The following is a 115,343-nucleotide window of genomic DNA, read 5'->3' on the forward strand; positions in this document are numbered from 1 at the left end:
ATGGCCGCGTGTCACGTTTTGGTTTGATTGCCTTCGCATCAAGTTTAGATCAAATTGGACCATTAACTCGCACCGTTAAAGACAATGCAATCGTTTTAAATACCATCAGCGGATACGATGAAAAAGATTCAATGAGCTACAATGAAGCAACGCCTGATTTTACAGCTGGAATTGAAGATGGCGTAAAAGACATGAGAATTGGTGTGCCGAAAGAGTACTTACAAGAAGGACTAGAAACTGGAGTAAGAGAAGCTGTACTTAAAGCAATTGAAACCTTTAAAGAACTAGGTGCAATTGTAGAAGAAGTTAGTTTGCCGCATTCAAAATACGGCGTTCCTGCTTATTATATTATTGCTTCATCTGAAGCATCTTCGAATTTACAACGGTTTGACGGCATTCGTTACGGCTACCGTTCACCAGAAGCTAAGACATTAGAAGAAGTTTACGTGCAATCACGCTCGGAAGGCTTTGGCATGGAAGTGAAACGTCGTATCATGCTAGGAACATTCTCATTGAGTTCTGGTTTTTATGATGCTCACTTTAAAAAAGCTGGACAAACGCGGACGTTAATTCGTCGTGATTTTGAAAAAGTTTTTGAAGACTACGATTTAATCTTAGGACCAACAACAACAACAACCGCATTTAATATTGGTGGTCAAGTACATGACCCAGTAGCAATGTATTTAAGTGATATCTTAACTGTTCCAGTGAACTTAGCTGGTGTTCCTGCAATTTCGATTCCTGCAGGTTTTTCAAATGGCATGCCAGTGGGCTTACAATTGATTGCAAAACACTTTGATGAACAGACGATTTATCAAGCAGCTTATGCATTTGAACAAGCCACTGAATTCCATAAAGAAAAACCAAATTTGTAGGGGGCGAGAATAAAAATGAATTTTGAAACAGTCATCGGACTTGAAGTACACGTAGAATTAAAAACAGAATCAAAAATGTTCTCACCATCTCCAGCACATTTTGGTGCAGAACCCAATACCAATACAAACGTAATAGACTGGGGTTACCCTGGAGTATTGCCTGTAATCAATGAACAAGCTGTAGAGTACGCAATGAAGGCTGCTATGGCCTTAAATTGCGAAATTTCAACAGATACTAAATTCGACCGTAAAAACTATTTCTATCCAGATAATCCAAAAGCCTACCAAATTTCACAATTTGATAAGCCTATTGGGCACGATGGTTGGATTGACATTGAAGTCGAAGGCAAACAAAAACGTATTCGCATTGAGCGTGTTCATTTAGAAGAAGATGCTGGTAAAAACAACCACGGAACAGATGGTTATTCCTATGTCGATTTAAACCGTCAAGGCACACCATTGATTGAAATCGTATCTGAAGCAGATATGCGTTCACCAGAAGAAGCTTACGCTTATTTAGAAGCTCTTAAACAAATTGTACAATACACTGGAGTCAGTGATGTGAAGATGGAAGAAGGCTCGATGCGTTGTGATGCGAACGTTTCATTGCGTCCAATTGGGCAAGAAACTTTTGGAACAAAAGCTGAATTAAAAAACTTGAATTCATTCAACTTTGTTCGTCGTGGATTAGCCTTTGAAGAAGTCCGTCAAGAAAAAGTCTTATTATCTGGTGGAATCATTGAACAAGAAACACGTCGTTACGATGAAACAACAGGTGCAACGATTTTGATGAGAATTAAAGAAGGATCAGACGATTACCGTTATTTCCCGGAACCAGATCTGCCTAATTTAGTTATCGATGATACGTGGATTGAAAAAGTGAAAAATAGCATCCCAGAAATGCCATCAGAACGCCGTATTCGCTATGTAAAAGACTTCGGATTATCCGATTATGATGCCATGGTTATGACGGCAACAAAAGAAATGTCAGATTTCTTTGAAGAAACACTAGCTAAGAAAGTTGATGCCAAACAAGCTTCCAACTGGTTAATGGGTGAAGTTTCAGCATATGTAAACAGTGAAAAAATAGAATTACATGATACGAAATTAACACCAGAAAACTTAGCCGGCATGATTAATTTGATTGCCGATGGCACAATTAGTTCAAAAATAGCTAAAAAAGTCTTCCAAGAACTCATTCAAAAAGGCGGTAGCGCTCAAGAAGTTGTGGAAAAAAATGGTTGGATTCAACTAAGCGATCCTTCAAAATTAATTCCAATGGTTAACGAAGTACTGGATAAAAATCCTCAATCTATTGAAGATTTCAAAAACGGAAAAGATCGAGCAATCGGTTTCTTGGTTGGACAAATTATGAAAGCTACTAAAGGACAAGCCAATCCAGGGATTGTAAACAAGCTATTGAATGAAGAGTTAGCAAAGCGTTAATGATTGGTTAATAGTAAAGGAGAGTTTCTATGCGTGCCAGAATTATTTATAATCCAACTTCGGGACGGGAGCTAGTCAAACGTAACTTAGTGGATATTCTTCAAATATATGAAAACGCCGGATATGAAACCAGCGCTTTTGAAACAACAGCAAAAAAATATTCAGCACTTCATGAAGCAACCAGAGCAGCTAAGGCAGGTTTTGAATTAATCGTAGCTGCTGGTGGAGATGGGACAATCAATGAAGTCGTAAATGGAATTGCTGAATTAGAAAAAAGACCGAAAATAGCCATTATACCTGCTGGGACAACGAATGACTACGCAAGGGCTTTGCATATTCCGAGAAACAACTTGATAGAGGCAGCTAAGTTGATACAAAAGAAAGAAACAGTTAAAATGGATATTGGAAAAGCCGTCATGGCTGAAAAAGAAAGCTACTTTATCAATATTGGTGGAGGAGGACTTTTAACAGAATTAACCTATGATGTTCCATCAACGCTAAAATCTGTTTTTGGTTCATTAGCTTATTTTGTTAAAGGAGCAGAAATGCTGCCACGGATTAAACCGATTCCTATGCATATCGAATACGATGAAGGCACTTATGAAGGCACAGCTTCAATGTTTTTTATAGCGCTAACCAATTCAGTGGGCGGTTTTGAACAAATTGCTCCTGATGCTTTATTAGATGATGGAAAGTTCACGATGATTGTCGTGAAAACAGCCAGTCAAATTGAAATTCTCCATTTAGTTGCGTTGCTATTGAATGGTGGAAAGCATATTGACCACCCAAGTATTTTATACGCAAAAACGAGTAAAATTCATGCCAGACCAGCAGATGATTCCAGGATGATGATTAATTTAGATGGCGAATATGGTGGAGATGCTCCAGTTACGTTTATTAACTTATATCAACACATCGAAATCATTGCAAACAGTGATGATATCAGTGCGACTGGCTATACCATTGATCCTATTGAAGAATCTGAAGAAGAAGCCTTCATTAAGGAAGTAGAAGGACTGACTGAATTAGATATTAGTGGAGACCGAATCGTTTCTTGAAAATAAAAATAAGTAAACTTTGAGTTTGCTACTCTTTTGTGTCATAATGAAGAGTAGCGAACTTTTTTTAAATGGAACCAATAATTAAACAGTCTGATAATTAAAATAATAAAGCTTAGTTCTTGCAAAAAAAGTAAAAACTTAGTTAAACATTCTGATACAGCTGTCATTTGAATTTCAGTCTCATGAGATAGATAGGATTATTTTATCCATCATCCAACTAAACCGGTCGAGTCAGGAACACTCCCAGTTCAATAAGGATGACAAAAAGTAAAGGATATCCAAAAGAACACGCTGACAGAAAATAAAATCAATCGACTACACCAACTATGAATTAAAAATACTCGTTGAAAAACGAAGGGAGTTTTTTATAAAATGAAAAATAACAAGACAATACCCGTTCAAAAAAACGAAAAACACACAGTTAAGATTGAAGATTTAACACATGAAGGTATGGGAGTAGCGAAAATAGATGGCTACCCACTATTTATTGAAGATGCTTTACCTGGTGAAGAGATGGAAGTTAAAATTCACAAAACCGGTAAATCTTTTGGTTATGCAAAAAGTATGAAACGTTTGACTTCTAGTCAAAACCGCGTTGAGATAAAAGACGAAAACTTTACACGTGCTGGAATTACACCATTGCAACACATCCATTACCCAGCTCAATTAGCTTTCAAAAAACAACAAATTAAAAATGTCATGAAACGTATCGCTAAAGTCTCTGATGTAAAAATTCTTGATACAAAAGGCATGACTGAGCCTTGGGGATACCGCAATAAAGCGTCTGTTCCAGTAAGAAAAATTGGCGACAAGTTAATGACAGGATTTTTCCGTAAAAATAGCCATGATTTAATTGCAATGGAGAATTTTTACATTCAAGATCCTAAAATTGATGAAGCAATTGTTAAAGTTCGTGACATTATGCGTACGTACAATGTCAAACCTTACAATGAAAAAGACAACACGGGTAACTTACGCCATATTATTGTGCGTCGTGGCTATTACACAGGTGAGATGATGATCGTTCTTGTAACAAGAACAGCTAAATTATTCCCTGCAAGTAAAATTATTCCAGATATCACAGAGGCATTGCCTGAAGTAGTCAGTGTCGTTCAAAATGTGAACCCAACTCGTACAAATACTATTCTTGGTGAGGAAGCCATTGTAATGTTTGGCGAAGATAAATACACAGATACGTTACTTGGGAAAAAATATGAAATTTCACATCGTTCATTCTACCAAGTAAACCCAACACAAACAGAAAAATTATACAACGTTGTGTTAGATTTTGCTGCATTAACAGGTGAAGAAACGGTTATTGATGCCTACAGTGGTATCGGAACCATTACTTTAACTCTAGCAGACAACGCAAAACACGTTTATGGAATTGAATCTGTTGAACAAGCTGTTGAAAATGCAAGAACAAACGCTAAATTAAATAATGTTGAAAATGTTACATTTGAAGCAGGATTAGCTGAAGAAGTGATGGTTGAGTGGAGTAAAGAAGGCCGTAAAGCTGATTTAGTCGTAGTAGATCCACCACGTAAAGGGCTAGAGGAAGCGTTTATTAATGCGGTCATAGAAATGCAACCAGCTAAAATGATTTATGTGAGTTGTAACCCAGCAACATTAGCACGTGACGTCGCTTTATTAGCAGATGGCGGCTATATAGCTGAAAAAATTCAGCCAGTAGACTTATTCCCACAAACAAGTCATGTAGAGAGTGTGACATTGTTGTCACGTACAACTGCTAAATAGACACCTAAAATCTTAATTTAAAGGCACATTTAAGAGTATTGCTATTATAGAGAATTACTTGAAAAAGTGGTGATTCTCTATAATGGCAATTTTTCGTTTTAGGGCGTATTTTTTGGTGAAGCATCTATTTAGCAAGTGAATAATCTCTTAGAAACTAAATTCGCAATAGAAAAAGCACAAAAAAATATTGAATCTAGGTATAGACAAGAAACATTAAGCAAGAGATTCTATGCTAGCACATGATCTTGAAAAAGTAACCATGGATAAAAGAATTTGTTGGAAAACTGCTATTCATTTGTAAAAAGATACTGCATTTAGAATTTTTTTGAAATTTAGCATAATTTAGCATTAGATGAAGCAAGTGAAGATTAATTAAGAGAAATTCTATATAGCAAGACGTTCTATATTAGTATAATTTCTATGTATTAGCACAACTAGCTATTGTAAATTAGTTATGATATAATTTTAGATATTATTAGATAAAGTTCGGGTTTTATTGGTGCCCGCTACTATCAAATGTGATAGGTTTAGGGGGTTTTTTCATGACAAAAGGACAAATTGAATCGAAGTTAAGCGAAGCAATTAGTAAGTTTGAAATTGAACAGATGGGAAGAGGACCAGAGAAAATCAGAACGACTATCTTTCAGGATTTGATTATTATCAGACTAAAAGGATTTCTTAGTGTATCAGAGAAAAGACTCGCTCAAAATAAGGACGGTATTGAATTAATAAAAAAAGTAAGAACGGCCTTGTTTGAAAATGCACGTAACGAATTGGAAGAGGCTGTTAAGTCCGTTATAGATGTTAATATAATAAGCACGTATTCAGATGTGAGCACCAAAACAGGTGAAAAGATTATTGGCATCGTTGTTGATCAGAATATTGAAGAAAATTTAATCGATTAAGTCTTTGGAAGACTTTTTGAAAGGTCTTTGACCAGTCAAAAGTAACCCAATAATAAAAGTTCTGTTAAAGAATTTTTATTATTGGGTTTTTTTATTATAAATCAAACAGGGGAGCTTTATAGTGGCGCAATAGATTTAAAACCTTGTTCTCCTACAAGCCAAAAATCAGATGAATAAATAGTTGCTAATTATGAGGATAGATCAACTTTACATCTATCAGTAAGAAAATCAACTAATGTAGGATTTTTAATAACAAGAATTATTGGAATTAAGTATCAGGTAACCAATTTTAAAATAGTAAAGAATTCACGATTTACAAAGAATTAACTTACTAATGAATGAAAAAAACTAGATGAGAGTTGGAATATAGATGATACAAAGTATAAAGAGGATAAATAAAGGAGAGAAAGAGCAGGGTAGGTGGATCTATGTAGTTCTAGGTATTATTATCATGATGTTTTTAGGAACGGTTTATTCTTACAGTGTATTTAGGCTTTCATTAGAGGAAATTTATAACATTGGATCAGCTGAAAGTGGAATACCATATATGACAGCATTGGCTTTCTACGCACTTTTTATGTTTCTGACCGGTAAATATTTGGAGCGGTATAATCCTCGAACGATTATTTTAGTAGGTGGATCTCTTGTTTCATTAGGCTGGATTCTGTCGTCATTTGCAAATAATATTGTCCTATTAACAATTACATATGGGTGTATTGGTGGGGCCGGTGTTGGAATTGCATACGGGGTTCCAATGACAGTTGTAGCGAAGTGGTTTCCAGAGAAAAAAGGTTTGGCGGTAGGGATGGTATTAATTGGATTTGGGCTATCCCCTCTTATTACTGCCCCGCTTGCTAGCGCATTAGTGGAACAATACGATGTATTGACTGCATTTCTTATTTTGGGTGTAGGATTTGGGATCATTTTACCTTTTCTATCTTACCCTTTTAAATACCCATCAAAGATAGAACATCAGAACAAGAAGAATAGTTCGATAGTTCACTATAGTCCGGAAAATTTCGCGACAAAGGAAATGATGCAATCAAAAAGTTTTAAAGGCTTATATTTAAACTTCATTATAGGAACAATGATTGGTCTTATGCTAATAGGAATAACTACTAATGTGGGGGTTGAATTTATTGGAATAGAGCCTCATAAAGTTGTTCAATTGGTAGCTATTTTTGCAATTTTTAACGGTTTGGGAAGGCCTATATTTGGATGGCTTACAGATAGATTTACTTCTAAAAAAGCGATGCTATTTTCCTATTCATTGATTATTTTATCAGCAGCTTTATTAATAATAGCAGGTCAAAATAATCAAATGATTTACATCCTATCATTTTCGATTTTTTGGTTCAATATGGGCGGATGGCTTGCAATTGCTCCAGTTTCAACACTTAGATTGTATGGTATAAAAAATTACAGTCAAAATTATGGGTTGGTATTTACAGCATATGGTATTGGAGCAATTACAGGGGTTTCTTCGTCAGGATTATTACTAGATAGTCTAAACAATTATTATTCTGTGTTCTATTATGTCATTGCGTTAAGTATCCTGGGAATTGTGATAACTATGAAACTAATTAGCAACGAAAATTAAATTTGTAAAGCATGATTAGAAATGGAAATAGGTGAAAATAGCAGGATTCTATTTCTGACTAAACATGGAAAATAAAAAGTCGTAAAACCAATTATAGAGAAAGAAACAGAACGTATAGTAGTAGTTGAGAACAGATTTGATACGGATATGAAGGATATAGCTGTATATTCAGCTATATTATGATATAATTTTAGATGTCTATATTCTGATTTAAATTGAAGGAGAGTTATCGAATGACTAATGCAAACATGGAAAAAATGAAAAAGCTTATTGAAGCTAAAAAGAAAAAAGGTTTACAACAAAGTTCAACTGATAGTACACCAAATAAAGTGAACGGGTCTTCAAGTAAAGGCTTCAAAAACACGAAAAAAGGCGGATCATTAAATAAATAAAACTTATTGATAAAAAATCCTTCAAACTTAGTTTGAGGGATTTTTTTAACAAAGTAACGGGAGTTATCGCTATTAGTGCGGAAAATACCTGACAAATAGGAAAGCTTTAAAATGGTAGTCTAGATGAATCAACCCAATCATGGAGAAAAAATCAGTTTAGTTTAGGGGAAATCAAGCATATAAACACAAACAGATAGATAGATAAACCAAAAAATAGGCTATATAATGATAATATGCCAGTAGAGTTAAATTTAATAGTAAAAACCTTTTAACCTTTTGCTACGCAATGCTTTGAGAAAATAATTCAATCGGATGCTAACAAATTATTATCTTATTGTCTTTAAAAAATAGCGATAATCTCTTTAATTGTATAAAGACAATTGAAATGAAAAGAGGAGATGCGACTTTGAAGATTAATAAAATAATAAATATTTCTATAGTTATCTTGTGCTTATGTCTTGTAGCAAGCATTAGTGTATTTATCTATGGTGGTAATAATAGTTATAAAATTAGCAATCATTTCAGAAGTCTCCCTCTCCCATTTAATCCAGATGATTCCTATTCAACATATCAAATACAAAATACTGAGATTACTGGTTACGGTGGATTTATAAAAGCCATTCAAAGTGATAATTCTGGCAGAAAGACAGTAGTTATCAGAGCACTTTCGCTGCTACCAACAGTCACAGTAAAAGGTGAAGATAGTGGAAGTGTTTCATTATTGATTGAAAATATAAATCCTGATCTTTATCCAAAGAGTATTAGTGATAATACATTATCTAAGACTAAAGTAGCGGTAAATGCCTTGAAAATAACTATTGCATTGGACACAAGTGAAATGAAAAAAATGGAACCCTTAAAACCAATGGATACAAAACAGCGGGGATACATCCAAATACATTATCCTCAGTGATAATCGAGATGGATAGGATACTTTTGAACAGATCATTCAGCAAATAAATGGAGAAAATCCTTTATTTATCATTGATAACGGAGATCTTGTATTTAGCGGGAAGCCTAACCAATACCGATTATTTGATCAAATGGCATCAAAAATGTCTTCAACTTTGCTGACCGTTCCATGGAATCGCGATAGTTGTGGCAATGGTCGAGAAACCTATACAATGCTGCATGGACCATCCTATTATTCCTTTAATTATGAGAAGAATCATTTTGTGTTTTTAGATTTATCTCCAGGATGGGCTGGGAAAAAGGCGATTTCTGACGAACAATAGATAGGGTTGAAAAAAGATTTAAAGAATGTGCAAGATAAACGTATTTTTGTTATTACTCATATACCGCCACGAGACCCAAGAACTAGTGTGACAAACAATGAAATTCCAAACTATATAAACGAAGCGACAAGTGACAGCAATTGGTTGGAACAGAAGTTAAATAATTATAGTGAAAGCAAAAGTATGGATTACGGATTCCAAAACTCACAAGAAGCGGATAAGTTTGAAAAATTAATGAGTACGTATCATGTTGATACGGTATATCTTTCCCATATTCATAGCTACCTTGAATATACAAAGGATGATGTTCGGTATTTAATTACTGGTGGAGCCGGTGTAGAGCTTTTAACAAAAAACAGCTATTACCACTATATGATTGCAAAAATGAGTGATGCTAATACGGCAACTATTGTGGAACTTCCATCACCTGCAAGCAATTATCTCGCTAGGTATGGAGCGACGATACAGCTATTTGCTAATGCAATGTATGAAGAAAATCCAGTCACAGTTATTTTTATAATAGCAGGACTTGTGTTACTTCTAATTTCCGTAATCCTCAAGATTTATCTAGCGAAAAAGAATCTGTTTGATTTTTTGTGGAAATGGCTTCGGGACATCATTAAGTTTGCTGTGAAACGATTTAAGGAATTGTTTAGTAAAATAAGTAAAAGCTAAAGTATGAAGGATTGATTTTGTGTAGTTAAATCAATTTATCTTGTTGTAGATACGAATAAGAAGTCTTTACCGTTTGCATAATAGGTAAAACACTCGGTCATTGCTTTATATAAAAGCTCCTAATAGTAGAATAGGTACAACGACATCATTGTGATGCAATCAAATAGAGTATAAATAAAGAAAGGAAAATGGTCATGAAGATAGAACATATAGCCATTTGGTCACCAGATATTGAAAGGCTGAAAGATTTTTATAGTACCTACTTTGGTGCGGTATCCAATTCAATTTACCAAAATACGACAACCGGTTTTACTTCCTATTTCTTAACATTTAAAGAAGGAACAAGACTTGAAATCATGAATAAGAATGGTATTTTGTCAGTTGAACCATCAAACCAACAGTATATGGGTTATTGTCATTTAGCTATGAGTGTTGGAACAGAGGTTGAAGTGATAAGATTGACAAAACAATTAGGAAAAGACGGTTATCGCATCCTTGGAGAACCTAGAACGACAGGGGATGGTTACTTTGAAAGTGTCGTTGCAGATCCAGATGGAAATAGAATTGAAATGACCTGTTAACAAGTGAACTTAATACCTGTAGCAACAGGTATTAAGTTTTATTGGACTCCAGATACTATTTCTTTGCTAAGCCAGCTTATTTCCAAATGATTAGCGTTATCAGCATATGGGGAACATTGGAGAGGCATGTAAAAAGGAGTACTACAATCCTATTTGGGTAAATAAGTACCGATAAGCTAACCAGCATTATCAATAAATAATCTATCAGTAGAATCTAAGATCAAGAGGTGAAGGAATATGCAATATGAAGCAAAAGATGTAGAGGATTATATCCGCCAATTACCAGAAGATAGAAAAGATCCGATAGAAAAACTTAGGCAAACGATTATAGACAATCTTCCTGAAGGATTTGAGGAAACCATTATATATGGCATGATAGGTTATGTTGTCCCTCACAGTATTTATCCAGCTGGCTATCATGTGGATCCAAAATTGCCTCTTAGTTTTATTCATTTAGCTTCACAAAAAAATAATATTTCACTCTATCATTCTGGGATATACTTATTTCCAGAGATTTTAGAATGGTTTCAAAAAGAGTATCCAAAGCATGTTAAAACTAAACTTGATATGGGAAAGAGCTGCATTCGGTTTAAAAATATGAATACAATACCCTATGATTTAATTGGAGAACTGTGTAGAAAAATAACTTTAGAAGACTATCTAACCCAAAATCATTTATAGGATCTTATATGAAATACTATCCTTGCCTAATCAGATGAAATTCAGTTTTTTCTTCTATATTTAAAAATTACTTAAATTCCTCCTGAAAGAATCCTCAATCAATTAGTCGCTAGCAGTGCTCTACCTCATAAAAAACTAAAAAAACGCGTTTGAATTCTTGAGTAGCGGTGCTCTACTTAACCATTCGACAAAGAAACTGGAGCGGACTAGGAGCTAGCAGCGCTCTAGTTCACATTTTCATAGGAATACAAAATAGAATCGTTAGCTAGAACGGTACTAGCTAACACATACTGAAAGAATCCTCAATCAATTAGTCGCTAGCAGTGCTCTACCTCATAAAAAACTAAAAAAACGCGTTTGAATTCTTGAGTAGCGGTGCTCTACTTAACCATTCGACAAAGAAACTGGAGCGGACTAGGAGCTAGCAGCGCTCTAGTTCACATTTTCATAGGAATATGAAATAGAATCGTTAGCTAGAAGGTACTAGCTAACACATACTGAAAGAATCCTCAATCAATTAGTCGCTAGCAGTGCTCTACCTCATAAAAGGCTGGAAAAACGCGTTTGAATTCTTGAGTAGCGGTGCTCTACTTAACCATTCGACAAAGAAACTGGAGCGGACTAGGAGCTAGCAGCGCTCTAGTTCACATTTTCATAGGAATACAAAATAGAATCGTTAGCTAGAACGGTACTAGCTAACACATACTGAAAGAATCCTCAATCAATTAGTCGCTAGCAGTGCTCTACCTCATAAAAAACTAAAAAAACGCGTTTGAATTCTTGAGTAGCGGTGCTCTACTTAACCATTCGACAAAGAAACTGGAGCGGACTAGGAGCTAGCAGCGCTCTAGTTCACATTTTCATAGGAATACAAAATAGAATCGTTAGCTAGAACGGTACTAGCTAAGACATACTGAAAGAATCCTCAATCAATTAGTCGCTAGCAGTGCTCTACCTCATAAAAAACTAAAAAAACGCGTTTGAATTCTTGAGTAGCGGTGCTCTACTTAACCATTCGACAAAGAAACTGGAGCGGACTAGGAGCTAGCAGCGCTCTAGTTCACATTTTCATAATAAATTGTAAAATAGAAAGTTATGAAGGATGTTTTTAAAAGAAACGTCCTTCCAACGTTTTATTAACAGATTTCGTGCAGTAAGAAGGAGTGGGAAACTTGGACGTATTCGGAATAATATTAGGACTAGTCTTATTAATGGGTCTTGCCTATTTAGGTTTTTCAATTATATGGGTTGCTCCGTTAGCAGCCGGAGTGGTTGCATTAACGGGAGGATTAGATTTATTTGACGCATACCAAACGTTTATATGGCCACGTAATTGATTGCTTTGGCTTTGAATTTCTTCCATCAACTGATTATGTTTTTCTGTAATTTCTTTAGCATAAGTATATAAAAGCTCCCCAGCTAAACTAAGTCCTTGTAACCTTCCATGAGCTCGTTCAAATAAAGAGACTTTTTGTTCTTTTTCAAAAGTCGCAATCATTTGACTTAAAGCGGGTTGAGAAACATGTATGATTTTCGAGGCAGCAGAAATATTAAATTTGGATTCTACAATAATAGTGAAGTTGTTTAATATCCATAAGAAATCCCCTTTTATTTGAGAACGTTTGCTATTAAGGATAAACAAGAAAAACAAAAACAGCCATACAATCTTATATACATAAGAATAAGTGACTAATTCAAAACTCAGACAGGGTTTAATAAAGATATTATGGGTATTCCTTCCTATTAAATTTTAAGGAATCATAAACTAAATTTGTTAACATTAGGAATAGAGTAAAGAAAGTGGGGATTTAGCTAGGGTGATAAAGTATAAACAATGTCCAAAGTGCGGGTCCAAAAAAACAATGACTATTTTATATGGCGAACCAGTATATGCTTTAGAATTAATGCAAAAAGAGAGCGAAGGAAAGATTAAGTTTGGTGGATGTATTGTGATGACGGGTGCCCCAGAGTATTCTTGCAAAGAGTACGAATAGGAGTGGGGAAAAAGATGTGATTGATGCAGCTTATGATAAAATGAAAGTGTTGAAAGCTTCTGTTAGCGGATTTTCAAGTAGCTATCACAAGGGTGCAATAAACCTCACTAGCTTAAACGTTTTCTGTAGTGAAGGATTGGGTGGCGAATCAAATGGAACTGAAAAAACAATCGATTCAGCGACGATAATGAAATTTATTGAAGACTTGAAACGAATTGAATTGCTAAATTAGAAATCTAATTACGTGAATCCACGTATTCTCGATGGCACTCAATGGAATTTGAAAATTGTAAGAGAAGGACGAAACTTGTATAAGAATGGCAGCAATGAACACCCTTTTCAATGGGATCAGTTTCGTGAGAGGATGAATAATTCCTAGACATATCAGTCCAGGAAGGTATAAATCAAGGTGGGAATGATAATTAATAAAACAATTGAAACCTATCAAGAATACGTGAAAAAATTGGAGATAGAGAGGCGCTATATGATGTGGTTGCCAATGAATATGTCATTCAAGCTGCCATTTATCTTGAATGACATAGTGTTATTTCATCCGCTATGGTCATTCCTGAATGGACTGATGGTGATAATTTTAGGGGATTCATTTAATTTGATCTATCCATAATAATGGTTGACAGAAAGACTATTCAGTTATAGTATATGAGTGTAATCGAATATAATGATATTGAAAGGAGAAAAAGTAGTGGAGAACGTATTCAAGGTACTTGGAGACCAAAACAGACTAAGAATAATCAATTTACTTAGAAAAGAAGCGTTATGTGTTTGTGAGATTGAAGTTATTTTAGATACAACTCAATCCAATGTATCAAGACATTTGACTAGACTTAGGAACGAAAAAATTGTCATTTTTGAAAAAAAATCCCAATGGACATATTATCAGATTGATCCAGCATTTATTAAATACAACAAATTACTCTATGACTATTTAATAGAAAAAATGGAAACAAATGATACATTTATAAGAGATCAAGAAAAATTATCAAGTTATACAAAGAGCGATTTAACATGTGACAATATAGCTGAAATAAATAAAATAAAATGAAATAGATAAGAGTCAAACCGATAAAAGAAAGTTGGAATAAGTGTGAAAGAACAAGAAAGCCCAAGGGGTATTGGTTTTTTTGAAAAATATCTGACAATATGGGTAGGTATATGTATGATAGTCGGTATTTTAATTGGTGTTTATCTTCCAGCCATACCGAACTTTTTAAGTAATTTTGAATATGCAAGTGTTTCGATACCGGTAGCCATTCTAATATGGCTGATGATTTACCCGATGATGTTAAAGGTAGATTTTAATAGTATCAAAAAGGTAGGAGAAAATCCTAGAGGACTGATAGTGACATGGGTATCAAACTGGTTGATTAAACCTTTTACGATGTATGCAATAGCGCTATTTTTCTTCAATGTGGTATTTAAAGACTTTATCTCGCCAGATTTAGCAAAAGAATATCTAGCAGGAGCTGTTCTTTTAGGTGCAGCACCTTGTACCGCTATGGTATTTGTTTGGAGTCATTTAACCAAAGGAAATCCGGCTTATACTCTTGTCCAAGTAGCAACTAACGATTTAATTATCTTAGTTGGCTTCGTTCCGATAGTTGGCTTTTTATTAGGAATGAGCAATATATCCATACCTTGGGGGACGTTGTTCCTTTCTGTCTTTTTATTTGTGGTTATCCCTCTGGCAGCAGGCGTTATTTCAAGAACAATGATAACGAAAAATAAAGGATTAGAGTACTTTGAAAAAACGTTTATTCCAAAATTTAATAATGTAACGATTGTTGGATTGTTATTAACGTTAATCATTATCTTCTCTTTTCAAGGGAAAACGATTGTCGAGAATCCACTTAATATTATCCTGATTGCAATACCACTAATTATCCAGACTTTCTTAATTTTTTTCATTGCTTATTTGTGGGCAAGAGCTTGGAAGTTGCCACATGATATTGCTGCGCCAGCAGGAATGATAGGAGCATCGAATTTCTTTGAATTAGCAGTAGCAGTGGCCATCTCCATTTTCGGATTGGGATCTGGAGCAGCACTTGCAACAGTAGTAGGTGTTTTAGTTGAAGTTCCAGTCATGCTTCAATTGGTTAAGATAGTCAATAATACAAGAGGTTGGTTCCCCAACCCTGTAAAGGAACAGTAGAATTAAGTGTAATGGAAGACCATCATAATAAGAGAGGAAGATTAGATGAAAACAACAGTCGCATTTGTCTGTGTTCATAATTCATGTCGATCACAAATGGCAGAAGGATGGGCAAAAAAACTAGGAAGTGACATTTTAGAAGTGTACTCTGCAGGGACAGAAAATTATCCGGAAGTAAAACCATTGGCAGTAGAAGTGATGGAAGAAGCAGGAGTAGATATGAGCGGTCATAAACCAAAGTTGTTATCAGATATTCCAGCAGAGTTGGATATTCTAATAACGATGGGGTGTAATGTCGAGTGTCCATTTGTTCCCAATAAACAGAGAGAAGACTGGGGACTTGATGATCCTTCAGGAGGACCGATTGAAGATTTTAGAGAAACAAGTAAATTAATAGAAGAAAAAGTAAAAGAGTTAATCCTTAGAGTGAAAAATGGAGAATGGTAAAAGTAAAATGGGCAAAGGTTCTTTTTTTTAGCACAGTATAAATGAGCAAAAGAAGTGGGTATAATTATACCAGCTTCTTTTTTCGTTTTAATCATCGCTTTTTCTTATGTTACGGTCAATATGAAGGAAACGAACCTTCTTAAAAATAATACAATTCTAGAGTACAGAAAGATTTTTTTCGCGTTTTAATTTATGAGATGGATTACAATGTAAGCAAGTTAATTCATTGATGTAAAACTAAGGAAAAAGCAGTCTAAAGCAATCTTTTATATGACTAACCCTTGCTAAGTATCCATCGAAGAAAAAAAAGTTTTTTAATAACGTTATCCAACAGATAGAAATAGTGGATAACGTGGTACAATAAAAGCGAAGAAAGAGAGTGAAAAACATAGAATAATAAAGTGTCACCCCGTACTTAAAATAAGAAAGGGTGAGAGAAATGAATACGAAATTATCTAAATTCAATGTCGTGCTTTCATTGGTTCTGTTGTCTTTTTTACTTTTCACTTTGCCGGTTACAGCGGCTAGCTCAAGCTATATCACTAAAGGAAACACGTCAGCTAAAACAGTTGCGTTGACATTTGATGATGGTTCAGATGGGAAAAATATCACTAAGATTCTTCAGACGTTAAAATCAAATAATATTAAAGCGACTTTTTTCATCACAGGGAAAGCTGCAGAAAACCATCCTCTGTGGATCAAATCGATTGTAACCAACGGTCATGATGTAGGAAATCATTCTTATTCTCATCCAGATTTCACAAAAATATCAGCTACACAAATTAAGATAGAACTAGATAAAGCAGAAGCAGCTATCAAAAAAGCTTCCGGGAAAACAACTAAACCCTACTTCCGTGCCCCTTTTGGTGCAGTTAATAACACGATGCTGCAAGCAGTAGGAAATGCAGGATATTCTAAAACAATTGGCTGGACGATTGACACGGTTGACTGGAAAGGTGTTTCTTCAAGTGCAATCACGACAAAAGTGGTTAATAATGCTACACCAGGTATGATTATTTTGATGCACGTAGGGGAAGGTGCTACTGGTACACCAGGATCTTTACAATCTATGATTACCCAATTGAAAGCAAAAGGCTATCAATTTGTGACCATTAGTCAAATGCTAAATAATACGACTACATCAGGACCAACAACTCATGCTAATCAGTATGTTGTTAAAAAAGGCGATACCTTATATAGCATCGCTAAATCTTATGGTCTGACTGCTCAGCAGATAATGACGGCCAATAAATTGACGAATGCAAACCTAATAATGATTGGTCAAGTATTAACCATTCCAACTACAACGTATACAGTCAAATCTGGTGACACACTAACGAAAATTGCTGGGGCTCATGGCATTACACTTCAGCAACTCTTATCAGTCAATACTATTTCTAATCCCAATCTGATAAAAATTGGACAAATTCTAAAAATACCCGCAAAAAGCAGCACAACAACGCCCACTAAGCCGACTGTCCCAACGACAGTGAAATATACCGTTAAAAAAGGCGACACGTTATATGCGATTGCTAAAAAGTATGGCGTAACCGTTCAACAACTAGTATCCGTTAATAAATTACTGAATGCGAATATGATTAGTATTGGTCAAGTGTTAACGATTCCAAAATGACCAATAAACAGGTAAAATAAAATTAACTGTTTACTGAAAGAGCTAATTTTTCTTTCAACGTAGACAGTTAATTCTTTTTGCTACTAAAAGTAGTCAAATGAAAGGGGTTGACGCATCTATGACTAAAAAATTAGCAAAGGCTATTTTATTTCAAGGGAATTTAGAAAAGAAACCCTATTTTGAAGGGTGGTATTACAAACAGGTATCTAATGATGGAAAACAAATTATTAGTTTAATTCCAGGTATTAGCCTTAGCGAAACAGACTCACATAGTTTTGTACAATACATTATGACCATTCATGGGAATGACAACAAAAAAAGAACGGAGACAGGCTACATAAGCTATCCGATAAATTCTTTTGATTACCAACAAGAGCCATTTCAACTAAAAATTGGTCCTAACGTATTTACAGAATCAAAAGCAGTTGTTCGTCTAACGAATGAAGAAGTAACGATACAGGGGACCGTTGAATTTGGAGAATTTACTCCGATAAAACATAGTCTGTTAACACCTAATATCATGGGGATATTTGCCTATTTTCCAATGATGGAGTGTGTTCACGGCATTGTGAGCATGAATCATTCTTTGACAGGATCGTTTAATGTTAATGGAGCAAAGATTGATTTTTCAGATGGTAAAGGATATATCGAACGAGATTGGGGGAAAACATTTCCACGTGAATATGTCTGGATTCAGTCGAATCATTTTGAAAATAATGAAACGAGTTTATTTTTTTCAGAAGCTCATATCCCTTTTCTTAAGACAGCCTTTCAAGGATTTATATGTAACCTAGTTGTTGGCAAAAAAGAATACCGCTTTGCTACTTACCATCGAGACAGCTGCAAACTTGAAAAAGTAAGCGAGCAGTCCGTTAAAATTTATTTGGAGAATAAGACAGCAAAACTAATAATAGAAGCCGAAATAACAGATCCAGGGGAACTAGTGGCACCGACCGTATCGGGTATGCAAAAGGTGATAAAAGAAGAGCTTGGCGGTAATGTGAAAATAGAATTGTATTTAAAAAAAGAAAAGACTCTTTATAAAGATGAGACGACTTCTGCAGGTATCGAAATAGTAGATCATACAGAAGGCTAACCTATTTTAAAAAATAAAAATAGAGCAACTAAGTCATTCTTAGCTGCTCTGATTCATCAATCAATGGAATTTAATGGAAGGCTATCTGAATTTTCTTTAGAATCTTTGGGTTTCCAATCATTCTTAATTGTTTTGAATAAATCAAAAATTGGCACGAGCAGTGCTGCGGTAAAACCACCTGAAAAGCCGTTATTGTAAAGATTCATACCAGCATGTAAATAATTAATATTCGACACCATTGCCATATGAAAAGCCCCAGCAGTAAAACCAGCAAGCGAACCATAATATCCGCTAATAGGAGCCAGTGTCGTTCCAAACAAAGCGGCCAATAAAGCGGAAGTTGAATGAATCTCTGATACATTGAAAAGACCAACAACAAATACCCCTACAAAAATCGGCAGAACATTTTTAATGTGTTTTCCTGAAGCCCCAAAACCAACAATGGTAAATATCCCACCTATGATGGGTCCGTTCAATTCGCCACCTACTGCTAAAACATAACTAGTAGACAACATTCCCAATAAGGACATATTCATTAAAACCAATCCAAAATGAAAAAATTTAGTAAAGTCAGGCATCGATTGCCCAGATTGGTTTAATAATTGACGGTAGCCACTTAAGGTCCATTTATTTAGAATAAAGCCAATGATAAAAAGAGTTGAGAATAAGCTAGATAGAACAAGACTAAAAATACCGTTATTTCCTGTAGAAACCAGCTCAATAGCATCTATCTGTATACCAAAAGTTCGAAGGATAGAGATAAAGAATGTTCCAACGATCCCTGCGGTAAAACCGATGTTGTATAAGCTAAATCCTTTATGGAAAAAAACAAAATGCTTTGCTAACGGAGGTAAGACAAAACCAGTTAATAGACCAGCTACTATTCCAAGCACAATTCCCCAAGTTAAAGGCAAACCAAGATTAAACGTAATTTCACTGACAATTGGTCCTAAAGCTGTACCGAAAAAAGCAGGTAATAAATGGTTCGAAAAGGGGCTCCGTATGATTTTTGCATAAACATAAACTCCTAAAATAATAGGAATCGAGTTATAAAGGTTTTTACCGAATAGTGAAAAGCCAGCAACTGTGAAGAGAGCTGCAATGATCGGACCCGTTATTTTTGCTTTATTAAGCCGAACAAGCGCTAAGGTTTTAAACATCATCAAGGAAGCATTTAAAAGAGCCGACCCAATATTGGCTAATTCAAAATAATCGGTCACCAATTTTGCTGGAGAGGTAAGAATAATCAAACTTCCTACCCACAGTTCCTTAGGGCTATTAAAAACAAAGGCTAAAACCATCAAGAATGAAGCAAAGGTTAAAAACACACTATATTTAAGGCGTTCTGATACAGCTTCATTTGAGTCAAGTGCTATCGGTCTTGTCTTTCTATAAGGGTACCTATACCTATCCATTTGTCATCTCCTTTATATAAAAGTTATGTACAAAATACAACTGAAAAACCAATGTGAAAAAAGAAAAAAAGACAGTGAATAGGGGTTTGGCGTCGACTATTTGAGTTAAGGCGTTAGCACATTCAGCAATGTGTTGAGTCTTTTTCAAATGCAGATCGGTGTCAAACTCTAATTTCACTGTCCTTTACGGCTGAGTCAATTGAGTTCCAGAAAATAGTTCGTATTTTTTTAAGAATAACATGAAAAAAAAATAAAAACAATTTTTAAATCCAAAAAAGAAGGCGCTATCAGTTTAATCTGCTAGTTATTAATAAAAGAAAAGAGTATTGATAAGAAAGTGAGGTGGAATATATGATTATAAAGGGTTACCAGATAACGTTTATTTTATATAATTCTTATTCTTTAAAAGATAAAAGAAATGTCGTGAAAAGTATCAAAAAAAAAATGCACAATAAATACAATATCAGCATTGCCGAAGTGGGGAAGTTAGATAAAATAAATCACGGAATGATTGGTATCGCAATTGTAGGAAATGATTCAGTTTTTTGTCAAAAAATATTTGATCAAGTGCTAAATGAAATAGAAGAGAATTATGAAATTGATGTACACGATATACAAAAATATTGAGTAAAAAATAACAAAGCTCAAACGGGTATGATTCATACCGAGTTTAAGCTTTGTTGTAATGATAATTATTGTTCTGTTGATTCAGGTTCTTCAATAGGAAAAGGTGTCTGCTCTCTAATAGCTAAATAATTCTTTTTATAAGGGTGATTCGACTCTTTATGCCAAGGTTTAACATGCCCACTATAATGAATCAATGCTGGATTTTGGCGAGCTTCAGCATACTCTGTTTGGCCAATCTTTGTTGGATGATCTTTTTCATCTAATAAAATATAAGTTTGAGCGTTCCATTTAGGATGCAAAATTAACCAGCGATCATGTAAGATAGCATTCAGTGCATCTTGGTCATGAAATTTCAATTCTTCTTGATTCGTTAAGGCAAATTCAATCACTTGTTCAGATATTTTTTCAGCACGCCATCCATCTAAATCAATGATCATAACGCCTGAATTAAAATAAGTGTTGCTTTTTGCATCTATCTCCATGGCATCCAATCGCTGATGAAAACCAGCATCTTCTACGGCTGCTGCTAACTTATCACCTAAATCAATCGACCAAATATCTTCAATAGGTTGTAAAGCTACAATATCGCAGTCTAAATAAATGGCTCTTTTGATAGCTGTACTTTTTAAAAAGTTAGGAATAGCAATCCGGAAATAGGCAGTTGTAGGAATACGATTGCTTTCAACCATATCATCAAATTCTACTGTATCAATTTGCAAATAGCTAATACTAGCCGTATACTCATTTACCATTCGGTTTAATTTTTCTTTCGAAACTAATGAGATATGGTCATCAATCACATAGAAGTTTATAATGGTTTCACTTTTTTTTGTTTGCAAGAGAGATAAAAATAACGTTGCTAAATGAGGGACAAATTCTTCATTTGCAGCCGATATAATGGTTACTTCAGATTGATCAAACATAATTTAAAATCTCCTTCTTATAAAATAGATGATTTTATTGATGGGTACTGCCTTGCTAATAGCATATATAAATTAAGCACCATTAGCAAAGGAAACGTTCGTTGCTAAGCAGTTGTTGTTTTTTCGAATAGCAAAAAAAATTACAGGGAGGCAATAAAAATGTCGCTAAAAGTTAAAAATATATTTATCAATCTATCTGTTGGAAATCTAGATAAGAGTGTCGTTTTTTTTACTAACTTAGGCTTTGACTTTCATCCTTTACTCGCTGATCAACACGTCAGTTGTCTGATTCTTAAGGAAGGAATGTATGTCAATTTAATAGAGGAAGACTGCTTTAAAAGTATGACCCATAATGACGTGCCAAATAAACACACGCAAACAGAAATGATGCTAACACTCGTCACATCAAGTAAAGAGAAACTGAGTGATTTTATAGATAAGGCACTAATACTAGGTGCAATCGAAGTAGAAGTTGAAAATGAAATAGATGGGGTATATGGCCGTCGTTTTATGGATTTAGATGGGCATTTGTGGGAGTTATTGTATTACGATCAGGCAACACTTTCTTTTGAATAAGCCGTGAAGGGAACCTCGGCTTTGCTTTTTGAAGCACGTTCTAGAATAACAATCCGAATACGTGAATAAGGCTAGGACAAAAGTCCTAGCCTTATTTTACTAAAAGATGAAAATAAAGTATGATAGAGAACAGTTGGGATAGACCAATAGGAGGAAGTCAGTTGAATCAAATAGCAAAACCATATGCAATTAAAGATACACCCAAACGTTACTTAATGGATTGTCTAATAGCTCATAAAAAGATGTATTGCTTGAAATAGCAAGAAATCATGCTGTTCTTATCAGGAAAAGCCATAAAAAAAAGTGAGAGCCACTGAATTAGCTAAATACATCATGTATCATTTTGATGAGCTGTATCAGTCTCTTGAAGACGACGAAAAAAATAGATTGATTAACTTTGTAAAAAAGAGCAATGTAGCAACGAAACCAATCAAGAAGCAACTCAATTAAATTTACTCTTAAAAGGGTTTGTTTACTTCTTTAGTGAAAATAAAGGTATTAAACCGGTTGTACCAATAGAAGTAGCTGAAAAGCTAGCCTGCATCCCAGTGAAGAAGACTAAAGTTGGAGATTCATCTTTCGTAGAGTATTGGTTTTTAATAAACCAACAAGCTGTGGAAAGGATGTATGATTATTGCCAAGTGTCCCATCTAACAACAGCTTGGAATAGACATGCTGCAAAACCAATAACAAATGAAGAAGCAGAGCAGTTTTTAAAAGAAAAAGGACGTTAAACACAATAATAAATCATACAGTTAGGAGACTTAAAATGAATCACCATGCGTTAAAAAAAGTAGAATTAAATGAAATAAGTCTGATAGAATTGTTGCAGTTAAATAAAAAAGACGAGATGTTAGCAATTGCCGAAAAACAGGGTGCGCAAGTAAAAAAAAGCCATACAAAAGCTAAAATAGCAGTTGCTCTAGCCAATCAAATACAAGAAACATTCTTAGAGCAATTAGGTTATCTACGTTCTAGCACGATGGCCGTCATTGAAACACTAACCGCACAAACAGAATCAAGCGTCATTAACTTATCACAAGAACAACTGACAGAATTAAGTGAGTTAGAAAGTGAAGGCTACCTTTATATTCATAAAGAAAATGACGATGCAATCTCCATCGCATTAGCGCTAGAATTAATAGAGCTAACAAATGAAATCAGAATGGATCAATCAAAACAAAATACAATTAAGACCAATCAGAAACTCGTGGACTACACTTTAGCACTAACGCATATGTATGGCGTTTATCATGTTAAACAACTAATAAAGGTTTGGAATACCTATCAAACAAAGCCGTTAGATGATGAAAGCATTGCTGAGAAAATGAATCATATAGGAACCAAACAAACTACTGTTAAATGGAATGGAACAGTCATTTATGATCAATCTTTTTTAAATGAAAAAGAGGCATGTTCCTTTTATGACACCTTACAATCTCGTAATATACCGTATTTTATGCCCTCACAAAAGGACTTAGAATGGTATCTGGATTTCTCCATCAATAGACAGTCGCCTTATTATTTAAATATCCATAATTTTATCCATTCAAAAGTTTACGCTGATCAAACAGAAGAACAAATCATGTCTGAAATAAACAAATCTGTTATTTTGGGTATTCAACCACATAAGGTTTATGAAACATTATCCAAGATTGGGTTAACATTTACAGCAGAAGATGAGGTCATCACATTTGTCCAATTGTTTCAAGAATTATCCAATCAAACGAGAAAATGGAGTTACCGTGGTTGGACTCCAGATGAAGTGGAGGGGCTTAAGGAAAAAGAGCCTACTAAAAAAGAGCCTGTAACGGTTAATAAAATAGGTCGCAATGAACCTTGCCCATGTGGCAGTGGAAAAAAATACAAAAAATGTCACGGCCAATAACTCGCTGAATGAAAATTGGAGGAAAATAGAATATAAAGGTTGGGAATAGAGCTAATATAAAGCTCTATTTCGGGCTGTCTAAAAATAAAGGCGCAAAGTAAAAAGAAAACTTAATTCATTTAATTAATAATGATATATTAAAAATGAGCATACAAAAATAGAAAGGAGCTACCTTATGAAGCGTGGGACATTTCAATTAATGAAATCCGTTAATAAATCTACTGTTTTAAATAAAATACGTCTATCAGAGCCTTTGTCACGCGCTCAAATTGCACAAGAAACAGGTATTACACCTCCAACGGTCAGTAGCATTGTTAAAGAACTGATTGATGAAAATTTAGTTGAAGAAAGTATACTTGGCGAGTCTAGAGGCGGCAGAAAGCCAACCATGCTCTTAATCAAACGTAGCGGTCATTATGTTATCGGAATAGATGCTGGCTCCAATGCCATTAAAGGAGTCGCGACTGACTTAGTAGGAACCATTTTGTCAGAAACAGAAATTAAAATAGTGCCTCATATTAGTAAAGAATATTTTTTGCAAACACTAAAAGAGGTTGTTCGGACTATTTTTATGGGAATTGATGACAAGAACAAGATTCTTGGTATTGGTGTTGCTATGCATGGGGTAGTTGATGTTTCATCAGGTATTTCGTTGTATTCTTCAAATTCAGGTTTACGAGATGTCCCTATTAAAGAAGAACTCGAAAAAGAATTTAAAGTTAGGGTGATGGTCGAAAACAATTCTCGTGCAATGGCGCTAGGGGAATATTGGTTTGGAGATCATGACGAGGTAGATAGTTTTGTGGCGATAAATATTGGAAGAGGTGTGGGAGCGGGCATAGTAGATAAGGGGAGACTCTATTATGGCGCCCAAGGTATTGCTGGAGAAATGGGACACATGGTCATAGATTTAAATGGCAGAGTTTGTAGTTGCGGCAATAGGGGTTGTTTTGAAACATTTGTCACCGGTGAAGCGATTGTTAAAAGAGCTAAAGAACAAATTAAAGACGCACCAGATAATTTAACTGCTGAAGACATTTATACGTATGCGAAAGAAAATAACAAGAACTACCTAAAGATTTTGGAAGAGACTGGTCAGCTGATTGGGATTGGAGTGGTCAATTTGATTCACATGTTGAATCCCAACAAAATTGTCTTAGGAGGTGGCGTCTTAAATAGTGCAGAATTTCTCATGCCTACTATCCGTCAGACAATTCAAGAACGAGCCTTGACTGAAAAAGTTAGAAAGAATACCATCATCGAAGTTTCCGTGTTAGGAAAAGACGCTACAATATTAGGCGCAGCTGCATTGTTATTAGCAGAAATCTTTTAAGAATAACAAGCGGAACCGATTAAAAATGCTTACTGCTAGCCTATCTCTTTTCCATTATGTGGGGATTAATCGATAATTTTGTAAATTTTGGTACGGCACTTCTTTCAAATGGTCAAGTCGGAAAGAAATTTTCTGAAACTTGTCCATTTTTGTGAATATCAGGCGATATCCTAACAGATTTCATTAAATCGGAATCCTAGCAAAGAAAAAATAATAGGTTAAACAGATAGAGTAAGAGATTGTACGTTAGCAATCACTATTTTTAATAGGCATAAAAATAGTCTATGAATAATTCAGATAGAGAAGCTTTAAAAAAAGTAGTTTCTTTGGTTTAGTTTTTTCAACAGGAGATGATTATTAGGTTGACAAATGAGATAACAGGCTATAAAATACTAATTAACATCTTAGTTAATTAATTTAATTAAGATACCGAATAAGAAACAAGCTGTTTAGTCTAGAGAGAGGAGTACAGAAAGGAAAAAGGCTAAAAGATCGTTTGTCTGAATGTTATTAAGACGGAACCCTTAGTAGGGAAACAGAACGATTTTGCAGTTTAGTTTAAAAAAAATGAATCCGCTTTCTATGTTAGTTTAGTTAAAAAAGAGAGGAGCAAATGAATTGAAAAGATTGGGAATTTCAGTTTATCCAAATCACAGCAAAGTAGAAGAAGTAAAACAGTACATTGAACTTGCTTCAAAGTATAACTTTAAACGAATCTTTACTTGTCTATTATCGGTGGAAGGTAATAAAGAAAAAGTCATTAAAGAATTTAAAGATATTATAGCGGTTGCTAAAGAAAATAGCATGGAAGTCATTGCAGATGTTAGTCCGCAACTTTTTGAAGAATTAGAGATTAGCTATGCGGATTTATCCTTTTTCAAAGACATTGGAGCAGATGGTATTCGTTTAGATAATGGTTTTACTGGAAATGAAGAATCAGTCATGACATTTAATCCACAAGGGTTAAAAATAGAACTGAATATCAGTAATGGAACCAAATACTTAGAGAACATTTTAAGTTATCAAGCAAATCCGTCTAATCTATATGGGTGTCATAATTTTTATCCTCATCGTTTTACGGGTTTAGGCTATGATCACTTTATTAAAACAAGCAAACAATACAAAGAACAAGGAGTCAAGACGGCTGCTTTTATTAGTTCAGCAACAGCTACAATTGGTCCGTGGCTAGTTAGTGAAGGGTTATGCACTTTAGAAATGCACCGCGAGCTTCCAATTGTGACACAAGCCAAACATTTGTGGGCAACGGAATTAATTGATGACGTTATCATCGGAAACGCCTTTGCATCTGAAGAAGAGCTAAGAGCTTTAAGTGAAATAGACCCTTACCAGTTAAGCCTTAATTGTAAACTGGTTAAAGAGATACCTGAAACAGAACAAAAAATTGTTTTAGAAGAACCTCATTTTAATCGAGGCGATGTTTCGGATTATGCCATCCGTTCAACTCAAAGTCGTGTGAAATACAACGGACATGAATTCCCAGCATTTAATACGCCAGATATAAATAAAGGCGATATTTTGATTGAGAGTTCTCTTTACATTCGGTACGCTGGTGAGCTACAAATAGCTCTTTTACCGATGGGAAATTCTGGTAAAACCAATGTAGTCGGGCGAGTTGTTCAAGAAGAAGTATTTTTACTGGACTTAATTAAACCATGGCAAAAATTTAAGTTTCACTTAAAGAAATAAGTCGAAATAATTAAAGGGAAACCTTTGGAGGAGCAAATATAATGGATCGCTTTATAGCATTTATGGAAAAATACTTTATCCCTCACGCAGCTAAAATAGGAGCACAACGACACCTGGTAGCTATTCGAGATGCTTTTGTAGTTACCATGCCATTATTAATTTTAGGATCGTTAGCGGTATTATTAAACAATCTACCCATTCCGTTTTTCCAAGACTTTATGAACAATACATTCGGAGAAGAACTATGGAAAAGTTTTGGTGGAGCCATTTGGAATGGTACGTTCGGTATTTTGTCTGTATTCATTGCATTCTTAGTTGCGCGAAACTTAGCTCATCACTACGGTAAAGACGGTATTTCAGCAGGGGTTGTTTCACTTGCGTCTTTCTTTACAATCGGCGGAGCAACGGGTATGTCTTCAAATGGACTATTTATCGCCTTGATTATTGCTATGGTATCAGCTGAAATATTTTCTCGTTTAGTTGGAAACGAAAAACTTGTTATCGAAATGCCTGAAGGAGTACCGCCAGCTGTTGCTCGTTCGTTCGCAGCTTTATTGCCGGCTATTATTACTATTAGTATTTTTGGCTTAATTTACACGATTTTCAGAGCTTTCGGTGTTACGGATATTGTGACATCATTCTACGATCTTGTTCAAAAACCGTTTCTTGGATTAGCAAACACATTACCGTCAGCTATTTTATTAGCTTTCATAACACCATTCTTATGGTTTTTCGGTTTGCATGGCGCTAATATGATTGAACCATTGATGCAGTCAATAAATGCACCAGCTATTACCGCAAATGCTGAGGCATTAGCAAATGGAGAAATTGCACCATTTATTGTAAACAAACCATTCTTTGATTCTTTTGTAAACTTAGGTGGTACAGGAGCAACATTAGGTTTAATTATCGCTATTTTTATCTTTGGACGTCGCAATAAAGCCTATAAAATTGTTACTGGATTGAGTACAGCACCAGGATTATTCAATATAAATGAACCAATGTTGTTTGGTTTACCGATTGTATTGAATCCAATTATGTTTATTCCGTTTATTTCGACACCTGTTGTTTTAGTAATTGTAGCTTACTTTGCAACCTCTCTTGGTTTAGTACCTGCAGCAGTTACGATGCCACCATGGGTAACACCGCCAATTATCGGTGGAGTATTGGCTACACAAAGTATTGCTGGAGGGGTATTAGCAGCAGTAAACTTGGCTATTTCGGTAGTGATTTATGCTCCATTTGTTAAAATATCTGAGGTACAAGCATTAAAAAGAGAAGCAGCAGAAGCTTAATACAAACAAAAATAATAGGTTAATCGTATAAAGACTAAAAGGTATCATTTTTTTAAGTAGTTAATTCCGACTGTATAAAAATGACCGTGTTGAGTTTTTTTACTCAGCACGGTCATTTTTTGTGTAATGATAATAAGAAAGCAGGTTCTACTTTAGTTGAAGTAGAACCTGTTTTCTTGTTTTTTTAATTTAAAATATATTTTTCTATAGCTGTTGCGACACCATTTTGGTTGTTCGTTCCCGTTACATCATCAGCAATGTCAAGGACTATTTTATCAGCATTTCCCATAGCGACGCTTTTTCCTGCAAAAGCTAGCATAGATAAGTCATTATCCTGATTTCCAATAGCTAAGACATCTTGTTGATCAATATCAAGACGTTCACATAAAGCTTTAAGTGCGTTACCTTTACTTGCCGTACTATTTAAAATTTCAAAAAAATTCGGACCACTTTTAAGCGCATGAAATCTGGAGAAAAATTCTTTTGGAAGTTGATTAATGAAGGTATCTAATTTTAATTTTTCTTCACTAAAAATGGCCTTGGAAGGCACAAATTTTTCAGGAAGATCATAAATATTACGGTAATACAAGGCAACATTGTTATAGTAGGCTTCTTGTATGGTATATTTCCCAATGTGTTGGTTAGGTGTGCAAATAGAATGCTCATCATTAAAATGAACAGAACAACCCGCACGCTCGCTTAGCAGATAAAGATAAGACAAATCCTCTCTTGTAAGATTTACCCGAGAAAGAATCGTATGTGTTTTAGCATCTTTTACTAAAGCACCGTTAAAACAAATCGCATAGTCAATAAATTGATTTCCAAGATCGTGAACAACTTTAACGATACCATCGTAAGAACGTTCAGTACAAAGAACAATTTTTACACCAGCTCGATGGGCCTTCTTAATAGCTTCAATCACTTCGTTGGTTAATTCTTTTTGATCTGTCAGCAATGTACCGTTGACATCAAGAGCAATCATTTTATACATTATTTTTCCCCTCGCATCATCTTCAATTTTTTTAAATAGTCCAATTAGTTAGCATCTTAATGATAATACACACAAGCTAAACTTTCAATAAAGCCTTGATTTATTTCAATGAAATGTTACAAGAAATTAAAGCAGTTTTTTCCCTGAACGTGGCAATTTTTTGCTGATAAAGTAGGATGTAACAAAAAATGCAAGTAAATCAGCAATGGGAACAGCGGCATAGACACCGTATAGACCAAATATTGAAGATAAGATTAAGACCAGCGGAACAAGGAATATCAACTGACGAGCAAGATTTAGGAAACTCGCTAAACGAACTTCTCCAACAGCTTGAAAGTAGTTAGACCAGACAATTTGAAGCCCGACTAGTGGGAAACCAAGAGTCCAAATACGGATGGCCTTGACTCCTAAAGAAACGACAGCCGTTTCCTGATTAAAAAGACTAACAACAAACTCTGGGAAAAATTGAATAACTAAAAATCCGGTAGTGGTAATAATGAATGCAGCAATACTTGCTAGTTTTAGAGCTTGTTTTACACGATCAATGTGACCTGCTCCGGTATTGAAACCAATGATTGGCTGTAAACCTTGAGTCAATCCAGAAACCATCATAATAATCAGTGTGACAGCACTTGTAACAATACCAGCGACTGAAATAGCCACGTCACCGCCATATTTAACTAAGGTTGCATTAATGATAACATTTAAAATACTATTCGCAATCTGAAGCAAAAAAGCCGGGATACCGGTTGTTAAAATGTCTTTTACATAAGTTAGTTTCAGTTTCATATTCCGTAAAGTTAAATGGACATTACTGCGTTTACTAGTAAAATAAGACAATTGCCAAATAACCGATAAAAATTGTCCTCCGATAGTAGCATAAGCAGCACCCTTCATACCCCAGCCTAATTGAATAATCAGGATATAATCAAAGATGATGTTAAAACCAGCCCCAATCATCATACTAATCATTGAGATACGAGGATTGCCATCTGCTCTAGCAAAGTTATTCATAGTCATTGCCAGACACTGGAAAACAGCTCCAAATAAAATAATACTAAGGTATTCAGTGGCATAAGGCAAAACAGCTTGACTAGCCCCAATGTTTCTTAAGATTGGTTCTAAGAAAATATTTCCTAATATAGTAAACAATAAACCTGCAATGATGGCTAAAGCAACACCGTTTCCTAAATAATGTTGTGCTTTGGTGGTTTCTTTTCTACCCAGACTGATAGAAAAACGAGTTGCTCCACCTACTCCAACTAACAAACCAAACGCAATCATCACTAAAGTAATGGGATATGTTATCGAAGCAGCCGCTAAACCCAAAGAGCCAAGTCCAGGAGCATTACCAATAAAGATTCGATCTACGATGTTGTAAACGGCATTAACAAACATCCCAATGACTGCTGGGATAGAAAATTCAAGTAACAAAGAAGAAATTTTTTCAGTTTCGAGTTTATTTGTTTGAGTCATATCTTTCCTTCTTTCTAATCTAATTTCTTCTTAAGTAATACCATAAGATAGTTTTTTCTGAAAAAAAGTATCTTATCAAAGATATCAATCTCTTGATAGTAAGTCAACTGGTTGGTTATAGGGAAACCTGTAATAGGTAGAAAAAAAATGGCCCTTCCTCATTTTTGTCAAATATAAAAGTAATTGGTGAAAAAAAGGGGTATTGTTTTATAAATGGACACACATAGGTTATACTAAATGTCATAAAGAGTTCACAAAATATAAAAAAAGGAGAGGTTATGTATGAACGACTTTACAAATTCGATTAGTACAGGATTCAATTCGTTTATGGGCTTTTTACCCACATTATTAGGAGCCATTGCACTATTAATACTAGCTTGGATTATAGCCATTTTAGTACGTAAGGGCTCTCAAAAAGGCTTGAAGGCAGCTGGTTTTAATCGCCTATTAACAAAATGGGGGTTAGCAAGTTCAGACGAACAAGCAAACAATACCATTGATTCGATTAGTAAAGTACTTTATTACTTGGTCTGGTTAATTTTCATACCTGGCGTGCTAAGTATGTTGGGCTTAAACGCTATTGCATCACCGATTACAAATATGTTTGATTCAGTGTTATCATTTATACCAAAATTATTCGCAGCAGCAGTTATCCTAGCACTTGGAATTTTCATCGGACGTTTTGTTAAAAATTTAGTGTACAATTTACTCATTACTTTAAATATTGATAAGTGGATTACTAAAATCACAAGTTCTCAAGAGGTTGCTGATGATGCAACTCCTTCTGTAGAACAAAAAATGACAATTGCTAAAGTATTAGCAAACGTGGTTTATATCATTATACTTGTGCCAATTGTTACAGTAGCACTTGAAACATTGCAAATAAGAAGTATCTCAGAACCAATTATTATGGTGTTAAATCAAGTCTTAGCAGCTATCCCTAACGTGATTGTAGCCGTTATTTTAATTGGCGTAGGCGTTGTGTTAGCTAAGTTTGTTGGAGATTTAATTTCAGGTTTGCTAGAAGGAACGGGTATTAATAAGTTAAATAAATACATGAAAACTTCTGGAACAATGACGACAACCTTTAACCTAGCTAAAGTTATTGGACAAATTATTCAAGCTATTCTAATTGTATTCTTTGTTGTTGAAGCGTTGAATGTTTTAAACTTAGAAGTCTTAAATACTATCGGGACAGCAGTTATTGCTTACTTGCCACTTGTGCTTAGTGCCTTGATCATTCTAGGCATTGGTCTAATGGGTGGAACATTATTAGGAAACTTTATTACTCAAACAACTGGTAGTCGTATGTCAGGGAACATTATTAAGTATATTCTAATCGTAATGGCAGTCTTCATGGGACTTGATCAACTGAAGTTTGCTACAAGTATTGTTAATTATGCTTTCTTATTGATTCTTGGAGGACTATCCGTAGCCTTTGCTATTTCATTCGGTATTGGCGGTCGCGAGTTTGCCAAACGTCAACTAGAAAAAATAGAAGCAAAAGTAGAAAAAGAGCAAGATAAATAGGAAGGTATCCCTATTGCAAGTTTTAACCGATTGAATAAATGAGTCAGCTTGATTTTCGTAACTGAAAATCAAGCTTATTTTTTTTATTGAAAAACACGAAATCCCTATACAAAAGGCATTTTATGATTCACAAACAACTTAATATGCTACACTATATAATATAATAAGAAGAAAAAAGTAACTCACCTTGGAAAAAGCACCATAATCCATATTTTTGATGAAATAGATAAAAAGTCCCTTACTACTAGCATTAAGCGACAGTTCATATTTTATTATTTAGCAAACAGTTGAAAAATATAAAAATTTAGTTACTGTACTCTATCAGATCGACAAGTTAGAGCACGAAGTAAGGCAACTGAGCTATTTTTAAATCTAAATGTACCAGTGAGGAGTTAGTTGAACCTAGCTGATACAGGTTGGTTGATCTTTGACCAGTGTCGGAGAAGGAATATCTTTCACTGGGCTATTTTTGTACACCAACAGGAAATGATAAGCTAATTAGCACTATGAAATCGGTACATGTTTTATAGTAGAGAAGAAAAATCAGGTGAAAGATGTGCTGCATGCGTAGGTATTCTAAAACACTGCCTCTAATGTAGGTGGACATTAGGTAAGCAATCAAAGTTCAATAGCGAAATAAGTTAGTTAAAGTTAGAAAAGTAATTTTTGAAAAGTAAAAAGAGAGGGATTGTGTTTCATTTGAATAGTTTAACAGAGAAGTTTAAAGAAGTTTTATTAGCCGTGTTACCGATTGTAGCCATTGTTATTATCTTACACCTGACGATTGCACCTTTGGAAACAAACTTATTGATAAAGTTTTTATTGGGGGCTTTATGTATTGTTGTTGGTTTGGCTATTTTTTTATTGGGAACAGATATTGGAATCACTCCAATAGGATCTCAGTTAGGTAAAGGAGTAGCTAAAAGCAATAAAATCTGGGTTGTTATTGTCGCTGGATTAGCGTTGGGATTCTTTATATCCATAGCAGAACCTGATTTGCATATTTTAGGCAAACAAATTGCTGCGGTAACAGGTGGCGTTATATCGAGTAACAGTATTTTGTTAAATGTATCACTGGGAATTGCAGTAATGATAACAATTGGGTTACTTAGAATAGTATTTAGTTTTCCTCTGTACAAAATGTTGACAGGGATTTATCTCGTAATTTTTATTTTATCTTTATTCACATCCAACGAGTTCTTGTCGATAGCATTTGATGCATCAGGTGCAACAACAGGCGCTTTAACGGTTCCATTTATGTTGGCACTGGCTTTAGGTGTTTCCTCATTAAAAAAAGTAGGGAAAAAATCTAAAGAAGATAGTTTTGGATTGGTAGGTATCGCTTCATCCGGTGCGATTATTGCTGTGATGCTAATGAATATCTTGGGAGGAGAAAGAGAAGTCCAAGGTGCCTTAGACGTGAATCCAAATGAAACCATCTCGATCCTTCAATCGTTTATCACAACAATTCCAACGATTTCAAAAGAGATCTTTATAGCCTTGTTTCCAATCTTAGCTATTTTTATAGGCTATCAATTGTTCTTTTTAAAATTATCTAAAAAGAAGCTAATAAAAATTTTAAAAGGTGTTGTCTATGTTTTTATCGGGTTAGTTTTATTCTTAGTAGGAGTCAATGCTGGTTTTATGGAAGTCGGTAGTGTCATTGGCTACACCATTGCCTCACGGGATAACCCGGTTTATTTACTCTTAATTTCTTTTGTGTTAGGATTGGTGACGATATTAGCAGAGCCAGCAGTGTACGTTTTAACGCATCAAATTGAAGAAGTAACGCAAGGTTATGTGAAACGGAAAATTATTTTATTAGCCTTATCACTTGGTGTTGGGACAGCTGTACTGTTGTCGATGGTACGGATATTAATCCCTAATTTACTGCTTTGGCATATGTTGCTGCCAGGCTATATGCTGGCTATTGGTTTAATGTACGTTATACCAAGAATGTTTGTGGGAATGGCTTTTGATGCCGGTGGTGTTGCTTCAGGTCCAATGACAGCAACGTTTATTTTGGCATTTGTCCAAGGAGCGGCTCAAGCGATTGAAGGAGCAGATGTATTAATGGACGGTTTTGGAATGATTGCGATGGTCGCTATGATGCCAATCATTACGTTGCAATTACTCGGGTTGATCTTTAAGTTGAAATCTAGAAAGGGTGGACTTCAAAAAAATGGAAATAAAAAATGATGTCATTCTTAGAATAGACTATGAAATAATTTGCGTTATTGTTAATGATGGAAAAGGCAGTAGAGTATTAAAAATCGGGAAGCAAAATGGTATTTCTGGAGGAACTATTTTTTATGGACAAGGAACCATTAAGAATCATGTTCTTAAGTTGTTAGGACTAGAGGATGTTCGAAAAGAAATTGTGATTTTAGCAGCTGACAAAAAAGTAGTAAAAGAAGCACTCGAAGATTTCACTAAAAAATTAAATTTAGATAAGCGCAATCAAGGCATTATTTTTACCGTTCCGATTGCCAATCTTTTAGGCAACAAACAGTGTGTTTATTCACAAAATGCAATCAGCAGAAAGGTTGATCAAGTTATGTACCAAGCCATTTTTACTATTGTGGATTCTGGAAGATCGGAAGAAGTTATTGCAGCAGCAGTTGCGGCTGGCGCTCAAGGTGGAACCGTCATTAATGGTCGAGGAGCGGGTAGCCACGAAATGAGCAAACTCTTTTCAATGGATATCGAACCAGAAAAAGAAATTGTCCTAATCTTAACCGAGGCACAAACGACAGACGCGATTGTCGCATCAATTAGTTATGCGATGGAAATAGAAAAGCCAGGTAACGGAGTACTATTTACGTTAGATGTAAATAATACGAAAGGCCTATTTTAAAAAGAGGGTTAAAAAAAGTTCGCTACACAATTGTGCAGGAGGACTTTTTTTTGACTTATTTAGGCATCAGATAACTCTTTTAATAACGAGTACTATTGACACAAGATAGGATAACACTATAAACTAATAATTAAATAAATAAAGTTTTTTATCGAAAACAGGGGGCCAGGTAATGATACTAAATGAAAGAGAAAAGAAAATTTTAGCTGCTATTCGAAAAGACCCTTATATCAGTCAACAAGACTTAGCTGATCAAATTGGTTTATCACGCTCAACTATCGCAAATCTCATTTCTGGTTTAGTAAAAAAAGACTATCTTGTAGGAAAAGCGTATATTCTTGTTGAGAAAAAACCAGTAATTTGTATTGGTGCGGCTAATATTGACAGACGCTATAGCTTAGAAGAACCCTTTACTACGGGAACAATAACTGATGCGAAAGAACGGTTTATATTTGGTGGATGTGCTCGAAATGTCGCAGAAAATTTAGGTCGCTTAGGTATTGAACCGACTCTCCTCTCCATTGCAGGCAATGATGCATGTTGGCAACAAATTAAAGAACATTCAGAACACTTTATGGATGTTTCACAAGTAGATATGATTGAAAACGAATCAACGGGTGTCTTTGTTGAAGTATTAGATACAAATGGGGCTGTTGAATTTGGCTTGACAGATATGAATATCTACAAATATATGACACCTGAATGGTTAAGCAAAAACTTCTCTCTTCTAAAAGAAGCCGAATACTTGGTGGCAGACTTGAATTTACCTAAAGAAACGCTCGAACTATTGATTTCATTTAAAATAAAATACCAGATTCCATTAATTTTAATCTCTGTTTCTGTTTCCAGAATGAAAAATTTACCAACTTGTTTAAACGGAGTAGATTTACTAATTGTAAAATACGATGAAACAGAAGCTTATCTTGACATGCCTGTAAATACAGCAGAAGAAATGAAGCAAGCCGCTTTAAAATGGTTAACTTTCGGCTTAAAAAGTGTAGCTGTAACTAAAAATGATGAAATGGTAACGTATATTACAGATAAAAAGAAAATTTATCAATACGAAAATACACATGATGCAAATAAAAGTTACAATTGGGGTTTAAACGAAGCTGGCTGTGCAGGAATTATTTATGCCTACAAAAAAAGAAAATCGGCAAAAGAAAGAGTATTGACTGGTATAATAAATGCCTATCATACCTCTAAAACACTTCATCTTATTCGTCCAAATCTATCAGCCAGTCAATTAGAGCGAGACGTTAATTTATTTTCTGAAGTTGAAAATGACTACCATGTTTAAAAAATGAAAAGATAACGCAAGCAAGTGGAGGATAAGGGATGAAAATTTTTCAAAAAGCTATACAAGGAATTGGGATAGTATTACTAGCTTTGTTTACCTTTATTATGCTACTTAATTTTTTATCTGCTCCAGATTCAAAAGGGTTGTTTGGATACAAAGGCTATATTATTTTAAGTGGCAGTATGGAATCTGTTTTGACACCGGGTGACTTTATTATCGTCAAAGACCATCCTTATCAAACCATTAGAGAAAATGATGTCGTGACATTTGAAATGGAGAATAGGGTTATTACCCATAGAGTGATCAAATTATCCACTGCTGGTTTAACCACTAAGGGTGATGCCAATACAGTAGAAGATAACAGCCAAGTAACAAAAAGAGACTATATAGGGACGTTAAAACTGGCTTTACCGTATATCGGTCGCATCATCCTTTTGCTACAAAAACCTTATATGATAGCGATATACATTGTATTAATAGGGAGTTATTTTATCTTTAGCTCTTTCGATAAAAAGAAGAAATAGAAAGTACGCCACTAGAATGTGTCTAAAATATGAAAAAAGAAAAGAAAAACAACAAAAAAATATTTATACACTAAAATCACTCTTTATAGCGATAAATGAATAAAAATTCATTTTATCGTTATTTTTTTTGATTTTCTTTTAATCGGCTATTTTTTAAAAAAGTTAAGTCTAAAATAAAAAGTTTTTTTAGTGAGTTTAGATGCGTATAAATTAAAAATAAAAAACAATAATTATAAAATAAAAAATAATACAAGGAGTGTATACAATTATTTCTATTTAGAAAGACAATAGTTTACTATTATGATTTTTGATAAGTAATCAATTAGTAAAAAAAAAACTAGAAAAATGATTAATACGGATATAAAAACTAATAATGGCGATGTAAAATTAATTATTTTGAGCATTTAAATAAACTTTAGTTTGGAAATCAACATGTATATTAATCTGAAAGGTGTTAATTGCCAACGTTTGATAAAAAATAACATATGAGATATATTGAGTTGACTAATAAATAAATAGAAATTAAATAATGTCAAGGGGGAAATAAAAAAATGAAAAAGAAATTATCGTTGTTATTGGGAGTCATCTTACTGATGGCTGGAACGGCTTATGGAACATGGGCATTATTCGGAGATACTAAAGAAGCGAATGTAGGGATAGATCTTAAATTAGGTAATCTTGAAATTACAAGTATAGAAAACGAATGGGTTTATAGTAGTAGTACAGCTGAAGGTAATAAAGAGAATAGCAAACAAATTAATCTGAATAACATTAGCCCTGGAGATACATTTACAAAAAAGTATAAAGTAGAGAATACTGGTAGTCTGCCAACAACGATAAAGGTTTCCAACAATAATGAATATTCACCTGAAAAAAGTGCTTATAAAATTGCTATTGAGTCAATAAGTGATAATTTTGATTCAAATGGTACAAAACTTTTTAAGGATGCTACCACCGAGTTCAAAATGGTGGTTAAGGTACCTGAAGATTTAGGTAACGAATACAATATTACTGGAAAAGAAAAAGAGAATGAGGATGGAGCTATTCTAAAATATATGGAAAAAAATATTGTAGTTGAAGCTACACAAGTAACTGAATAAATAATAATCAATAAATCCTTAAGTAGACTCAGTCTATTTGGGATTTTATTTAACTGAAGGAGGAAATGAAATGATAAAAGTAAAACAGAATAGTAAATTAATGCTTATTTTAAGTATCATTTTGGTTTTATTTTTGTTTACTCCTTCGTTATCTGCAAGTGCTCATTTCAAAGATTCTGTTAGTACAGAGATAGGTATTCAATTAAAACTAGGGAATCTAGCTTTGTTGCCAGCGAATGACGAGACCGTTAATGGCATAGCTTATTCAGGTAACACTCCGCTTAATCTTTCTTCGCATGTTTTAAAGAATAGCGGCACATTGAATGGGAAAGTAGCCTATAAGATTACGGTATCAGAAAAAGATTCAGCTGAACCAGCTAAAGATACCGATAATGTAAAAGTTATCTTGGAAGCTGATTCTAATAAAAAAGATATGATTCAATCTGTCACAACAAGTAAAACTGGAGAATATACCTTTTTGAAAAATACTAATGGTGATGATTATATTCTTGTACCAGATCAAAATAAAGAACTACCTATTTCAATAGCCATTCAAAGCGATGCTAAACCAGAAAAAGACCTTGAACTAGAAGTGACCGTAACTTTTTTGTTAGTTTTAGCTAACGCAGCTGAACCTACTAATACGGGGTTTCATGATACAGTTTCTTTTAAACATCTGATTTGTCAAATTAAGCTATACAAAATATCTTCATCCATGTAACTCATAAAAACTTCCAGCGGTGTTTGGTAATTTAATGACTTTCTTGGAATTATATTCCGTTTGTGTGCAACAGACGATACGAAAGCCTGATCAACTTCGTTGAAATCCATTTCTTTTGGCAATCCATCTTTTCGAAGAAGCCCATTAGAATTCTCGTTTAAAGCTCGTTGTGAAGGCGTTCCAGGGTCAGCGAAGTAGATAGCGACATCATGCTGGTTGCACAAAGATTTCCAGTTGGAGAACTCCTTACCGCAATCAAAAGTAATTGATTTGAATAATTTTTTTGGTATGGATTGGAACCATTGATTCATAGCACTCTCAATGTCGCAGGCTTTACGCCCTTTGGGCTTTAAGGTAATGATAGCTTTCGATAAAATCTCTACTAGAGTAATGACCGCACTTTTGTGGCGGACACCTACAATGGTATCTCCTTCGATATGACCAAATTCTTCTTTAAATGTTGGATAATCTATTATTCTTTCAGAGATATTTCGTTTATAAGCTTGTCTACCTCTACGTTCTTGATGTCCGTTAGGCTTTCTTTTCCCTTTCATTGGAAGGGTAGCTTCATCGAATGTTTTTTCTTTAAATTGTCTATAAAGTGTTCGTACGGAACAGTCTATTGTCATTTCTTTACGGCCAATAATGACATCAGGCGTCCAGCCTTCAGCTACTTTTTCCTTGATATAAAGATGTTGTTCTTCTGGTAAAACAACTTTTTCGCGTCCACACTGCTTCTTGTTTTTCTTATACCGTAGGTAATACTCGAAAGCTGTATGTCCTGCTCTGAAGAACCTGATAACATTATTAATCGGTGTTCGAGTACGATTCAAGTAAGCAGCTATTTTAGCAACTGGAATACCTTGATGGTAATAAGCTTCTATCATCACTAGTTCATCCATGGTAATATGGGTATAGGTCATTTGTGATCACTCCTTGTTTTCTATGGTTGGAAATACAATTAGAGTGTATCACGAATGGCTTTTTTATTTGTATAGCTTAATCTTACAATCCACGACATAATATTAAATGGATTAATGAAAAAGATGATATAACTGGACCAGAAATTCCAAATTATTATTGGCCAGCTTCTGATGATAAAAATTGGGAAACTAAGGAAGAAATCCGATACAACGATAGTCAGTTTGAAAGAACTATGTATGTCAGTGAAACAGAATCCAGCAATTGGGTTCACAACTTAAATGATAATATTTTATATATAGAACTACCTAAAAAATATGTAAAAGAAAAAGATTATGTGAAAATCAGAATGGACATTGCTGAATCAAAGGGACTAAATATAAAAGAAGAAATAAGTGACAACAACCAATTTATTAAGTTAACTTTTTCGTTTGATGGGAACCCTAAATTTAAGCATTTACTATCAGAAAAAATTGAATATAAAGTGTCTATTAAATATGGAGATAACAAAGAATTTGAATTTGATGAAGGCGACTTACCATTAATGGTTAAACGATTACTTTTAAATACGGATCAAGATTTTTCGAAAAATCGTAACATGTCACCTATAGAGACAAATAAAATTTGGTTTACTTCTATCAGTGGAGATAAGTCACTAAAATTTGGTGACAATAGTAATTTTCCTTTAGCTAAAGTACAGTTAGTTTATAAAGATCTAATAGCTAAAATTATTGGAAATGGGGAACAATTTAATCTATCTGTTCATAAAAATACAGATACAGATAATAATAGTTATATAGATATTACAACAAATAACTTAGCAGAATCTGAAGCAAAACTTGAGTTTACCATAGAAGGTGATAGCGGCTACAAATTGGTAATAACTCGAGATTTAAAGATAGCCAGTGAAAGCAAATTGAAAATCAAATTATTATCTGTTCCACTTGATGAAGAAAAGTTATCAGATAGCCAAAAAGACTTGTCTAATACACTGGAAAATGAGAGTGTAAAAGAAACTCCACCTCAAAATAAAAATGAGCCAAACTCCAAAGAATCAAAACCGATAGAACAATCTCCTTCTGAAACAGATTTGCCTGAAATAAAACAAGAAGAGCAAGTAGAAGATAATCCAATTGACAGTGAACAAGAGCAACCACTTGCTGACAATCCCGCTGTTAAAAAAGATGAGACAGATTATATAAAAGAATAGAAAAAATTCGCACTTTTTAATTTAAAAAAGTGCGAATTTTATTTTTATTTATTTGCTTTCTTTATCTTCAGAAGGTGTTTCTTTTTTTAGTTTTTTTAGTTTTTCTGGGTCTTTGAAAGGTTCGAAGTCTTCTGGTTTAGGCTCTTCTTTAGTTTCTCTATCAAGCTCCTCTTCAGGTAACTCGTTTAGATTTTCATCATTTATATACGTTCTTAATGCAGCTGCATCACGAACAGTGTTTTCATGTCCTTTACCGGTCCCTAAATTATCCATTTGTGATCACCTCTTTCTTTTTTAGTATAACATAGTGCAGATAAAAACGCTTTCCATTTGAATCTGTGGTAAAATAAAAATACAGCAATAAGTCAACGTGAAAAGAGTGTTAAAAGTAGACTTATAGAAGATAGAAACAGTGAAATGTTTTATTATTTGGAGGAATTTTTATGTCAGAATGGAATAGTTTTTTTATTATTATAGGGTTACTTATATCACTAGGAATCTATCTTGTGGTACAAAATAAATGGATACAAGTGAAACATTTTCATATCAAATTACCGAGTTCAGGTAAAGGGTTAAAAGGCAAGAAAATCGTTCAATTATCAGATTTACATTTGCCTAGACAAGGCGTGTCGATGTTGCAACTAGTAAAAAAAGTAGCGTTAGAAAAACCGGATGTGATTGTCTTAACTGGGGATGTAGTCGACGTTAGAGGCAATTTGCCAGAAACGAAATTGCAAAACTTAGCGCAGTCATTGATTTCTATTGCTCCAACGTATGCGGTAACTGGAAACCACGATGCAAACGGGGGTTATCTCCAAGAATGGGAAGATATCTTAACGACAGCTGGGGTTAGAGTCTTAATTGATGAAGCAGAATGGATTGAATTTGAAGAAGATGGGTTTGTTCTGATGGGCTTATCTGAAAAAGAGGATTTTGATAGGGCTCCAAGACCGATTCTCAGAGGTATTTCGTTAACAGAAGGGATGCAGCAACAACCCAAAATATTATTAGCTCATCATCCAGAACTATTTGAGGATTATTTGATGGATTTGACCAAAGCACCAGATTTAATTTTGAGCGGACATGCTCATGGCGGTCAAATTAGACTACCATTTGTAGGTGGCCTTTTTTCTCCAGGACAAGGCAAATGGCCTAAATACACTGATGGTGTCTATTATGATTCAGAAATGCCTGGTAATAGGATGATTGTTAGTAGAGGTATCGGAAATTCAACCTTTCCCTTCCGTTTCAATAACCGTCCTGAAGTGGTTATTGTTACATTAGATTGATTGCAATATAAATAATTCAGCAAAATTGCCTATCTCATAAGAATGAGAAGGCATGTTTATTTTTTTGGATTTTGTAAGTGTTTTCTTTTGAGTTTTTATCTAGACTTCGTTAAACTAAAGGTAGCACAAAGAGGAGAGTGATCATTATGGTTGAAAGCTTACTAGACAGAACACCCTTAAACAATGGTTATACCATTCCAGGAATTGGACTGGGAACAAGTGGTATGATGGGTAAGGAAGCAGAAGATGCTGTGTTTTATGCTATTACTCATGGTTATCGTTTAATTGATACAGCTTCTGTTTATGATAATGAAGAAGATATTGGAAAAGGAATCAATCGAGCTATTAACGCGGGTATTTCGCGTGGGGACATATTTTTAACAACAAAAGTATGGAAAACAGATATGGGTTTTGATCAAGCAATCCAATCTTTTGATGAAAGTTTAAACCGATTGAATCAACAGTATGTTGATTTATTATTGATTCATTGGCCAGACAAAGATGATGCAGTGAATTTAGACACGTGGCGTGCGTTAGAATCTATTTATGAATCAGGACGTGCACGTTCAATTGGTGTATCAAACTTTAAACGAGCTGATTTAGTGCCTTTGTTAGAAGAAGTTAAAGTACGACCAGCAGTCAATCAATTTGAAATGTACCCAGGTAAAAGTGGCCAGGATACAAATGATTTTTGTGATAGCGAAAACATTGTTTCGATGGCTTATAGTCCAATAAAAAAAGGAAACATTAGCAAAGAAAATAGATCAATGACTTTAGCAAAAAAACACAATAAGACACCTGAACAAATCGCCTTGCGTTGGGCAGTTCAAAGAGGAACTGTGCCAATTCCAAAATCTAGTCATAAAGATCGGATTAGAGAAAATGCAGATATATTTGATTTCTTTTTAGATAATGAAGATATGGACTTTTTAAATGATTTAGATATGGATAAAAATGATAAGAAAAGATTAAGAGACAACATACCGGGTACACTAGAACGTAAGAAACGCAGAAAGTTTAATGGCTAAAAACCAGTATGCTCAGCATATTTTAATTAAAGAAAGAAGAAGAGCTTTTTGCTCTTAGCTTCTTTCTTTTTTTATGTGATTTTTTCATAAAATACCTATGTTTTCTCATTGTTTTCTCATTCACATTTTACCTATCCATGTGAAAGGATTGAAATGACTAATTAACGAATAAATGGTATATTTTACATAGATAAATAACAGGAGGAGTGATGCCGTGAGCAGCTGGGACACCCGGAACACCTATTCAATCTTCAAGCCGAAGTTAAGAGTACTGTTAGTTGTTCAGTGGCGTTAACAAAAAAGCTGGACAAAGGCCTTAGCTTAAGGTTGAAGGAAAAGGTTTTAATCCTCTTGCTAGATTAAAACTCTTAGATTAAATCACCATTTTTTTGCTCAGTTTGATAAAGAGAAACTGACTCAGCACGATCTTGGAAATAAAAAGCAAACTCTCCGAACAGTTGGTACTTATGCACCGTTTAGTTTGGCAAACAAAAAAACATGACGATTGTTCTTTGCTTTTTAATCACAATGTCAAAGGGAAAAATAGCAAGAGATTAAATAAAACTTCCCCTTTATCAGTCAAGTTTAAACCAAGCCAAACACTTGTCGGATAGAACAGCTTGTCCTCGTATCAAACAATTCAATGATATAGGCCCTCTAAAAAACCGTCTGCGGGTACGCTACGGTTTTTTTCTTTTTCATTAAATTAAATAAAACTAAATAATAGTTACTTTATTAAAAAACTGGTATACTTTAATTATAAGACAATGAGATAATTTGTTATTTTTGGGAGGGGAATAATGATATGGCATTGAGCAAATTACTAGATGCTGCTAGTTTTAGAAGGCTTCAGTTAATTGAAATTTTGATTTCTGATGATACTTGGCGGACAATTGAAAAGTTATCCGATAATTTGAAATGCTCAAGACGAACACTGATTGCGGATATTCAGATGATAAACAGCCATTCTGAAGATAATTTTTTTATCAAAACATCTAAGCAAAGAGGCGTCAAATTATTTACTTCAGATTTATTTCATATGGAGGAAATTTATAAAGATTTAGTGGAAAGTAGTTTGAATTTCCAAATCATAAAAAAAGTAATTGAATTAGACGTAACAACTTGCGAGGATTTATCCGAATTATTGTATACGAGCCAATCATCCATTAATCGAAATTTGAAACAAATCAATCTATTTTTAGCTGAATATGATCTGATCATCCATTCAAATCCAATCAAAATCACAGGAATGGAGAAACAAATTCGGTATTTTTATAGTATTTTTCTTAGTGAATATTACTCTTCGAACATGAATGATTTCCAGCATCCATTAAAAAACACCGCAAATCATTTTCTTGAACAACTTGAAAGAGAAAGAGAGGCTTATCCTTATTCTTTTTTGACGCATCATAGAACATTAATTTGGATGACCGTTTGTTCAGATCGAGTCAGCAAAGGTCACTTTATAGAAGATAACTATGCAATACCCGAAGTAATTAATGCGAGTATAGAACAGGTACTGAGTAGGTTGGTAAAGCAGCTACCTTTTGAAGTACCCAACAGAGAAAAGACTTTTATGATGTACATCTTTTGGAATAATCATCGAGAATTTAATATAGAAAATCTAGCTAGCGATCCAGTATTGCAATCCGCACACAAAGACGTTTCTTCTTTTATAGAAAAGATAAAAAAAGAAACCGGCTATGAAATAGAGAACCAAGCTCTTTTGATAACCAATTTAATTGGCTATTGTTTTTACCATGATTTTTTTAAAGGACCAAGTAACTTGTTATTTAGTCCTGAAAGAAGATTATATGGCCCATCATTAAAAATGTTTAAAGAGTTTATAGAAATAGTAAGTAAAACGGTAAAACAGTATCCGCAAGGTTCCTGGGTACGTGAGGTACAATTAGATGAGTTTATCTTTATTTTAATCCTTTTTTGGAAAAGCTTAGTGCCTCAAATTATTTCGAAAAAAGAAAAAATACAAATTTTAGTTATTTCTTATATAGGAATACACCAAGAATTATTTATAAGCGATATGCTGCAAGCCCGGTTTCCAACATTGGTAACGTGTTATGCAGCCACTGAAATAGCCTCTTATCATAAAGATATTCAGATAGTCTTGACGGATCATAATGTAAAGTGGATGAAACAAAAAATGGATTTCACAAAAAAAGTCATTGGCATAGAAACTATCCCGACGAAAAGAGATTGGAAACGGATTGAAGAGATGATAGATAAATTCAAATGAATTAAAAAATGATTAAATCAAACTAAACAGATCGGTAATAACCCTCAAGAGGAACATTCTTTCTAAATCGATTAAAATTTGTTATGATAAAATGAGACATTCGGTTGTCTAAAATTGAAATCAAATAAAAAATAGAGAGATTATTTAATCTACTTGGAGGAGAATAACTATGGAGTTACGTTTAGGAATTATTGGAACCAGCTGGATTACGAACCAATTTGTTGATGCAGCCATTAAAACAGGATTGTATCAAATGACTGGAGTCTATTCGAGAACGGTTGAAAAAGCTAAAGCGTTTGGAGATCCATACCAAGCGACTGTTTTTGAAACGGACTTAGATACGTATGCTAACCACCCAGAACTAGATGTTATTTATGTTGCATCACCGAATAGTTTGCATTTTGAACAAGCTTTAACGATTATGAAAGCAGGAAAGCACGTGATTGTTGAAAAGCCAATGTTTTCAAACCCTAAAGAATGGGAAGCTGCCATAAAAGTAGCAAAAGAAAATAACGTTTTCTTATTTGAAGCTGCTCGTCATATTCATGAAGAGAATTTTAAAATTGTTAAAGAAGAAATTAAAAAAATAGCACACGTTCAAGGAGCTAACTTAACGTACATGAAGTTTTCTTCTCGTTACGATCAAGTATTAGCAGGCAACGAGCCAAATATCTTTTCATTAAAATATTCAGGTGGAGCTTTAGCAGATTTAGGGGTATACCCTATTTATGCTGCATTATCTTGGTTTGGCGTGCCAAATACAAGCAAATACTTTTGTACGAAAATAGCTACTGGAGTAGATGGCAAAGGAATGATTCTCTTACGTTACAACGATTTTGATGTAACCATCCAAACTGGAAAAATAGCTAATTCTTATTTGCCTTCTGAAATCTATGGTTTAGACCAAACGATTTCAATAGATGGCATTGCAGGCATAGCTGCAATTGATGTGATTGATCGTAAAACTAGTTTGAAAGAGACCGTTTCACAATCTGTAACCGAAGCACCAATGATGGAAGAAGCACAAGCTTTTGCTAGAGTCATTAATCAGCCTACTGATAAACGAGCTTTAAAAGATTACTCCGACTGGCAAGAATTAAGTCGCCAAGTGAATCTTTTAATGACATCTTTGCGTAAAGATGCAGGCATTGTTTATGAGGCTGACCAAGAAAAATAAAGAGACTAAAGAAGATCGAGAAAAGCCGTTTATAAGAAACAAGACCTTGTTTTTGTAAATAGCTAAGTCCGGTCTTTTTTATTTTGCAAAAAAATGTTGGGCGGCTTTAGCTTTGGATTGTTTTTTGGTATGATAGGTAGTGACGCGAGGATAAAGAGCGGGAATAAGGAAACGAGGAAATTATAGTGATGAATGAAAAAATAGCACCAGAGTTGCAAAACTATTGGGAAAAATTGGAGTACACGATACCATCAGCCATTCAAAATAAAGTATATGAACCAATGAAAGCCGGTCGTGATGTCGTCGGGATATCCCCTACTGGAACGGGGAAGACTGTGGCGTACACCTTGCCAGCTCTAGAACAAATTGAACCTAAGGCGGGTGTTCAATTGATCATATTGACCCCCTCACAAGAATTAGCAGTACAAGTGGCATCCGTTGTAAAAGAATGGAGTAGCCAGCTAGGTTTAGAAGTACAAACCATTATCGGTGGAGCCAATAAAGTACGACAAATCGATCGTTTGAAAAAGAAGCCTGAAATTATCGTGGGAACGACAGGACGGATACTTGAAATTGCAGAAACAAAAAAATTGAAACTGCACCAAGTTAAAACCGTTATTTTAGATGAAGCAGATCAATTGTTGCAGCAAGACCAATTAAAGACCGTTCGTCAATTAATGAGTAAAATTCCAGGAGAACGCCAAATGGGCTTTTTCTCAGCGACAAGTAACGAGTTGATGGAAGACTTGTCTAAGTGGTTCAATGTTGATCCGGAATGGATTGATGTAACCGACGAAGACGAATCCAAAGGCACGGTTTTGCATGCCTATATTGAAACACCAACACGAAAACGCGTGGAAATTATCCGCCGTTTGACCCGGATGGAAGGGTTCAAAGCCTTAGTTTTTGTTAACAATGTAGCCAATTTAACTTTAGCTTTTGAAAAGTTGCAATACGAAGGCATTTCAGTGGCTGTTTTGCATGCAGAAAAGTACAAAACAGAAAGACAACATGCGTTGCAACAATTTCGAGATGGAAAAGTTGATTTGCTGTTAACAACTGATGTGGCTTCACGAGGCCTAGATATCAGAGGTTTGCCTTATGTGATTCAATACGATTTACCCATGAACAAAGAAAGCTACATTCACCGCTCAGGTAGAACCGCGCGGATGGGTCAAGCTGGAACGGTATTAACCCTAGTAAATGACCGTGAACGTCGTGAATTCAAGAAAATTATTCAATTATTAGAAATCACGATTACGCCTTTGTATCTTTATGGTGGAGAATTAGTCAAAGAACGCCCAGAAGTAGAAGAAACACCTGGACATGAAGCAAGAACAAAAGAAAAAAGCAAAGTGAAGAAAGTAAAAATAAAAGCAAAAAAAGAAACGCATAAATCCTCAGAACCAACAAACTCTTCAGCTGCTTCACAAGATAACAGAGGAGAACAATCAGCAGTACCGAATAAAAAGAAAAAACATCGAAAGAAGCCAAACAAAAATAAAGGTGCACGTAAACCTAAAAAAGATTAAACGGTATTTACCTTTTAATTTAATAGCAATGAAAAAATGACTATAGAAATAGAAGCAAATAGAAGTAGCGGGTTGAAGTTCATCCGCTACTTTTAAACAAGTTTAACGTATCCGGTTTCAAAAGAGGAGGAGTAGGATGCTGTCGCGAAAAAAAGATATCCTAACGTATTTAGTGAAACAAACGTCACCGTTGGCAGCAAAAGAGATTGCTGAGGCATTAGAACTCGACCGTGCTAACGTCAGCCGTTATTTAAATGAATTGTATAAGGAAGCATACATTGAAAAAAAAACCGGCCGACCCGTTTTATACCAAGCTAAAGCTGTAAATCCTGCTTTGCCAGAAATAAAAGACAGTCAAGAAGCTTTTGATAAATTAGTTGGTCACAACGCGTCTTTAAAAGTCATGATCCAACAAGCCAAAGCGGCTATTTTATACCCACCTAGGGGACTGCATACGATTATTTTTGGAGAAACTGGTACAGGTAAAACGTTATTTGCTGAATGCATGTATCAATTTGCTTTGGAATCTCAAGTGCTATCTGAAGATGCGCCTTTTGTTTCTTTTAACTGTGCAGACTATGCACAAAATCCGCAATTGTTGTTTGGCCATATTTTTGGTGTGAAAAAAGGGTCTTATACAGGGGCAACCGAAGACCGGACGGGTTTGATGCATCAAGCAGATGGCGGTATTTTATTTCTTGATGAGATTCACAGACTGCCGCCAGAAGGCCAAGAAATGTTGTTTACGTTTATCGACAAAGGCGTTTACCGACCTTTAGGGGAGAGCAGTGAGACACGCACAGCAAGTGTACAAATTATCGGCGCAACCACAGAAAACTCTGAAGTGTTATTGGACACGTTTAATCGCCGCATCCCGATGACGATTACGTTGCCACCTTTAGCAGAACGAAGCATTGAAGAACGTTACGAATTAGTGGCGGCTTTTTTGCAACAAGAAGCCCAAAGACTGAATCAAAAAATTATCATCGAACGCGAAGTTTTGCTAGCTTTTATGCTTTATCCAGCCAAAGCCAATATCGGGCAAGTACAAAGAGATCTGAAACTGGTCTGTGCTAAAGCATTTTTGCATTATCGCACGCATCAAACCGACTGTTTAAAGAGCACGCAACAAGATTTGCCATTGTCTGTTCAAAAAGGACTGCTGTTAGTAAAGGAAGCACCTGAGCGACTGAACCAGTTAGTTGATCGTCACAAAACACATTTTTCTTATGTGCCTACGAGTCAGAAAACAACGATTAATGAAGATGTGGTCTCAGACATGAGTGTCTACAATGCCATTGAAGAACGTGTCGAAGAAGCGTTAAAAATGGGCTTATTAAAAGAAGTTGAGTTAGAAGGATTTATTCAAAATAATTTGCCGCATTATTTTAACGACTACCTAGAAAAGTTATCGTTATCCGACATCCATCAAGAGTTGGTTCCCTTGGATATTCGTAAAGTAACAGAGCGGCTATACGATTTTGCAGAAAAACAACTGGGCAGAACGTATCATTCAAAATCAAGGTTTGCTTTTTCATTGCATTTGCAAAGTGCGATTGAACGCATCAAAGAAAAACGGCCCATTGTACACCCAGATTTAAATAGTGTTCGTAAAAACTATTCTAAAGAATTTCAAGTGGCCATCGATTTATCGGCTATTATAGAACAACAATTCTCTATTGATATTCCATTTGATGAGATTGGCTTTATCACCATGTTCTTAACCATGGAAGCCCAAGAGCCTGAAAAAGCAACAGCGAATCAAGTGGGTGTGATGGTCATCATGCATGGCAAATCCACTGCGAGCAGTATGCTTGAAACGGTGCAAGAATTATTGGATACAAAAGTGGGGGTGGCACTCAATATGCCGCTAACTGTAAAAGTGAAAGAGATGTACGAAACAGTCAGCCAAACAATCGTAGCCAATAAAGAAATGTACCAACATGGTTTGTTGTTATTGACCGATATGGGCTCTTTAAACGCTTTTGGTGGCATGCTTGCTCAAGAGTTGGAGTTAGAAGTTCGAACGCTCTCAATGACCAGCACGTTGATTGTGTTAGAAGCGATTCGGATGGCAAGTATTGGCAGACAATTAGACGATATTTATCAAAATTGTCGGATGGCGATGAATAGTGAGATACCAACCAGTGAACCCCTTCAAGAAGACAAGATACCAGTAATTATTGTGTCTTGTTTTACTGGAGAAGGAGTAGCCAAGAGACTAGAAGCACAGTTGAAAAAAGTAATGGATACGACTAAAATTGACGTTATTCCGTTGCAATTCCTGAATATGGAATCCATTAAACAACAAATTAATCAACTGAATCCCCATTATGCGATCAAAGCTATTATTGGAACCGTCCCAATTCATTATCAAAATATTCCTTATTTTACGGCTTATGAAGCCTTTGACACTAAAAAAATGGTAGAAATAAAAAGCCAAGTAGAAGAATGGCCTTTGGATAAAATAAGCCAGACGTTAACTGGAACGTTGAAACAAGTGGGCTCTGTCAGTGAACTAGTCGCAAAGTTGCAACAAACTATTCAGCAAATAGAAGTAGAGCTTCAATTAGTTTTACCAGTGGAAGTCAAAGTAGGAATCGTCTTGCATATGGCCTTTTTGTTTGAAAGCATTAAAAGTGGCAAAGAAGGAGTATCTTTTCGAAATAGAGAAAACTATCTAAACACATACCCACTTGTCGTAAAAACCGTTCAACAGTTACTTAAGCCGTTAGAAGAAGACTATAATTTGGTCGTACCACAAGATGAACAGGCCTACCTTGTTCAAATGATTGTAGAAAATCAACTAACTGAATAATTTAGAGAGTGGAATCAAAAAAACTACACAGTTAATGATACTGTGTAGTTTTTTTGACTAGTGTGTATGGTGTCGGATTATAAGAAAGCGTTGGCAGATAACGCTTTTATCGCATTAAAAGTTGGCACGCTATTTGCATTATATAAAGTGTAGGAACAAATAAATGAGATGGAGTGATTCAAGATGGCAGAAAAAACAATTATGTTAGTGTGTTCAGCAGGAATGAGTACGAGTTTATTGGTAACTAAAATGGAAAAAGCAGCCATAGCAAGAGGAATCGACGCAGAAATTTTTGCAGTATCCGCAGCAGAAGCTGACACAAACATCGAAACAAAAAATCTTGATGTTCTATTATTAGGACCCCAAGTCCGCTTTATGAAGGCTCAATTTGAGAAGAAATTGGCTGGCAAAGATATTCCGTTAGAAGTGATTAACATGCAAGATTATGGCATGATGAACGGCGAAAATGTATTGGATCAAGCCTTAAAATTAATCAAATAAACTTAAAAGAACAAGTAGTGGAAGGAAGTTATCATTTGGAAGACCAAGGGAATATACAAGTAATTATGGGGCTTATTATTAATGGCGGAAATGCTAAAAGCGATGCCATGGAAGCCATTCATGCCGCTAAAAAAGACGACTTTGAATTAGCAGATCAAAAATTAAAAGATTCCGATAAGGCACTTATTGAAGCGCATCACTCACAAACAGCTATGCTAACATCAGAAGCATCAGGCGAAAAAATGGATATCAGTCTATTGCTTGTTCATGGACAAGACCACTTGATGAATGCCATCACATTCCGTGACATGGCAGCAGAAGTAGTAGATGTATACAAAAAAATGGCTGGCGTAACGGTCGGTTAAAAAGTAAATAAAGATAGAACCCTTTAAAAGTTAACGTTAACTTTTGAAGGGTTTTTTATGAAATAAATATTAGAATAAAATGAAATAAGAAGGCAAACAATTGACTAAGTAAGCGTTTTCCAGCACAATAGAGTAAGAGGTTAACTAAACAGGTGAGGATGAGCATCATGCTTAAAAATGGTTTGTTTATTATGGTAGTAGGATTTATTGCTCTTATTCTTGGATTAACCAACACAGATAGTTACCAACCGATTACTTTAGTTATTGGCATTATTTTGACGACTATTGGATTTATTTTGTACAACCGCGCAGAACACAAAGAAGAATGAGTTGGAAAACTAGAAACCTTTTTGCTTTAGAATAAGCGAATGGGTTTTTTTCGTTTGGTTCGCTAGTGATTGCTTTTTCTTCACTACTACTAAAAATTGCAGACAAAAATAAGATGATTACTAACCAAAACCACCATTTTTTATAAAAAGCTTTCTTAATTTTGCCTTTTACTTCTTTACCGTTTCAATTGTCTATTCTTTTATAAAAATCGACGAGTTAATGATCTTTTTTATCCAACTTGTCCAAAACAAAACTAAAATGAATAACTGGATGTCAAATGACAGTCAACTGGTCGAATTCAAGTCAAAAATGGATAAGTAGACAATCATTTAGCTTTATCTTGTCCATTTAGTCCGAGAATACATATAGAAAATGATTCGCCAAACAATAAAAACTCCTACAATTAAATGCGGGAGTTTAAGTACAAAGTCTGATTAATAGGTATGATCCTAGAGAGGTTCGAACTCCCGACCTAACGTTTAGGAAACGTTTGCTCTATCCAGCTGAGCTATAGGATCGATTCAATACGCTATTTATCTTCTCACGCTTCCAGGTATTTGTCTAGTACTATTTAAAAACAAAGAAGACTCAGAGGATTAAACCCTCTGAGTCTTCTTTATATGATATAGGAATAAAAAGAGTTTAGCACTTTATTTCGGATACTCTATTAGGCCCAGTCACCATTACGGAAAATAGGAACAGTGCTGCCATCAGCACGGATGCCATCGACATCCATTTTATTTGAACCAATCATAAAGTCCACATGAACATTAGAACGGTTCAAGCCAGCTTCTTTTAACTCGTCTTCAGACATGTCAGTTCCGCCAACTAAATTAAAGGCATAAGCGGACCCTAATGCTAAGTGGTTAGAAGCATTTTCGTCAAATAACGTGTTGAAGAAAGTGATGCCTGATTGAGAAATAGGGGAAGGATCGGGTACTAAAGCTACTTCACCTAAACGAGCAGCGCCTTCATCCGTTTGGATTAACTGTTTTAAGACATCTTCGCCTTCTCCAGCAGTAACGTCAACAACTTTACCGTCTTTGAAAGTGAATGCCATATCCATAAGAGTATTTCCAGCATAGCTTAAAGGTTTTGTACTTCTGACCACACCATCGACACGATTAGCGTCAGGAGCAGTGAAGACCTCTTCTGTAGGCATGTTAGCCATGAAACGCTCGCCACGAGTATTATCACTACCGGCACCTTCCCAACGGTGGTTAGCAGGTAAACCGACTGTTAAATCTGTTCCAGGAGCAAGATAGTGTAAAGCAGTAAATTGTTCTTTGTTTAACTCCTCTGCTTTGTCATTTAATGTGACATCTTTTTTCTCCCATGTTGCAATAGGATCAGCATCGTAAACATGAACGGCTTTAAAAATAGCGTCCCATAATGCATCTACTTGTTCACTGGATGTTTCTAGATTAGGAAAGACTTTCGCTGCCCATTTTTCACTAGCAGCTGCAGCAACAACCCAGCTAACTTTGTTGGATTGCGTCGCTTTGCGTTGTTCGCTTAACGCTTTACCATTAGCAGATTGGAAAGCAGCGATTTTTTTACTATCTAGACCAGCTAAAGCATCAGGATCAGAAGAAACTAAGCTGATACGACTAGCGCCTTTAGCAATCATCGCTAAAGATTCGTCAATTTTATATTGTGGAATATCGGTTAAGATTTCTTCTGGTGTGTGTGCCATGTGCTCGCGGTTTACCACATCATCAGCCCATTTTACGACCACTTCATCTGCACCTAAAGCATAGGCTTTTTTAGTGATTAAACGTGCCAATGGAGCTTGGTCAACAGCAGCTTGAAGAACAACCGTATGTCCTTTTTGAACATTGATCCCTGTTCTAACAATAGCTTCAGCGTATTTAGTTAAATGTTCATCAAAATTAGTTAATACCATATAATTATTTCCTCCTATGATGTTTCTTTTCACTTGTTTTAAACAAGTGGACCTGATAATCATAGCATAAGAAGCGTTTTGAAACAATTTCCTGATTCTTAAAAAATAAAAAAAATCCTGAATCAGTTAGAGCTCTTCTCAAAACCTACTACCTGTTTATTGTGATACGGGATAAGACATACCCTTGGCTGGTTCATAGTCATTCTAAAATGGGCCAGTCGGAAATAACGGTCTTGGAACTTTTAATCAAATCGGTGTTCTACCAAAAAAGAAAGAGTACAAACGCATTAATAAGGGTTTGTACTCTAAAATGCTATTTATTTAATAGAGATAAAAATACTATGAATAATCAGTATACCAAAACAGAAAAGGACAGCAGACGGTTATAATATAAATGATTGTAGTTTTAAGTAGTGCTTATGCCGTTATAGTTTGACGAGTCCAGTAAATAAAAATGAAAAATAAGGAGGGATTTTAGAATAGATTCGTTCTAATCAAGGTAATCTACGTGTGTTGTTAGCACGCCGACTGAGAGCCCAATAAAGATAAAAAGAAGTGATGGAAAAAATTTTTATTTAAAGGATTGAAGTAGAATCTTGGCTAGTGGATTCTATTAATGAATCCAACATAGGTCTATCTTGAAAATGATTGATACGTTGGTCAATGATGCAGCCATTTTCAATAATTAAAGCGGCTTCTAAAATGGTGTTAGGACGATCTTCAACCAAGTCATCAATGTACTTTGCTGTTTCATTGGAAATTGCGCTTGAAGAAGAACGATAAAAAATAGTCGGAGTGTGATCGACTGCATAGTGAACCACATCGTTTACTTCATAAATCGGTTTTGCTAGAGATGTGGGAATAGTTGATTCAATGGCACCGTTTTCGTCACAACTAACATCAATAATCATCGTACCAGGTTTAAGCTGTTTTAGATCCGTGCGATAAATAAGATGGTCTTGACGGGCAGTATCCCACAAAATCGCATTGACGATGACATCAAATCCGGGCATTTCTTTTCGGAATAGTTTTTCTTGACGGCGGTCATAGACTTTCACGTCTGCTCCTAAGCCAATCAAAATGCGTAGTGCTCCTCGTGCGGTATTGCCACGTCCGATAAGCGCAACTTTGGTATCGTAAGGCATAACGCCATTTAATTGATAAGCATGCATGACGGCTGCTTCACCGGCTAATTCATTGCTGCGCCAATAAGAATGTCGATTGTCTTCATACATGTCTTCCCAAGCATACGCAGATAGTTTATTCGCCACTAATATATCGGTTACTTCTTTACTCTGGACAGCGTGGACCCAACCAAATAGAGTTTGACCAGGCTGTAAGTTTTTTAAAAAGGTAGCGTCTCCAATTTTAGGATCGCAGATGATATCTTGCTCCAAAGCAATGTCTCTTGAAACAATCTGACAACCTAAAGCTGCATATTCAATATCAGAGATGTTTAAATCGCTTCCATAATTTTCCTCAAAAAATAAAAGCTCACGGTGTCGCAATGGTGCAATATCCTTAGGTAGTAAGGCGATCCGCTTTTCACCAGTTTTATGACTATTGACAAATCCGATAGTTTTCAATTGTCCTTTTAGCATGTTCCTAACCTCCTATGTGTGATTATCATGAATAAAAATTGTCTGACATAATACCCTATTATCTCATTAAAAGCCGCTATGTACAAATTGAACGAATTAACGCAGAATTGAATGGCTACCGGTCTAAAGAAAAAAGAATTTAGAGTACACTAAATAACAGATGAAGTAAAATACTTTTTTTTTTATGACATTAGTGATAAAATAGGTTAAGGTTGAACAGAAGGGGAAGCTGTTCAGTCAAAAAAACAATATTGTATATACAAGTTCCTGCCTTATAAAGAGGCAATAAACCATCAGGACATTCGAGTCAGACAATCGGATAATGCACAGTGAAACTAATGATTTCTAGGTCACTCACTAATTGGCGTGTCATGCTTTCTTTATATAATAATTCTTTATATAAGATAGGTCTAAAGAAACGAAGTCCAACTATAAGCAATCGCTAATAGAACTAGGGCCAATGATAACAAAAAGAAATAAAAAAGAGGTGAGCCAAAATGGCCAGAAAAAAAACGATTTTAAAATCACATATCCTTGATACAGCATATGATGTCGTGAAAACAGAAGGCTTTGAAGGATTTACAGCTAGAAATATTGCCAAAACAATGAATTGCTCAACTCAGCCAATTTATTTAGAATTTAAAAATATGGACGATTTAAAAAACGAGCTGTATTCAAGAATAAAAGAGTATTTGACTGAGACAGTTTTCAAAAATACTCGTTCAGAAGAGCCTATTTTAAATACATGTCTTAACTTCATTCACTTTGCCAAAGATGAACCCATCTTTTTCCGGGCATTATTTTTAGAAGATCACTTAGGTCCAGAACGGATGCATGATTTACCCTATGAAGCGATGTTAACTGCTTTCGAACAAGAAGCAAAGACCAAAGCGTTAAATAAAACTGAAAAAAGAAAAACGTTCGAAAAAATCTGGATTAGCGTCTATGGGACAGCAGCTCTCGCAGCACAAGACCTGATAACACTAGATGAAACCACTTTGGTTGATGATGTAGAAAAAATGATTAAAGAAACAGTTAAATAAATAGTTAAATAAACATAAACATAAACATAAAAATAACCGAAATTCCTATTATTAGGGTTTCGGTTATTTGTTTGCCTTTATAATGAATGGACCTTATCTACTAATGCTTTTGCGAAAGTTTTTAACTTTTCAACATCCTCTTTGTTGGGATCCAAGTCTACTTTAACACTTTGGGCACCTTCAATTGCTCCAACACGTTTAAATTGCTCTGTAAAGTCATCAACTGATTTGCAAAATTTTTCATAAAATGTATCGCCTGAACCATACGTCCCAAATACTTTTCCAGTCAAATCAATCTCAGCAAGTTCTTCGTAAAAATCCACAATTTCATCTGGTAGATTAGCATCATTGCCATACGTATAGGTTCCAACTAAGCAAATATCAACAGCTAAAAAGTCTTCCGGATCAGCTTGCATGCAGTCAACAACTTCAACATCGACGCCTAAATCTTCTAAGGCCTCTTCAATCACACCGGTACATTCTTCTGTATTGCCAGTTAAACTCGCAAATACAATCATTGCAGTAGCCATTACTGATTCACTTCCTTTCTGAAAACGCACTCTATTCTTTATAAAGTATACCAAAAACTAAGCCCTTTTCGCAACGCTAATTAAGTTGAATAAGAGTAAGTGAAGTCTTCTAAGAAACCTCACAAGTAAAAAAAAGAAGAAAGGTTCACTTTTTAAGATTTTAAGCTTATAATAGAATTGGCTTAAAAGGCAAAACGAAAAGAAAAGAGGAATAAGAAGTGATTACATTAAAATCAACACGAGAAATAGAGGCAATGGCAGAATCAGGTGCTCTATTAGCTAGCATTCACGAAAAACTACGTGATTTTATTAAACCAGGTGTAACAGGCACAGAAATTAACCAATTTTTCCATGACCAAATCGAAGCAGCAGGCGGAATCCCAGAACAAATTGGTTTCGAAGGATACGAATTCGCTACTTGTGTTAGTGTGAATGATGAAATTTGTCATGGTTTCCCAACAGACAAACCTTTAAAAGACAATGATTTGATTAAAGTTGATACGGTCGTTAATCTAAAAGGCGCTATGTCTGACTCATGCTGGAGTTATGTCGTAGGTGAATCAACACCAGCAATCGATCACCTAATGAAAGTAACAAAAAATGCTTTATACAAAGGAATTGAACAAGCACAAGTTGGCAACCGAATTGGCGACATTGGGTATGCTATCCAAACATATGTAGAAGGAGAAGGTCTTTCAGTCGTCCGTGAATTTATCGGCCACGGTATCGGACCTACCATGCATGAAGCACCAGCTGTACCCCATTACGGCGATGCCGGCAAAGGATTACGCCTTAAAGAAGGAATGGTCATCACCATTGAGCCCATGGTCAATACAGGCACATGGAAATCAAAAATGGACGATAATGGCTGGACAGCCCGCACAAAAGACGCCGGCCTAAGCTGCCAATTCGAACACACACTAGCCATCACAAAAGAAGGCCCAAGAATCCTCACAAAGCAAAAATAAAAGATGCTGAGAACTCTGTTCAGGCATGAAAGAAAAATAGGAAATGGCAAAGAGGATGCCTTTTATCCTCACAGCCATTTATCTTTTTTCCGAATGCCTAGAGTTCAAAGCTCAATTAGATAAGATGCTGAGAACTCTGTTCAGGCATGAAAGAAAAATAGGAAATGGCAAAGAGGATGCCTTTTATCCTCACAGCCATTTATCTTTTTTCCGAATGCCTAGAGTTCAAAGCTCAATTAGATAAGATGCTGAGAACTCTGATCAGGCATGAAAGAAAAATAGGAAATGGCAAAGAGGATGCCTTTTATCCTCACAGCCATTTATCTTTTTTCCGAATACCTAGAGTTCAAAGCTCAATTAGATAAGATGCTGAGAACTCTGATCAGGCATGAAAGAAAAATAGGAAATGGCAAAGAGGATGCCTTTTATCCTCACAGCCATTTATCTTTTTTCCGAATACCTAGAGTTCAAAGCTCAATTAAGACAAGATGCTGAGAACTCTGCCTAATTATGAAAGAAAACAGAAACTGATTAAAATCTTCGCAGTTTCAAAATAGTTAGACTAATGACTATAGCTGAAAGTTCAAAAGACATTTTAATAGAATGTCTTTTGAACTTTTTTTATATTTATCTTTAAAAATTTATTATACCTATCAATAAACAACGTTTTTAATGATAATAATTAATCCTAAAGAATAATCTATAATAAAAAAATAAGTTAAATGGAGTGACCAATATTAAGAAGAAAAGAAAAAGAAGGTTAAACAATAAAGTGAAAATGATACTTGTCATTATGTTTGCATTGTTACTAGTTGTAGTATGGAATAGTCTCTCTAAAAAGGAGGATAGCTTGCCTGAAGTAACTGAAACTAGTGTAAAAGTAAAAAAAATTCTGGAAAAAGGTATAGAATCTAAAAAAGTTATAGAAAAAGAAGAAATGGAGGGAACATTGCTATCGAAAGAGTCAACTGATTATTTTATGGGCTTACTAGATGCTCAACAATTAGTTTATGCCTTAAATACTGGGTTATCTAGCGAGGTCAACTTTGCTCATAAAACAGGTATCTTGGATGATGTGTCTCATGATGCAGGGATTATAATAGATCAAAATGGAGAAAGACATGTAGTTGTGGTTATGAGTGATGGTTGGACTAATGCGTATGGACAGGCGCTACGCCAATGTTTGTTAGAAGTGGCGAGTCAATCATGGATTATTTATCAAAACAATAAAAAATAATACAATAGAAAATCTGAAATCAGCGTAGCTAGATAGCGTTAATTTTAGATTTTTTGCTGAATAGGCTAACTTAAAAAAGAGATGAAATAAATTGTGAGATAAAAAATTAACGGTAAAGTCTTACAACATTATGTTCTTAAGCTGAAAGTTAAAAAATTATCCTTTATACGCTGGACCTTCACTAGTTTTTTTATGAAAAAATCAGTATAATAAGGAACAATAACTAAAAAGGGGTTTAAAAATGATTCAACGTACTAAAAAAAAAGCCGTCAAACAGTTTATCGGTATTCTATGGACGAAATATAAAGTAGCAGAGGTGACAAATTCAGGCGCAGTGATTGCGTATTATTTTTTATTATCATTGTTTCCATTACTGATTGTAATAGGGAACTTATTGCCATTATTAAATCTATCGCCTGAAACGGTTTATCCTTATTTAGATAGAGCTGTACCAGCATACCTAGTAGAAAATCTAAAACCCACTATGGATAAAATCTTAACATCGGGAAGCAACGGGGTTTTATCTATCGCTGCAATTGGAACTTTATGGTCTGCAAGCCGAGGGATGAATGCGATGCAAATTAGCATGAACAAAGCTTACGGTGTAGAGCCGCGTAAAAACATCATTTTTATCCGTTTAGCTTCGATTACTTTTACGGTTGCTTTGATAACAGGTTTGATTTTATTAGTAGTAGTTTTTAGTTTCGGTCAATTGATTCTGGAAGGACTCACACCCTTATTAAAATTGCCGCCTGATTTAATTGATATGTTTCTAAGTATCCGATGGCCGGTAACCATGTTTACGTTGTTTTTCTCGTTTTCATTGTTGTATTATTTTGTACCCAATGCAAAGTTGAATTTAAAATTAGTTCTACCAGGAGCGATTTTCTCAACCATTGGCTGGATTTTAATCACTCAAGCTTTTACGGTGTACGTTTCTTACTTTGCTGTAGGTACGTTGAGTTATGGTGCAATTGGGACATTGATTGTATTTATGTTGTGGCTAAACCTGCTGGGAGCATTGCTAACGGTAGGAGCACTGGTTAATGCAACAATTGTGGAATATCAACAAGGAACAATTGAGCAATCAAGTAGCCGGATAGGTAATTACGTTGAGGGGAAAATGAAAAGAAAGTAACAGGGATCAGCAAATCTCTTCTTTTTAGAGAAAACTTAATCAGAATGAAACGAAGAATAGATTATAATTATGATACAATGACTACGTTGTTTGATTCTGTAAGATGAATAAGATTATGGATAAAGGAGTTAAAGCAATGATTGATGTGTCTATCATTATGCCCATCTATAACGTTGAAAAATATTTAGAAAAAGCGATTAAAAGCGTATTGAACCAAACGCATAAAAATATTGAATTAATCTTAGTAAATGATGGTTCACCTGATCATTCAATACAAATATGTCGGCATTATGCAAAAGTAGATGAGCGAGTTTATGTGCTGAACCAAGAAAATACGGGTGCAGGTTATGCTCGTAACGCAGGTTTAGCTAAAGCTAGTGGGACTTATATCTATTTTATAGATCCAGATGATTACATCGAAACTAATTTAATTGAAGATAATTTGAAAATTGCAAAAGAAACAGGTGCTGATTTAGTAATGTTTGGTTTTTTTGAAGAAATAAGCAGCAAAGATGGAAGTTCAACTAATAGTCTCAGTACACCTAAATTGGCATCATCAGAAAGCATATTTCAGTTCAGAGAAAATTTTAGCGAGTATTATTCTTTTACACCGTATGCATTATGGAATAAATTGTATAAAAGTCAGTATTTGAAAGAGAATAACGTTCAGTTTTCGAATCAAAAAATTGGTGAAGATGCTTTATTTAATTTACAAGTATATCGTCACATAGAGAAAGTTGAAATCAATCCGAATGCGTACTACCATTATGTCTTTAGACCAGATTCAGCTGTAAATCACTATACAAAAGATCGCTTCAACCAAGAGTATAGAGTAGCTAACAGTTTTGGGAAATTGATGGAAGAGTGGGATGAAAGTTTAAAATTCCAAGAATTGATGAACAAAGAATATTGGAATGCGATTTATTTAGAATTAAAGAATCTTTCATCTAAAGAATGTACTTTGAAAAAGAAAGAAAAAATTAGCTTGATAGAAATAATGATGAACAATGAAAAGCTTGAACATGCAGTAACAGAATTAAATAGACGATCCGAGAAAAACAGATTTGTAAAAGCATTGTTATTTTTAGTTAAGAATAAGAACTATTCTTTAGCACTTAGTTTAATGAGATTACGAACCAATATGGGCAAAAAATCCCAAAACTTATTAAATATAATTAAGCGAGTTGGTTATAAAAAGGGAGTGGAAATACAGTGAACCTGATTGATGAATTTAAAAAGGGTGTACTGTATAGTGCTATAGGAAAGTATTCTAATGTTATTGTGCAACTCCTTGTTCAAGCTATTCTTTCTAGACTATTAACACCCAAAGAATACGGCGTTGTTGCAGTAGTAAATGTATTTTTAGTCTTCTTCCAGATGTTAGCTGATTTTGGGATTGGACCTGCCATTATTCAAAATAAAAAGCTGACGAAAAAAGAAATCAATAGTATCTTTGTTTTTTCTTGCTATTTAGCAGTAGTATTAGGCTTAGTTTTCATGTCTCTCGGTTACCCAATTAGTTTGTTTTATAGTGATGCGATATACATACCCATTAGTTTAGTTCTTGGCGTTTGTGTCTTCTTTTATGGGATATTAGTTGTACCGCAAAACATGCTTTTAAGAGAAAAAAACTTCATGGCTGTCAATATTGTCACAGTGATAGCAAATGTTCTTTCAGGTATTATCTCGATAGTTTTAGCGATGGCAGGTTTCAGCTATTATTCATTGATCATAAGCAACACAATAAAAGCCGCTTTTTTATTTTTTGTTTTTTATTTTAAAACAAAACTAAAAGTGAGCTTCAAACTAGATTTAGGCCCCATAAAAAAAATCTTTTCTTTTTCAAAAAATCAATTTATTTTTAACTTTATCAATTATTTTTCAGGAAATTTAGATAAGATTTTGATTGGACGTTATTTTTCAACCAGTTCATTGGCTTATTATGATAAATCTTATCAATTATCCCTTTACCCTAATCAGATTTTGACTAATGTAATCTATCCCGTTATTCAACCTATTATGTCCGACTATGAAACGAAAATGGATAAAATTAAAAATGTCTATTTATTGTTAACACGATTTCTAGGGACGATTGGATTGTCGCTTTCGATTTTTTTATTTTTTTCAGCAAAAGAAATCATTTTATTTTTATTCGGTGGACAGTGGGATGGAAGTATAGCAACATTCCAAATTCTGGCATTTTCAGTTTGGATTCAACTAATATTAACGATTACCGGAGCTATTTTTCAATCAGCTAACCGGACAGATTTGTTGCTTGTCTCGGGTGTTTTAACAGCAGTGACGAATATTACTGCAATGGTTGTTGGAATCTCTACAGGGAAAATTGAATATGTAGCTTTATTATTAGTCTTTGCGTTTACAATCAATTTTTTGCAAACGAATTATTTATTGATGTATAAAATGTTTGAGTCAAATTATGCAGAGTTTTTCAAAATCTTATTTAAACCGGCTTTAATGGCAGCTTCTCAAGCGATTATATTTTTATTGCTTCCTACACTACCATTTTCAAATTTTATCAATTTAGTGATAAAGGGAATGATTTTTGTTTTTGTATTTGGGATAGGATTGATCCTTACAGGTGAGATGAAGGTAATCAAAGAAATGATAGCAAAAAGAAAATAGTACACATTTCTAAAGGAGTATACGAATGAAGAATAAACCACTTGTTTCAGTGATTGTACCAGTATACAATGTTGAAGAATATATAGAAGAATGTCTGGAATCGATTATAAATCAAACTTATCAAGAACTTGAAATTCTTGTAATAGAAGATGGAAGTACCGATGAAAGCCCGCAAAGAATACAGAACTATTTAAGTGATGATCGGATTATTTTTATTGAACAGAAAAATAAAGGATTGTCAGGTGCTCGTAATACTGGGATGGCTAAAGCCACAGGTAAATACATCTTGTTTGTCGATTCAGATGACTACATTGATACTAACTTATTGTCTGAACTCGTTCCATTAATGGAAGGAAAAAAACTTGATTTAATTCGTTTTAATGGAATGGCCTTCACAGATGGTATGGAAAAAGAGATCAATCAAAAATATTATGACTTCAGCCATCGTTTAGTAGAAAATCATATTTATGAAGAAGATAGCTTTAAAGCGAATAGCAAGACGTTTGTTTCACCAGTGTATTTATATTTAACTAGGAAAGGCGTACTGACAGAAAACAACTTAACATTCAGAGAAGATATCATCCATGAAGATGAACTCTTTACTCCACAGGTTTTTATTCATATAAAAACGATGATGTACGTTAATGCCTTTTATTATTATAGAAGATACAGACAAAACTCTATTATGACGATACAGACACCGGAACAACGACAACGGTCGTTTGATTCTTACTTTAAAATTTTTGAAGAATTAGAATTATTGTATCAAAGTGATATTTATAATAAGAAACAAAAAAAATTAATCAAACGTCAAATGTTATCCATATATAGTGGTTTGAAAGAAAAAAAATCAAAAAAAGAAGGGAAGCAGAAAATTAATAACCAGACAAAGTCTATTACGTTAAAAGATAAAAGTTACTTGAAATTATTGAAATTTAAAAACCGTTAGATATATTGAAAGATGATACGTTCTATAAGTCTCTTCAATTTTTCTTTTAATAGATAAATTGAGGGGACTTGTATTTTTTAACTCTGAAGTATCAAGTCTTAGCAGTCATATTAACTGAGTTTCATGTGAATAAATATTAAAGAAACTTTATATTTCAACAATTCAGTTTGTGATATAATAAGCAGAATATTCAGGGGAAAAATAATATAGTCATAAAAAAAATAGTATTTAAAGATAAAGTATTTTATTTAAAAGGAGAATAGTTAAGATGAATTATAGTTACCTGGGCGATAAGTGGCTAAGTATCAATAAAAAAGTCGATAATATATGGGCACACATATTCTTATACTTATTATCATTTTCATTTGTTGTTACAGATTGGATGATAGGAATATTTACATTATCTGATTTTGTTTTTTTAATAATATTATTTTTAATGTTGATTACTGGTAATTTTATTTTTAAGAAAGAACAAGTCATATTGTCTATGGCGCTTATAGCTGTAGTATTTTTAAATGTTCTCTTTAGTGATATGTATAACGAAAGTTTCCAAATTTCTGTTGGAATAGCAGGTTTGGTGAAAATAACATTTTACTTGGTTACTATAATGGGGTTATACAACTTTATAAAGAAAAGAGAATTAGAAAACAAAGCTTTAATTGCTATAAATGTTGTAGCCGTTATTGTTTCGTTGATAGGTATATATATTACGATAGCAATATATTCAGACGGTGCATTACCTTTTGATTTTTTTTGGGAATTTACAAGGAGCGATCGTTTAAGTTATTCATTTAATTGGAACGATCAATTCATTCGGTCAAGAAGCATTTTTTCAGAACCCTCATATTTTGGTTACTATTTAAATATAATTTTGGGAATAAACTACTTTAATAAAGTGGGAATGAATATATCTAAATGGGTAAATATGTTTTTAACAGTGATGATTATCCTAACCTTTTCATACAGTTCTATTGCTATAATGATAATTATTCAGATGTTAAAAAGTTTTGACTTTGTTAAAAATAAAGACTTCAAATGGAACAACTTTTATTATTTTTATATTTTTATAGTAGTTATGGTTATTTTTGTTTTTTGGGAAACGTTTAGTGAGACTTTGCTTAAGCGTACACTAGACATATTGTCGGGAGAAGATACATCAGCAATTAATAGAATTACAAACAGTTGGCAGTATACTAATAAAGAACATTTATTTTTAGGAAATGGTATCGGACATACCCCGTCCATCTGGAATATCTATGCCTATATGTTATCAGATTTTGGGATAATTGCATTTGCTTGTTCGGTTATTTTTACAGGATATATTATGATGAAAAACTTTAGAATAGGTATGTTATTTTTATTGCTAAACTTTCAAAAAGGGGGATACTTATCTAATTCTTTTTGGATATTTTTACTATTGATATTTCTTTTTATGAGTTCTCAAAATACCCAGAAAAATAAAAAGATATATAAGCATTAATGGGATTTAGAATTAGAATATGGTAATATAAATTAATGTACATTCTAGAAGAAGATTATTGGAGGAAAAAGTAAATGAATCAAGGAGAAAAATTTAGTAAAACAAAGAAAATTTTGATAGGTGCAATTGATATAGCTCTATTTCATTTCTCAATTCTACTTTCTTTTTATTTACAATTTGGCCAAAACATACCTGAAAGAAATTTAAGTACGTATACCAGTGCTGTTATTTATATCATGGTTCCATTTATAATATTAAATTTACTGTTTGGAGCATATGTTTTATATAATAAATCATTAACAGATTTTATTTATTTGACTATTATTATTCAAATACTCATGACGATTGCTATAATGGCGGTAACCTTTGCAGGAAGATGGTTCGCATTTCCAAGATCAGTTTTAGTTATTAGTTTATTTACCAGCTCATTAGTGTTGATAATTTGGAGAATAATAATATTTAAAGTATATCTCAGATATAGCGGTACAAAAAAAGTAATGGTTGTTGGAAATGAGATGAAAGTAGCATCAACTATTTTTAATTTTGATCAAGCTAAAAATGGACGTCACAAGATAACGTTAGTAGCAGTAGATAATTTTTATAAAAATATCAAAGAAAATATGAATGCTTTCGATATTGTTTATTTGGCTAGTCAAATAAAAGAAGAAGAAAAAATTGCGATTTATGATTTAATGATTAAGTATGATAAGAAAATATTTTTAACTACTAGTTTCGAGAATTTAATTTTAGTTAATCCGAATATTATGAATATTGAAGACGAAAGTATCATAGAGGCTTCAAATTTTAGGATTTCAGATGAAGATAGTTTTATTAAAAGAATTACGGATATATTATTTTCGTTACTTTTAATTATTTTAAGTTCACCATTAATGATAATAACTGCCATATTAGTCAAAACAACTTCTAAAGGACCGATTTTTTATAAACAAGTTCGCATTACTAAAGATAGTGCTGAATTTAACGTTTTAAAATTTAGAAGTATGAGTGCTACGGCTGAAAGTGATACAGGTCCAGTACTGGCAGCCTCAAATGACACTAGGGTGACGACAGTTGGAAAATATATTAGAGCATTGAGAATAGACGAATTACCGCAACTATTTAATGTCATAAAAGGAGATATGTCAGTAGTAGGTCCTCGCCCCGAACGTCCTTTTTTTGTAAATCAGTTTCAAAAAGAAAATAAATATTATTATTTACGGCACAATGTTCGTGCGGGTATTACTGGTTATGCTCAGGTATATGGTAAATATGCAACAGACTTTAATAGTAAGTTGAATTTTGACTTACTGTATATAAAAAAATATTCAATTCTATTAGATATAAAAATAATGTTACAGACAATAAAAATATTGTTCGATAAGGTTTCTTCGCAAGGGTTAGAAGAACAACAAAATGGAAATAAAAAGATACCTGAAAATGTGACTGTTTTAAAATAAATAAATAGATTTTATATAGATATGGAATGAAAAAATGAGTTTCATTCTATTGCTAAGTCGATGAGAAATAGAATAATTATCTTATAGAAGAGTTTTTAGTGAAATACTTGGTTAAACTACTATTATCTACAGCATTCAATATATTATGCTGTAGATAATTCATAAAATATATATATGGAAGTGAAAAAATGACTATTAAGGTATTACACATTATGAGCGGTTTTGGTGGTGGAATATCAGCTTTTGTGTGGAACAAGATAAAATCAGTTGATAAAAATAAAGTTACGTTTGATGTCCTTACCTATGATGAGTGTAGTACAGAATTTATAAACGATGTTGAGAATATGGGTGGACATGTGCAAGTTATGCCTAACCCTAAGATAAAAGGATGGATAAGTTTTTACAAAACGGTAAATAATCTTTTTAAGAATAATAAATATTCTATGGTTCATTCACACATAACCGGTTATCGGGCAATACCTTTTTATTTAATAGCAAAAAAAAATAAAATAAATCGTTTTGTTATTCATGCCCACACTTCTTCGGATGAGACAAAACCTGAAAAAAATATAGAAAATATTAATAGAAAAATTAACAATATTTTAGCAAAACAAAGAGTATCTTGTGGAGCTAAGTCTTCAGAATTTGTTTTTGGGTCTAAGTATGTAGAGCAAAAAAAAATTATGCATATTCCAAATAGCATAAACGATTCGTTATATTTTGAAGACGAAATTAATATAAAAGAATTTAAAAAAGATATTTTAGGAGAAACTTCTCCTGACACAATTATTATTGGTCATGTAGGAAGATTTCATGAAGTGAAGAACCATAATTTTATGATCCAAATCATGACTCAATTGCAAAAGTTGAATGTCGATTTTGTTTGGTTATTTATTGGTGAGGGAGATTTAAGGGGAGATATAGAAGCTAAGATTGAAAAACAAGGATTGGAACGTTTTGTAAAGTTCGTAGGCAGGAGAAATGATGTTTCCAAGTTTTATAGCATGATGGATGTATTTGTATTGCCATCTTTCTATGAAGGCTTTCCAACAGTAGCTGTTGAAACTCAAGCAGCCGGGATACCAACCATACTTTCAAATAGAATTACAAAAGAGGTTGACTTGGAGATGGGATTAATTGAGTTTGAACCTATTGATGCAGGTGTGAAAAAATGGGTTGAAAAAATTGTTCAAGCTAAAAATAAAGAAATACTTTCAAAAGAAAAAAGAAAAATGATCATTGACTCTAAGTGTTTTTCTAATAAAAATTCTGCCTTACTTTATGAAGAATTCATACTTAAAAAGATTTCTCATTATGAAATCTAAGAATTACAAAACCCTTTTAAAAGAAAGGAGTGCTTAATTGAGAAAACTAACATATTTATTGGTTGGTTCAGTTTTTCTGGGAGCTCAAATACTGGCAATAGATGTTGGAATTGCTAAACTTTCAATGTATAGATTGATATTATTATTAATGACATCTCTCATAGTGATAATGATATTTAAAAATGATTCGAGACTGAATTTTACCTCTAACTTAATGAGTAAAAATTATACTAGATTTTATTTTTTTTGGCTATTATATGCTCTAATTTCAGTTATTTGGATTAAAGATATAACAGCCTGGGTAAATGCTATCTTTTTCCTTGGAAGTGGATGCTTGTCTATGTATTACATGGGTATCTTTATACGTACAGAAAAGGATATGAATAGAATTTTCCAAACAATTGCTGTCATGATTACGATGCATAACTTTATAGGTTGGGCAGAGATAATAACTGGGAAATATCTCTTTGCGAATTTAGATAAACTAGATAGGTACAACACTTTTTCTAGTCAACCAAATACGAGAATACCAATTTCGATATACGCTAACCAAAATGATTTTGCAACGATGTTGCTAGCAGGTATTACGGTGATTTATATCTTATATATAACTAGTAAAAAGTATTCTTTTAAATTTTTGTACTTAATGATTATTTTTTCATCAATATTTTTGTTGTATAAGACAGATTCTAGAGCTAACCTGTTAGGATTAATATTAGGAATTATAGTTTTATTATTTCTTAAGTACTTTTCATTGTTTAATGTAAGAACGTTTATCAAACTGTTAACTATAGGAATGATTACCTTTATTCTAGCCTATTTATTTTCCCCATTTTTGCAAGATAAAGTAACTTCGATAATGGTTAACCTTCAAACGAGTGTCTTCGTTGAGGGTAATTCTAATATGACTAGAGTTAATTTGATACGAAATGGTTTTTATTTTTTAGTTAAATCATTTGGATTTGGAACTGGAGCAGGAAATGTAGAATATTGGATGCAACATTATCCTTCTTTCGCAACCGGTACAATTTATAACATTCATAATTGGTGGATGGAAATCTTAACAGGATACGGTGTTGTAGTATTTATCCTTTATATGTTTGTATATGTATTAATGCTGAGACAGTTGTACGTTAATTACAAATTTGCTGATAACCAGTTTATCAGTAAAACATCGGCAGTTTTTTTAGCATATATGTTCTCTTTCTTTATGTCCTCTATATCTTCCGCTTCTAACATATTGATTGAATGGCAATGGGTATTTTGGGGTGTAATCGTAACTTTTATTAGATTTAGTGAAGGAACTTCGATGAAAGAAATGTATGCGACAAGAAGTATATTAAAAAGTGACATTGAATTAAAAATAAAGGATAAATTTTATAAAGGGGGAAGAAAATGGAAATTCAAACGCTTATAAAAGAAGTAAGATTATTTTTAAAAGAATACATGAAAAAAATTATAGTATTGACGGGAGTTATTGTCACTATAGGTATAATTCTTCAAGTTAGTTTGTACTTTTTAGATAGCCAATCACAAGATAATACAAAAAATGGTATTACCCCGGTTCATACTGCGTCATTTGAAATTTATATAGAGCAAAATAATATTGGAGCATTTACTAACTCTTATTTAATTGAAGAATATCTAAAGCAAGAAAATGTTGTGAAAAAAATAGAGAAATCAACAAACTTAGCTATTCTACCAATACTGAATGAATATGAAGAGACTCACACAGTTATCACTACAACTGATGAAGATCCTATTAATGTATTTAGAAATACATCTACAAATATTCTAACTGTTTCATTTGGTATTGGTACTGAAGAGGAAGACTTGGAGACAGCAGAAGCATATTACAGTTGGCTACAAGAGAATGATTTTCAATTTTTTGACGATAAAATTATCTATTATATTTCATCACCAGAATCTACTGAGGATTTTATCAATGAACAAGAGAACTCTCCTTCAATTATACGGTTAATTATAAATCTAGTTCTAGTTGTTTTTGGAGGTATAATCTTGGGAATTGCACTTTCTTTGATAAAAACGTTGTTTAACAAAAAAATTAACTATGCCTTCACTTACAGTTGGGATGAAAAAGACGTTTTCTTGAACTATACAGATGAGTATAATGCTACAAAAATTGTACAAAGTATCTTACATCCTTATCTTGAGAAAAAAGTAGTAATCAGTGAGCAACCCATAAGCGAAGAAATTATTGAAACTATCAATAAAGTTCAACAAGGCGAAAATATTTTATTTGTGTCAGAGCTATCAACCATTGATCCAAAATTAGAAATTGATGAAGTAATTATTGTTATTTATAGAAATGAGACTTTGAAAAAATGGTATCAAAATCAAAGAAAGCAATTAAAAAACTATCCTAATACGACAATTAAAATTATACAATTATAAAAAGTAAGGGTGAATATATTGGGAAATCCTAAAGTATCTATCATAACGCCTGTTTACAATGCTGAAAAATTCATTGCAAATACTATTAAATCTGTCAGAAATCAAACTTTTGAAGACTTTGAAATGATTTTAATAGATGATTGTTCCCAAGACAATAGTGAAGAAATTATACAGAAAATTTCAAACATTGATCAGCGGATTCGTTATATACGATTAAAAAAAAATTCAGGAGCTGCTGTTGCAAGGAATACTGGTTTACAAGCAGCTAGGGGTGAATATGTAGCTTTTATAGATAGTGATGATAGTTGGAAAAAAGAAAAGCTAGAAAAACAAATTCTATTTATGAAAAAAAATAATGCTGTATTTACATATACAGCATTTGAAACAATCTCAGAAGAAGGCAAAGTGTTAAAAAACAAAGTTAATGTACCAACAAAACTAAATTATTCAGATTTGTTAAAAAATACCGCAATAGCTTGTTCTACGGTAATTATCAATAGGACAGCGGTTGGAAATTTTAGTATGCCACTGGTAAGAAAAGGGCAAGATACGGCCACTTGGCTTATGTTATTAAAAAATAATACCACTTACGCTTATGGCTTAAATGAAGTTTTGTCTTCCTATAGAAATGTGAAAGGGTCAATTTCAGATGATAAATTTAGCGCATTGAAACGTACTTGGAATACTTACTACCATATAGAAAAGCTATCATTTCTTAAAGCTTTATATTACTTTTCTTGGTATATATTTAATGCAATCAAAAAAAGATTATGAGTAATTTTAAAAATGTTGATTAGAAATTAGGAGCGTTAAGAATGCAATTGATTAAGAATATTATAAGGGTTTCTATCGCTAATGTTATGAATTTTGGAAGTAGTTTTATAGTTGGTTTTATATTGCCAGCGTATTTAAGTGTAGCAGAATACGGAATGTACAAAGAATATACGTTATATTTGAGTTTTGTATATATCTTTAATTTTGGATTTAATGATGGTATTTATATTAAATATGGCGGAAAAGATTATGGGGAAATAAACAAAAAAGAACTTCATGAAGAACATACATTTATAACTTTATTTCAGTTTATTGTATTTTTATGTATGTTGGCTTTTTCTTTTATAATAAAGGATTTAATATTAATTTTATTTTCAATAGTCACTCTGTTCATGTCAATAATAACTTATCATCAGAATTTCGCTCAAGCTACTGGGAATTTTAAAGTATATTCAAATGCAAATATTTTTAAGACAATTATTAATATTTCTACTATTTTATTTGCAATATTTATTTTGAATAGTAGCGATTATGTAATATATATAATAATGAATATTGTAACAAACATATTCATCTTCTTATTATATGAAGTCGTTTTTTTGAAAGAATATGGGTTGAATTTTAGAATTAGCTTTAAAAATAAAGTTAGTATATTTAAGATAGGTATATTTGTATTGATAGCCAATATGTCAATGACTTTTGTTGGCAATATTGGTTCTTGGGTTGTTAACTTCGGATTTCCTATAGAAGACTTCTCGCAATATTCATTTTCAACGTCTATGCTAAATTTAATTTTGTTAATTGTTAATGCTGTTGGTTTGATTTTTTATAATATTATTTCAAAAAATGAAAATGAAGAAATGCTTAAATTCACTAAAAGAATTTTATTACTACTTGGCATAATTGGCGGCTTATTATTTTTCGTTTTTAAAGTAATCATTGAAGTGTTCTTAAGCAAATATACTCCAGCACTTTCTTTGTTATCGATAACATTTATTTCTATACCATATATCATGGTAGCTAATGTAATCATTACAAATTTATATAAATCAAGAAAAAATGAAAAAAAATATTTTAGAGATGTCATAGCATTTGCTACAAGTTCCTTAATACTCGTTGGATCTGTTTATTTAATAACAGACAATATGACAAGTATAGCTTTAGCAACAACATTCGCTTATATTTTTTGGTATCTGTATTCAACAAATAAAGAATATAAATATTTGAAAAGCACAAAAAGAGAGTATCTTCTACTAATCAGCCACTTTATTGTTTTTTATTTAACAGCAAATTATGTTAGTAACATATGGGGAGCATTTCTTTATTTAATATATATAATAATTGTTTCAATTATGTTTAGAAATGATTTTAAAAAAATTATACTATACGCTAGAAAATAATAAATAGAATGGAAATGATTCAATTGACAAGAGATTTAATATCAATCGTTGTTCCTTGCTATAACGAAAAAGATGTTTTAATGTTATTTTTCAATGAAGTAGAAAGTGTGATAAAGAAGATAAAAGATGCAGAAATTGAATACGTTTTTATAAATGATGGTTCAAAAGATGGGACGTTAGAAATTCTTCGTAATCTATCTTTAAAAAATAACAATGTGAGGTACCTTTCGTTTTCTAGAAACTTTGGGAAAGAAGCCGCTATATTTGCTGGATTAGAGCATGCAAGTGGAGATTACATTGTCATAATGGATGCTGATTTACAAGATCCTCCTGATCTTTTACCTGTTATGTATCAAGCAATCAAAAAAGATGATTATGATTGCATTGGAACAAGAAGAACTGATAGAGTAGGAGAACCACCCATACGTTCTTTCTTTGCCAAGCAATTTTATCGTATTATCAATAAAATTTCTGATACTGAAATTGTAGATGGCGCTAGAGACTATCGCTTTATGACAAAACAAATGGTCGATGCGGTTTTGGAGGTAAGAGAATATAATCGTTTTTCAAAAGGGATTTTTAGTTGGGTAGGTTTCAAAACTAAATATATTGAATATGAAAATAAGAATAGAGCTGCAGGAGAAACATCATGGTCATTTTGGGATTTATTGAAATATTCTTTAGATGGTATCGTATCCTTTTCTGATGCTCCATTATCATTTGCTTCTTTAGTAGGATTACTTTCTTTTATAGTAGCGATTATGACAGCACTAGCTATTTCTGTAAGAACGTTAATATTTGATAATCCTACGTCTGGGTGGACTTCATTAGTAGTCATTGTTATGGGGATAGGTGGATTACAATTATTTTGTTTAGGTATAGTAGGAAAGTATTTAGGGAAAACATTTTTAGAATCAAAAAATAGACCAATATATATTTTAAAAGAAACAGAAAAAGATATAAAAGTAACTATGCAAAATAATAAAAGAATATAGTAACTTATAAAAAATATGAAAATATAAAAGAAAGTAAGGGATGTTATGAAAAGAAAAGTTATGGTTGTATTTGGTACTAGACCTGAAGCTATAAAAATGTGCCCGCTAGTAAAAGAATTAAAAAGTAGAAAAGAATTAGATGTGACAGTCTGTGTGACAGGTCAACATAAAGAAATGTTAAATCAAGTATTGAAAGCATTCGATGTAAAACCAGATTTTGATTTAGAGATAATGAAAGATAATCAAACTTTATTTGATGTAACTACTAATATATTAAATGGTATAAAACAAATATTAGATGAAGTGAAACCCGATATCGTCCTAGTACATGGAGATACATCGACAACATTCGTTACTTCATTAGCTTGTTTCTATCTTCAAATTCCGATTGGACATGTCGAAGCTGGGCTTAGAACCTATGATATAAATTCACCGTATCCTGAAGAATTTAATCGACAAGCTGTTGGTTTGGTAGCAAAATACCATTTTGCTCCAACAGAAAATGCAAAAAAAGCATTACTAAGAGAAGGTAAGGCAGAAACAGATATATTTGTAACAGGAAATACAGCCATTGATGCATTAAATACAACTATTTCAGAAAACTACACTCATCCGGATTTAGATTGGGCTTCAGATAGTAGGCTAATTCTTTTAACAGCACATAGAAGAGAAAATCAAGGGGAACCTATGCATAATATGTTTCGAGCTATCCGAAGAATCGTTGAGGAAGAAACCGATATTAAAGTGATTTATCCGATTCATATGAATCCAATAGTACGAAAAGCTGCTGCACAAGAATTAGGTGATTCTGATAGAGTCAGAATTATAGATCCGTTAGATGTATTAGATTTCCATAACTTTTTGGCCAACTCATATTTAATCTTAACAGATAGTGGAGGCATACAAGAGGAAGCTCCGAGTCTTGGAATTCCGGTGCTGGTTATGAGGAATACTACAGAAAGACCTGAAGGAATAGCCGCTAAAACATTGAAGTTAGTTGGTACGAATCAAGAATCTATATATACTAATTTCAAAAACCTTTTAGAAGATAAAGAGCTTTACAAAGAAATGAGTCATGCATCTAATCCATATGGTGATGGTTTTGCTAGTAAGAGAATCGCGGATGCTTTAATTGAAAATTATAAAAAATAGTGTTAAATTGTGCTATACTAATAAAAGAATCTTAATAGATGTGGAGATGTAAAAATGATTAATGTAATAGGTTTAGGATATATAGGACTTCCTACTGCGCTAATGATGGCTTCTGTTGGAAATGAAGTAATAGGAACGGATTATAGTGAAGAAATTGTTAACCAGTTAAACATGGGTAGCGTTCCTTTTGAAGAAAACGGAATAGTAGAACTATACGCTGATGCAGTAGATAAAGGAATAAAATTTACAACTGAATATCAAAAAACGGATATGTATATAATTACTGTTCCTACCCCATACATTAAATCAAGTAAAAAAATTGATCCCAAATATATTATTTCAGCAGTTACCTCAGTATTAAATGTTGCTGAAAAGGGAGCAGTTATTGCTATTGAATCAACGGTTTCTCCAGGAACGATGGATAAATTTGTAAAACCTTTAATTGAAGAGAAAGGCTTTAAATTAGGCGAGGATATTCACTTAGTACACACTCCTGAGCGCATATTACCTGGTAATATGATTCATGAATTAAAACACAATTCGAGAACTATAGGAACAGATAATGTTGAAGTTGGCGAACGAATTAAAAAAGTGTATCAAACTTTTTGCGAATCAGAGATAGCTATTACAGATATTCGTACTGCAGAAATGACAAAAGTTGTCGAGAATACATTTCGAGATATTAATATCGCATTTGCGAATGAATTAGCTAAAATTTGCCGTTCCGATGACTTAGATGTTTATGAAATTATTAGAATTGCAAATAAACACCCTCGTGTTGATATTCTTAATCCAGGCCCAGGGGTTGGGGGACATTGTATTTCTGTAGACCCTTGGTTTTTAGTGGGAGATTATCCAGGGTTAACTAACTTAATTTTGACAGCACGTCATACAAATGATTCGATGCCAGAATTTGTATTAAATCGTGCGTATACAATTATGAAAGAGAATGGATTAACAGATTTTTCTAGGATAGGATTGTATGGCTTAACATATAAGGCAAATGTAGACGATGTTCGCGAAAGTCCAACTTTTCAATTACTTGAAAAAATGGAAGAACATTTATCAGCTGGCTTAAAGGTCTATGATCCATTAGTAAAAAAAAATATAGTTGAAAATCAATATGATAATTTTAATACATTTCTTAATGATGTAGACTTTATTATTGTTATGGTCGGACATAATCATATCATAGAAAATGAAGCGGCTTTAACAGGGAAAATTGTACTAGATACCCAAAACATATTGACTATAGACAATCGTTACTTCTTATAATTATTGAGGTACAAGAGTGTTAAAACTTTTGTACTTCTTTTAATTAATCGCTAATTTAATGAAAGGTTGTTGAAAAGTATGCGTATATGCATCATAAGGAACGCAGAAGGTAAAATGAATGCTCAATTAGAACGTGTAGGGAATTCTTTATCTGAAACAAAAAATGAATATTTCTTCGTTACACGAAATCGTGATGCAGTAAAAAAAGGCAATATTATTGAAAAAGAACTAACTATAAATGGTAAGAACATTAAAAATTATGAGATCCAGCTTCCTGCAATAATTGGTGGTGGATTTAAAAATATTGTACCAATGTTAGAATACAAACGAATTCTTTCAAAGTGGCTTAAAGAAAATGTGAATAAATATGATGTCATTCATGCCATAGATTATGATGTTGGTTCGGTGGCTATCAACATATGTGAAAAATATAATAAAAAGCTAGTTTATCATATTGCAGATTTCTATGCGGATAGTCGTTTGAGTATTCCTATATTAGCTAAAAAAATTCTTCGGAAAAAAGAATATAACATTATTAACCGTGCTAGTGTTACTATTATTTGTTCTGAGGATAGATTAAAACAAATAGAAGGAAGCCAACCTAAAAAAATTATAGTTGTTCATAATACGCCGGCAAGAAAACAAACAGTTACAAAAAAAGATATTAAATTAAATGAAAAAGACAATCTATTGTTGACCTATGTTGGAGGGTTAGAGAAAAAAAGATTTATTGATAAAGTGATACCAGCTGTCAAAGAAGATACAAATTATAAGTTGTTTTTAGCTGGATCACTAGGAGATGCTCGAGAATCTTTCAACGATATTGATGAGATAGAAAATGTCACTTATTTAGGGAAGTTGCCCTATGAAAAAGCCTTAGAATTATATGAAAATACAGATATTATGTTCGCCATATATGATCCGAATCATCCGAATCATCAATATTCAGCTGCAAATAAGGTGTATGAAGCTATGCTTATGGGAAAAGCAATTATTGTAGCTGCGAATACTGGAATGGATAAAATTGTTAAAGAAGAAAACATGGGATACATTATAGACTTCAATCAACAGAATTTCTCTGAATTATTGACACATATTTCAAAAAATCGCGAAGAACTTTATGAAAAAAGTTTAAATGCAGCACGTGCATACAAAAAATATTCATGGGAAGAAATGAAAAATCGATTGGTTTCATTATATGAAGAATTAAATTAAAAATACGGGTTAAGCTTACTGATATTTAGAAAAGATAATAAATGACAAATTCCTTTAAAATCGATTATCAAGGTTTTTAAATTTGTAGAGGGGAATATGAGCTTTTGAAAAAACTAAAGAATTTTGAACTAAATACTATGTTACCTTTTATCGCAATAGTGCTATTAACATTTATCACTTCGTTAGTTCTACATTCCAATCCATTTTCAGAAGCTTTAGCGAAACACGATTCAAGTATGTTTACATATTTTGGATATGCTATGGAAAATGGGAAAATAATGTATACAGATATATTTGATCACAAAGGTCCAATTATATTTATATTTAATTATTTAGGCATATTAATGTCAACAGCAAATTTTGATGGAATCTATATAATTGAATTTATTAGTCTTTTCACTTTCTTTGTTTTCACCTTTAAAACTGGGAAGTTATGGAATACTAATTTAGTTTCTTTTATACCTTTAATAATTGAAGCTATTACATTAACCTTTTTTTTAGAAGGTGGAAATTTAACAGAAGAGTACGCTCTGCCATTCATTGCTTATAGTCTATATAGTTTTGTGAAGTTTTTTAAGAATAATAAAAAAATAATTTCATATGAAATTATATTGATAGGAATTTCTTTTTCAATTGTTTTTTTATTAAGAGCAAATATGGTATCTTTATGGCTAATATTTTGTTTAGTCATATTAATTGATTTTATACGAAACAAAGAGTACGTTAAATTACTAAAAGTTCTTGGCTTATTTTTATTTGGTGTAAGCATCATCCTTATACCAATCTGTTCATATTTGTATATGAACAATGCACTGAAAGACGGTATTTTTCAATCACTTATTTTTAATTTTATTTATTTAGATACTTCTGGTGAGAGAAATGATGCAGTCAGAGTACTTTACTCTATGTTATCTAACTATTATTTAGTCATGATTTTTTCGGCTTTTCTAGCACAAATAGCTTTTAAATGGGAAAAATTTGATAGTAGTGAAAAAAAAATCATTGTTGCTAGCATTTTATTTGCAATATTATCATATTATACAAGTGTAATGTCGGGAAGAACCTACAAACACTACTTGATGCCAATGATTCCAACAGTTACATTGCCTTTAGCGATATTATTAAATGAAATTCCAAAAAAAATATCACAGATTAAACTTATTTGCGTAGTTAGTCTAGTTATCGGACTAACTTATAATATTCAGTTAATTGATATTTATGAAAAAATATATGTTACTAATATAGTAGAAGTCAACGAATCAGATGGTATAGATGTAAAAGAACAAATAATATTAAATAACAAAAATAAAAAAGCCAATCTTTTAGAGGTCGCAGACGTTATTAAGAATAATACGGAAATAACAGATGAAATATATGTTCATAGAAAATCTGGTTATTTATATCTATTAAGTGATAGATTATCATCTATTAAATACTTTAACTTACCGGCTATAGATTTAAATCAGGATCCTCTTATTGGAGATGATTTTATATATGACATCACTCATTCGAATACAGCTCTTATAGCAATAGATTCTAGTTTTAATAGCAAAAGAAAGGTAGGAATAGAACTGGAATTTTATAACTTTATTTTAAAAAGTTATGATTTAATATATGATGATAATGGATATTCTATTTACTTAAATAAAAGTATTAACAAATAAAGCATGTGTTTTAAAATTGATTAAGACAGACACGAAACCTTTCGTAATAAACTTTATGCCTATTTAGAACTGAAGTGAAAATAGGAGTAATTACAAGTAAGTTTTGTCTATCTCACTTTGAAAAAAATTTAATAAGATAAGTTTTGATGAAACTATTTACAAAATTATTTCTTTCCTTCATTAAGAAGAAACAGCTCTTGATGGCTCTAAACGAGAAACTGATTAGTTTATTACGAAAAACAGACTACTAAATTATCATTTTAATATCGGTGTCTTTAAAGTTATTAGAGACGGAAAAAAATTAATGTAAAAAAATTCTCTATTACAATAAATTTAGAGGATTAATATAAATTAAAAAATAGGTGGTTGAATGAAAACAAAAAAAATAGAAATTTTAAACGTACCATTCGATAATTTAACACATAAAAATTTTGTGTCTCAGTTAATAAAAAAAGTTGAGAATGGAGAAAAAACATTTGTAATTACAGCTAACCCAGAAATAGTTATGTATGCAAATTGTAACGATGATTATATGAAATTGTTAAAACGTGCTAATTTTATTACAGCTGATGGAATCGGTATAATAAAAGGTTCAAAAATATTAGGTAACCCTATTACTGAGAGAGTAACTGGATACGACTTAATGCTTGGTTTGTTCCACGAAGCACACACACTTAAAAAGAAAGTTTACTTATTGGGATCTAGGCAAGAAGTGATTGAACTAGCTGTAAAAAAAATAGAAAAAGAATTTCCTGATATTACTGTAGTAGGTTATCATAATGGTTACTTTAATTTATCAGACGACCAGATTATAAAAAATGTTTTAGATTCAAATGCAGATATGGTTTTTGTCGGTATAGGTTTTCCAAGACAAGAAAAATGGATTGAACAGTACCTTGAAAAAGCTGATAAAGGTTTGGTTATGGGTGTAGGGGGATCATTTGATGCCTTTACCGGCAAAGTAAAAAGAGCACCAGCTGTTTTTATTGAATTAAATTTAGAATGGTTTTATCGCTTAATAAGACAACCTTTTAGATTTAAACGTATGCTAGTTTTACCAAAATTTTTAATAGCGGTCAGGAAAGAAAAAAAACTAGCAAAAAAATGAAGTTAAATGTATAGAATTTTAAAATTGATGTGTGTGGATTTCCTTATGATTTTTTGTGAGGGTTATTCTTTTAACTAGACTTAGAAATTATATCTATTTAATGAATCCATGTAATATGTATTAGTAAGAGTTACTTTACGCAGACTTCTATGAAATATTAAAGAGTGCTTAATAAATAATTATTAAAAGAAAAGTCGATAATATTTTTTAATAGTACTTTTAGTAGTGGAATTATGTATGTTAAAATAATATACAAGATAAAAATGGCGGAAAATAAGTAAATGTACTTTTTTTAACAATGGACTTTAAAGTTTTTAGAAATAATGTTCTGATAAATAAACTTATTTTTGAAAAATTTAACAGTTATAAAGGAGCATATGTATGAAAATAACAGTAGTAGGTACGGGTTATGTAGGTTTATCTAATGCAGTATTATTGGCTCAACACAATGATGTGACTGCACTAGAGATTATTGAAGAGAAAGTAGAATTAATTAATCAAAAAAGATCTCCAATTGCTGATAAAGAAATTGAAGAATATCTAAAAACAAAAGAATTAAATTTAATTGCAACAACAGATAAAGTAACCGCCTATAAACAAGCTGACTTTGTCATTATATCCACTCCAACGAATTATGATGATAAAAAAAATTACTTTGATACTTCTACAGTAGAAAGTGTTATTGAAGATGTTTTAATATATAATCCCTCTGCAATGATGATTATAAAGTCTACTGTACCTGTAGGATATACAGAAGAAACAAAAGAAAAGTATGGAACAGAAAACATTATATTTGCTCCAGAATTCTTAAGAGAAGGTAAAGCATTGTACGATAATCTGTATCCTTCAAGAATTATTGTAGGTTCAGAATCAGCAAAAGCAAGAGTTTTTGCTGAATTACTGGTTGAAGGAGCTATCAAAAAAGATATCTCTGTTCTCTTTATGGCCTCAACTGAAGCTGAAGCAGTAAAATTGTTTTCAAATACTTATTTAGCATTGCGAGTAGCTTATTTTAATGAACTCGATACTTATGCAGAAGTAAGAGGTTTAAATACTAAATCAATTATTGAAGGTGTTAGCTTAGATCCCAGAATAGGCTCTCACTACAATAATCCTTCGTTTGGTTATGGGGGGTACTGTTTACCAAAAGATACAAAACAGCTATTGGCAAATTATGAAGATGTACCTAACAATATTATTGGGGCTATTGTAGATGCTAATAGCACGCGCAAGGATTTTGTTGCGAAACAAATAGTTGAAATGAATCCTAATATTGTAGGAATATATCGTTTAACAATGAAAAAAGATTCAGACAACTTTAGAGCTTCCTCTATTCAGGGAATCATGAAACGGATTAAGTCAAAAGGAATTGAAGTTGTCGTTTATGAACCTGTCTTAAAAGAAAAAACTTTTTATAATTCAAAAGTTATTCAAGACTTAGAAGAGTTTAAACAACTATCAGATGTTATTGTATCCAATCGTTTAGAAGAAGAATTATATGATGTGAAAAAGAAAGTTTATACTAGAGACTTGTTTAATAAAGACTAAATAAATAGCAGTACATTATTTATAAAAAAGTTTAACTGATAGTTATATTTCTATTTTAGGTGGGAAAAATAATGAATATTTTAGTAACTGGTGGAGCAGGTTTTATTGGCAGTAATTTTGTTCATTACATGTTAGAAAACTATCCTAAATATAAAATTATTAATTTAGATCTATTAACCTATGCTGGAAATATCCACAATTTAGATGATATAAAGGATAATCCAAAACATTTTTTTGTACAAGGAAATATTATAAATAAAGAATTAGTGCGTCATTTAGTAAATTCACATAATATTACACATTTTGTGAATTTTGCAGCTGAATCGAATGTTGATCGTAGTATTATAAATCCTGAAATATTTGTGGGAACGAATATTCAAAAAACTTTAGTCTTGTTAACAGTGGCCAAAGAAATGGGAATTAAAAAATACGTGCAAGTTTCAACTGATGAAGTATACGGAGAACTAGGATCAAAAGGTTGCTTTACTGAAAAAACTCCTTTAGCTCCAAATAATCCTTATTCTGCCAGTAAAACAGGGGCAGATTTATTAGTGCGCTCGTATTATAAAACATATGGTATGAATGTTAATATTACTCGGTGTTCGAATAATTATGGTCCAAATCATTTTCCAGAAAAATTAATTCCTTTAATGATTACAAATGGGATAGATGGTAAACCCTTACCAATTTACGGTGATGGTTTTAATGTGCGTGACTGGTTACATGTACAAGACCATTGTCAAGCAATCGACTTAGTATTACATAAGGGACTTAAAGGAGAGGTGTACAATATTGGTGGTCATAACGAACATACCAATAATGAAATTGTTGACTTGATTGTTGACAAACTAGGGTTGTCTCGTGAGTTGATTGTATATGTTGCGGACCGCTTGGGTCATGATAAAAGGTATGCTATTGATCCAACTAAGCTGGAAAAGGAATTAGGATGGAAACCAAAATATACTTTTGATAGTGGCATCCGAGAAACAATTGAATGGTATCAACAAAATGAAGATTGGTGGCGTCCTTTAAAGGAATCTACTAGACTCAATTAAAATGAGTTCGTTTCATAATGTAAACTGCTTTCTAAATGTTAGATTTGAGGCTAATATTTTAGATAGTAGTTTATTTATATTTTTTTAATAGCTATTGAAACTAAAAAAAATAACAATAAAAAAGAGGGAAACAACAGTGAAAATATTACATATTAATGCCGGACTAGAAGAAGGTGGGGCAAAGACTCACATTTTATCCTTATTGAGTCAATTTCCTTCTGGAATGGCTGAATTACTATTATTAGAAGAAGGTTCTATTTCTCAAGAAGCTCGTTTATTAGGGATTAAAGTTCATGTTATAAAACAACGCTCTCGTTATGATTTGACTATACTAAAGAGATTAATAGATTTTATTAAAGTGAATCATTATGATGTAGTCCATACACACGGTGCTAGATCTAATCTTTTGCTAGCATTAATCAGAAAGCGATTAAATTTGACTTGGGTAGCGACGGTACATAGCGATCCGGTCTTAGACTTTATGGGTAATGGATTAAAAGGAAAGATATTCTCTTATTTAAATTTGAAAAGTTTGAAGAAGGTTGATAAATTGATTGCAGTTACGGAAAGACTAAAATCTGATTTAATTAAAAAAGATGTTTCAAAAGAAAAAATTTTTGTGGTATATAATGGAATCATTTTTGGTGAAAATCCAGTTGTGAAGAAAACTCATACAATATTCACATTAACGTGTGTTGCCAGACTACATCCAGTTAAAGCACATGATTTTCTATTTGAAGTCTTAAAGTCTAGTGGGTTAACGAACTTTCATTTAAATGTTGTTGGAGATGGTGAATTGCGCCATAAATTAGAACTAAAAGTCTCAGAATTGAAACTAGAAAAGCAAATACAATTTCACGGCTCTTTAGATAAATTAGAAATAGAAAAAATCTTACAACAAACGGATGTAACTGTTCTAACTTCATTAAGTGAAGGATTTCCTTTGGTATTATTAGAATCTGCAGAACAAAAGATACCTTTTATTAGTACAAATGTTGGAGACATCGCAAAATTAGTACCAGATTCATCATACGGTTGGCTAATCCCTTCTCTAAACCCTAATGCACTTTCTGCTGCATTAAAAGAAGCATATGTGTTTTGGCAAACAGGCACATTATCAGCAAAAGGGGAGAAATTATTTGAATTAGCTTCAAAGAAATTTTCATTAAAGTCTGCTTATTTAGAAACTATTAGAGTTTATGAAGCTAGATAACTTATTAGAATACGTAACATGAATGAATAATTCTGGATCAATCACAGCGCTTTATAAAGAGCGATACTTATAACTAGTGAAGAGATTTTGTTTTAGACTGTAAACTCCTTTAATGTATGTTTAGTGTTTCTTTTCATCTTTGCTATAATACTGATGTGATAGTATCGGTTAGCTTATCACTTTTCATTCGGTTTCAAGGCTCTCATTTGAGAAAAAACTAAGGAGTTCAAAATAACGAATAAGATATAGAATCATAATAGAAAGCAAACAAGTTTCAAGAAAATCTGTGAATTATCCAAGGAAATATATAATATTTAAATATGTGACAAATGTTTGAATCGTTTAAATAAATTAAAATTGTGTGATGGAAAACGATGGTAATTTTTATTAAACAAAGATATAATAAAGTTATGTGAAAATTAATAAATACAAGGAGGATTTTTTTGGAAAACTGGAAGAAAAAGATACAAAAGGTCATTCAGGCAATACTTATTTTAAGTATGATAAGCCCAATTTTTTTAGCAACAGGTGTTTCAGCTGCAACAAGTCAAGCAATAATTGGTGAAAATATTGAGAAAGATAAAGTAAACCAAGATTTAAAATTGGAGGCAAGTACTAAAAGAGAATTAGATTTAAATATAGAAGAAAGTAATAACGGTATTAATGAAAAAGATTTACATAATAAGGATTCAAATGATAAAACAATAGAGGTAGAGACATCAAATGAGCCTAGTTCTGTACTAGATGCTCAGGAAGAAAGTAGTAACAATAACCCAAAAAAATTTTTTTCATTAAAAGAGAATAGAAATTTGGCTATTGTTATGATGGAGAATGAGACCGTATCTTCTAAAGATTCTATAATGAATAAATTTATTGCTAGAGTTTCACCAGAAGCTTCAAATGCTGCTATTGAATATAACTTGTCAGCATCAGTAATTATTGCTAATGCAGCATTGGAAAGTATATGGGGTACAAGTAGCCTAATAGAAGACTCAAAAAGCTTTAATTTATTTGGCATAAAAGCAAATGAAACAGATGAATTTGTACAACAATATGTGAAAAAAGAAAATAAAGAAAATGATATATTTTTTGAAAATGTTAATTTCAAAAAATATATATCGTTTGAAGAATCATTTCTAGATTATGTAAAGGAAGTACAAGTTAATTCTAACAGGGAAAATAAAAATATTTTTGAAAATACCACGAATCTAATTTCAAATCAATATACTGATAATGCAGAATACAAAATTATGCTAAATAATATTATAGATACATATAATTTGACAATTTTTGATGAACAATACTTAGATAACAATGTTAAAGCAACTTTAGAAACAAAAAGAATAGGTGATATGCAAGAAAAATCTGTTTTTTTAATGAATATGAAAAATATAGAAAGTATTAATTCCGAAAAAATAATAAGTTATAAAGCAAAAATCAATCGAAAAACAGATACCATTAATACTAAACCATATGGAACAAGTGGCTATACGATGATATCCACTTCAGCAAACTATTATGGTAAAGAAGTTAATATTACTAAAGAAGCAGTAACTCATCGAGCAACTTGGTCTTATATATCAGGTTTAGGTTGGATAGATAAAGCAGGTCTAGATGTAGAAAAAATTACGTCTATAACAGATACCAGTCATTATAGAAAAATAATTCGCAAAACAGATAGTATATCAACCGTACCTTGGGGTACAGAAGGTTACAAGGTTTTAGCAATATCTTCAAACTATTTAAATAAGCAGGTCAAAGTGGTTAAAGAAGCCAAAACTCGTCGTGCTACATGGTCGTTGATAACTTTAAATGGCAAAGAACTAGGATGGATTGATAAGAGTGGATTGACTGATCAAGATATGATATTATCTGAAAAAATAATGAGTTATAAAGCAAAAATTAATCGAAAAACAGATACCATTAATACTAAACCATATGGAACAAGTGGTTATACGATGATATCCACTTCAGCAAACTATTACGGTAAAGAAGTTAATATCACTAAAGAAGCAGTAACCAATCGAGCAACTTGGTCTTATATATCAGGTTTAGGTTGGATAGATAAAGCAGGTCTAGATGTAGAAAAAATTACGTCTATAACAGACACCAGTCATTATAAAAAAATAAGCCGTAAAACAGATAGTATATCAACCGTACCTTGGGGTACAGAAGGTTACAAGGTTTTAACAATATCTTCAAACTATTTAAATAAGCAGGTCAAAGTGGTTAAAGAAGCCAAAACTCGTCGTGCTACATGGTCGTTGATAACTTTAAATGGCAAAGAACTAGGATGGATTGACAAAAGCGGATTAACTAATCAAGATGTGATATTATCTGAAAAAACAATAAGTTATAAAGCAAAAATTAATCGTAAGACAGATACCATTAATACTAAGCCATATGGAACAAGTGATTACAAAACTCTTTCTAAATCAGGAAAATACTATGGTAAAAAAGTAAGTATTTCTAAAGAAGCAGTAACTGATCGTGCAACCTGGTCTTATATATCAGGCTTAGGTTGGATAGATAAAGCAGGTCTAGATATAGAAAAGGTTACAACAACAACAAACACGAATTATTATAGAAAAATAATTCGCAAAACAGATAGTATATCAACTGTGCCTTGGGGTACAGAAGGTTACAAGGTTTCAGCAATATCTTCAGACTATTTAAATAAGCAAGTCAAAGTGGTTAAAGAAGCCAAAACTCGTCGCGCAACATGGTCATTGATAACTTTAAATGGCAAAGAACTAGGATGGATTGACAAAAAGGGTTTATTAAATCAAGACATAATATTATCTGAAAAAATAATAAATTATAAAGCAAAAATTAATCGAAAAACAGATACCATTAATACTAAACCATATGGAACAAGTGGCTATTCAATGATTTCTACTTCAGCAAACTATTACGCTAAAGAAGTTAATATCACTAAAGAAGCAGTAACCGATCGAGCAACTTGGTCTTATATATCAGGTTTAGGTTGGATTGATAAAGCTGGTTTAGATGTTGAAACGATCATTTCTCAGAAAAATATAAATTATAAAGCACGGATTATACGTTCAACGGATACCCTTAATACAACTCCTTGGGGAATCGAAGGGTATAAAACTATAGCCTATTCAAAAAGTTATTTTAATAGTGAAATAACGGTCATCAAAGAAGCTAAGACTAGACGAGCTGCATGGGTATTAATTTCTTTCAAAGGCAAAGAACTAGGATGGATTGATATCAATGCAATAAAGAAAATATATCCATCTAAAAAAGTTGTTGTCATCGATCCAGGGCATGGAGGTAAAGATCCAGGAGCACAAGCTGGAGGTGTTAAAGAGTCAGATTTAAATTTAAAAGTAGCCAAAAAAATACAATTAAAACTTGTGAATTCTGGTTATGAAGTAATTATGACAAGAACAACTGATAAGTTTTTAGAACTATCAGAAATAGCCAAAATTGCAAATAAAGTAAATCCGGATATTTTTGTTAGTGTTCATACAAACTCCTTTAATAGATCAGCCAATGGAATTGAAACTTTTTCATACAATAAAGCTGGTAAACCAAATAATATTTTAATGGCTAACAATCCTAAGCGATTATTAAATAGTTCAATATTATCTCAAAGTATTCAAAATGCCCTAATAAAAGAGACTAAAGCATTTGATCGAAAAGCTAAAAAGGCAAATTTCCATGTTGTCAGAGAAACTGGAATGCCAGCAGTTTTAGTTGAAATTGGGTTTGTAGATAATGCTACCGAACGAAGGAAGTTAGTATCAAATTTCTATCAAGAAAAACTTGCTACAGGAATTATTCAAGGTATACAAACATATTTTAGCTCAGTTAAATAAGAGATGTTGAAAAGACAGTGATAGTTTCCCTTTGTCACTGTCTTTTTGATAAATATCTATTATAAGATTATGATTGATATTTTTTATAGAAATATATTAAAAAGTTTATACTAAAATAATAAGGAGGTTACATTTTTGAAACTAAAGAATATTTTATTTACGTTATCTAGTGTATTGTTATTATCAACATTAGTATCAACTGATGTTGTAATGGCTGTAGAAGGAATAAAAACTGATATAACACATAATGAGGCTGGAGATATTGGAAGTACTATACCTATAGATAAACTATACATAGATAACAATATAGCTAATAGTGAATATTCAAAATTAACAGAAGCGTTTTTTTATCAGACAAATTTAGAGCAAAGGACTGATGGAAAAGTTTTTTTATCTGGAACGTTACCAGTAGGAGAAAACATTTCACTCATTAATGAGAATAATAATGAAACCAGGAGTATCGATATCAATGATGAAGGTCATTTTGAAATAGAATACAGCGAGTTAATAAAATATGAAAAAATTAAATTGGTAAAAATAAATTCTGATAGTGAAAATGATCTAGAACAATTTAGTATAGAGGTTAGTCAATTTAAACCACTATTAATAAAATTGAAAGAACAACAAAAAGAATCTAAAGAAGCAGAAATAGAACCAAAACAAGAAGAGCCAAAACAAGAAGAACCAAAACAAGAAGAGTCAAAACAAGAAGAGCCAAAACAAGAAGAGCCAAAACAAAAAGAAATAAGCATAAATAAAAAAAAACTACTCGGAATTAAAGAAAAAAGCACATTTTCTTCAGCTTTATTAATGAAAGAAGAGATTAAAAGAGTCTCTGAAAATGGTATTTATACTGTAATGAAAGGCGATAATTTTAATGCCATCGCCAAAGATTTTAATTTATCCAATGTTCAATTAAAAATATGGAATGAGAAAATAAAAGATACTAGTAAAATCGAAATAAATCAAAATATAGTAGTATCAAGAAAAGGATATGAAAGTACGCTAAGTAATGCTGAAAAGTTAAAACTATCTGTTGCCACTACGAGTTTATTTTCAACTAATCAGCAATTTTTGGATTACATAAAACCTTATGCTGACAAAATTTCAGTTGCAAAAGGACAAGAAAAATTATATGTTTCACTTATGATGGGGCAAGCAGCTCATGAGAGTAATTATGGAAAAAGTGGATTAGCTTCTCCACCTTATTACAATTTATCTGGAGTGAAAGGTAGTTATAATGGAGAATATGTTAAGATGTGGACTTGGGAAGAAATAGAAGATGAAAAAGTCTATATTCTAGCTAACTTTAGAAAATATCCCTCTTACGAACAGTCATTGCAAGATTATGCAGCTAAGATGAGGAATGGGTTATCTTATGATACTTTAAACTATTCAGGAACCTGGATGAGAAATGCGAAGACTTATGAAGAATCTATAAAAGGATTGAGTAGCGGAACTTCTAGTTATGCAACTGATTCAGAATACTTTTCTAAAGTATTAGATGTTATTAAGATGAATGAATTGTATAAACTTGATTCTAATTACTATGAAAACATACAGTCTACTATGAATATTTCTTATGACGCGATTATTAACCGGGAAACAGACACAATTAACACCAAACCATACGGGACTGAAGGCTATCAGTACATTTCAAAATCTGACACGTATTATAGTAAACAAGTTATGGTAACTAAAGAAGCCAAAACAAATCGTGCAACTTGGTCATTAATTTCAATTGACGGCAAAGAGTTAGGTTGGATAGATAAAGCTGGGCTGGATACGTATGACCAAATCAAGAATACAAAAAACATTTCTTACTCAGCTAAAATCAATCGTTCAACAGATACAATTAACTCAATAGCCTGGGGAGCGATTAATAACAAAATATTAGGCAAAACATTGCCTTATATGAATCAAACCATAAAAGTGACAAAAGAAAGAGATACTGATCGTGCAATTTGGTCATTAATTTCAATCGATGGCAAAGAGTTAGGTTGGATAGATAAAGCCGGATTAAATACCTATGACCAAATCAAGGATACAAAAAATATTTCTTACTCAGCTAAAATTAATCGTTCAACAGATACGATTAACTCGATAGCTTGGGGAATAATTGATAATAAAATATTAGGCAAAACATTGCCTTATATGAATCAAACTATAAAAGTGACAAAAGAAAGAGTTACAGATCGCGCTACTTGGTCAATGATTTCAATCGGTGGAAAAGAATTAGGATGGGTAGATAAGAAATCCTTACTAATTGAAACGATTATTTCACAAAAATCAGTTTCTTATGATGCAATAATTAAACGAAAAACAGACACAATTAACAACAAACCTTACGGGACGGAAGGCTATCAATATATTTCAAAATCTGACACGTATTATGGTAAACAAGTTATGGTGACTAAAGAAGCCAAAACAAATCGTGCAACTTGGTCATTAATTTCAATCGATGGCAAAGAGTTAGGCTGGATAGATAAAGCTGGGCTGGATACGTATGACCAAATCAAGAATACAAAAAACATTTCTTACTCAGCTGAAATCAATCGGTCAACAGATACGATTAACTCAATAGCATGGGGAGCAATAAATAATAAAATTCTGGGAAAAACATCGAGCTACATGAATAAAACTGTAAAAGTAATAAAAGAACGAGTGACAAATCGCGCTACTTGGTCTTTGATCTCTGTAAACGGCAAAGAGCTAGGATGGGTAGATAAAAAGGGATTACTAATTGAACAAATAAAATCAAAAAAAACGGTTTCTTATAGTGCAATAATCAACAGAAAAACAGATACGATTAACACTAAACCTTATGGAACAGAAGGCTATCAGTATATTTTAAATTCTAAAAAATATTACGGTAAACAAGTAATTGTTAAAAAAGAAGCTATTACCAGTCGTGCAACGTGGTTATTGATTTCAATAGACGGTAAAGAGCTAGGTTGGATAGACAAAGCAGGTCTAATACTCTTAAAATAATAAAAGAGTTAAAACTAAGTAAATAAGATTTCCCTCAAAGAAAATTAATTATTTTTTTGAGGGTATTATTCTTCACAATACTTAATAGACTTGAACTACTTTGTGCGTAAAAAAATTTTATACAATTGCAAAGTACACTAAAGAAATAAATTGCAATTAGAAAAACTACTGGTACAATAAAGTGATAACGATTCGCAAGAAATAAAGAAGGAAAAACTAGGAGGAAAGATTCATGGCTGAGTCACGCTCAAGAGCGAGAAAGAATTCAAATAAAAGTCCCCAAAAAAAGAAAAAAGGACTAAAAATTGGGTTATTAATACTAGTTGTTTTATTAGCTATTTTCGGATTGTTCATCTGGAAAGTGTACAGTGATGTTACTGGGACAACTGAAAAAATCTATAAAAATGTTGATGATAAAGAAGAGGTCAGAAATAAACCAGTTAGCATCGATAAAAGTGAATCATTCTCAGTTTTAATGTTAGGTGTTGATACAGGAGACTTAGGTCGGACCGAACAAGGGCGTTCGGATACAATCATGGTCATGACAATCAATCCTAAAACAAATACGTCTAAGATTGTTAGTATTCCTCGTGACACATACACTGAAATTGTTGGCAAAGGAACGATGGATAAAATCAACCATGCCTATGCATTTGGTGGGACAGCTATGTCGATGAATACCGTCCAAAAATTATTAGACATCCCAATTGATTATTATGTGGAAGTCAATATGCAAGGGATTCAAGATATCGTGGATGCAGTAGGTGGTGTTGAAATCACTAGTCCGTTAACTTTTGATTATGAGGAGTACTCATTTACTAAAGGAGAGACTAAAATTTTTGATGGATCCAAAGCTTTAGCGTTTTCTAGAATGCGATATGATGATCCTGAAGGAGATTATGGTCGCCAAAAAAGACAGCGTCAAGTTCTTGAAGCAATCGTAAAAAAAGCCGCTACATTCTCAACGATCACAAACTATAAGGATGTATTAGGTACAATGGAAAATAATATGCAAACGAACTTAGCGTTTGAGGACATGGTAGACATTTTTAGCAAATACCGTTCCGCTGCTAGCAATATTGAACAAATTCAGCTAGCAGGTTCAGGTGTTATGTTGAATAATATATCTTATCAACAAATTTCTGATCAAGAATTAAATCGCGTTTCTACATTGTTAAAAGAACACCTTGAAATAGACTAAGATTTGAAAAAATGACAATGTAAGAATTGTCATTTTTTTTGCTAGAACTAAAGTTGGGTCAGGATAGGTAACTAATTTGAAATGATTAAGATTGTTATTTAGCTAGTTGTATATTATGATTGGCAAGTAAGCAATAAAACAGTAAATACAAATCAAAGGAGCGTTTAAATGGCTATACTCGTTACAGGTGGTGCCGGATATATCGGAAGTCACACAACCGTAGAATTATTAAATGCAGGCTATGAAGTTGTCATTGTAGATGACTATTCAAATAGTAAACCAGAAGTGTTAAATCGCATCAAAGAAATTACTGGAAAAGAGTTCAGTTTTCATGAAGTAAATATTTTAGATAAACCTGCTCTTGAAAAAGTGTTCCAAACACACGATTTAGAAGCAGTGATTCACTTTGCAGGTTATAAAGCCGTTGGCGAGTCAGTCGCTAAACCATTAAAATATTACCACAATAACTTAACCGGTACGTTTGTCTTAGCTGAGTTGATGGAGCAGTACAATGTGAAGAAGATGGTCTTTAGCTCTTCAGCAACGGTTTATGGCATGAATAACACGTCGCCGTTAACAGAAGACCTCCCACTGAGCACAACGAACCCTTATGGGACGACGAAAATGATGATTGAACAAATCTTGCAGGATGTGTATAAAGCCGATAATACGTGGAGTATGGCTCTATTGCGTTACTTCAACCCCATTGGTGCACACGAGAGTGGCCGGATCGGAGAAGATCCTAATGGCATTCCCAATAATTTGATGCCATTCATTACGCAAGTAGCTGTCGGTAAGCGTGAAAAATTAAGCGTCTTTGGCGATGACTATGATACACCAGATGGAACTGGGGTACGTGACTACATTCATGTCGTTGATTTAGCTAAAGGCCACTTAAAAGCTGTTGAGAAGGTATTAGAAACGGAACAAATCCAAGCATATAATCTAGGAACGGGTACAGGTTATAGTGTTTTAGATGTCGTCAATAACTTTGAAAAAGCGACCAATCAAAAAGTCCCTTACGCGATGATGGAAAGGCGGCCTGGTGATATTGGAACGTGTTATGCAGATGCAACAAAAGCTGCCGAAGAGTTAAATTGGAAAGCGACCTTGAACCTAGAAGAAATGTGTCGTGATTCATGGAAGTGGCAATCAGAAAATCCTAACGGTTATGAGTAAATAAAAAACGAATAAAATGAAAAAAGAACGTTGGCTTTTTGTTGACCTTCTTTTTTACATAAATAATTACTGGAGGAGCTCACATGCAAAAAGTTAGAAAAGCTGTTATTCCTGCTGCAGGATTAGGTACGCGTTTTTTACCAGCAACAAAAGCGATGGCCAAAGAAATGTTGCCAATCGTTGATAAACCAACCATCCAATTCATTGTAGAAGAAGCGATCGAGTCAGGGATTGAAGAGATATTAGTTGTGACTGGCAGAAGCAAGCGTTCGATTGAAGACCATTTTGATTCAAATTTCGAATTAGAACAAAATTTAGTCAGTAAAGAAAAATGGGATTTGTTGAAGTTAATTGAAAGCACCACTAAAATTAAATTGCATTTTATTCGTCAATCGCATCCTAAAGGCTTAGGAGATGCCGTTCTTCACGCGAAAAGTTTTGTCGGAAACGAACCGTTTATTGTTTTATTAGGTGATGATATAATGAAAGATGAAGTGCCCTTAACGAAACAACTGATGAACCGCTATGAAGAGACGGGCTCGTCTGTCTTAGCTACGATGAGAGTACCGTATGAAGATACGTCAAAATATGGGATTGTTGATCCAGCTAAAAAACTAGCAGAAGGATTGTATGAGGTTAAGCAGTTTGTTGAAAAGCCGAACGTGGAAGATGCGCCAAGTGATTTGGCTATTATTGGACGTTATCTCTTAACTCCTGAAATTTTTGAGCTGTTAGAAAAACAAGAACCAGGAGCTGGCAACGAAGTTCAATTGACCGACGCCATTGAAGCTCTTAACAAGACACAAAAAGTGTTAGCCCATGAATACAAAGGCATCCGCTATGATGTAGGGGATAAATTTGGCTACATGACAACCAGTATTGAATATGGACTAGAACACCCTGAAGTAAAAGAAAATTTAAAAAAGTATTTGATTCAATTAAGCAAAGAATTACGCGAAACGGAGTAAGAATGCAAAAGAAAGTGTGGTCAAAGGAAAATCGACTATGCTTTCTTTATGTTTGAGTACATAATCTCCAACAAGGAGTGAAATGAATGGAACAGATTTTAGTATATGGTCAAGGTGGACACAGTAAAGTGATTCAGATGATGATTGCTACTAGTGTCGGCCAAGAAGTTAGTTTGATAGCAGACGATGATAATAAAAAAGTTAATCCATCAGCCGCTATCAAAATGATTCAAGCCCAACAAATAGAAGAGTACCGCTCAGAATTTGATAGTGTGGTTATTGCTATTGGAACGAATAGGGTAAGAAAAAAAGTTGTTGAAAGTTGTCAGCAAGATAATTTTGCAACGGTTATTGATCCGACAGCAGTAGTAGCTAGCGATACGACTATTGGAGCAGGCACGGTCGTGATGCCGATGAGTGTAGTCCATCCTGCTACTAGAATAGGGAAACACTGTATTATTAATACAGGTGCAATTGTTGAACACGATTGCCTGATAGGAGATTATTCTCATATCTCTCCGGGCGCCGTCTTGACAGGAGCTGTACAAATAGGAAAAATGGTTCATATTGGGGCTAATGCCACCATTTTGCCAGGTATCCTAATTAAAGACAATGTAACAATTGGTGCAGGGTCAGTCGTCACAAAAAATGTTGAAGCCAATTGTGTAATGGTTGGTAATCCGGCAAGAGAAATAACCAAAGAAAGGAAGTAATCCTGATGAAAAAAATAAAAGTAATGACGGTTTTTGGTACAAGACCCGAAGCGATTAAGATGGCGCCATTAGTTTTAGAACTAAACCGTCGTTCAGAACAATTTGAATCAATAGTCGTTGTGACGGCTCAACACCGTCAAATGTTGGATCAAGTACTGGAGATTTTTACGATTCAACCGGATTATGACTTAGACGTTATGAAAGACCGTCAGACGTTGGCGCAAATTACCGCTAGTGTCTTGACGGGAATGGAAGAAGTCATGAAAAAAGAAAAGCCAGATATCGTGCTAGTACACGGCGATACCACAACAACATTTGCAGCCGGACTTTCAGCTTTTTATAACCAAGTGAAAGTGGGTCATGTAGAAGCAGGGCTAAGGACTTGGAATAAATATTCTCCTTTTCCAGAAGAAATGAACCGTCAAGTGACAGACGTCTTATCGGATCTTTATTTTGCTCCAACCAAAGAAAGCGCAGCAAACCTGTTAAAAGAAAATCACCCCAATGAACACATTTATATCACTGGCAACACTGCGATCGATGCGTTAAAAGAAACGATTCAAACGGATTACCACCATGATGTATTAACTAACATAAAGGATGGGCACCGCTTAATTTTAATGACCATGCATCGAAGAGAGAATCAAGGAGAACCAATGGAACGTGTCTTTCGAGCCGTTCGAAAAGTTGTGGATGCTCATCTGGATGTCGAAGTTGTTTACCCCGTTCATTTAAATCCTGTTGTTCAAGAAATAGCCCATAAAGAACTAGGCGGACACAACCGGATTCATCTAATCCAGCCATTAGATGTCATTGATTTCCATAATATAGCCGCTAAAAGCTACTTTATTATGAGTGATTCGGGTGGCGTGCAAGAAGAAGCACCTTCATTAGGTATACCAGTTTTGGTGCTAAGAGACACAACTGAACGTCCAGAAGGAGTAGCCGCTGGGACTTTAAGATTAATTGGCACAAAAACAAAGGATGTATTACAAGCAATGACCGAGTTAATAGACGTTCCAAAAGCGCATCAAAAAATGGCAGAAGCAACGAATCCTTATGGAGATGGTACTGCTGCTAAGCGCATTTTAGATGGGTTAGCTTATGAGTTTGGTCAAATTAACACAAAACCCGATGAATTCAAAAGTTAAAAGGAAGAACTGCTAGACCTAGCAGTTCTTTTTATTGGAATAAGGCATAATTAGTTAAGTTAGTATAGATTGTTCGCCTGTTTTAAACGTTTAATCAGGTCCTACCTATGACTTACCTGCGAAATCGATGAGTAGGGACAGTTTTTACTGCAACTCATTCAAAATCAAATTAAAATGAATGAGTTGAGGATTTCACTCCGCTAACTGCTCGCTTTTTATTGGGGAATCGATGAGTTGGTAAGTTTTTACTGCCCACTCGTCGATTTTAAACTTTTTTGTTAACGATTCATGGATGAATAGTTTGAATTCACCTTAAAAACGGTACCAACTTTACAATAAACAATTAAATAATATACCAATTTTAATTTACAGTATGTTATACTGTAAAAGTGTTTATTTTACAACCATGAAAATGAACGATTAAAAGAGTTATGTAGGAGGAAACCATGGAAGAAGAGATCAGTTTAGCGGAGTTATTTGCTATTTTAAAGAAAAGAATGACCATGATTATCAGCGTAGGGTTAGTGATGCTTATCTTAGCAGCTGGATTCACGTTTTTTATTGCAACGCCAAAGTATAGTTCGACTGCGCAACTATTAGTCAATCGCAAATCAGAGTCAACGGAAGGTATCCAATTGACGGACATCAATACAAATGTTCAAATGATCAATACATATAAAGACATTATCAAAGGTCCAGTCATTTTAAAACAAGTCAGTGGAAAGCTAGCATCAGATCTGACAACAGCACAACTATCAGAAAAAATTGAGATTACAACACAAGATAATTCGCAAGTTTTCTCATTGACGGTCACAGATGAAAGTCCTTTTGACGCAGCTGAAATGGCGAATGAAGTGACAACGACTTTCCAAAATGAAATTGGCAATATTATGAATGTCGAAAATGTGACCATTATTTCTGAGGCTATTCCAGAAGGCAATCAAATTTCGCCAAATAACCCTCTTAACTTAGTCATTGGTTTATTAGTTGGGTTGATGCTAGGTGTTGGAGCGGCATTCTTATTAGAGTTTATGGATAAGTCCGTTCGTGATGATCGCTTTATCACCGAAGAGTTAGGTTGGACAAGTTTAGGCAATGTTTCTGAAATGTCTGAATCTGAATTAGCTTCAAAAGTAGAGCCAGTCAAACAACAAAATAATACAAGAAGAGCTCATAGTAGAGTATAGAGGTGAAAAAGATGTTTGAAAAGAAACAAACTAAAAGAATTAGCGAACGCCCTAGCTTAATTACATTGACTCGACCAAGTTCCGTTATTGCCGAACAGTTTAGAACGATACGGACAAACATTCAATTTTCAATGGTGGATAGTGATTTAAAAACGATACTGGTCACATCTGCTGGTCCAGGAGCGGGGAAATCAACGGTTTCGGCCAACTTAGCTGTGACCTTTGCGATGCAAGGGAAGCGAGTATTAATAGTAGATGCAGATATGCGTAAACCAACTGTTCATAAAACGTTTAAATTACCTAACAATGATGGCTTGACAACTCTTTTGACTGAAAAAGATGTACAAATCGGCGACATTGCTCATCGGATGCAAACAGAAGGATTGTTCGTTATTACAAGTGGCGTTATTCCACCAAACCCTTCAGAGTTGTTAGCCTCAAAAAAAATGGGCCACTTAATAAAAGAGTTGGAAGAAGTCTTTGATTTAATCATCTTTGATATGCCCCCTATTGTCGCTGTTACCGATGCACAAGTGATGGCTAGCAAAGTTGATGGAACCATTTTTGTGATTAACAAAGGTGGAGCCGATAAAGAAATGGTTAAAAAATCAAAAGAGTTATTAGATATGGTGAATGCCAATGTGATTGGCGCTATCTTTAACCGAGTAGAGCTATCAAATGATAATGCTTACTACTATTACGGAGAATAGGGGAGAAGTCGAATGATTGATTTGCATTGTCATATTTTACCAGGCATCGACGACGGTGCAAAAACAATGGACGATTCTTTAGCAATGGCTCGTGTAGCGGTTGCTGAAGGCATTACTCACATCTTAGTCACACCACATTATAAAAATGGTCGCTGGACAAACGAAAAAGAGACTGTCTTACAAGGCATTGCGGCTGTTCAACAAGAATTAGATAACAGAGACATTCCATTAACCTTATTCCCTGGACAAGAAGTACGCATTGTCGGCGAATTAATGGAAGATATCTTAGCAAATAAAATTCAATTCATTGACGAAGCGAATCAATACCTTCTGATCGAGTTCCCGACTGCGACAATTCCCGCATTCACGGACTCTTTATTTTTTGAACTACAAAAAACGGGTGTAACTCCAATCGTTGTTCATCCAGAGCGAAATCACGCCATCCTAAATGATCCAACTAAGCTACTGAACTTGGTCGAAAAAGGAGCTCTAGCCCAGCTAACAGCTGGAAGCTATATAGGTAGTTTCGGTAAAAAAACTCAAAAGTTAAGTAAACAATTAATTGAAGCCAATTTAGTTCATTTTATCGCTTCAGATGCGCATAATATTTCAACACGCTCTTTTTATATGAAAGATGCTTATCAGAAATTAGAAAAAGAATTTGGCAAAGAGAAAGTTTCAGCATTCAAACAGGTAACGAAAGACTTAATTAATGGCGAGGTACCAACGATTCATTCACCAAAACAAATTAAACAATCAAAGTTCTTAGGACTATTTTAAAAACGAGAGAAGTGAAATCAGTGAGCCGAACGTTTAAAAAAAGTATTTTAGTCAGCTATGATAGTCTTTCAATTATTATCTCGAGTATCGCAGCGTATATCTTTTTGAATCCGTACATAATGTTATCTTTTAAGAATCTTTTTATCACAGTGAGTTTAATCCTTTTTGTGTACTTAACATTGGCCGTTTATTCCAAATTGTTTTCAAAAATTAATCGCTACACGAGTATCAAGGAATCAGTTGCTCTCGGAGGATGCATAACAGTTGCATATGTTATATCCGCCGGTATCTTTTTAATAATCAAGCAACCGGTCAGTTTTCGATTTACTGTCTTAGGGTATCTATTTTCAGCTGCTTTAATTATAGGAAGTAGAATAGGTTGGCGTATTTACCATGAGCACCATTATCGAAAGATGAATTTACATACCATTGAGCGACAAATTCCTACTTTAGTCATTGGTGCGGGTCAAGGAGGCAGTATTTTTCTTCGGAGTTTAAAAAGTGATAGCAATGATATAAAAGTAGTTGGTGTGTTAGACGATGATACATCCAAGCAAAACATGCTGTTGTATAATGTACAGGTTTTAGGCCGAATAGCTGATATTCCGTTATTAGTAAAACAGTATCGTATTGAACAAGTAACAATCGCTATCCCGTCATTAGACCCAAAAGAATACGAGCGTATCTTAGATTTATGTAACCAAGCAGCTGTAGCCGTCAACCAAATGCCTTCTATTGAAGATGTCTTGCGAGGAAAATTATCGGTTAGCCAATTTAGAGAAATCGATGTGGTCGATCTGTTAGGCCGAGCAGAAGTGAAACTAGATATGCATCAAATCTCGGCTAAATTAGCGGGTAAAACAATTTTAGTTAGTGGGGCCGGTGGGTCGATTGGTTCCGAAATTTGTCGTCAAATTGCGCGCTTTTCACCAAAACGGATAATCTTAGTAGGTCATGGTGAAAATTCCATTTATTTAATTGATAAAGAATTAAAAAACGCATATGGTAATTCGATTGAAATCATTCCTGTGATTGCAGATATCCGCGACCGTAAACGTATCTTCCATATTATGGCAGACTACAAACCCGACAGAGTGTATCACGCAGCCGCGCATAAACATGTACCGATGATGGAATACAACCCACGTGAAGCGGTCAAAAATAATGTTTACGGGACTAAAAACATGGCTGAAGCCGCAAAAGCTGCTGGGGTCAATAGTTTTGTGATGATCTCAACCGATAAAGCCGTCAACCCGCCAAATGTGATGGGCGCAACCAAACGGATTGCCGAAATGATTGTGACTGGTTTAAACGAACTAGGTAAAACAAAATTCGCAGCAGTGCGTTTTGGCAATGTCTTAGGTAGTCGAGGCAGTGTCGTACCATTATTCAAAGAGCAAATAAAAAATGGTGGACCCGTTACGGTGACCGATTTTCGGATGACGCGTTACTTTATGACCATTCCAGAAGCGAGTCGATTAGTGATTCAAGCTGGAGCTTTAGCCCAAGGTGGCGAAATCTTTATCTTAGATATGGGAGAACCCGTAAAAATTGTTGATTTGGCAAAAAAAGTTGTGAAACTAAGTGGCTTTACTGAAAAAGAAATTCCAATTACAGAGTCTGGTATCCGTCCGGGTGAAAAACTCTATGAAGAACTAATGGTTGATAGTGAACAAACAGAAGAAAAGGTTTTTGAAAAGATATTCGTCGGAAAAGTAACGGATATGCCAGTCGATAAAGTGATGGAATTTGTGGAGCATTTAGCTGACTGTACGATTGAGGAATTGAGAATAGAAATAATAGCATTCGCGAATGAAAAAATAATAAATGAACCTGAAGTTGATGGAAGTTATGATTATGAAGAAAATCAATTAGTGGGGGTACAAGAATGAAAATCACAGTTGTTGGAACAGGATACGTAGGTTTATCAAATGCTATTTTATTTGCGCAAAATAATGAAGTAAAAGCTTTAGAAATTGTTGAAGAAAAAGTTGATTTAATTAATCAAAAAAAATCACCAATCGTAGATAAAGAAATTGAAGAATATCTAGCAACAAAACAATTAAACTTACTAGCTACTACAAATAAAGAAGAAGCATACAAAGATGCAGAATATGTAGTCATTGCAACCCCGACGAATTACGATTCAAAGAAAAACTTCTTTGACACTTCAACAGTAGAAAGTGTGATAGAAGATGTACTAGAGTACAATCCAAAAGCAACAATGATCATAAAATCAACCGTGCCAGTAGGTTACACAAAAGAAATGAATGAAAAATATGCTGTTGATAATATTATCTTTTCACCAGAGTTTTTACGAGAAGGCAAAGCTTTATATGATAATTTATATCCTTCTCGTATTATCGTTGGAGGAAAGTCTGAGAAAGCCCAGAGATTTTCAGAACTATTAGTTGAAGGTGCCATAAAAGAAAACATTGATGTCTTATTAATGGAGTCAACTGAAGCAGAAGCTGTTAAGTTATTTTCGAATACTTACTTAGCATTAAGGGTGGCCTACATTAACGAACTCGATACTTATGCTGAGATGCGTGAGTTAGATACGAAATCAATTATTGATGGAGTCAGTTTAGATCCTAGAATAGGGGCACACTACAATAATCCATCATTTGGCTACGGTGGTTATTGTTTACCAAAAGATACTAAACAATTATTAGCAAACTATGAGGATGTACCCAATAATATTATTGGAGCCATTGTTGATGCCAACCGAACTAGAAAAGATCATATAGCAGCAATGATCATAAAAAAACAACCTAAAGTCGTTGGAATTTATCGTTTAACCATGAAATCTGATTCAGATAACTTTAGATCTTCTTCTATCCAAGGTATTATGAAACGGATTAAAGCAAAAGGAATTGAAGTAGTTGTCTATGAACCCGTATTAACAGAAACAACATTCTATAATTCAAAAGTAATTGAAGATTTGAATGAATTTAAGCTTGTTTCAGATGTCATTGTTTCAAATCGTTATGAAGAGGAACTAAATGATGTGATAGAAAAAATTTATACAAGAGATTTATTTCATAATAATTAGAATACAAAAAAATATTACGGGAGGTAACTAATGTATATTCGAGTCTTTAAACGATTGATTGACTTTGTGTTGGCTCTAATAGGATTGATTATTCTTTCACCAATATTACTAATCTTAAGTTTACTCATAAAAGTTGATTCAAAAGGTCCAGTTTTTTTTAAACAGAAAAGAGTTGGGGAAAATAAAAATCTTTTTAATATTTATAAATTCAGAACAATGAAAATAGATGCACCTGATGATGCACCAACTCATTTGTTAGATAATCCTGATTTCTTTATTACAAAGATAGGAAAATTTCTGAGGAAAACAAGCTTAGATGAGTTACCACAAATTATTAATATTCTAAAAGGTGAGATGAGTATCATCGGGCCTCGACCAGCTCTTTGGAACCAAGATGATCTAATTATAGCAAGAGATAAGTATGGTGCTAATAATATTTATCCTGGACTAACAGGTTGGGCACAAATAAATGGTAGAGATGAATTAGAGATAGAAGATAAAGCCAGATTAGATGGTGAATATGTAAAGAAAATTGGAATATCAATGGACATAAAATGTTTTTTTGGAACAATATCCAGTGTATTAAAATCTGGAGGTGTAGTTGAAGGTAGAACAACTGAATCGAATTCTGAAACTAGTAATAGGACTGAGGAGAAAATTATATAATGAAAAAGATATTGATCACTGGTAAAAACAGTTACATTGGAACTTCTTTAGATAAGTGGCTAATGAAGGACTCTGATAAGTATAAAGTTGATTCCATAAGTGTAAAAGGGGATTCATGGAAAAGTAACGATTTTAGTCAATATGATGTAGTCTTTCATGTAGCGGGGATTGCTCATGTGTCATCTGATCCTAAAATGGAAGAACTTTATTTTAAAATAAATAGAGATTTAACTATAGAAATAGCAAGAAAAGCTAAAGTAGAAGGTGTAAATCAATTTATATTTATGAGTAGTATCATTGTCTATGGTGATGGTAGTAGTAGCAAAAGAATTATTGGTAAAGATACAAATCCAATGCCTAGTAATTTTTATGGTAATAGTAAACTACAAGCAGAAGAAGGTATAAAAATTTTAGAATCAGATGATTTTAAAATTGTTGTACTTAGACCACCGATGATTTATGGTAAAGGTTCTAAGGGAAATTATCCAAAACTAGCTAAATTAGCAAAGTTAACACCAATATTCCCTGACTTTTATAATGAACGTAGTATGATTCATATAGATAATTTGTGTGAATTCTTAAAAGTAATGATTGATAAAGAAGAATCGGGTCTTTTTTTTCCACAAAATAAAGAATATGTACAAACAAGTGAATTGGTTAAAAAAATTTCAGAAGTTCATGACAAGAAACTAAAATTAACAAGATGTTTTAATCCTTTAATCAGATTAATATTTCATTTTAAAATTATTAATAAAATTTTAGGTAATTTAGTATATGAGCATTCTATTAGTAATTATGAAAAATCAAATTATCAAATTAGAGACTTTAACGACTCGATTGAACTAACTGAATTGGAGAATTTAGAATGAGTGGAAAAAAATTAGATATATTACTTATGGGTGACAATAATCTCGATACTGTTGGGGGAGAGCAAGAATCAACAAAAATTATTATTAATGGAATAAAGGATAAATATTCTTTAGGTGTTATTCAACCCGGAAGAATTAACAAGCCTAAATCTGATGTTATCTATTTTGATTTAACTAAGCAAACAAGGATAAAACATTTAGTTAAGACTCCATTGGCTTTTATTAGATATATATTGGATGTAAAAAATATTATTAATACTCATAAACCAACAATTATCCATACTCAAGCACAAGTAAGCTTTTTTATAGTTGCATTACTCAAAAAATTTAGATTGATATCTAAGAATATTTATTTAATTCATACTGAGCGTGGGTTTTTTACAAAGTATAGTCGTGTCTTTAAGTATATTTTTTATTATTTTATGAAAGATCTAAATATGCTTGTAACAACAACAAAACTCAATATGAAACATTGGAGAGAATCTTTAGAGGAAAAAGGGTTACATTTAAATTATACAATTATTGAAAATACTGCTGGAGAAATATTTGAAAAATTTGATCAGACACTAGAGAACAAAGACGAAGAAAGAATTGTTATTGGCTTTGCAGGTAGATATACCGAATGGAAGAATTGGCCATTAGCAGTGGAAATATCAGAGAATCTTAATAATGTTATTGGTAATAAGTTATGGGTGAAAATGACAGTTGGTTGCTTAGATGAAAAGTCATTAGAATCAACAAAACAGATGTTTGAAAAATTATATGAAATATTTGGAGATAGATTCATTGGGAAAATTAATGTTGATATCGAAGAGATGGATAAATTTTATTATGATGTAGATGTGTTTATTTTAACTTCGAATAAAAATACTGAATCCTTTGGTAGAACCCTTGTTGAGGCTATGAGTAGAAAAACGATAGTATTGACAACAGATGCGGGTGGATCAGTTGAAGTTGTAGATAATAAAGAAAATGTGTGTAGTTCTTCTGATGAATTCGTAAGCAGAATTCTAGAGTTCTATAATAATCCGCAAAAAATGTATAATGAGAAAAAACAAAATTTAATTCGAACAAAGCAAAAATATTCATTAGAAAATAATATAAAAAAACATCTAACTTTATACAAAAAAATAAAAAAAGATTCATTAGAAGTAGAATAAAATATCTCTCATGTTATCAAGAAACTAAATTTTTTTATTATAGATATTTTTATGAAAATAGTTTGTATTAATGATAACGTCGATTGTAAGATTAAGCTATACAAATAAAAAAGCCATTCGTGATACACTCTAATTGTATTTCCAACCACAGAAAACAAGGAGTGATCACGAATGACCTATACCCATATTACCATGGATGAACTAGTGATGATAGAAGCTTATTACCACCAAGGTGTTCCAGTTGCTAAAATAGCTACTTACTTGAATCGTACTCGTACACCGATTAATAATGTTATCAGGTTCTTCAAAGCAGGACACACAGCTTTCGACCATTACCTACGGTATAAAAAAAACAAGAAACAGTGTGGACGCAAAAAAATTGATTTACCAAAAGAACAACAGCTTTATATCAAGGGAAAAGTAGCTGAGGGCTGGACGCCGGATGTCATTATTGGCCGTAAAGAAATGACAATAGACTGTTCCGTACGAACACTTTATAGGCAGTTTAAAGAAAGAATATTCGATGAAGTTACACTCCCGATGAAAGGGAAAAGAAAACCTAACGGACATCAAGAACGTAGAGGTAGACAAGCTTATAAACGAAATATCTCTGAAAGAATAATAGACTATCCCACATTTAAAGAAGAGTTTGGTCATATCGAAGGAGATACCATTGTAGGTGTTCACCACAAAAGTGCGGTTATTACTCTAGTAGAGATTTTATCAAAAGCTATCATTACCTTAAAGCCCAAAGGGCGTAAAGCCTGCGACATTGAGAATGCCATGAATCAATGGTTCCAAGCCATACCAAAAAATTTATTCAAATCCATTACGTTTGATTGCGGAAAGGAGTTTTCCAACTGGAAATCTTTGTGCAACCAACATGATGTCGCTATTTACTTCGCTGATCCTGGAACGCCTTCACAACGAGCTTTAAATGAGAATTCTAATGGACTTCTTCGAAAAGATGGATTGCCAAAAAAAATGGATTTCAACGAAGTTGACCAGACTTTCGTATCATCTGTTGCACACAAACGAAATAACATTCCAAGGAAGTCACTAAATTACCAAACACCGTTGGAAGTTTTTATGAGTTATATGGATGAAGATAGTTTGTATAGCTTAATTTGACAAATCAGATAATAAGATTAGTAAAAATAATTTTATAAACGAAGGGACTAAGTAATGAACATTTTACATTTAAATTCAAATTTTGAAAACTCGACAATACATTATAATATAGTCAATGAATTAAATAATTATCCTGGTGTGAGTGGAAGTTTATTTTATCCAGATAAATTAAACAGTACATATAGAGGAAATGAAATTAATTTTCTTGTACATAAAAAATGTTTAATAAAATTTGAAAACTTTTTCTTTTCGATCAGAAATGAACATTTACTAAACGTTATTAAAAAAAATTTAGTACTTGAATCCTTTTCAACTACACTAGCACACTCACTCTTTTCTAACGGATATTTAGCATATACACTTATGAAAAAAAAAGGAATACCCTATTCAGTAATTGTAACTAATACTGATATGAATATATATTTCAAAAAAATGAAACACTTAAGAAGTAAAGGAATTAAAATTCTATTAAATTCAAAAAAAATAATTTTCTCTTCAGTTACATATAGAGATGAGTTAATAAATAAATATATTGATGATAACTTAAAAGCTGAAATCCTAAAAAAAAGTATAGTAATACCATTTGGGATAGACAATTTCTGGATTGAAAATAAGGTTAAAACACCAAAAAAAATATCCTCAGAATCATTAAAGCTTCTTTATGTTGGCAAAATTAATAAGAATAAAAATATAGAATTGACTATAGAGGCATGCAAAATATTAATCTCAAAGGGTACTAGAATTGAATTAACTATCGTAGGAGATATAGTTAAACAAAAGGATGAGAAGTTAAAACAAAATATCTTGAATAACGATTTTGTTAATTATGTATCTCACACTAAATTTGAAAACTTAATAGAAATCTATAGATTAAATGATATATTTATAATGCCTTCAAAAGTAGAATCCTTTGGATTAGTATATGCTGAAGCAATGAGTCAAGGTTTGCCTGTTATATATACAAGAAATCAAGGTTTCGATAAACAATTTGAAGAAAAAGAGATTGGTGTCTCTGTTGACTCAAATTCAGTTCGAGATGTAGTAAAGGGTATAGAATACATCAAGGACAATTATCAGAAGTTATCAGAATCAACCTATAAAAAAGTTGATAAATTTTCTTGGAGAAAAGTTGTAGAAATGTTTGTTAAAGAAATTAGTTAAATTTATAAAAACTTTACATTAAAATCTATTATAAAGCTAAATTAGATAAATAAAATTTTATCCATAATATACTTGAATTTTTCCAACTACGTCAAGCAAAATATAAGCTTTTAAAAACTTATCTTGTGGTAATAATATCATGGACGGACTAAACTACGTTGAACAGTATAATTGAGTTCTTATAGAAGTCATTGAATAAAAAAATCTACTATAATTACAAGAGTATTATGTTGTTTTTATACAAAAAAGATAAAAACTAATTTTGAAGTTAAATGAAAGTAGAGAGTCAAGAAATGTATTTATTCAGTAATATAACTTATCATCTTTTTCCTTCAATGAATAAATTAAAAAATTTAACCCTTGTTCATTAGTGAAAAGGATAACCGACTCTAGAAAAGTATTGATTCAGTTGTGTAAAAAAACTAGCGTCTTCTAATGGAAAACTTACCGATGTTCATACTTTTTATTTGAATTAAATAATTTTATTTATTAGATCATTAAATTTCAAATATATGGAGAGTATGGGAACAAAAGTTTATTATACTTTATAATACAAATCTTTACATTTTATACAATCTAATTCAGATAATTTAATTTTGATTTTATAAATAATCATTAGGTGGTGAATTCTGATATTTAATATATTTTTTATTTTAATTGTTTTTTTTCTATTTTTTTCTTATGCTTTATCATCACTACAAATTTTATTTATAAGTTTTATAATTATTATATTATTGGGTTATACTATTAAAAATTATAGAGAGAAGATTACCATAAATAAAGTGGATTCTATATTTCTTTGTGCTTCAGTATATAGTTTAATTGGGGTTATTAAAACAAAAGAACTAACAGAGTCAATAACGTTTGTGAGCATTTTTTTTATATTTACCCTTTTGAAGATAGTTTTTTCAAATATTATAAATTGGAAAAAACTATTTTTAATTACAGCTTTAATATTTTCGGGTGTTCATGTATTTGCAACATGGATCCAGTTTCTTTATCCAGCTATAACTACTATAATAAGTAAAAAAATATTGGATAGTAGTTCATTGAGAATAAGCCAGTCATTATTAGCACGAGGAAAATTTCCGGGTATAACTAGTCAAACAGGGACCAATGCTTTTTATATTACTATATTTATAGCTATAATAATTTCATTGATACTAATAGAAAAAACATTTAGAAAAAAGATATATCTTTTTATACTACTTATCTTAGCTTATTTTCCATTATTACTAACTCAAAAAGAAGGATTTCTCATTATTAATTCATTAATAATATTTGTTTTATTTTTAGGATTTATAATATTAAAAAATAATAACAAAATTATTTTTGCAGTAATGATTATTTTAGCTTTCTTATTCACATTTATTATATCTCTTCTTCTTTTTAATTTAGGTTTTTTGCATGGAATATCGAATATAGATATAGACGAAATTAGTTCAGGAAGACCTAAAATTTATTCAGATGTTTGGAATATGATAATTGATAATCCATTTTTTGGGAAAGGTTTATTCTATGTTAAGCAAATTATAGGAATAAATGCTCATAATATATACTTACAACTATGGGCAGAAATCGGGTTGATTGGCCTAGTACTTTTTGCAATAGGATTTATTTTAAATTTATATATTTCTTTTAAAATATATTTAAAGATAAGTAGTATGAATGGAATAAATACTGAATATTTATTATTTTCTATATATATTCAAATATTCTTCATATTTTATGGTATCGTGGGCAATCCTTTATACGATTATTTTATGTTAGGTATGTATATGATAGTATCCAGTATACCAATGACAATGTTGAATGAACATAATTTTAAAACAAAGGAGAAAGTTTAATGAAAAAAATAATTGGAGTTGTAACATTTCACAGATCATTAAATTATGGAGCTGTGTTACAGACATATGGATTAGTTAAAGCAATAGAAAGTGAGGGTTATGAGGTAAATGTAGTTGATTACAGAAATGACCAACTTGAAAATAGAGATTCTTATAAAAGATTCTTTAAAACAAAAGGTTTGTTTAGAATAATATATCAGTATTTAGATTTGCCTTTTTGGATTATTAGAAGGAATAAATTTGATGCTTTCTTATCAAACATAGTATCAGGTAAAAGATATACAGAAATAGGATCTGAAGCAGATAGGGATTATGATTCTTTTATGGTTGGAAGCGATCAGGTATGGAACTATAAAATCACAAATTCTGATGAAAACTTTTTTTTAAATAAAATAACTAATAATATTAAAAAAAATAGTTATGCTGCTAGTTTTGGTATAAGTAAAATTCCAAAAGATAAAAATGAATATTATCAGAAAGGCTTAAATAATTTTAATTGTATATCTGTTCGTGAAGATACAGGGGCAATAATTGTAGAAAAATATAAGCAATACAAACCAGAGGTAGTTTTAGATCCTAGCTTGTTATTAAATAAGGAGGAATGGATTTCAGTATCTGATAAGAGTAAATTGAAATACGATTATATATTAATTTATCAACGTGCTTATTCAAAAACTTTAATTGATTTTGCAAAAAGAATCTCTGAAGAAAATGAATGTAAAATAATTACAATTAATGGGAATCCTAGACAAAAAGTAAATGGTAAAAATATAATTGATGCTGGCCCAGAGGAATGGTTGAGTCTAATGAATAATGCAAAATATATAGTTACTAACTCTTTTCATGGAGTAGCTTTTTCTATAAATTTAAATAAAGAATTTTTTGTGGAATTGTTAGATGAAAAATTTGGAGTCAATTCACGATTAGATAACATAATAAAATTGTTTAATTTAGAAGATAGATTGATAAAAAATAATTTAAAAAAAAATCTGGATAAAATTGATTATTTAAAAGTGAACGAAATACTGGAGAAAAATCGAATTCAGTCAAAAAAATATATTCGAAATACATTACGTGGATTGTAAGATTAAGCTATACAAATAAAAAAGCCATTCGTGATACACTCTAATTGTATTTCCAACCATAGAAAACAAGGAGTGATCACAAATGACCTATACCCATATTACCATGGATGAACTAGTGATGATAGAAGCTTATTACCATCAAGGTATTCCAGTTGCTAAAATAGCTGCTTACTTGAATCGTACTCGAACACCGATTAATAATGTTATCAGGTTCTTCAGAGCAGGACATACAGCTTTCGAGTATTACCTACGGTATAAGAAAAACAAGAAGCAGTGTGGACGCGAAAAAGTTGTTTTACCAGAAGAACAACATCTTTATATCAAGGGAAAAGTAGCTGAAGGCTGGACGCCTGATGTCATTATTGGCCGTAAAGAAATGACAATAGACTGTTCCGTACGAACACTTTATAGACAATTTAAAGAAAAAACATTCGATGAAGCTACCCTTCCAATGAAAGGGAAAAGAAAGCCTAACGGACATCAAGAACGTAGAGGTAGACAAGCTTATAAACGAAATATCTCTGAAAGAATAATAGATTATCCAACATTTAAAGAAGAATTTGGTCATATCGAAGGAGATACCATTGTAGGTGTCCGCCACAAAAGTGCGGTCATTACTCTAGTAGAGATTTTATCGAAAGCTATCATTACCTTAAAGCCCAAAGGGCGTAAAGCCTGCGACATTGAGAGTGCTATGAATCAATGGTTCCAATCCATACCAAAAAAATTATTCAAATCAATTACTTTTGATTGCGGTAAGGAGTTCTCCAACTGGAAATCTTTGTGCAACCAGCATGATGTCGCTATCTACTTCGCTGACCCTGGAACGCCTTCACAACGAGCTTTAAACGAGAATTCTAATGGGCTTCTTCGAAAAGATGGATTGCCAAAAGAAATGGATTTCAACGAAGTTGATCAGGCTTTCGTATCGTCTGTTGCACACAAACGGAATATAATTCCAAGAAAGTCATTAAATTACCAAACACCGCTGGAAGTTTTTATGAGTTACATGGATGAAGATATTTTGTATAGCTTAATTTGACAAATCAGATTATCTAAATAGTGATTTTAGTGAGGGCTTAATAATGAGTAAAAAAAAAAGTTTGAATAAATTAGTTTCTAATACATTGATTTTTGCAATAGGATCATTTTCATCAAGAATATTAGTATTTTTTTTGGTACCTTTGTATAGTAGAACGTTATCAACTTCTGAGTATGGAAAGATAGATTTAATAACAACTTTAATTAGTTTAATCTTACCAGTATTTACGCTGACAATTCATGAAGCTATAATAAGATTTTGTTTAGAAAAAAATACTGATAAAAGCCAAATTTTATCGATAGGCTTACAAACAATATTTATAGGTATGATACCATTATTAATTATTATGCCACCCTTATTAAAATTTTTGAATTTAGAAAATCTGATTTGGTACTTTCTTGCAGCGTATATTTTTACTGCTTTAAAGCAGGTATTTTCATTTTTCGCTAGAGGGACAGAAAAAATTAGGTTAGTTGTTATTATGGGTATTATTGATACAGTATTAACAATAGTACTAAACCTCATATTCTTATTATATTTAGATAAGGGTATAAATGGATATTATTATAGTTTAATTATCACTGGATTACTTATATCAGTTATTTATTATATTGTTTTAGATATAAAACCTAATACACTATTTAAAAGAAGTAATATTATTTTAAAAAAAGAGATGTTGCTTTATTCTCTTCCTATGATTCCTAATTCTTTAAGTTGGTGGATAAGCAACAGTTCAGATAAAATTTTAATCAATTATTTTTATGGTGCTAGTTTGACTGGATTATATGCTATTGCTTATAAGATACCCTCGTTGTTAAATACAATTACAAGTATTTTTATGCAGGCTTGGCAAATTTCTGCTGTTGAAGAGTTTGAATCTCAGGAAAATGATAATTTTTCAAATGCTTATACATTTTTATTTGGAATTAATATTTTAGTATGTGTCCTACTGATTATTTTTTCAAAAACTATTGCTCGAATTATGTTTTCCAGTGAATTTTATTTAGCTGTTAATTTTGTACCAATATTATTGGTAGCATATTTTTTTAATGGAATGTCTGCTTATTTAGGATCGATTTATACTTCTTCTAAAAAAACTAATATGCTATTTATCTCTACTATGTTTGGTGCGGTAATTAATATAATATTAAATTTAATATTGATTCCAAATTATGGTGGTTATGGAGCAGCTATTGCTACATCAGTAAGTTATATGGTTATCTGGATTGTTCGCTTGATTAATACCAGAAAAATATTAAAGCTTAATTTTAATATTTTGAATCATATTTTTGATATTATATCTTTACTAGGAATTGCGTTTGTTTTCTATTTTGATAATAATATAACTTCATTATTCTTTAAGATAGTATTTATTATGTTAGTTATTAATAATAACAAATTTATATTTAAAAATTTATATGAATTTCTATTTTCTGCATTTCAAAAAAGATATATTAAATAAATTATTTTATCTAATATAGCAAAAATGTTATGCGATGTGTTTCTAAATTATAGATACTAAGATTAACATCTATGGATAGGCTACACTTAATTGGTGTTTTTGGCAAGTAGGAAATGTAAGAAACGGCAGTTAAAAATGTATGCCGACATTCTTTCTTTTTTACTTGCTATTTAATATAGATTGCTTGTATCTGTGGCTTTCACCATTAAAAATGAGTAAATGAGAATGATGAATTAACCGATCGACAACTGCTTCAGTTAGAATCTGATCGCCAAAAACGTGATTCCATTGTCCAAACTGAAGATTCGTGGTGATAATAATGCTTCTTGTTTCATAACACATTGAAATAACTTGAAAAAGTAATTCTCCACCTTGTTTATGCAAAGGGATATATCCCAATTCATCCAAAATGAGTAAATCTAGTTTACTGAGATGTTTCATTAATTTTCCTAAATTGCCATTATTATTTGCTTCTAAAAGTGCATTGACTAAAGAAGCTACCGTATAAAATTTCACCTTCTTTGCTTGTGTTCGGATAATTGTTAGCCCAATCAAAGTAGATAAGAAGGTTTTTCCTGTTCCAACACCTCCATAAAAGATTAAGTTCGTTTTATGTTCTAAGAAGTCTCCTTGAAGAAGAAAATCCTTCGTCATTCCAGATGGAAGCTGGATATCATTCCATATAAACGATTCTCCGTTCACCGTAGGTAAGGTAGATTGTTTTAATAATTGATTCAGTTTCTTTTCTTCCCGTTGAGTGACTTCTGCTTCAACTAACTTTAGGAGAAACTCTTGTTGTGACTGTGCCTCTACCTCCTGATAGTGCTGCGGAATCCAACTCAACTTCAATCGCTTCGCATAGTTTAAAATGTCATCATGCATGGTTCTCATCCTCCATTGGTTTAAAGAGTTTATCGTATTGACCAAGTCCTCTAGTTATAGTAGGCATGGACGGTGTGTGTTGAGGTAATTGGGCAATCACTCGAACGCCGCGCCCATTTACCAATTGATAAAAAACTTGTTTAATGGATTCTGCACTTGGATGACCATTTTCAGAAGCTTGCAGAAGAGCTTGAATGGCAATTTCCATATGATTATCCTTTAGAATAGTCGAAAGCAGTTGTAAGCTTTCTTTCTTTTCTTCCACCGTACATTGAGAAAAATAAGACTGCCACGCATCTGGGAGTTGATCATAAAAGCTTGTGTATTTAAGAGCCGTAGGCCGTTTTGAGACAAGTGAAAGATACGGTTGCCAATCCATCGATTTCTCTTTGTAACCATATAGCCGATTATGTTGAACAATTTCTTTATAGTCCAAGCTAAAAACAGTCATGTGTTCGTAAGAAATTTTTAATAGAACTTTTTCAAGAGCGAATCGTGGTGAACTAGAGTACAGATTTGTATCAAAATGAACATAACCATATTTATCTGCTTTTACTTCTTCGTAACGAACGCAGTCAAACTCTTTTTCTGGTAATAAGAGAAAGGCTTCTTTATCTGCCGAATACAATTCGGAAATGGGCAGTTGTTTCTGATAATGGATCCGTTTCCGGTCATTTTCAGCTAATACCCAACAGTCTTGGTTCAAACTTCTTAAATCATGAGTATGCACTTCTGGAAGAAGAAAATTATTCCGTACATACTTTACCATAGCTTCGACGTGTCCTTTTTCGTTCCCTCTTGCAGGATTACAGAACTCTAGCTGAAATCCATAGTGCGCAGTGAAACGTTCGAATTCCTCCGTTAAATCTCGTTTACCATGAGGTCTAATTTTCTTTACAGCTGGCGAAAGGTTATCAAAGCGAATGGCTTTTGGTACACCACCCATATGGTGGAAAATACGCTTCATTCCTTCTAAAAAAGCTTCTTTGTTCTGAGCTTCCAAAACCTGAAACCAAAAGGTGTTACTATAAGGAAAAGAAAGAACTAAATAGGAAAGAGTTGTATAGGTATTTTTATAATAAAAAGGAGCTTCTCCAAAATCGATTTGTGCCATACCAGGTTTGGCAGTTAAAGGAATGGCAGAAGATTGTCCTATATTCAGTAATTCTTTTTTCCTTTTAGATACATAATCACGAATGCTTCGATCTGATCCTGTAAACTCATATTGCTCCAGGAGGAGCTGGTGGATTCGTTTAGCTGTTCTGCGGTACTTTTTCTTCTTTTTGAAGTCTTCTATTAGCCATTTATCAATCACTGGCTTCACTGAATCCATTACTCGAGCTGTGCGGGTTTGTTTATGTGGTTTAGGTAGATTGAAGTCTTCCATATCTGCATATTTTTTGATTGTCCTAGCGTCAATACCCATCTTTCGTCCTATAGTTGCGTAAGTTTCATCTTTTAGGTTTACTTGTTCTCTGATATAATTAATTTCGGTCACTGTTAACATCTCCTATAAGTACCTCCCGTTGATTAGTCTATCCAACTAAGATGGTACGGTATTTATGAGAATGTTGGCAAGTGGCCTCTTTTTTTTATCTCAAGAGACCTACATAAATTAACTGCCGAAACTTACAATACTATAATGCCATAAACAATATGGGTTTTACCTACACCTGGTGGTCCTAAAAAAATAAGATTAAAGGCTTGTTTCAACCAATCAAATTCTTTCAGTTGATTAATTTGACGATTGCTCAGTGCAGTATCGCCAAGTGTATTAAAGTCCTCTAGGGACTTCTCAAAAGGGAATTGTGCCCAATTGAGATGTTTCCGAGTGATTTTTTCGTCTCTACGATTTTCTTCATGACTACATAATGCCACAAGTAATTCCTGGTACGTCCAGGAATGTTGCTCAGCTTCTCTTAATAAATGA

General features: G+C 33.0%; 99 protein-coding genes, 1 tRNA gene and 1 pseudogene (2 of these 101 cut by a window edge). 87 read left to right on the top strand and 14 right to left on the bottom strand.

Translation table 11 applies throughout. The annotated features are described in order from the left end of the window. The 12 genes from gatA to BR44_RS00290 all read left to right on the top strand — a co-directional run. Window positions 1-875 carry the 3' portion of an Asp-tRNA(Asn)/Glu-tRNA(Gln) amidotransferase subunit GatA gene (gene gatA, locus BR44_RS00240; protein WP_034549563.1) on the top strand. 577 nt of this gene lie to the left of the window's left edge, so 875 of the gene's 1,452 nt are visible here — the last part of the coding sequence; its start codon lies off the left edge, out of view; its stop codon occupies window positions 873-875. 15 nt (window positions 876-890) lie between these two features. Beyond that, on the top strand, window positions 891-2,321 hold the full coding sequence (gene gatB, locus BR44_RS00245) for an Asp-tRNA(Asn)/Glu-tRNA(Gln) amidotransferase subunit GatB (RefSeq protein ID WP_034549565.1): 1,431 nt from the start codon (window positions 891-893) through the stop codon (window positions 2,319-2,321). Window positions 2,322-2,350: 29 nt separating this feature from the next. After that, entirely contained in the window at window positions 2,351-3,379 is a 1,029-nt protein-coding gene (locus BR44_RS00250; RefSeq protein ID WP_034549566.1) for a diacylglycerol kinase, read from the top strand. 375 nt (window positions 3,380-3,754) lie between these two features. Then, window positions 3,755-5,140, top strand: a complete 1,386-nt coding sequence (gene rlmD / locus BR44_RS00255) for a 23S rRNA (uracil(1939)-C(5))-methyltransferase RlmD (protein ID WP_034549569.1) — start codon at window positions 3,755-3,757, stop codon at window positions 5,138-5,140. 542 nt (window positions 5,141-5,682) lie between these two features. Next, on the top strand, window positions 5,683-6,045 hold the full coding sequence (locus BR44_RS00260) for a Na-translocating system protein MpsC family protein (protein ID WP_034549572.1): 363 nt from the start codon (window positions 5,683-5,685) through the stop codon (window positions 6,043-6,045). Window positions 6,046-6,415: 370 nt separating this feature from the next. Next, window positions 6,416-7,645: an L-lactate MFS transporter gene (locus BR44_RS00265; protein WP_156954848.1), complete on the top strand. Its 1,230-nt coding sequence runs from the start codon at window positions 6,416-6,418 to the stop codon at window positions 7,643-7,645. 233 nt (window positions 7,646-7,878) lie between these two features. Continuing rightward, window positions 7,879-8,037, top strand: coding sequence for a hypothetical protein (locus BR44_RS11615; RefSeq protein ID WP_169740177.1), 159 nt, complete (start codon window positions 7,879-7,881; stop codon window positions 8,035-8,037). 385 nt (window positions 8,038-8,422) lie between these two features. Continuing rightward, window positions 8,423-8,950 (top strand): hypothetical protein, encoded by a 528-nt coding sequence (locus tag BR44_RS00270; RefSeq protein ID WP_156954849.1) that lies wholly within the window; start codon window positions 8,423-8,425, stop codon window positions 8,948-8,950. 130 nt (window positions 8,951-9,080) lie between these two features. Beyond that, window positions 9,081-9,272 carry a hypothetical protein gene (locus BR44_RS00275; protein ID WP_034549576.1) on the top strand — a complete coding sequence of 64 codons (192 nt, stop codon included), beginning with the start codon at window positions 9,081-9,083 and terminating at the stop codon, window positions 9,270-9,272. A 6-nt stretch (window positions 9,273-9,278) separates the two neighbouring features. Further along, entirely contained in the window at window positions 9,279-9,947 is a 669-nt protein-coding gene (locus tag BR44_RS00280; RefSeq protein WP_211249852.1) for a hypothetical protein, read from the top strand. 194 nt (window positions 9,948-10,141) lie between these two features. Further along, window positions 10,142-10,528, top strand: coding sequence for a VOC family protein (locus BR44_RS00285; RefSeq protein WP_034549579.1), 387 nt, complete (start codon window positions 10,142-10,144; stop codon window positions 10,526-10,528). Window positions 10,529-10,765: 237 nt separating this feature from the next. Continuing rightward, window positions 10,766-11,209 (top strand): DUF1801 domain-containing protein, encoded by a 444-nt coding sequence (locus BR44_RS00290; protein ID WP_034549582.1) that lies wholly within the window; start codon window positions 10,766-10,768, stop codon window positions 11,207-11,209. 1,222 nt (window positions 11,210-12,431) lie between these two features. Here the strand turns inward: BR44_RS00290 and BR44_RS00295 are convergent. Then, window positions 12,432-12,851: a LysR family transcriptional regulator gene (locus BR44_RS00295; RefSeq protein WP_169740178.1), complete on the bottom strand. Its 420-nt coding sequence runs from the start codon at window positions 12,849-12,851 to the stop codon at window positions 12,432-12,434. Between the two features lie 368 nt (window positions 12,852-13,219). On the opposite strand from BR44_RS00295, the gene BR44_RS00300 reads away from it, so the two are divergent. From BR44_RS00300 to BR44_RS00330, 6 genes are all read left to right on the top strand, one after another. Next, window positions 13,220-13,435: a hypothetical protein gene (locus BR44_RS00300; protein WP_034549583.1), complete on the top strand. Its 216-nt coding sequence runs from the start codon at window positions 13,220-13,222 to the stop codon at window positions 13,433-13,435. A 447-nt stretch (window positions 13,436-13,882) separates the two neighbouring features. Continuing rightward, entirely contained in the window at window positions 13,883-14,266 is a 384-nt protein-coding gene (locus tag BR44_RS00310) for an ArsR/SmtB family transcription factor (RefSeq protein ID WP_034549585.1), read from the top strand. Between the two features lie 42 nt (window positions 14,267-14,308). After that, window positions 14,309-15,373: an ACR3 family arsenite efflux transporter gene (gene arsB / locus BR44_RS00315; protein WP_034549586.1), complete on the top strand. Its 1,065-nt coding sequence runs from the start codon at window positions 14,309-14,311 to the stop codon at window positions 15,371-15,373. A gap of 45 nt (window positions 15,374-15,418) precedes the next feature. Further along, entirely contained in the window at window positions 15,419-15,820 is a 402-nt protein-coding gene (locus BR44_RS00320; RefSeq protein ID WP_034549587.1) for an arsenate reductase ArsC, read from the top strand. A 439-nt stretch (window positions 15,821-16,259) separates the two neighbouring features. Further along, on the top strand, window positions 16,260-17,453 hold the full coding sequence (locus tag BR44_RS00325; RefSeq protein WP_034549589.1) for a LysM peptidoglycan-binding domain-containing protein: 1,194 nt from the start codon (window positions 16,260-16,262) through the stop codon (window positions 17,451-17,453). A gap of 118 nt (window positions 17,454-17,571) precedes the next feature. After that, complete coding sequence (locus tag BR44_RS00330) at window positions 17,572-18,549, top strand: tocopherol cyclase family protein (RefSeq protein WP_034549591.1); 978 nt, start codon at window positions 17,572-17,574, stop codon at window positions 18,547-18,549. A gap of 56 nt (window positions 18,550-18,605) precedes the next feature. On the opposite strand, the gene BR44_RS00335 is transcribed toward BR44_RS00330, so the two are convergent. Then, a complete protein-coding gene (locus BR44_RS00335; protein ID WP_034549592.1) occupies window positions 18,606-19,964 on the bottom strand; it encodes a DUF1576 domain-containing protein in 1,359 nt (452 codons plus the stop codon). Window positions 19,965-20,315: 351 nt separating this feature from the next. Between BR44_RS00335 and BR44_RS00340 the strand changes: the two genes are divergently transcribed. Then, on the top strand, window positions 20,316-20,591 hold the full coding sequence (locus BR44_RS00340; protein ID WP_034549593.1) for a DUF503 domain-containing protein: 276 nt from the start codon (window positions 20,316-20,318) through the stop codon (window positions 20,589-20,591). 65 nt (window positions 20,592-20,656) lie between these two features. Here BR44_RS00340 and BR44_RS00345 read toward each other — a convergent pair whose 3' ends face one another. Then, the gene (locus tag BR44_RS00345; RefSeq protein WP_034549595.1) at window positions 20,657-21,514 is read right to left on the bottom strand and encodes a glycosyltransferase family 8 protein; all 858 of its coding nucleotides are present in this window, start codon (window positions 21,512-21,514) and stop codon (window positions 20,657-20,659) included. 159 nt (window positions 21,515-21,673) lie between these two features. Between BR44_RS00345 and BR44_RS00350 the strand changes: the two genes are divergently transcribed. The 7 genes and pseudogenes from BR44_RS00350 (at window position 21,674) to BR44_RS00375 (ending at window position 28,313) form a co-directional block, all read left to right on the top strand. Beyond that, the gene (locus tag BR44_RS00350; RefSeq protein WP_034549596.1) at window positions 21,674-22,090 is read left to right on the top strand and encodes a VOC family protein; all 417 of its coding nucleotides are present in this window, start codon (window positions 21,674-21,676) and stop codon (window positions 22,088-22,090) included. A 303-nt stretch (window positions 22,091-22,393) separates the two neighbouring features. Beyond that, a complete protein-coding gene (locus BR44_RS11420; protein ID WP_156954850.1) occupies window positions 22,394-22,540 on the top strand; it encodes a hypothetical protein in 147 nt (48 codons plus the stop codon). A gap of 98 nt (window positions 22,541-22,638) precedes the next feature. After that, on the top strand, window positions 22,639-22,824 hold the full coding sequence (locus BR44_RS00355) for a hypothetical protein (protein ID WP_034549598.1): 186 nt from the start codon (window positions 22,639-22,641) through the stop codon (window positions 22,822-22,824). 1,061 nt (window positions 22,825-23,885) lie between these two features. After that, window positions 23,886-23,978 (top strand): annotated as a pseudogene (locus tag BR44_RS11760) (SEC-C metal-binding domain-containing protein); the annotation flags it as partial. A 175-nt stretch (window positions 23,979-24,153) separates the two neighbouring features. Beyond that, window positions 24,154-25,311, top strand: coding sequence for an ROK family transcriptional regulator (locus tag BR44_RS00365; RefSeq protein WP_034549600.1), 1,158 nt, complete (start codon window positions 24,154-24,156; stop codon window positions 25,309-25,311). 618 nt (window positions 25,312-25,929) lie between these two features. Then, the gene (locus tag BR44_RS00370) at window positions 25,930-27,018 is read left to right on the top strand and encodes a DUF871 domain-containing protein (protein ID WP_034549601.1); all 1,089 of its coding nucleotides are present in this window, start codon (window positions 25,930-25,932) and stop codon (window positions 27,016-27,018) included. Window positions 27,019-27,059: 41 nt separating this feature from the next. Then, a complete protein-coding gene (locus tag BR44_RS00375) occupies window positions 27,060-28,313 on the top strand; it encodes a PTS sugar transporter subunit IIC (protein ID WP_034549603.1) in 1,254 nt (417 codons plus the stop codon). A gap of 184 nt (window positions 28,314-28,497) precedes the next feature. Here the strand turns inward: BR44_RS00375 and BR44_RS00380 are convergent, their stop codons facing one another. Continuing rightward, a complete protein-coding gene (locus BR44_RS00380) occupies window positions 28,498-29,304 on the bottom strand; it encodes a Cof-type HAD-IIB family hydrolase (protein ID WP_034549604.1) in 807 nt (268 codons plus the stop codon). Window positions 29,305-29,430: 126 nt separating this feature from the next. Then, entirely contained in the window at window positions 29,431-30,780 is a 1,350-nt protein-coding gene (locus BR44_RS00385) for an MATE family efflux transporter (protein WP_034549606.1), read from the bottom strand. Window positions 30,781-31,062: 282 nt separating this feature from the next. Between BR44_RS00385 and BR44_RS00390 the strand changes: the two genes are divergently transcribed. From BR44_RS00390 to BR44_RS00420, 7 genes are all read left to right on the top strand, one after another. Continuing rightward, entirely contained in the window at window positions 31,063-32,310 is a 1,248-nt protein-coding gene (locus tag BR44_RS00390) for a mechanosensitive ion channel (RefSeq protein WP_034549607.1), read from the top strand. 666 nt (window positions 32,311-32,976) lie between these two features. Next, window positions 32,977-34,509, top strand: coding sequence for a DUF1538 domain-containing protein (locus tag BR44_RS00395; RefSeq protein ID WP_245592900.1), 1,533 nt, complete (start codon window positions 32,977-32,979; stop codon window positions 34,507-34,509). Continuing rightward, on the top strand, window positions 34,493-35,167 hold the full coding sequence (locus BR44_RS00400; RefSeq protein ID WP_034549608.1) for a P-II family nitrogen regulator: 675 nt from the start codon (window positions 34,493-34,495) through the stop codon (window positions 35,165-35,167). Before BR44_RS00395 ends, BR44_RS00400 begins: the two co-directional genes overlap by 17 nt. Window positions 35,168-35,339: 172 nt before the next feature. Beyond that, a complete protein-coding gene (locus BR44_RS00405; protein WP_034549610.1) occupies window positions 35,340-36,467 on the top strand; it encodes a PfkB family carbohydrate kinase in 1,128 nt (375 codons plus the stop codon). Window positions 36,468-36,505: 38 nt separating this feature from the next. Further along, window positions 36,506-36,991: a signal peptidase I gene (locus BR44_RS00410; RefSeq protein ID WP_034549613.1), complete on the top strand. Its 486-nt coding sequence runs from the start codon at window positions 36,506-36,508 to the stop codon at window positions 36,989-36,991. Window positions 36,992-37,542: 551 nt separating this feature from the next. Beyond that, entirely contained in the window at window positions 37,543-38,091 is a 549-nt protein-coding gene (locus BR44_RS00415; RefSeq protein ID WP_034549616.1) for a TasA family protein, read from the top strand. A gap of 70 nt (window positions 38,092-38,161) precedes the next feature. Further along, a complete protein-coding gene (locus tag BR44_RS00420) occupies window positions 38,162-38,812 on the top strand; it encodes a hypothetical protein (protein WP_034549618.1) in 651 nt (216 codons plus the stop codon). On the opposite strand, the gene BR44_RS00425 is transcribed toward BR44_RS00420, so the two are convergent. Continuing rightward, window positions 38,776-39,735 (bottom strand): IS30 family transposase, encoded by a 960-nt coding sequence (locus BR44_RS00425; protein ID WP_034546336.1) that lies wholly within the window; start codon window positions 39,733-39,735, stop codon window positions 38,776-38,778. The two genes, BR44_RS00420 and BR44_RS00425, sit on opposite strands and share 37 nt — an antisense overlap. Window positions 39,736-39,968: 233 nt before the next feature. Here BR44_RS00425 and BR44_RS00430 point away from each other — a divergent pair, with 233 nt between their 5' ends. Beyond that, window positions 39,969-40,943 (top strand): hypothetical protein, encoded by a 975-nt coding sequence (locus BR44_RS00430; RefSeq protein WP_034549619.1) that lies wholly within the window; start codon window positions 39,969-39,971, stop codon window positions 40,941-40,943. A gap of 48 nt (window positions 40,944-40,991) precedes the next feature. On the opposite strand, the gene BR44_RS00435 is transcribed toward BR44_RS00430, so the two are convergent. Next, window positions 40,992-41,216: a hypothetical protein gene (locus tag BR44_RS00435; RefSeq protein ID WP_034549621.1), complete on the bottom strand. Its 225-nt coding sequence runs from the start codon at window positions 41,214-41,216 to the stop codon at window positions 40,992-40,994. Between the two features lie 170 nt (window positions 41,217-41,386). Here BR44_RS00435 and BR44_RS00440 point away from each other — a divergent pair, with 170 nt between their 5' ends. The 9 genes from BR44_RS00440 to BR44_RS11620 all read left to right on the top strand — a co-directional run bounded on the left by BR44_RS00440 (window position 41,387) and on the right by BR44_RS11620 (window position 52,236). Then, the gene (locus BR44_RS00440; RefSeq protein WP_034549624.1) at window positions 41,387-42,232 is read left to right on the top strand and encodes a metallophosphoesterase; all 846 of its coding nucleotides are present in this window, start codon (window positions 41,387-41,389) and stop codon (window positions 42,230-42,232) included. 146 nt (window positions 42,233-42,378) lie between these two features. Continuing rightward, entirely contained in the window at window positions 42,379-43,260 is an 882-nt protein-coding gene (locus tag BR44_RS00445; protein WP_034549627.1) for an aldo/keto reductase, read from the top strand. Between the two features lie 805 nt (window positions 43,261-44,065). After that, the gene (locus BR44_RS00450) at window positions 44,066-45,514 is read left to right on the top strand and encodes an AcpB/EbpR/MafR family transcriptional regulator (RefSeq protein WP_034549630.1); all 1,449 of its coding nucleotides are present in this window, start codon (window positions 44,066-44,068) and stop codon (window positions 45,512-45,514) included. Between the two features lie 169 nt (window positions 45,515-45,683). After that, window positions 45,684-46,691, top strand: coding sequence for a Gfo/Idh/MocA family protein (locus BR44_RS00455; RefSeq protein ID WP_034549633.1), 1,008 nt, complete (start codon window positions 45,684-45,686; stop codon window positions 46,689-46,691). Between the two features lie 188 nt (window positions 46,692-46,879). Further along, the gene (locus BR44_RS00460) at window positions 46,880-48,223 is read left to right on the top strand and encodes a DEAD/DEAH box helicase (RefSeq protein ID WP_034549635.1); all 1,344 of its coding nucleotides are present in this window, start codon (window positions 46,880-46,882) and stop codon (window positions 48,221-48,223) included. Between the two features lie 136 nt (window positions 48,224-48,359). Continuing rightward, window positions 48,360-51,041 carry a sigma-54-dependent transcriptional regulator gene (locus BR44_RS00465; RefSeq protein ID WP_034549636.1) on the top strand — a complete coding sequence of 894 codons (2,682 nt, stop codon included), beginning with the start codon at window positions 48,360-48,362 and terminating at the stop codon, window positions 51,039-51,041. Window positions 51,042-51,224: 183 nt separating this feature from the next. Further along, complete coding sequence (locus BR44_RS00470) at window positions 51,225-51,542, top strand: PTS sugar transporter subunit IIB (RefSeq protein WP_034549637.1); 318 nt, start codon at window positions 51,225-51,227, stop codon at window positions 51,540-51,542. A 65-nt stretch (window positions 51,543-51,607) separates the two neighbouring features. Next, entirely contained in the window at window positions 51,608-51,907 is a 300-nt protein-coding gene (locus tag BR44_RS00475; protein WP_211249882.1) for a PTS lactose/cellobiose transporter subunit IIA, read from the top strand. Between the two features lie 167 nt (window positions 51,908-52,074). After that, window positions 52,075-52,236 (top strand): hypothetical protein, encoded by a 162-nt coding sequence (locus tag BR44_RS11620; RefSeq protein WP_169740180.1) that lies wholly within the window; start codon window positions 52,075-52,077, stop codon window positions 52,234-52,236. Between the two features lie 445 nt (window positions 52,237-52,681). Here BR44_RS11620 and BR44_RS00480 read toward each other — a convergent pair. The 3 genes from BR44_RS00480 to BR44_RS00490 form a co-directional block, all read right to left on the bottom strand. Next, window positions 52,682-52,755: transfer RNA gene (locus BR44_RS00480), tRNA-Arg, on the bottom strand. 149 nt (window positions 52,756-52,904) lie between these two features. Continuing rightward, window positions 52,905-54,143, bottom strand: coding sequence for an aminopeptidase (locus tag BR44_RS00485; RefSeq protein ID WP_034549641.1), 1,239 nt, complete (start codon window positions 54,141-54,143; stop codon window positions 52,905-52,907). Window positions 54,144-54,718: 575 nt separating this feature from the next. Continuing rightward, the gene (locus BR44_RS00490; protein ID WP_034549643.1) at window positions 54,719-55,744 is read right to left on the bottom strand and encodes a N(5)-(carboxyethyl)ornithine synthase; all 1,026 of its coding nucleotides are present in this window, start codon (window positions 55,742-55,744) and stop codon (window positions 54,719-54,721) included. Between the two features lie 497 nt (window positions 55,745-56,241). Between BR44_RS00490 and BR44_RS00495 the strand changes: the two genes are divergently transcribed. Beyond that, entirely contained in the window at window positions 56,242-56,787 is a 546-nt protein-coding gene (locus BR44_RS00495; protein WP_034549646.1) for a TetR/AcrR family transcriptional regulator, read from the top strand. Between the two features lie 77 nt (window positions 56,788-56,864). On the opposite strand, the gene BR44_RS00500 is transcribed toward BR44_RS00495, so the two are convergent. Then, on the bottom strand, window positions 56,865-57,317 hold the full coding sequence (locus BR44_RS00500; protein ID WP_034549648.1) for a flavodoxin: 453 nt from the start codon (window positions 57,315-57,317) through the stop codon (window positions 56,865-56,867). A gap of 218 nt (window positions 57,318-57,535) precedes the next feature. On the opposite strand from BR44_RS00500, the gene map reads away from it, so the two are divergent. The 43 genes from map (at window position 57,536) to BR44_RS00715 (ending at window position 112,531) form a co-directional block, all read left to right on the top strand. Further along, on the top strand, window positions 57,536-58,285 hold the full coding sequence (gene map / locus BR44_RS00505) for a type I methionyl aminopeptidase (protein ID WP_034549650.1): 750 nt from the start codon (window positions 57,536-57,538) through the stop codon (window positions 58,283-58,285). Window positions 58,286-59,063: 778 nt separating this feature from the next. Next, window positions 59,064-59,522 (top strand): serine hydrolase, encoded by a 459-nt coding sequence (locus tag BR44_RS00510; RefSeq protein ID WP_245592976.1) that lies wholly within the window; start codon window positions 59,064-59,066, stop codon window positions 59,520-59,522. Window positions 59,523-59,763: 241 nt separating this feature from the next. After that, window positions 59,764-60,660, top strand: a complete 897-nt coding sequence (locus BR44_RS00515) for a YihY/virulence factor BrkB family protein (RefSeq protein WP_034549653.1) — start codon at window positions 59,764-59,766, stop codon at window positions 60,658-60,660. 103 nt (window positions 60,661-60,763) lie between these two features. After that, window positions 60,764-61,876 carry a glycosyltransferase family 2 protein gene (locus BR44_RS00520; RefSeq protein ID WP_084676067.1) on the top strand — a complete coding sequence of 371 codons (1,113 nt, stop codon included), beginning with the start codon at window positions 60,764-60,766 and terminating at the stop codon, window positions 61,874-61,876. Then, window positions 61,873-63,303 (top strand): lipopolysaccharide biosynthesis protein, encoded by a 1,431-nt coding sequence (locus BR44_RS00525; RefSeq protein ID WP_034549657.1) that lies wholly within the window; start codon window positions 61,873-61,875, stop codon window positions 63,301-63,303. The genes BR44_RS00520 and BR44_RS00525 overlap by 4 nt, the downstream gene beginning before the upstream one ends. A 25-nt stretch (window positions 63,304-63,328) precedes the next feature. Further along, the gene (locus tag BR44_RS00530; RefSeq protein ID WP_034549659.1) at window positions 63,329-64,252 is read left to right on the top strand and encodes a glycosyltransferase; all 924 of its coding nucleotides are present in this window, start codon (window positions 63,329-63,331) and stop codon (window positions 64,250-64,252) included. Window positions 64,253-64,520: 268 nt separating this feature from the next. Further along, window positions 64,521-65,732 (top strand): hypothetical protein, encoded by a 1,212-nt coding sequence (locus tag BR44_RS00535; RefSeq protein ID WP_051912404.1) that lies wholly within the window; start codon window positions 64,521-64,523, stop codon window positions 65,730-65,732. Between the two features lie 74 nt (window positions 65,733-65,806). Continuing rightward, entirely contained in the window at window positions 65,807-67,189 is a 1,383-nt protein-coding gene (locus BR44_RS00540) for a sugar transferase (RefSeq protein WP_034549662.1), read from the top strand. Window positions 67,190-67,377: 188 nt separating this feature from the next. Then, on the top strand, window positions 67,378-68,514 hold the full coding sequence (locus BR44_RS00545) for a glycosyltransferase (protein ID WP_034549665.1): 1,137 nt from the start codon (window positions 67,378-67,380) through the stop codon (window positions 68,512-68,514). Between the two features lie 214 nt (window positions 68,515-68,728). Further along, on the top strand, window positions 68,729-69,931 hold the full coding sequence (locus BR44_RS00550; protein ID WP_169740182.1) for an O-antigen ligase family protein: 1,203 nt from the start codon (window positions 68,729-68,731) through the stop codon (window positions 69,929-69,931). Continuing rightward, entirely contained in the window at window positions 69,910-70,929 is a 1,020-nt protein-coding gene (locus BR44_RS00555) for a hypothetical protein (RefSeq protein ID WP_034549670.1), read from the top strand. The genes BR44_RS00550 and BR44_RS00555 overlap by 22 nt, the downstream gene beginning before the upstream one ends. Before the next feature lie 9 nt (window positions 70,930-70,938). Then, window positions 70,939-71,703: a glycosyltransferase family 2 protein gene (locus tag BR44_RS00560; protein ID WP_342668062.1), complete on the top strand. Its 765-nt coding sequence runs from the start codon at window positions 70,939-70,941 to the stop codon at window positions 71,701-71,703. A 41-nt stretch (window positions 71,704-71,744) separates the two neighbouring features. Then, a complete protein-coding gene (locus BR44_RS00565; RefSeq protein WP_034549675.1) occupies window positions 71,745-73,103 on the top strand; it encodes a lipopolysaccharide biosynthesis protein in 1,359 nt (452 codons plus the stop codon). 8 nt (window positions 73,104-73,111) lie between these two features. Next, complete coding sequence (locus tag BR44_RS00570) at window positions 73,112-74,098, top strand: glycosyltransferase family 2 protein (protein ID WP_245592901.1); 987 nt, start codon at window positions 73,112-73,114, stop codon at window positions 74,096-74,098. Between the two features lie 45 nt (window positions 74,099-74,143). Next, entirely contained in the window at window positions 74,144-75,250 is a 1,107-nt protein-coding gene (gene wecB / locus BR44_RS00575) for a non-hydrolyzing UDP-N-acetylglucosamine 2-epimerase (RefSeq protein WP_034549676.1), read from the top strand. A gap of 54 nt (window positions 75,251-75,304) precedes the next feature. Then, a complete protein-coding gene (locus BR44_RS00580; protein WP_034549678.1) occupies window positions 75,305-76,525 on the top strand; it encodes a nucleotide sugar dehydrogenase in 1,221 nt (406 codons plus the stop codon). Window positions 76,526-76,639: 114 nt separating this feature from the next. Next, window positions 76,640-77,740 (top strand): glycosyltransferase, encoded by a 1,101-nt coding sequence (locus BR44_RS00585; protein WP_051912405.1) that lies wholly within the window; start codon window positions 76,640-76,642, stop codon window positions 77,738-77,740. 104 nt (window positions 77,741-77,844) lie between these two features. Continuing rightward, entirely contained in the window at window positions 77,845-79,404 is a 1,560-nt protein-coding gene (locus BR44_RS00590; RefSeq protein WP_034549680.1) for a hypothetical protein, read from the top strand. Window positions 79,405-79,774: 370 nt separating this feature from the next. Further along, window positions 79,775-80,512 carry a WecB/TagA/CpsF family glycosyltransferase gene (locus tag BR44_RS00595; RefSeq protein WP_034549682.1) on the top strand — a complete coding sequence of 246 codons (738 nt, stop codon included), beginning with the start codon at window positions 79,775-79,777 and terminating at the stop codon, window positions 80,510-80,512. A 381-nt stretch (window positions 80,513-80,893) separates the two neighbouring features. Next, the gene (locus tag BR44_RS00600) at window positions 80,894-82,060 is read left to right on the top strand and encodes a nucleotide sugar dehydrogenase (RefSeq protein ID WP_034549684.1); all 1,167 of its coding nucleotides are present in this window, start codon (window positions 80,894-80,896) and stop codon (window positions 82,058-82,060) included. 71 nt (window positions 82,061-82,131) lie between these two features. Then, entirely contained in the window at window positions 82,132-83,115 is a 984-nt protein-coding gene (gene rfbB, locus BR44_RS00605) for a dTDP-glucose 4,6-dehydratase (RefSeq protein WP_034549686.1), read from the top strand. A gap of 136 nt (window positions 83,116-83,251) precedes the next feature. After that, window positions 83,252-84,328: a glycosyltransferase family 4 protein gene (locus BR44_RS00610; protein WP_034549688.1), complete on the top strand. Its 1,077-nt coding sequence runs from the start codon at window positions 83,252-83,254 to the stop codon at window positions 84,326-84,328. Window positions 84,329-84,771: 443 nt separating this feature from the next. Beyond that, window positions 84,772-88,173: a GW dipeptide domain-containing protein gene (locus BR44_RS00615; RefSeq protein ID WP_034549690.1), complete on the top strand. Its 3,402-nt coding sequence runs from the start codon at window positions 84,772-84,774 to the stop codon at window positions 88,171-88,173. A gap of 135 nt (window positions 88,174-88,308) precedes the next feature. Beyond that, window positions 88,309-91,164: a GW dipeptide domain-containing protein gene (locus BR44_RS00620; RefSeq protein WP_034549692.1), complete on the top strand. Its 2,856-nt coding sequence runs from the start codon at window positions 88,309-88,311 to the stop codon at window positions 91,162-91,164. Between the two features lie 232 nt (window positions 91,165-91,396). After that, complete coding sequence (locus BR44_RS00625; protein WP_051912406.1) at window positions 91,397-92,365, top strand: LCP family glycopolymer transferase; 969 nt, start codon at window positions 91,397-91,399, stop codon at window positions 92,363-92,365. 168 nt (window positions 92,366-92,533) lie between these two features. Beyond that, window positions 92,534-93,544, top strand: a complete 1,011-nt coding sequence (gene galE / locus BR44_RS00630; protein ID WP_034549693.1) for a UDP-glucose 4-epimerase GalE — start codon at window positions 92,534-92,536, stop codon at window positions 93,542-93,544. 83 nt (window positions 93,545-93,627) lie between these two features. After that, entirely contained in the window at window positions 93,628-94,512 is an 885-nt protein-coding gene (galU, locus tag BR44_RS00635) for a UTP--glucose-1-phosphate uridylyltransferase GalU (RefSeq protein ID WP_034549694.1), read from the top strand. 86 nt (window positions 94,513-94,598) lie between these two features. After that, entirely contained in the window at window positions 94,599-95,225 is a 627-nt protein-coding gene (locus tag BR44_RS00640; RefSeq protein ID WP_034549695.1) for an acetyltransferase, read from the top strand. A 5-nt stretch (window positions 95,226-95,230) separates the two neighbouring features. Further along, the gene (gene wecB / locus BR44_RS00645) at window positions 95,231-96,376 is read left to right on the top strand and encodes a non-hydrolyzing UDP-N-acetylglucosamine 2-epimerase (RefSeq protein WP_034549697.1); all 1,146 of its coding nucleotides are present in this window, start codon (window positions 95,231-95,233) and stop codon (window positions 96,374-96,376) included. Between the two features lie 446 nt (window positions 96,377-96,822). Continuing rightward, window positions 96,823-97,563 carry a YveK family protein gene (locus BR44_RS00650; RefSeq protein ID WP_034549699.1) on the top strand — a complete coding sequence of 247 codons (741 nt, stop codon included), beginning with the start codon at window positions 96,823-96,825 and terminating at the stop codon, window positions 97,561-97,563. A gap of 11 nt (window positions 97,564-97,574) precedes the next feature. Then, window positions 97,575-98,273: a CpsD/CapB family tyrosine-protein kinase gene (locus BR44_RS00655; protein WP_034549701.1), complete on the top strand. Its 699-nt coding sequence runs from the start codon at window positions 97,575-97,577 to the stop codon at window positions 98,271-98,273. Window positions 98,274-98,285: 12 nt separating this feature from the next. After that, window positions 98,286-99,053, top strand: a complete 768-nt coding sequence (locus BR44_RS00660) for a tyrosine-protein phosphatase (protein WP_034549704.1) — start codon at window positions 98,286-98,288, stop codon at window positions 99,051-99,053. Window positions 99,054-99,073: 20 nt separating this feature from the next. Next, window positions 99,074-100,945, top strand: a complete 1,872-nt coding sequence (locus BR44_RS00665; RefSeq protein WP_051912407.1) for a polysaccharide biosynthesis protein — start codon at window positions 99,074-99,076, stop codon at window positions 100,943-100,945. After that, window positions 100,942-102,108: a nucleotide sugar dehydrogenase gene (locus tag BR44_RS00670; protein ID WP_034549706.1), complete on the top strand. Its 1,167-nt coding sequence runs from the start codon at window positions 100,942-100,944 to the stop codon at window positions 102,106-102,108. Before BR44_RS00665 ends, BR44_RS00670 begins: the two co-directional genes overlap by 4 nt. A gap of 30 nt (window positions 102,109-102,138) precedes the next feature. Next, window positions 102,139-102,774 (top strand): sugar transferase, encoded by a 636-nt coding sequence (locus tag BR44_RS00675; RefSeq protein ID WP_034549708.1) that lies wholly within the window; start codon window positions 102,139-102,141, stop codon window positions 102,772-102,774. Beyond that, window positions 102,774-103,643 carry an NAD-dependent epimerase/dehydratase family protein gene (locus BR44_RS00680; protein ID WP_034549710.1) on the top strand — a complete coding sequence of 290 codons (870 nt, stop codon included), beginning with the start codon at window positions 102,774-102,776 and terminating at the stop codon, window positions 103,641-103,643. Before BR44_RS00675 ends, BR44_RS00680 begins: the two co-directional genes overlap by 1 nt. Next, window positions 103,640-104,803, top strand: coding sequence for a glycosyltransferase family 4 protein (locus tag BR44_RS00685; protein ID WP_034549713.1), 1,164 nt, complete (start codon window positions 103,640-103,642; stop codon window positions 104,801-104,803). Before BR44_RS00680 ends, BR44_RS00685 begins: the two co-directional genes overlap by 4 nt. Before the next feature lie 171 nt (window positions 104,804-104,974). Beyond that, on the top strand, window positions 104,975-105,934 hold the full coding sequence (locus BR44_RS00690) for an IS30 family transposase (RefSeq protein WP_034545409.1): 960 nt from the start codon (window positions 104,975-104,977) through the stop codon (window positions 105,932-105,934). 54 nt (window positions 105,935-105,988) lie between these two features. Beyond that, a complete protein-coding gene (locus BR44_RS00695) occupies window positions 105,989-107,095 on the top strand; it encodes a glycosyltransferase family 4 protein (RefSeq protein WP_034549715.1) in 1,107 nt (368 codons plus the stop codon). 734 nt (window positions 107,096-107,829) lie between these two features. Beyond that, window positions 107,830-108,942 (top strand): O-antigen ligase family protein, encoded by a 1,113-nt coding sequence (locus BR44_RS00700; RefSeq protein WP_169740183.1) that lies wholly within the window; start codon window positions 107,830-107,832, stop codon window positions 108,940-108,942. Next, the gene (locus tag BR44_RS00705) at window positions 108,942-110,027 is read left to right on the top strand and encodes a polysaccharide pyruvyl transferase family protein (RefSeq protein ID WP_034549721.1); all 1,086 of its coding nucleotides are present in this window, start codon (window positions 108,942-108,944) and stop codon (window positions 110,025-110,027) included. The genes BR44_RS00700 and BR44_RS00705 overlap by 1 nt, the downstream gene beginning before the upstream one ends. An 82-nt stretch (window positions 110,028-110,109) precedes the next feature. Further along, entirely contained in the window at window positions 110,110-111,069 is a 960-nt protein-coding gene (locus BR44_RS00710) for an IS30 family transposase (RefSeq protein ID WP_034549723.1), read from the top strand. 43 nt (window positions 111,070-111,112) lie between these two features. Beyond that, the gene (locus tag BR44_RS00715; protein WP_034549725.1) at window positions 111,113-112,531 is read left to right on the top strand and encodes a lipopolysaccharide biosynthesis protein; all 1,419 of its coding nucleotides are present in this window, start codon (window positions 111,113-111,115) and stop codon (window positions 112,529-112,531) included. A 159-nt stretch (window positions 112,532-112,690) separates the two neighbouring features. On the opposite strand, the gene istB is transcribed toward BR44_RS00715, so the two are convergent. From istB to BR44_RS00730, 3 genes are all read right to left on the bottom strand, one after another. Beyond that, window positions 112,691-113,413, bottom strand: coding sequence for an IS21-like element helper ATPase IstB (gene istB / locus BR44_RS00720; protein WP_034549727.1), 723 nt, complete (start codon window positions 113,411-113,413; stop codon window positions 112,691-112,693). Further along, window positions 113,406-114,920 (bottom strand): IS21 family transposase, encoded by a 1,515-nt coding sequence (gene istA, locus BR44_RS00725; RefSeq protein WP_034549729.1) that lies wholly within the window; start codon window positions 114,918-114,920, stop codon window positions 113,406-113,408. Before istA ends, istB begins: the two co-directional genes overlap by 8 nt. Before the next feature lie 122 nt (window positions 114,921-115,042). Next, window positions 115,043-115,343 carry the 3' portion of an ATP-binding protein gene (locus BR44_RS00730; protein ID WP_342668078.1) on the bottom strand. Its footprint extends 74 nt past the window's final position, so the window shows 301 of its 375 coding nt (coding positions 75-375); its start codon lies beyond the right edge, outside the window; its stop codon occupies window positions 115,043-115,045.

The sequence above is a fragment of the Carnobacterium funditum DSM 5970 genome, assembly GCF_000744185.1.
Classification (GTDB): domain Bacteria; phylum Bacillota; class Bacilli; order Lactobacillales; family Carnobacteriaceae; genus Carnobacterium_A; species Carnobacterium_A funditum.

Bases quoted from the DNA above. Each gene is read 5' to 3' on its own strand.
- BR44_RS00275 (WP_034549576.1), top strand. From the start codon at position 9,081: ATGGCATCAAAAATGTCTTCAACTTTGCTGACCGTTCCATGGAATCGC.
- BR44_RS00510 (WP_245592976.1), top strand. From the start codon at position 59,064: ATGATACTTGTCATTATGTTTGCATTGTTACTAGTTGTAGTATGGAAT.
- BR44_RS00585 (WP_051912405.1), top strand. From the start codon at position 76,640: ATGAATGCTCAATTAGAACGTGTAGGGAATTCTTTATCTGAAACAAAA.
- BR44_RS00595 (WP_034549682.1), top strand. From the start codon at position 79,775: ATGAAAACAAAAAAAATAGAAATTTTAAACGTACCATTCGATAATTTA.
- BR44_RS00390 (WP_034549607.1), top strand. From the start codon at position 31,063: ATGAACGACTTTACAAATTCGATTAGTACAGGATTCAATTCGTTTATG.
- BR44_RS00450 (WP_034549630.1), top strand. From the start codon at position 44,066: ATGGCATTGAGCAAATTACTAGATGCTGCTAGTTTTAGAAGGCTTCAG.
- BR44_RS00690 (WP_034545409.1), top strand. From the start codon at position 104,975: ATGACCTATACCCATATTACCATGGATGAACTAGTGATGATAGAAGCT.
- BR44_RS00580 (WP_034549678.1), top strand. From the start codon at position 75,305: ATGATTAATGTAATAGGTTTAGGATATATAGGACTTCCTACTGCGCTA.
- BR44_RS00695 (WP_034549715.1), top strand. From the start codon at position 105,989: ATGAACATTTTACATTTAAATTCAAATTTTGAAAACTCGACAATACAT.
- BR44_RS00710 (WP_034549723.1), top strand. From the start codon at position 110,110: ATGACCTATACCCATATTACCATGGATGAACTAGTGATGATAGAAGCT.
- BR44_RS00350 (WP_034549596.1), top strand. From the start codon at position 21,674: ATGTCGCTAAAAGTTAAAAATATATTTATCAATCTATCTGTTGGAAAT.
- BR44_RS00565 (WP_034549675.1), top strand. From the start codon at position 71,745: ATGCAATTGATTAAGAATATTATAAGGGTTTCTATCGCTAATGTTATG.
- BR44_RS00555 (WP_034549670.1), top strand. From the start codon at position 69,910: ATGGAAATTCAAACGCTTATAAAAGAAGTAAGATTATTTTTAAAAGAA.
- BR44_RS00650 (WP_034549699.1), top strand. From the start codon at position 96,823: ATGGAAGAAGAGATCAGTTTAGCGGAGTTATTTGCTATTTTAAAGAAA.
- BR44_RS00405 (WP_034549610.1), top strand. From the start codon at position 35,340: ATGATACTAAATGAAAGAGAAAAGAAAATTTTAGCTGCTATTCGAAAA.
- BR44_RS00290 (WP_034549582.1), top strand. From the start codon at position 10,766: ATGCAATATGAAGCAAAAGATGTAGAGGATTATATCCGCCAATTACCA.
- wecB (WP_034549697.1), top strand. From the start codon at position 95,231: ATGAAAAAAATAAAAGTAATGACGGTTTTTGGTACAAGACCCGAAGCG.
- BR44_RS00530 (WP_034549659.1), top strand. From the start codon at position 63,329: ATGAAGAATAAACCACTTGTTTCAGTGATTGTACCAGTATACAATGTT.
- BR44_RS00465 (WP_034549636.1), top strand. From the start codon at position 48,360: ATGCTGTCGCGAAAAAAAGATATCCTAACGTATTTAGTGAAACAAACG.
- BR44_RS00675 (WP_034549708.1), top strand. From the start codon at position 102,139: ATGTATATTCGAGTCTTTAAACGATTGATTGACTTTGTGTTGGCTCTA.
- BR44_RS00400 (WP_034549608.1), top strand. From the start codon at position 34,493: ATGGAAATAAAAAATGATGTCATTCTTAGAATAGACTATGAAATAATT.
- BR44_RS00520 (WP_084676067.1), top strand. From the start codon at position 60,764: ATGAATAAGATTATGGATAAAGGAGTTAAAGCAATGATTGATGTGTCT.
- BR44_RS00475 (WP_211249882.1), top strand. From the start codon at position 51,608: ATGGGGCTTATTATTAATGGCGGAAATGCTAAAAGCGATGCCATGGAA.
- BR44_RS00500 (WP_034549648.1), bottom strand. From the start codon at position 57,317: ATGGCTACTGCAATGATTGTATTTGCGAGTTTAACTGGCAATACAGAA.
- BR44_RS00440 (WP_034549624.1), top strand. From the start codon at position 41,387: ATGTCAGAATGGAATAGTTTTTTTATTATTATAGGGTTACTTATATCA.
- BR44_RS00680 (WP_034549710.1), top strand. From the start codon at position 102,774: ATGAAAAAGATATTGATCACTGGTAAAAACAGTTACATTGGAACTTCT.
- BR44_RS00570 (WP_245592901.1), top strand. From the start codon at position 73,112: ATGGAAATGATTCAATTGACAAGAGATTTAATATCAATCGTTGTTCCT.
- BR44_RS00655 (WP_034549701.1), top strand. From the start codon at position 97,575: ATGTTTGAAAAGAAACAAACTAAAAGAATTAGCGAACGCCCTAGCTTA.
- BR44_RS00490 (WP_034549643.1), bottom strand. From the start codon at position 55,744: ATGCTAAAAGGACAATTGAAAACTATCGGATTTGTCAATAGTCATAAA.
- BR44_RS00345 (WP_034549595.1), bottom strand. From the start codon at position 21,514: ATGTTTGATCAATCTGAAGTAACCATTATATCGGCTGCAAATGAAGAA.
- BR44_RS00285 (WP_034549579.1), top strand. From the start codon at position 10,142: ATGAAGATAGAACATATAGCCATTTGGTCACCAGATATTGAAAGGCTG.
- BR44_RS00380 (WP_034549604.1), bottom strand. From the start codon at position 29,304: ATGTATAAAATGATTGCTCTTGATGTCAACGGTACATTGCTGACAGAT.
- BR44_RS00670 (WP_034549706.1), top strand. From the start codon at position 100,942: ATGAAAATCACAGTTGTTGGAACAGGATACGTAGGTTTATCAAATGCT.
- BR44_RS00445 (WP_034549627.1), top strand. From the start codon at position 42,379: ATGGTTGAAAGCTTACTAGACAGAACACCCTTAAACAATGGTTATACC.
- BR44_RS00625 (WP_051912406.1), top strand. From the start codon at position 91,397: ATGGCTGAGTCACGCTCAAGAGCGAGAAAGAATTCAAATAAAAGTCCC.
- BR44_RS00385 (WP_034549606.1), bottom strand. From the start codon at position 30,780: ATGACTCAAACAAATAAACTCGAAACTGAAAAAATTTCTTCTTTGTTA.
- BR44_RS00425 (WP_034546336.1), bottom strand. From the start codon at position 39,735: ATGACCTATACCCATATTACCATGGATGAACTAGTGATGATAGAAGCT.
- BR44_RS00265 (WP_156954848.1), top strand. From the start codon at position 6,416: ATGATACAAAGTATAAAGAGGATAAATAAAGGAGAGAAAGAGCAGGGT.
- BR44_RS00470 (WP_034549637.1), top strand. From the start codon at position 51,225: ATGGCAGAAAAAACAATTATGTTAGTGTGTTCAGCAGGAATGAGTACG.
- BR44_RS00515 (WP_034549653.1), top strand. From the start codon at position 59,764: ATGATTCAACGTACTAAAAAAAAAGCCGTCAAACAGTTTATCGGTATT.
- BR44_RS00495 (WP_034549646.1), top strand. From the start codon at position 56,242: ATGGCCAGAAAAAAAACGATTTTAAAATCACATATCCTTGATACAGCA.
- BR44_RS00335 (WP_034549592.1), bottom strand. From the start codon at position 19,964: ATGGATAGGTATAGGTACCCTTATAGAAAGACAAGACCGATAGCACTT.
- BR44_RS00375 (WP_034549603.1), top strand. From the start codon at position 27,060: ATGGATCGCTTTATAGCATTTATGGAAAAATACTTTATCCCTCACGCA.
- BR44_RS00365 (WP_034549600.1), top strand. From the start codon at position 24,154: ATGAAGCGTGGGACATTTCAATTAATGAAATCCGTTAATAAATCTACT.
- BR44_RS00535 (WP_051912404.1), top strand. From the start codon at position 64,521: ATGAATTATAGTTACCTGGGCGATAAGTGGCTAAGTATCAATAAAAAA.
- rfbB (WP_034549686.1), top strand. From the start codon at position 82,132: ATGAATATTTTAGTAACTGGTGGAGCAGGTTTTATTGGCAGTAATTTT.
- BR44_RS11620 (WP_169740180.1), top strand. From the start codon at position 52,075: ATGCTTAAAAATGGTTTGTTTATTATGGTAGTAGGATTTATTGCTCTT.
- BR44_RS00320 (WP_034549587.1), top strand. From the start codon at position 15,419: ATGAAAACAACAGTCGCATTTGTCTGTGTTCATAATTCATGTCGATCA.
- BR44_RS00485 (WP_034549641.1), bottom strand. From the start codon at position 54,143: ATGGTATTAACTAATTTTGATGAACATTTAACTAAATACGCTGAAGCT.
- BR44_RS00455 (WP_034549633.1), top strand. From the start codon at position 45,684: ATGGAGTTACGTTTAGGAATTATTGGAACCAGCTGGATTACGAACCAA.
- BR44_RS00715 (WP_034549725.1), top strand. From the start codon at position 111,113: ATGAGTAAAAAAAAAAGTTTGAATAAATTAGTTTCTAATACATTGATT.
- BR44_RS00325 (WP_034549589.1), top strand. From the start codon at position 16,260: ATGAATACGAAATTATCTAAATTCAATGTCGTGCTTTCATTGGTTCTG.
- BR44_RS00540 (WP_034549662.1), top strand. From the start codon at position 65,807: ATGAATCAAGGAGAAAAATTTAGTAAAACAAAGAAAATTTTGATAGGT.
- BR44_RS00340 (WP_034549593.1), top strand. From the start codon at position 20,316: ATGATTATAAAGGGTTACCAGATAACGTTTATTTTATATAATTCTTAT.
- BR44_RS00330 (WP_034549591.1), top strand. From the start codon at position 17,572: ATGACTAAAAAATTAGCAAAGGCTATTTTATTTCAAGGGAATTTAGAA.
- BR44_RS00600 (WP_034549684.1), top strand. From the start codon at position 80,894: ATGAAAATAACAGTAGTAGGTACGGGTTATGTAGGTTTATCTAATGCA.
- BR44_RS00460 (WP_034549635.1), top strand. From the start codon at position 46,880: ATGAATGAAAAAATAGCACCAGAGTTGCAAAACTATTGGGAAAAATTG.
- gatB (WP_034549565.1), top strand. From the start codon at position 891: ATGAATTTTGAAACAGTCATCGGACTTGAAGTACACGTAGAATTAAAA.
- istA (WP_034549729.1), bottom strand. From the start codon at position 114,920: ATGTTAACAGTGACCGAAATTAATTATATCAGAGAACAAGTAAACCTA.
- BR44_RS00420 (WP_034549618.1), top strand. From the start codon at position 38,162: ATGATAAAAGTAAAACAGAATAGTAAATTAATGCTTATTTTAAGTATC.
- BR44_RS00435 (WP_034549621.1), bottom strand. From the start codon at position 41,216: ATGGATAATTTAGGGACCGGTAAAGGACATGAAAACACTGTTCGTGAT.
- BR44_RS00660 (WP_034549704.1), top strand. From the start codon at position 98,286: ATGATTGATTTGCATTGTCATATTTTACCAGGCATCGACGACGGTGCA.
- BR44_RS00260 (WP_034549572.1), top strand. From the start codon at position 5,683: ATGACAAAAGGACAAATTGAATCGAAGTTAAGCGAAGCAATTAGTAAG.
- BR44_RS00270 (WP_156954849.1), top strand. From the start codon at position 8,423: ATGAAAAGAGGAGATGCGACTTTGAAGATTAATAAAATAATAAATATT.
- BR44_RS11615 (WP_169740177.1), top strand. From the start codon at position 7,879: ATGACTAATGCAAACATGGAAAAAATGAAAAAGCTTATTGAAGCTAAA.
- BR44_RS00545 (WP_034549665.1), top strand. From the start codon at position 67,378: ATGACTATTAAGGTATTACACATTATGAGCGGTTTTGGTGGTGGAATA.
- rlmD (WP_034549569.1), top strand. From the start codon at position 3,755: ATGAAAAATAACAAGACAATACCCGTTCAAAAAAACGAAAAACACACA.
- BR44_RS00310 (WP_034549585.1), top strand. From the start codon at position 13,883: ATGATATTGAAAGGAGAAAAAGTAGTGGAGAACGTATTCAAGGTACTT.
- wecB (WP_034549676.1), top strand. From the start codon at position 74,144: ATGAAAAGAAAAGTTATGGTTGTATTTGGTACTAGACCTGAAGCTATA.
- BR44_RS00430 (WP_034549619.1), top strand. From the start codon at position 39,969: ATGTATGTCAGTGAAACAGAATCCAGCAATTGGGTTCACAACTTAAAT.
- BR44_RS00705 (WP_034549721.1), top strand. From the start codon at position 108,942: ATGAAAAAAATAATTGGAGTTGTAACATTTCACAGATCATTAAATTAT.
- BR44_RS00415 (WP_034549616.1), top strand. From the start codon at position 37,543: ATGAAAAAGAAATTATCGTTGTTATTGGGAGTCATCTTACTGATGGCT.
- galU (WP_034549694.1), top strand. From the start codon at position 93,628: ATGCAAAAAGTTAGAAAAGCTGTTATTCCTGCTGCAGGATTAGGTACG.
- BR44_RS00685 (WP_034549713.1), top strand. From the start codon at position 103,640: ATGAGTGGAAAAAAATTAGATATATTACTTATGGGTGACAATAATCTC.
- galE (WP_034549693.1), top strand. From the start codon at position 92,534: ATGGCTATACTCGTTACAGGTGGTGCCGGATATATCGGAAGTCACACA.
- istB (WP_034549727.1), bottom strand. From the start codon at position 113,413: ATGCATGATGACATTTTAAACTATGCGAAGCGATTGAAGTTGAGTTGG.
- BR44_RS00410 (WP_034549613.1), top strand. From the start codon at position 36,506: ATGAAAATTTTTCAAAAAGCTATACAAGGAATTGGGATAGTATTACTA.
- BR44_RS00550 (WP_169740182.1), top strand. From the start codon at position 68,729: ATGAGTAAAAATTATACTAGATTTTATTTTTTTTGGCTATTATATGCT.
- BR44_RS00640 (WP_034549695.1), top strand. From the start codon at position 94,599: ATGGAACAGATTTTAGTATATGGTCAAGGTGGACACAGTAAAGTGATT.
- BR44_RS00250 (WP_034549566.1), top strand. From the start codon at position 2,351: ATGCGTGCCAGAATTATTTATAATCCAACTTCGGGACGGGAGCTAGTC.